Here is a 114780-nt window from a genome sequence, read left to right on the forward strand (position 1 = left end):
CAGCGCGCTCTTCCGCGGCAGGATGCGCGACGTCCTCGCATCCGGGGCCCGGCTGGACGGACGATGGAGCGAGCTCGGAAACCCCGACGATTCCTTCTACGAGGTGACCAGGGTGTGGCGCCACTGGGTTCCCTACGAGCGTCTGCATTCGGTGGATGCCGAACCGACGTTGCGCGCAGCGGTCTCGATCATCGACGACGGTTCGGAGCCGGCGATCGCGCGCGGTCTGCGCGGCCTGATCGCTCTGCTGAACGCCCCGGATGCCGACGACCCGCATGCTGCGGCGATCACGATGCTCGAGAATCTCGCCCCTCGCGCGGACATGCCGTTGCCGGCGCATTGGTACGCGATGCTGAGCACATTCGCCGTGCACGCGTTCGACCGGCTGGGCGAGCCCAACCTGCGGGACGCGTTCATCGCGGACACCGCGCAGGCTCTCGGCGCCACGGGCGACGTGATCGTCCTTCGAGCGATCGCGGCGTTGCACGACCACCGGCATGCCCTGGCACGAGAGACGCTCGCGCCGGTCCTCGACGGCTCGTCCCCTTGTCTGGTGCCGGCCTCGATGGTGGATGCGTGGCTGGTGGCGTCTGCACTCGATGTCCACGGCGGCGACTCCGATCGGGCGCAGGCCTCGCTGGCGGTCGCGTTGTCTCTGGCCGAGACGGAGGAGCACGTCCGACGTTTCGGGGGCGCCGACCCGGCGGTGATCCGTCTCCTGGGTGCGCGGGCGACCGCTGCGACGCGAACCCGCTTCGCGGACGTCGTCCGAGATCGGCTCGCCGCAGCGGGGATGCTCGTGGGCGAAGAGCTCACCCACCGGGAACGGATCGTGCTGCTGGCATTGAGCCGCAACTCGACGCTGCGTCAGATCGCCCAGCAGGAGTTCATCTCGCCGAACACGGTGAAGACGCACGTGCGGAACATCTACCGCAAGCTCGGCGTCTCCGACCGGGAGAGCGTGACGGCGGCCGCGCACGCGCTCGGGATCGAGTGAACGCGTGCGCGACCGTTGCGGAGCCTGTCGGTCGCACGCCATGGCCGCGGCGAGACGGGCTTCGAGGTCGAGGTCGAGGTCGAGGTCGAGCTCCGTGTCGGCCGCGATGTCGAACACGACCTTCGTGATCTCTCCGCGGGTGAAGTCGGGCGCGGGTCAGAGCAACGCCGCGATTCCCTTCTCGAGTTGGAGTGCTCCGATGACGAGGAGCAGCGCCGCATTGAGGATATGCGTGTTGCCCGCGATCCAGGTCCGGACGCGGTCCAGGAGGGGTTGGGCGGAGTCGCCGCGCACCAGGAGGTAGAACACGGGAACGGCGATGGGCAGGGTGCCGACGGAGACGAACGCGGCGGCGACCCAGAACCCGGCGGTGGTGTCGACCTCGGACAGAGTGATGTCCAGGGCCGCGATGATCGCGCACGAGGCGTCGACGGGGTTCAGGACGAAGAGGCCGACTCCGAGGAGGAACGTGCGTCCTGGCCGGAACGACTCCACCGAGTGGAGCCACCCGGGTAGTTGCGGCGAGGCGGCCACGACCTCGCGAGGGGTGGAGGCGGCGGCCATCTGCGCGATGTGCACCCGTCCCTTCCGGTACACCCAGACCGCCGCCGCGACGAGGAACAGGCCGATGAGCAGGCGGACCAGCGGCACCCAGAGAGGCGGCTCATTGCGTTCATGGACGGCGAGCAGCGGAAACAGCCAGAGGAAGAGGATCATGAGCCCGGCCAGGCCCACGATCCATCCGAGCAGATACGCGATCCCGTTCGCCCTCGCGTTGCGCGAGAGCAGCACGGCGACGAGAGCCATGATCGCGAGCGGGCTCAGCACCACGCCGAGCGCCACCGGGACGAGCGCCAGGATCAAGTCACTCATGTCCTCGTCCTCTCCTGCTCAGGTCGGCGGCGTTCTAGAAGCTGCCGATGCCCTTGCCGATCATCGATATTCCGATCACGAGCAGCAGGATGGCCATGATGACGGCGTTCTCGGTGGCGAGCCAGCCGCGGAGGGCGTCCAGCGGGGCACGGAGGCGGTCTGCGGCGACGAGGTAGCCCACGACCGGGATGAGCACGGTCGACGATGCGATGAGGGTGTAGACGACGGCCACCAGCACGGTGGAACCGACGGGAAGGGCCGCGCCGCCGATGTCGGTCCCCGCTCCGGCAGCCATGATGAGGTTCTTGGGATTCACCGCAGACAACAGGAATCCGAGCCCGAATGCGACGGGGAACGTGACCGTGTCGATGGCTTGCATCCACTTCGGCAGCGCAGCCTCCTGGCCGCCCTTCGGGCGCTTGCGCCATTGTCCGAACGCGAGCAGGAACAGAAGGAGGCCGAGGACGATCTGCACCACGCCCCGGATGGGGCGGGAGGCGTCAGGATCCTGCTCCGGCAGTATCGACGACAGCAGCGTGAACACGGTGACCGCGGCCACGATCCCGATCACCCAGCCGAGCAGGAACCCGACGCTGGTCACTCGCGCTTTCGGTGAGAGCAGCATGAGAATGGCCGCGATGATGGGGATGGGACTGATCGCCACCCCGAGTGCGAGGGGGAGCACGTCCCCGATGACGGTGCCCATCAACGGCCTTCTTCCTCTGAGTGTGTTTTCTCTGCGGGGGAGGGGGTGAGCTGGCTGATCGCCGCGCGGTTGGTCGCGTAGACCGGTTCCGACGCGAGCAGGCCGAGAGTGGTGAGGCGGTGCAGCGTGTTCGGGCGCACCCTGCTGAAAGCGAGCGACACCGACCGGGCGGCGAGCCACTCCTTGAGCGAGGAGAACGATTCCGCGCCGGTGACGTCGACATCGGTCACCGCCTCCATGTCGACCACGAGGTGGTGGACGGATTCCTCTCCTGCCGAGCGCACAGCCTTCTTGACCGCGGTCGAGAAGACGGCTCCGTTCGCGAAGAACAGCGGCGCCGCGAGTCGGATGACGATCACGCCCGGAGCGGTCATCGTCCCCGCCGGTGCATCTTCGAGCAGCGATTCGCCCGGGTCACCATTGGATTCGAGGACGTCGATGGCCGGATTCGAGGCCCGTTTCGCGAGATTGATGAGCGCGAGCACGAAGGCGACCAGGATGCCGGCGATCGAACCGACGAAGAGGGTGACGAGGAAGCATGTCGCACCGATGAGGAACTCGAACCGATCCTTGCGCCAGAGGTCGACGAAGTCGCGGATTCCGAGCAGCGGGATGATCGCGACTCCCACGATCGCGCCGATGGCGGGAGACGGGATGTCGGCGAGCAGGGCCGTTCCGAACAGGAGCAGCAGCAGGGTGCCGGCGGCGAGGATCAGCGCGGGGAACTGAGTTCGGGAGCCGGCCTGGTCCATCGCGGCGGTGCGGGAAGTGGAAGAGCCGACGGCGAAGCTGCCCTGCGCGCCGGCGGCGAGGTTGGCGATGCCGAATGCGAAGAGGTCGCGGTTCGCGTGGAACGGGTAGCCGTGCTTCTCGGAATAGGAACGTGAGACGAGGAGGCCCTCGGCCGTGGTGACAAGAGTCAGGGCGATCGCAGACGGCACCAGCGCGAGCCAGAGCGACCAGTCGATCATCGGCCACGTCAGCACCGGGGGTCCCGCCGGCACCTCTCCCAGTACGTCGACGCCCCGTTGATCGAGGTGGGTCAGGACGACCACGAGCGTCGTGGCCACCAGGACGATCAGCGCCCACGGAACGGCACGGAGGTAGCGCCGTCCTAGCAGCAGCACGGCGACGGAGCAGACGGAGATCAGGACGGCCCAGCCATTGAGGGTCGTGAAGCCCCCGACGAGGTCTGCCACCTTGCCCGTGAACTCCTTGCCGGAGTCGATCTTGACACCGAGCATCTTCGCGACCTGGCTGACCATGATGTCGAGTGCGAGGCCGCCGACGAACCCGACGAGGATCGGCTTCGAGAGGAAGTTCGCCAGGAAGCCGAGCTTGAACACGGCGAGAAGGATGAACATACCGCCGCAGATGATCGCCTGGGCGAGCGCGAGGGTGGCGTAGTCGGCGCTGCCGGCGGCGGCGAGGCCGCCGATCGAGGAGGCGACGAGCGCGGCGGCCGCCGCATCGGGCGAGGCGACCAGCTGTCGGGAGGATACGACGAGGGCGTAGATGACGGTCGGGACGATCAGCGCGTAGAGCCCCGCTGTGGGCGGGAGTCCGGCGATCTGGGCGTACCCGATGTTCAGAGGGATGGCTATGGCGAGCAGGGTGACCCCGGCGGTCAGCTCGGTGACGAAGTTCCGCTTCGTCAGCCCCGCGAGCGGACGTTGCACGTCGCCTCCCTTCGACAGCACCCCGGACGAGCGCGTTCTCGTCCACGATCCCACCGCTCAGCTTGCGGCGACCACGTCTGCATCGCAACCTCCCCCTGGTGATTTACGGTCGAACGCGGCGCGGACCCGCCGCAGCGGTCAGACGTGGCGGCGGTTCCTTCTCCTGCGTCGACGGCTCCGATCGGCGGGGGCAGGCTCCGGATCGGGCGGAACAGCGGTGCGGTCGCCGGAGATCCAGCGCAACCAGGTCGTGTCGGGGTCGCCCTCGAGGACCAGGGTGCGCGCGAGCAGGGTGAGCGGGATCGAGAGGATCGCCCCGAGCGGTCCGATGATGAACGTCCAGAAGATCACGGAGAAGAAGCTCAGCGTCAGGCTGAGATCCACCGCATCGCTGACGAACTTCGGCTGCACGAGCACCTGCAGGACCACGTTCACCACGCAGTAGACAGCGATCACCCCGAGGAGCAACGGCCAGCCGCCGACGACGAAGGCGAGGATCGCCGGGGGGATGAGGCCGAGGACGAAGCCGATGTTCGGGATGAAGTTGGTGACGAAGGCGAGGATCGCCCACACCACGGGTGCGGGAACGCCCATCCACCACAGGGCGAGACCGTCGATGATGGCGACGATCGCACCGAACGTGGCGTTCACGATGTAGTAGCGACGGATGCCGGTGTTGAGATGCGAGATCCGAGCGATCACGGCGCCCTTCGTGGCACCGAATATCGAGGGAGCCTGTCGGTAGCGGGCAGCATCGACGGCCATGAAGATGATGTACGCGCAGACGAAGAACAGGGCGGTTGCGACACCGAGCACCGTGCTCCCCAGGCTCCGAGCGATGCCGAGCAGCGTCGTGGGATCGAGGACCGATGCCGCAGCACCCGAAGCCTCCTCGTCCAGACCGAGGGACTGGAGCAAGCCGACGAACTCGTCGACCGTGTTCGCCAGGCCGCCCTCCGACACCAGGTCGCCGATCAGCCGTGCGAACTGCGTTCCCGCGAGCCAGAGCAGAGCGCCCATCGCCAAGAGGATCAGGTAGGCGACGACGATGACGGCGGTCGTGCTCGCCCACTGCGGCCAGCCGCGGCGATCGAGGGGGCGGCGCAGCGGTTCGCAGATCACGACGATCACGATCGCGAGAGCGATCGGCCCGAAGAGGTCCCGCACGAAGTAGACGCCCGCCAGCGTGACGGCGCTCGCCGCGAGCACGAGGAGCACCCGCAGGCTGGGGGAGAGCATCCGGTCCGGAGCGCGCTCGGGCGCGGGCGAGGTGGTCACGCGGCCAGCGTAGTCGACGGGACTCGGCTCAGCCCTGATGCGGGAGCTCACGGCGAACCGACGCCGGGACGGGGGATCGCCCGGTGCGGATGAACCGCCGTCGCCTTCGGTGAACGGGAGGCGGAGACTGTGACCATGTCGTCGTCACCACCCCCACAGGACCTCCTCACGGCAGCACGCTCGCACGGGGAGAGGCGGGAGCGAGCCAGGGAGGCCATCGGGCTCCAGATCTCGATCTTCGCTTTCGTGCTCGCGGCACTCATCGCCCTCCTGGTCTTCCGGCTGCATCCGGCGCCCATCTCGGGACCCGACTCGCTCGGGCAGTTCGCGGCGCTGGCCTCCGCGGCCACGGCGATCATCGTCTTCGTCCTGGGACGCATCATCGCAGCCGACCCCGCCCGAGGGCGTCGGCTCGGCGTCGTCGACATCATCGACATCGCCGCCTTCGCGTTCGCTCACGCCATGATCGCGCTGCTCGGATGGACGCTGGCTGCGACGATCATGGAAGCAGGACTGATCGGCGCCGTGGTCTACCCGGTGCCGGTGCTGATGCTCTCCGGGGCGGCGGCCGGGCTGACGGCCTATGTCACGTACTACTCGGCGACCCATCTGGACCTGCAGCTGCTGGCCACGGTACTCGCGCTGTTCCTGGTGCTCGGCGTCCTCGCGAGCATGCTCACCGCGAGCGATCCGCAGTGGTGGAAGGAGAACCTCAGCGCTCTCGGCATGACGGACGACCTCTCGGCGCGCACCTTCAATCTGACGTTGATCGTCGCAGGCATTCTCGTGACGACTCTCGCCCGCTACGCCACCAAGGGAATCCCGACGACGCAGCCGCGTGGGGTGGCATCGGTGCGCACGTGCCTCATCATCGTGGGGATCTTCCTCGCCCTCGTCGGAGTGTTCCCCGTCGATCAGTACTTCGCCCTCCACACCGGGGTCGCGTCGGGCATGGTCGTCGCGTACGGAGTGCTCGTCGTGGCGCTGCGGCGATGGGTGCCGGGCGTATCACGGACATTCCTGCTCCTCGGCTACGTGTTCATCCTGCTGATCCTGCTGCTGGCGGTGTTCTTCGCTGTCGGGTACTACACACTCACCGCGGTCGAGCTGGTGGCGGGGACCGTCGTGTTCACATGGATCATCCTCTTCATCCGCACCGCCGACGCCCTCAAACAGGACGTGGGAGCGCGCACGTCGGAGTGAAGATCATCCGGAGGATGCCCTTGAAGGCGGATCGACAACCCCACTAGTTTTGGTGCCATGTCGCCCCCTGTTCGCTCGACGACGCCGGGACCGACGGTGCGATTCCGACCGCCGGGGCCTCAACCCGGTGCCATCCGTCGCGAGCGGGTGAGCTCCGCGATCGCCGGTGCCGTGGCGCTGGATCCCTTGACCGTCATCAGCGCCCCCAGCGGGTTCGGCAAGACGACGGCTGTGGCTGATTGGGCTTCGGGTCTCGAACAGGTCGCTTGGCTCGCGCTCAGCTCCTTCGACTCCGACCCCACCCGCTTGACACAGGGGATCGTCAACGCGCTCTACGTCGGGGCGGAGCGTGCAGGTCACCCTCTCGCACTCGCCCGCGACCTGGACGATCCGCGGTACGCCTACGAAGAGATCTGCGGAGTGCTGGAGGACGCCGAGAGTCGCGTCCACCTGATCGTCGATGATGCGCAGCGTGCAGGGGAGGACTGGCGCAGGGGGCTCCTCGGGATGCTCGCCGAGCAGGCGCCGGACAGCCTTCGTGTGGTGCTCGTCGGGACGACCCTGCTCGAGGTCACGCTCTCCCGTCATCGAGTGACGCATCCCGCCTCCTTCGTCGGCGCGGAGATCCTCAGCTTCACCGGGGCGGAGGTCAGGCTGCTGCAGGACACGGGGACGAAGGGCCTCGCTGCGGAGACGATCTTCGATGAGACCCAGGGCTGGCCCATCGCCGTACGGCTGATGATGATCGGCGGCGCACGACCGGACTCGCGCGCCCAGAGCGCGTCGAGCTTTCTCGGGAACTACGTGCGAGAGCATGTGCTGGGTGCGCTGCCGCCGGACGTCGCCGACTTCGTCCTCGACGGGAGCGTGTGCGGTGAATTGACGCCCGAGCTCGCCGCCGCGGTCACGGAGCGCGCGGATGCCGGTGATCTGCTCGAGACCTGCGTCCGGCTCGGCCTCTTCCTCGATCGATTCGAAGGTCCGCACGGCATCGTGTATCGCTGGCACGCCTCCTTCGCGAGGCAGTGCGCGGAGATCGTCGGACTGGACGCCGAGCGTGCCGCTGCCTGTCACCGTCGCGCTGCGTCGGCGCTCGAGGCGACCGACCCCACCGCGGCGATCGCGCACTCGCTCCGTGCGGGCGAGTCCGCGGTGGCCAGAGAGATCCTCCTGCGCCATTGGCTCGGACTCGTCGTCGGCGCGAGCGCAGCGGAGGTCGAACGTACGGCGACCGAGATGCTGCGTCGCGACCCGGATGACGCCCAAGTGCTCCTCGTCCGCGCGTGCGCGAGCGATGTGCTGGGCGATCATCGTGTCGCGCGCGAATTGTTCCGGCGTGCGGAGGCGATGATCGCCCGAAGCGACGACGACGCCGGGCCGGCCGTCCTGCAGATCGCGCGGCTGTTCATCGCCGACGAGCGCGCCGACGTCGCGGACGCGAGCGCCAGGGTGCGACAGATGCTGCTCGACGCGGATTCCACCGAACTGGGCGACCGCGCCGCTCTGAACTATCTCCTCGGCTGGACGGAGATACGCCACAGAGGCAATCCGGTGGTGCCGCTCGAGTACTTCTCCGCCGCGGCCCGGGAAGCGCAGAGCTCGGGCGATCGGGAGCTGGCGAAGCGCTCGCTCGGTCATCTCGCCTTCGGGCAGACCTGGGCCGGACGCTTCATGGAAGCGCGTGAGTCGCTCCGTGCCGTGCACGCGGCCGGTGACGTCAGCCTTCCCTGGAGCACGTACGCGGGCGGGAGTGCGGCGTCGGCCGCCGGATACGTCGCATACTGGTCGGGCGAGTCCGAGGAGTCGATCCGGGAGTTCGCGACCGTGATCGCCAACGGCAGCTCCGATCGATCCTTCACGAGTATCGCGCGCATGATGATCGCCTACGCGTCAGCGGAGACGGGCGATGCCGCAGCCTGTCGTCGCGCGGCGATCGGGATTCAGGACATCCCGCTCGAGGTCGTCCACGGTATCTCCTGGCCGGCCTTCCGTGAGTCATCCGTCGCGTTGCTCGAAGAAGTCGTCGGACGGCAGGACCGGGCGATGAGGATCGCCAGGAGGTACGTCCAGTGTCCCGACCTGCCTGTGGTCAACGTCGCGCTCGCCGGAGTGCTTCGTCGAGCCGGAGAGTACGGGCCCGCTCTGGAGATGCTGCGATCGCTGCGCGCGTTCGGCGAGGTCTCTTACGTGAAGTCCGCGACTCTGATCACGGCGGCGGTACTGCGCCGACAGGGCGGGCATCATGACGAGGCGCACGAGCTGTGCGAGGCCGCAGTCGCGGTCGCCTCGGGAGAGAACATCCGCCTGCCGTTCGCCCCACGCGAGACGGCGGTGCGCAAGCTGCTCGGCGAGCACGTGCACTTCGGCACCCAGTTCGAGGACTTCATCGGCCGCTGCCTCGCGAACGATGCGGCGGGGTCGCTCGTGGACTTGCTCTCAGAGCGGGAACGCGACGTCTTCCAACAGCTCCAGACAGCCCGCACGTTGCACGAGATCGCCCGAGAGCTTGCCGTATCGATCAACACGGTGAAGACGCACCAGCGGGCGATCTACCGCAAGCTCGGGGTGTCCTCCCGGCGCGAGGCGGTGCGAACGACGGTGTGATCCGTCCGCGATCGATCCTCAGCGGACGTCGGATTCACCACTGCTGCAGTGCCGAGGCGAGCACCGCGTTCGCGATCGCCGCGGGGATCGGCTGCGTCGCGAGGATGCGGTCCCCATGGCGATCGACATCGCGGGAGAACGTCTCGCCCCACGTCGGCTCCACGAGGATCAGGGCTGCGCGACCGCCGATCGGCAGCCGCCCGGCGAAGTGCCGGGCATCTTCCTCGCACACCAGCCCTGGGGTGTCCAGGCCGAGACCGGCGAGCGTGAACTCGTCGCCGTCGATCTCGATGAGCCGGTAGTCGTCCCCGTCGAGTCGCCGGATGATCACGAAGTCCAGGAGGCGGATCGCCCCGCTCTCCACCTGCCGCAGCAGGGCCTCGAGGATGTTCGGGCTGAGGCGGTCGTCGTCGAGACGCACGACGACGAACTCGACGTCGCCGAGCGCCTGCAGGCTCACTTCGACCGCCTCAGCCATGATTTCAGCTCAGTGCGCGCGCCTTGATGGCGGCGAACTCGTCGGGTGTGATGGTTCCCGCCGAGAGGAGCTTCGACGCCTTGTCGATCTCATCGCTCGGACTGGAACCTGCGACGCTGCGGATGTAGGAGTCGGCGGCGTGCTGCTGCTCCCGATAGGCCGAGACGCTGCGCTCGCCCATGCCCTTGCCGCGTGCGATCAGGTAGACGAGCGCTGTCAGGAAGGGGACGAAGATGAGGAAGATGATCCAGACGGCCTTCCACCAGCCGTTGAGGGAGTGATCCCGGAACAGGTCGGCCACGATGTTGAAGAGCACCATCAGATAGGAGATGAACACGAAGACCCAGAAGAACCACCAGATGATGTCCCAGAAGCTTTCCCAAATGGACACTTCGGACCCCTTTCGTTGAGTTACTGCGTACCGCGATAGTGACAGCGCGTGTCCCCGGGCGGTGGCGCCGCTCACCCCTATCGGGCGACCCCGGGATGGGGATCGGATGACTCGGATGGGGTTCGGATGGCGAAGCGCTCATCCGGTAGGGGTGAGGCTGCCGTCCGCGGGCGTGATGGCGATGCGACCATGGTCGTCTGTCAGGTCCGTGTGCCCCGTGAGAGAGGACGATCCATGAACGACTTCCGTTTCGGTCCCGCCGAGTTCTATCTCGTCGGGTTCGAGGGCGCACGCCCCGATCCGGCGACGTTCCGCGCGTTGAGCGATCTCGTCGACAGCGGTGTGGTGCGGCTGCTCGACTTCGTCATTCTGGCGAAGTCGGCGACCGGTGCGGTCGAGATCGTCGAGCTCGACTCGGAGGACGGATCGCTCGGGCTCGACGATTTCGAGCCGATCGCGGCCGGTCTCGCCGGAGAGGAGGATGTCGAGGCGCTCGCCAGCGCCCTCGAGCCGGGGCAGTCCGCTGCCGTCGTCGTCCTCGAACTCGCTTTCGCCCGCACTCTTGCCCAGAACCTCGCCGCCGCCGGCGGTCAGGTGCTGCGAAGCGAGCGCGTTCCGGCTCCTGTGGTGAACGCCATGATGGACATCCTCGATCAGGAAGGTGAATGACATGCCCTTGAGAAGATTCGGTCGCCCGGGCCTGATCGGGCTCGCCGCCAGAACTGCGGTGGTCGCGGGAACGGCGTCGGCCGTTGGTGGCGCCATGTCGCGGCATCAGCAGCAGCGCGCCCAGGGGCAGTACGAACAGGAGCAGTACGAGGCAGCGCAGCAGCAGGCGCAGATCGATGCCGCCGCCCGCAACGCCGCATCCCAGTACTCGGCCCCGCCGCCGGCTGCGCCTGCACCGGGTCCGGCCGGAGCCGATGACATGATCGCGAAGCTGCAGCAGCTGGCATCGCTCAAGGACTCCGGCGTGCTCTCCGAGACGGAGTTCGCTGCGGCGAAGCAGAAGCTCCTGAGTTGAGGAGCGGCGGTTCCGTCGCAGAACGGCGCGCAGCGCCTGGATCGAGGAGAGAGAACGAATGAGCGAACTGGATGATCTGCGTGCCCGTGTCCTTCTCCTCGAGCAGGAGAACGAGACGCTCAAGAAGCCTCGCCGCCGCCCGGTGGGCAGAAGCATCGTCGCCGGGATCGTCCTCGCGGTCGCGGTGCTCCTCGCACCGATCGCGGCGATGGGGACATGGGCTCGCCTTCAGCTCGTCGATGCCGACCGGTTCGTCGCGACCTTCGCCCCTCTGGCGGAGGACCCCGACGTGCAGGACTTCGTCGCCGACCAGGTCAGCTCCGCCATCCACGAGCAGGTCGACCTCGACGCGGTCGTCGGCGAGGTGTTCGACGGCCTGCGCGAGCTCGACCTTCCGCCCCGCGCCGCGTCCGCGCTCTCGCTCCTGGAGGTTCCCGCGGCCAGCGGCTTGACCTCGCTCATCGACGGCGTCATCCACGACGTCGTGGCTTCCGACCAGTTCGCCGATATCTGGGCCCAGTCGCTGCGCTTCACCCATGAGCGCGCCGTGGCGATCATGCAGAACAGTCCGGACACGGCGCTCCAGCTCGCGGATGACGGCGTGCTGTCGATCGATCTGGGTCTGATCGTCGACAGGGTCAAGACGGCCCTGTCGGAGCGCGGCGTCGGATTCGCCGACCTCATCCCGGAGATCGACAGGTCCATCCCCGTCGCGCAGGCCGACGCCCTCGTCCTCGTGCGGACGACCTATCAGATCGCGGTGGCCGCCGGGTTCTGGCTTCCCTGGGTGGTGCTCGGACTGGTGGTCGTCGGCGTAGTGATCGCACGCAACCGTCCGCGTGCGCTCTTCTGGACGAGCGCGGGCTTCGCGGTCGCCTTCCTCCTTCTCTCCGCCGGGATGGGCATCGGCCGGACGTTCTTCATCGGCGCTGTGAGCCCGTCGATCATGACCGCCGCTGCGGCGCAGTCGCTGTTCGACGAAGTGACCTCGCTGCTGAGCTCGACCATCGTGGCCCTGGCCCTGGTCGGGGTGCTGGTCGCCGTCTGGGCCTGGCTCGCCGGTTCGAGCCGCAGTGCGCTCGCGACCCGTGGCGTCCTGGAGAGCGGGTTCGCCGGGATCCGGAGCACGTGGGAGCGACGCGGGTTGTCGACCGGACGGTTCGGTCTGTCGGTCGACCGCTTCCACGGCCCGATCCTCATCGTTGGAATGGCTCTCGCGCTGCTCATCCTCATGGTGACGCGCCCGGTGTCGTTCGGCACGGTGGCCGGCGTGACTGTCGGGCTCCTCGTCTTCGCGATCGTCGTCGAGCTGTTGCGTCGTCCCGGTTCCGTCTTGCACGAATCAGCGGTCGAAGACCCGGCGGTCGCCGAAGAGGACGTCGTGGTCGGCGAGCCCGCGGACCTGGATGGTGTGGTTCCCACGAAGGGACCATGACCGGCGTTCCTGCGGAGCTTCAGGGTTCTCCTGCTCCGGAGGAGGATTCGGGGAACACGGTCTCCCAGTCGTCCCTGACGCTCACCACCGTGTATCCGCGGTCCGCCGCAGCAGCGAGAGCCTTCTCCGCCCCTGCGTCGTAGGGCGTGTCGCCGCGAGACGGGTCGTCATGGTGGACCAGGATCGCGAATCCGGGCCGGGGCCCGCGGCGAGCGAAATCCATCATCGCCGTGTCGCCGTTGGAGTTGCCGCCGACGAACAGCGGTCGCCGGCCGATACGGGTCCAGATCCGGATGGGCTTCTCGGGGCCGTCGTCGAAGAAGGCGAGTGAGGAGGAGTATCGCACGGTCGCATCGCTGTCGTCCCACCTGAGCCCGAAGGCGGATCCGACCACTCGCTCCGGCGGGATCCCGTAGTTCGCCTGTGTCATGGGACGCATGAAATCACGTTCGCCGCCCGAGACGATGTAGCACGTGAACCCGTGGTATTCCAGATACCGGAGCAGCTCGACCATCGGCTGGTAGACGGCGTCCGAGTACGGGCGTTTGAGGGTCGGATGCTGCGCCGTGCGGTAGAACTCTTCGACGGAGCTCGCGTAGTCCTCGACGCTCATCCCGTCCGTGAGCCCGACGAGCGACTGGATGATGATCTTGAGGTCGGAGTCATCGCCGCCGTAATGCTTGTCGATCGCCGTTCCCAGCCATCCGTAATCGCCGCTCACGGCAGCGAGATAGGGCTGCCGCGCAGCGAGCTCGGGAGTGCGTTCCGCGGCCGCCCGCCACTGCTCCACGACGTAGTGCAGCTGCGTGACCATCGGTTTCTCCGACCACAGGGTCCCGTCGTTGTCGAACACCGCGACGCGTTCTTCGACGGGCACGGCATCAGGCCCCTCGGCGACCGAGGCGACGAAAGTCTCGATCTCTCTGCGCGTTCGGGTGTCGCGCCAGGAGGGCAGAGAGGGGTGAGCGGTCATGACTGATCCTCGCGTCTCATCGAGTGCCGGCAGAAGCTCCAGAGTGGCATTCGGCCGTGTCTCCGACAGGTGTCGGTCACCCCGCGTGGGTGAGGAAGCACGCCGTCGCGTCGCGATCCTCGTTCGCAGGAATACCCTGGGAGGGTATAGGGTTGAGACGAAGAAGTACCCCACCCGGGTATGCAGAATCGAGAGAGGAACCGTCATGAGCACCAGTGAATACCAGGTGAGCGGAATGAGCTGCGGTCACTGCGAGGTCGCGATCCGCGGCGAAGTCAGCCAGATTCCCGGCGTCGACTCGATCGACGTCAGCGCTCAGACCGGCAAGCTCGTCGTCACGAGTGCGGAGCCCCTCGATGACGCCGCGATCCTCGCGGCTGTCGACGACGCGGGCTACCAGGCAGTACGGGCCTGATGAACACCGCAGGCCGTCTCGGTCTCTACGGTGCGGGTCTCGTGGTGGTGTTCGGCGTCGCGTTCGCGGCGGCCGGCGCCATCGTGCCGGACAGCGCCGTGGCCTCCTGGATGGAGCGAGGCGGCGACGGCCATGAATTGCGGCCCGCGGAAGAAGCGGCATCGAACGCGGAAGACGAAGAAGACGAGGGGACAGACGTGAGTGGAGTGACGATCGCCGCATCCGGCTACGTCATCGAGGCGATCAGCGCACCGGGGGAGACAGGAGTCGAGGGGGAACTGACCTTCCGGATCCGCGATGCGGTCGGGGAGTGGGTCACCGCGTACGAGACCGCCCACGGCAAGCAGCTCCACCTCATCGTGGTGCGCAGCGACGGCAGCGAGTACCGGCATGTCCACCCCGAGCTGGACTCGCACACGGGCACGTGGTCGCTGCCATGGCACTGGGATGCGGCGGGCACCTATCGTGTCTACGCGGACTTCACGGCGTCGGGCGGGTCGGGCGTGACGCTCTCACGGACGGTCGACGTCGCGGGCGCCTTCGTTCCGAAGCCTCCGGCAGGGATGCAGACCACCGCGAGCGTCGACGGCTTCGACGTATCGATCAGCGGCGACCTCGTCGCCGGTACGGGGAGTGAGCTGACCGTCGAGGTCAGTCGCGACGGAGCACCCGTCACCACGCTGGAGCCGTACCTGGGAGCCTTCGGTCATCTCGTCGCGCTCCGGGAGGGAGACCTCGCCTACCTGCACGTCCACGCGCACGGCGACGAGCCCGAACCCGGTGACGTGGCCGGCCCCGAGGTGATCTTCACCGCGCAGGCGCCGACCGCCGGACGCTACCTGCTCTACCTCGACTTCCAGGTCGACGGGAAGGTGCACACGGCGCCGTTCGTGCTGGAGGCAGGGGCATCCGCCGAGGAGGGCGCCACGGACGAGAGCGAAGACGACCACGGCGGGCACTGACCCGTCTCGCAGGAGCTCGCCGGGTCTTCCGATGCCGGCACCAAGGATCGAGGAGATCATCATGACGGACACGCAGTCCGCAATCCCCACCGCTGACGCCAGCGTGGAGCTGGAGATCGGCGGCATGACCTGCGCCTCATGCGCGATGAGGATCGAGAAGAAGCTCAACCGGATCGACGGCGTCATGGCGACCGTGAACTATGCCACGGAGAAAGCCAAGGTGACGGCGCCGGCCGGATTCGATCCGGCGCTCCTCATCGCAGAGGTCGAGAAGACCGGTTACACCGCCGCGCTTCCGACCCCTGAGGTGCAGACGGGCCAGGATGACGCGGGCGATGCGCCCGATGTCGAACTGACGAGCCTCAAGCACCGGCTCGTCGCCTCGATCGTCCTGACCGTCCCCGTCATCGCCATGTCGATGATCCCGGCGCTGCAGTTCACGTACTGGCAGTGGCTCTCGCTCGCTCTCGCGGGCCCCGTCATCGTGTGGGCGGCGTGGCCGTTCCACAAGGCCGCGTGGACGAACCTCCGGCACGGCGCAGCGACCATGGACACGCTGATCTCGATAGGGACCATCGCGGCGCTGCTCTGGTCGCTCTACGCCCTGTTCTTCGGGACGGCGGGGGTGCCCGGCATGACGCATCCGTTCGAGCTGACCGTGGCGCCCAGCGACGGCGCCGCGAACATCTACCTCGAGGTGGGTGCGGGAGTGACGATGTTCATCCTCGCAGGACGCTACTTCGAGAAGCGTTCCAAGCGCCAGGCGGGCGCAGCACTGCGCGCACTGCTCGAACTCGGTGCCAAGGACGTCGCGGTTCTCCGTGACGGCGTCGAGACGCGGATCCCCACGGCCGACCTGAAACCCGGCGACGAGTTCGTCGTGCGTCCCGGCGAGAAGATCGCCACCGACGGGATCATCGTGTCGGGGACGTCGGCGGTCGACGCCTCGATGCTGACCGGCGAGTCGGTGCCGGTCGAGGTCGGCGAAGGCGACGCGGTCACCGGCGCGACCGTCAATGCGGGTGGCCGTCTGGTCGTCCGTGCGACGCGTGTCGGTTCCGACACCCAACTGGCGCAGATGGCGCAGATGGTCGAGGATGCGCAGACCGGAAAGGCCGAGGCGCAGCGCCTCGCCGACCGCGTCTCCGGGATATTCGTCCCGATCGTCATCGCGATCGCGCTCGCCACGCTCGGCGCCTGGCTGGGAGCGGGCTTCCCGGCATCCGCCGCCTTCACCGCCGCGGTCGCCGTGCTCATCATCGCCTGCCCGTGCGCGCTGGGCCTCGCCACCCCGACGGCTCTACTGGTGGGGACGGGACGCGGAGCGCAGATGGGCATCCTCATCAAGGGTCCCGAGGTGCTCGAATCCACGCGCAAGGTCGATACGGTGGTGCTCGACAAAACCGGTACCGTGACCAGCGGCAAGATGACGCTCACCGCTGTGCATGCGGCGCAGGGTGTCGACCGGCGCGAGCTGCTGCGGCTGGCGGGCGCCGTGGAAGACGCGTCGGAGCACCCCATCGCGCAGGCCGTGGCCAGGGCCGCGACGCAGGAGATCGGTACGCTTCCCGTGCCTGAGGACTTCGTCAACGTCGAAGGCAAGGGCGTTCAGGGTGTGGTCGACGGTCACGCCGTGCTCGTGGGCCGCGAGTCACTGCTGGCCGAGTGGTCGCAGCACCTTCCCGCCGATCTCGCCACGGCGAAGGCGGAGGCCGAGAGCCAGGGCAAGACCGCCATCGCGGTCGGGTGGGACGGTGAGGCGCGAGGCGTGCTCGTCGTCGCCGACGCTGTGAAGCCGACCAGCGCGCAGGCCATCTCGCAGCTGAAGGGCCTGGGCCTGACGCCCATCCTCCTCACCGGCGACAACCGGGCGGTGGCCGAGCAGATCGCGGCGGAGGTCGGCATCACCGAGGTCATCGCCGAGGTCCTGCCGAAGGAGAAGGTGGACGTGATCACGCGGCTGCAGAGCGAAGGCAAGGTGGTCGCGATGGTCGGAGACGGCGTGAACGACGCCGCGGCTCTCGCGCAGGCCGATCTGGGGCTCGCGATGGGCACGGGGACCGATGTGGCGATCGAGGCCAGCGACATCACCCTCGTCCGCGGCGATCTGCGCAGTGCCGCAGACGCCATCCGCCTCTCCCGCAGGACTCTGGGCACGATCAAGGGGAACCTGTTCTGGGCCTTCGCGTACAACGTCGCGGCGATCCCTCTCGCAGCCCTCGGGCTGCTCAACCCCATGCTCGCCGGTGCGGCGATGGCGTTCTCCAGCGTCTTCGTCGTCGGCAACAGCCTCCGACTGCGCTCTTTCCGGAGCCAGGCGGCGGACCCCTCTCCGGCAGGGACCGGTGCGGCGCGGGAACGCGCCACACCGGCATCCACCGTCGGAATCCGTTGATACCCCAGAGGAGAACCCCATGTCCGATTCCCCCGCAGGTTCCTGCTGCAGTGTGAACAGCACCAGTGCCGTGTCCGCCGACGGACGCAAGGATCTGCTCGCGCCGCCCGCCGGCGGTATGGCAGAGTGCCCGGTGATGGTCGGCAGCGCCGTCGTCATCGCGGACGCCGAGGCCGCAGGGCTGTACCGCGACTACGAGGGCACACGGTACTACTTCTGCTGCGCAGGATGCGGACCGGCCTTCGACGCCGACCCCGCGAAATACGCCGCAGCAGCCTGACCGTTTCACCCGTGCGGGCCCGCCACTCGCGGCCCCGCACGGGCATCGTCATTCCGAGGAGGAGAGGGCAATGAGCACTCCGCACCACGAGTCGAACGACTCCGACCACATGCACGGGACGGGTGTCCACGCGGCTCACGACGCCCACGGAGGGCACGACGCCCACGGGGGACATGACGCCCACGGAGGGCACGACGCCCACGGGGGACACGGAGGGCACGCCGACCACGTCGGTCAGTTCCGCCGGCTCTTCTGGATCATGCTCGCCCTCGCCGTGCCGACCGTCGCCCTGTCCGGAATGTTCGCGATGATCCTCGGCTACACGCTCCCCGATGTGCCGGGGCTGGCCTGGGTGTCGCCCGTGTTGGGAACCGTGATGTACGTGTGGGGAGGCAAGCCCTTCCTCGTCGGTGCCGTCAGTGAGATCCGCGCGCGCAAGCCCGGCATGATGCTGCTCATCGGCCTGGCGATCACGGTGGCCTTCCTCGCATCGTGGGGGGCGAGTCTCGGCATCCTCCATCACGAGCTCGACTTCTGGTGGGAGCTGGCTCTCCTCATCGTGATCATGCTGCTCGGGCACTGGATCGAGATGCGCTCGCTCGCGCAGACCACCTCTGCGCTCGACTCGCTCGCCGCACTCCTTCCGGACGAGGCCGAGCGAGTGCAGGACGGACAGGTCGTCATCGTCTCGCCCGCCGACCTCGCGGTCGGCGACATCGTCGTCGTACGCCCGGGCGGAAGCGTGCCTGCCGATGGGCGGATCGTCGACGGCCGCGCGTCGATGGACGAGTCGATGGTGACGGGGGAGTCCCGCACGGTCACACGCGGTACGGGGGACCAGGTCACCGCCGGCACCGTCGCCACGGACTCCGGGCTCCGGGTGGAGATCACCGCGACCGGAGACGACACGACCCTCGCCGGCATTCAGCGTCTGGTGACCGAGGCGCAGAGCTCGTCCTCGCGGGCCCAACGCCTCGCGGATACCGCCGCGGGCTGGCTGTTCTGGTTCGCGCTGGGATCCGCGGCGATCACCGCGATCGTCTGGACCCTCGTCGGTCTCCCCGACGCCGCCGTGATCCGCACCATCACCGTGCTGGTCATCGCCTGCCCGCACGCACTCGGTCTGGCCATCCCACTCGTCGTCTCGATCGCGACGGAGCGCGCAGCCAGGGGCGGAGTGCTGGTCAAGGACCGCCTCGCCCTGGAGAGCATGCGCACCGTCGACACCGTGCTGTTCGACAAGACCGGGACACTCACGAAAGGTGAACCCGTCGTGTCGGAGGTGTCCGTCTCCGGCGAGCATGACGCCGATCGAGTGCTGGCGCTCGCCGCCGCTGCCGAAGCCGACAGCGAGCACCCGCTCGCGAAGGCGATCGTCCGCGCCGCCGCCGAGAAGGACCTCTCCGTGCCGCACAGCCGCGACTTCACGTCGTCGCCCGCCGTCGGGGTCACAGCGACCGTCGAGGGGTCGACCGTGCGCGTCGGCGGGCCGCACCTGCTCACGGAGGAGCAGGCGGACGAGCTCGCCGTCGCCGAGCAGTGGCGCGGTGACGGCGCGATCATCCTGCACGTGGTTCAGGACGGGCACGTGATCGGAGCGTTGAAACTCGCCGATGAGGTGCGGCCGGAGTCCCGGGAGGCCGTCGACGCGCTGCACGCGCTCGGTGTGCAGGTTGTCATGATCACGGGCGATGCCGAGGCCGTCGCGCAGACGGTCGCCGCCGACCTGGGTATCGACCGGTTCTTCGCCGGCGTGCGGCCGGAGGACAAGGCTGCAAAGGTGCAGGAGCTGCAGCGCGAGGGGCGCAAGGTCGCGATGGTCGGCGACGGCGTCAACGACGCGCCCGCGCTGGCGCAGGCAGACGTGGGGCTGGCCATCGGAGCCGGCACGGATGTCGCGATCGCCTCCGCCGGTGTCATCCTCGCAAGCGATGACCCGCGCTCTGTGCTCTCGGTCATCGAGCTCTCGCGGGCCGCGTATCGGAAGATGAAGCAGAACCTGTGGTGGGCCGCCGGTTACAACCTGCTCTCGGTGCCGCTTGCGGCCGGCGTGCTCGCACCGATCGGCTTCGTGCTGCCGATGTCGGTCGGGGCGATCCTGATGTCGTTGTCGACCATCGTCGTCGCTCTCAACGCCCAGCTGCTGCGCCGCCTCGATCTGCGCCCGGAGATCACGACCCGCGCGATCCTCGATCGCTGAACCTGAATCAGGCTGCGGAAGAGCTCCCCGGCGATCGTTCGGCTCGCGCGCTGCCCGGTGTCGACGACAGGAGGGTCCCGTCCGCGCGGACGGAACCCTCCTGTCTTTTCTGCGCGTGCTACTGGTGTCGCAGCGCCGCGTTCAGGTGCTCCTCGGGATCGACCAGGTGGTTGTGGTCATCGGTGCCGAGAGCCACCTCCGCCCAATCGATCGTTCCGCTGAACTTGCCGCCCCACTCCTTGTATCCCTCGTACGCGGGCATGCCGGTGTCCTCACCCGTATCCATGCCCTCGTCGAAAGAGAAGTACAGGGGGTGCGTGTGCTCCACGCGTCCGGAGCCGACCGCGGCGTCATCGATGAACAGTGTGACCTCACCGCCCTTTCCGATCCCGCCGCCGTCGTAGGCGAACTCCGCACGCACGAGGTGATCGCCGCCGCCGATGGTCGACTCGGACAGCACCGTCGTGCGGACCAGCCCGCAGTAGTTGTAGTGATACCCGAGCTTGCCGTCCTCCGCGAAGAACGACCATCCACCGGTGCGGCCGCCCTGCGCGACGATGGCGCCTTCGAGCGCGCCGTCGTCGGGGACCGTGAGCTGGGCGGTGACCGAATACGAGCGGTTCTTCACGTTCAGAGCGACGTTCTCTCCGAGGCGGATCATCCCCGGGTACAGCCGCAGTCGGTCGCCCGTGACGAGCGTGGGTCGGCCGGCGATGGCCGGGTTCATGCGCTCGGCCGCGCGGTCGTCGAGGGGGAACACGTTGTGTCGTGCGGCCTCGATCAGGAACATCTGCTGCATCTCCGCCAGCTTCTCCGGGTGCTCGGACGCCAGGTTGTTCGACTGCGTCCAGTCGACGGAGGTGTCGTACAGCTCCCATACGTCGGCCGAGAAGTCCGGTGCCTTCGAGACGACGTCCCAGGGAGTGCGGTGCTTCGTCTGCGCCGTCCATCCCTTGTGGTAGATGCCGCGGTTGCCCATCAGTTCGAAGTACTGGGTGACATGCCGCTCGTCGGCATCGGGCGCGTTGAAGCTGTAGGCCATCGACACACCGTGCATCGGGATCTGGGTGACCCCGTTCACCGTGTGCGGCTCGGCGAGACCGGCGACGTCGAGGACCGTCGGTGCGAGGTCGATCACGTGATGCCACTGGTTCCTGACCTCACCGGACCCCTCGATCGCGCTCGGCCAGTGCACGATGGTGCCGTTGCGCGTGCCGCCGTAGTGCGACGCCACCTGCTTCGTCCACTGGTAGGGCGTGCACATCGCGTGGGCCCAGGCCACGGAATAGTGGTTGTACGCCTCCGGGCCGCCGACCTTGTCGAGGTGCTCGTTCCAGAACTCGACGGTCTCGAACTGACCGCCGCCGTTGGAGGCGGTCGTCAGCATGTAGGCGCCGTTGATGCCGCCCTCGGCGCTCGCCCCGTTGTCGCCGATGATGTAGTAGACGAGGGTCTCATCGAGGATGTCCTGCTCTTCCAGCGCGTCGATGACCCGTCCGGTGTGGAAGTCGGCGTACTCGAGGAACGCCGCATAGACCTCCATCTGGTGCGCGAGGATCGGCTTCTGCTCGTCCGGGACGTCATCCCAGGCGGGCAGCCCTTCGGGGCGCTCCGTGAGCTTCGAGTCCGGAGCGATCACGCCGAGTTCGATCTGCTTCGCGAAGGTCTGCTCGCGCTGCGCGTCCCAGCCGTGGTCGAACGCCCCTTTGTACTTCGCGATCCAGTCCTTCGGCACGTGATGAGGGGCGTGCGTCGCGCCGGGTGCGAAGTAGATGAAGAAGGGCTTGTCCGGGGTCAGACTCTTCTGCTGCCGAATGTAGTCGATGGTCTTGTCAGCCAGGTCGGGCATGAGGTGGTAGCCCTCGTCCGTCGGCGGCTCGACCGCGGTGACCCCATCGACGAGGGCCGGCGTCCACTGGTTCGTCTCGCCGCCGATGAAGCCGTAGAACCGCTCGAAACCCGAGAAGGCAGGCCAGTGGTCGAAGGGTCCCGTCGGACCCGTCTCCCACACCGGCACCTCGTGGCACTTGCCGAACTGAGCGGTGTTGTAGCCGTTCTGACGCAGGATCTCGGGTAGCGGAACGGCGGAGTTCGGACGCGTGGAGCGGTATCCGGGGGAAGGGGTCGCGGTCTCGGTGATGTGCCCCATGCCGACCGCGTGATGGTTGCGGCCGGAGAGCAGCGCCGCGCGGGTGGGCGAGCACAGAGCAGTCGTGTGGAATCGGGTGTACTTCAGACCCGCGTTCGCAAGGCGTTCGGCCGTCGGGGTGTGGATCGGGCCGCCGAAAGCGCTCGAGGCACCGAAGCCCACGTCGTCGAGGAGGATCACGAGGACGTTGGGTGCGCTCTTGGGCGGACGTTTGGCGACGAGCGGAGGGAAGTCGGCCTCCGACTTCTTCGCGTCGAAGACGACCGGCCCCTGATACTCGCGGTCAGGAAGCGGCAGGATCGATCCGGGCAGTTCGGTGGTCATGAAGATTCCTCTTTCTCGTCGCTCAGCGTGATGGGGGGGGAGATGGGTCGGATGTCAGCGCGGCGTGATGTCGCCGAGTTTCCAGGTGCGGTCGAAATACGACTCGGTGGGCCCGTAGAGGCGGAAGTATGAGAACCAGTGCCGTCCGGGGATGGTCTGGACCCAGTTCGTCGGGCCCTCCGCGGGCTCAGCGGGGCCGAAGTACAGGTCGACCGATCCGTCGTCGTTGACGACGAGGTCTGCGTCGCGGGACCCGCGGTCGCCACGCTGCTGGGCATTGTCGATCAGACAGCGGGTGGTGACGTCGTAGACGGTGGCCGACCAGAAGAGCGTGGCGGGAACACCTGCCGGAACATGCAGCGCGTAGTCTCGGCCTCCGTCCAGCCACGCGCTCGCACCATCGGTGTACGAACCGAGATACGCCTGCCCGACGCCGGGAGTCGTGCTCTTCATCGCCTCGGAGAAGGAGACCGCCTCGTAGAACCAGGACGCGCGCTCGAGCAGCTCGTCATAGCCGTCGCCCCGCTGCGCCGAGTTGTCGAGCACGATGGCGAGTTCCCAGGCCCGATCCGGCCAGTACGAGCCCTGGTCGAAACGCTTCGCGAAGGTGTTCGCCTGAGCCATGAGCTCGCCCGCAGCGGCCCCGTGCTCGAGGATACGTGTGAGCCGCGCATCGGGCTCGAACGGCTTCCCCTTCTCGATTCCCAGCTGCTTGAGCATGGCGAGGAAGAAGCGATCGCGTTCGTCGACGACCTCCGTCTGATAGATCGCGTGGAGACGCCTCCAGTAGTCGAGACCGCGAGGTTGATCGCCGCTCCATGCGCGGCCATCGGGGGACACGATCCGCGTCGGAGCCGGGTGCTCGCGTTCGGCGAACGGATAGATGCGCACCGATTTCACGAGCGCGTCTGCTCGTGCCGGGTCGGGGTCGAGAGTTCGGAACCCGAACATGATGTTCACGCCCGACGAGCGGAGGACGCGGAAGTCCCTGCCGAGGTCTTCCGGCTCGCTGACGTCGGGGGCGAGGATGACGTACTTCCCGCCCTCGCCGCGGTCCGGGCCCATCTCGCCCATCGCCCCGACCTCGCGCTGCCAGAAGTCGGAGACGCCCCCGGCCGTCGGACCGGCGGGAAGCTCGATGACGAGGGGGCCGGTCTCCGAGAGGTCGAAGAAGTTGAGGATGTAGGGGGTCGTCGCGTTGGCGGTGATCAGGCCGAGACGGTCGCGATAGCTCAGGTAGCGCACGAGATCGCTGCTCGTCGCTCCGAAGACGTCGTAGTGCTGCGTCTTCCATTGGGCATAAGAGACCAGGGGCAGCGCCCAGAGGTAGGTCTGGCAGGCGAGCTGGTAGTCCAACTCATCGAAGATCAGCGGAAGGGAGGAACGGACAGGGATGTCACTGTCGATCTCGACGTCTGCGAGGCGCCCGGGGAGGGAGGAGGTCATGCGATGGTCCTTTCGGCAGGCAGCTGTGTCAGGGGTTCCGAGGGGTGAGGGGCAGGGCGGTTCCTTCGTCGACACCGAGCGCGGCAGGAGCGGGCGGAACCCGATGCGTGCCCGGTGTCGACGTGGAGTCAGCTCTGGGCGCCACCGAGGTCGTGGATGAGTGCCCTCTCGTCTTCGGCCGAGAGGGAGGTCTGCACGACGGTGCCGTTGAATGGCGCGAGCGCGGCGGCGAACTTGTCTTCGGTGATCTTCGTGGCGTACACGACCACGGCCGACTTGCCCGCGGAGACGGCGCTCTTGACGCGGTCGCGGAACTCCGCGTCGATCCCGGACTTGTCGAGGCCGGCGAACAGCGCTCCGAAGAGGCCGCCGAAGAGGAGCCCGGCGATCGGAACGAAGAACAGGAGACCGATGAGCATGCCGAAGAGTGCTCCGCCCGCGGCTCCGACGCCCACATTCCCTGCCGTACCCGGGTGCTCGACCTTGGTCTTGCCGTTCTCGTCGACCTTCACCAGCGCGAGGCCTGCGAGTTCGACGACGAGGTCGTTCTGCAGGGACAGGATCTCGCTGTAGGCGCCTTCCGCCTGAGGCTCGGTGTCGAAGGAGATGACGATCAGTTCGGCCATGGGCACGTCCCTTTGTTCAGGGCTGAGTCGACGACCCTCAGCCGTAGATGACAGGAGTCCACTCCGCGGTGGCTCCCGCTTCAGGCCAGGCTAATCGCGGCTCTCTCGCGAAACGCGGGTCTTGGCAGGAATTCACCCGGGGGACCCTCGGGCGTCTCTCGCACGCGCATCCGGCTGAAGGCGGGGTGGCGAGATGCCGCGTCGGTCGGGTCGCTGGTCGGCATACGACCAGCGGCGGAGATCGAGCGTCTCATGCCGCGCCCTGCGGAGCCGGTGCCCCGATCCTCGTGCTGGGCCGAGCAGGCGCGGGGGGAAGCACCGTCGACGGCCCGCTCAGCGCACGGAGCGCGTAGAGGATGGTCGCGAGATCGACCAGCTCCTGGACCAGGGCCCCGACGACCGCGGGGATGAGCCCGGTCATCGCGACGATCATGAGGCCGATGCTCAGGCCTATCCCGATCCAGATCGCGGTGAGGGCGACTCGCAGCGTGTGGCGACCAATCGACACCGCATCGACGAGCTTCGCCAACGAGTCGACGAGGATCACGACATCAGCGGCATCACCCGCCGCGGTCGCTCCCTTCGCTCCCATGGCGACGCCGATGTCTGCGGCGGCGAGCACGGGGGCATCGTTGACACCGTCGCCGACCATCATGATCGGGCGCGGTTGCAGCTCGGCGGCGAGAGCGACCTTCTCGGGCGGAAGCAGCTCGGCATGAATCTCGGAGATGCCCACCTGATGGGCCACAGACTCCGCCGTCGGAGCGACGTCGCCCGTGAGCATGACGACGCGATCCACTTCGTGCGTGCGCAGCCAGGAGATGACAGCCGCTGCTTCAGGCCTCGGGTGGTCGGCGAGCACGAGAACCCCGGCGAAGCGTCCGTCGACTGCGACGTAGGCCGCGGCCTGGCTCAGTGCCAGGGATGCCCGCAGGGTGTCGGGCGCGAGAGCGGCCACGTAGGCCGGCTTGCCGACCACGACCGATCGGCCGTCGATCTCGGCGACGACACCGTTCGTGGCCTCCTCCCGTGCTTCCGAGGCGCTGCGGAGCGCGAGTCCCCGCGCTTCCGCAGCGCGGCGGATGCCCTCGGCGAGCACGTGCGTCGAATACTGCTCCGCCGAGGCGGCGAGCTGCAGGATCTCATCCGCGTCGAAGCCCTTCGCGGGCCGGACGTCGACGAGTTCCGGGCGTCCTTGAGTGAGCGTGCCCGTCTTGTCGAAGGCCGCCGATCGCACGCGGGCGATCTGTTCGATGACGGCCCCGCCCTTCATGATCACGCCGGCCTTCGCAGCGCGAGAGAGACCACCGAGGAACGCCACCGGGGCGGCGATCAGGAGTGGGCACGGCGTCGCGAGCACGAGCACCTCGGCGAACCGCGTGGCGTCACCGGATATCGCCCAGGCGGTGCCGGCCAGCACGAGCGAGACGGCGGTGAACGGGATCGCGAAGCGGTCGGCGAGCCGCACCACAGGGGCGTGGGAGTCCTCCGCGGCGTGCACGAGCGCGACGATCTGCTGATACTGACTGTCGGAACTCGTGCGAACGGCTTGGATCCGTACGGCGCGGCTGCCGTTGATGGCTCCGGAGAGCACCTCGCCCCCGGACTCGCGGGTCACGGGCATGCTCTCGCCGGTCAGCGATGACTCATCGAACGTGCCGGTCTCGGTGAGGAGCACGCCGTCGACGGGCACGATCTCCGACGGGCGCACGAGGATCACGTCTCCGACCGCGACCTGATCCACGGGGAGGTCTCGAGCCTCGTCCGATTCCGCGGCCTGCGCATGCAGGAGCACGTGCGCGGTGCGAGGAGAGCGATCCAGCAGGGCCGACAGGTCACGCTTCGCACGGCGCCCGGCGAAATCCTCGAGAGCCTCGCCACCGGAGAGCATCAGCACGATGATGAGCGAGGCGATGTACTCGCCGACGGCCAGCGTCGCGACCATCGCGACCACCGCCAGGATGTCGAGCCCGACGTGGCCGCGGAGCACATCGCGCACCATCCCGACGAGGGTCCAGACGACGAACGCCGCAACATAGACGGTGGCGATCCACCGGCCGATGACCGCAGCATCGACCGCGTGGAGGATCAGCACGCCGACGAACACGAGGACGGTGGTCGTGATCGCCGGATAGCGCCACAGCAAGCGGAGAAACCTCATGCCCCAGCTTCCCGCGAATCGACGTCGATTGCGACGAACACTCCGGACGGGGGGAGTCCGCGGCTGGACGCAGAAAACCCCGCCCATTCGGGCGGGGTTTTTGGTGTGTGCCCCCGACAGGAGTCGAACCTGCGACCTACGGTACCGGAAACCGGCGCTCTATCCACTGAGCTACGGAGGCGTACCGATCGACAATATCACTCGTCGGAGGTGGTCTCCGACCCACCGGCCTCGGTGACAGGGGCTGCGCGCAGCTCGTCGAGCGCGGCAGCGACCTTCTCGGCCAGGTAGCGATGTCCTTCTGCCGAGGGATGCTTGCGCCCGAGGTCCACGTCGATCACGTCGAGGTAGTTCTGGTCGGTGATCCAGTGCTGGGCGACGGGGGAGATGTACCACCAGCCGCGAGCGGCCGCGAGTTCGGACAGATCCACGTCGATGCGTGCTGTCGCCGCCCCCACCGGCAGCTCGTGCGGAGCCGGACCCAGCACGACGATCGTGGCATCCGGGTAGGTCGTGGTCAGTGCGTCCCAGGCAGCGGTCACCGCCTCCCGATAGCCGGCAGCACCCGATGCCCGGTCGTTGATCGAGCCCTGGATGATCACGAGGTCCGGCGTGAGAGTCAGATCGAGAAGGGCGATGCGTTCTCCGAAGGTCGGGCCGTCGAGCCCGGGCTTGAGGTACCCGCTACCGCGGACGCCGTCGACGATCGTCTCGCCACCGAGCAGGTCGGCCAGCAGATAGGCGTAACCGAGAGTCGGAACCGTCGCCGCGGAGCCGTAGGTCCAGGAGTCGCCGAAGACCAGCACGGTCGGGTGATCCGGCAGGGCGAGCGGCGGCGGAGCGATCATCGCGGGCGCTCCTGCGCTGCCGTCGGCGGCGGCTCCGATCGGCGCGGCGGACGGCACCGGGGTCCACGGCCGCCACACCCCGACGACACCTGCCGCGACGGCGAGGAGCAGAGCGAAGACGATGCCTGCGGCGCCCAGCCGACGGCGGGTGGCGAGGGGCTTCATGGCATGAGAGTAGATCACCGGAGCCTGATTGCGAATTCGGCGCGCTCCCTGCCGTCGGCCGGGTCGTCCGCGGCCCGTAAACTGGGGAGGCTATGAATCCCGAAACGCTCGCCGAAGCCCTCCTCGCCGTCCTCGCCCCGATTGCCGAGGAACGACGTCCCGGCGAGCCGCTGGAGCTCGCTGCATCCGACATCGTCCTCGAGCGTCCGCGCAACCGAGACCACGGCGACTGGGCTTCGAACATCGCAATGCGTCTGGCGAAGCCGCTCGGCACGAATCCGCGGGAGCTCGCACAGCAGATCGCGGTCGGGCTCTCCGAGGTCGACGGCGTCGCGAGTGCCGAGGTCGCCGGCCCGGGGTTCATCAACATCCGTCTGGATGCGGCAGCCGCCGGCGCGCTGGCGAAGGTCATCGTCGACGCCGGCGCCGCTTACGGTACGAACTCCTCGCAGGAAGGTGTGAGCGTCAACGTCGAGTTCGTCTCCGCCAACCCCACCGGGCCGCTCCACATCGCCCACACGCGTTGGGCTGCGCTCGGCGACTCGATAGTGCGTCTTCTCCTCGCCAGCGGAGCACATGCCGTTCGCGAGTACTACATCAACGATGCCGGTGCGCAGATGGAGCGTTTCGCCGTCTCCGTGCTCGCCGCGGCGAAGGGCGAGCCCACCCCCGAGGGTGGCTACCCGGGCGAGTACATCACGACACTCGCAGGTCGCGTGCTCGAAGTGCGCCCCGACCTGCTGCAGTTGCCGGAAGCCGAGCAGCTGCTCGTCGCACTCGAGCTCGCCTACGAGTTCCAGCTCGCCGAGATCAAGAACTCGCTCGACCGTTTCAACGTGCCGTTCGACGTGTGGTTCTCCGAGCGCACCCTGCACGAGAAGGATGCGTCCGGCGCGAGCCTGATCGATCAGGCCGTCGACCGTCTGCGCGAGCAGGGACACGTCTTCGACCACGAGGGTGCCGTCTGGGTGCGCACGACGGACTTCGGCGACGACAAGGACCGTGTGATCCGCCGCTCCAACGGCGAGTACACCTACTTCGCCGCCGACGCCGCGTATTACCTCAACAAGGGGGACCGCGGGTTCCAGAACAAGATCTACCTGCTCGGAGCCGACCACCACGGCTACGTGCACCGCCTCAAGGCGGTCGCCGGTGCTGCCGGGGAGGACCCGGAGAAGAACGTCGAGGTGCTGATCGGCCAGATGGTGTCGATCAACGGCGCCCGCCTCAGCAAGCGCGCCGGAAACATCATCGAGATGGACGACCTCCTCGACTGGCTCGGCACCGACGCGCTCCGCTACTCGCTCGAGCGCTCGCCCGCGGATTCGCCGCTCGACCTCGACCCCGAGCTGCTGCAGAAGCGCACCAACGACAACCCGGTGCACTATGTCCAGTACGCGCATGCCCGCACCCACAACGTCGCGCGGAACGCCGCGGACTCGGGCGTCGACCGCTCCGAGTTCGCCCCCGAGACGCTCACGCACGAGTCCGAGGCGGCTCTGCTCGGGGCGCTGCAGGAGTTCCCGCGGATCGTCGCGTTCGCCGCCGAGATGCGCGAGCCGCACCGGGTCGCGCGCTACCTCGAGGAACTGGCGGGCCTCTACCACCGGTGGTACGACAACTGCCGAGTGATCCCGCAGGGCGACGACCCGATCGAGAGCGTGCACCGCACCCGTCTGTGGTTGAACGACGCTGCCGGCCAGGTCTTCCGCAACGGCCTCGATCTGCTGGGCGTGAGCGCACCCGAGCGCAAGTAGTTCGCGCTGCCGCCCGTTCCGGTACGGCAGGATGGCAGACATGAGCGACGACAACCACACCCTGCCGTACCCGGACAGTGCGGCCGAGCATCCGACGCTCGTGATCCCCGGCGCCGCCTCGGCGAGCGAGGAGCAGGCACCGCCGCGGAAGCGTCGCCGCTGGCCGTGGGTGCTGTTGGTCGTGGTCATCCTGCTGGCGCTGCTCGTCGTCGCGGCCGAGTTCATCGCACGTGCGGTGCTGCCCGGGATCGTGAGGTCGATCGTCGTCGAGCAGCTCGATCTTCCCGCTGACCAGCAGCTCGAGGTGGAGACGGAGGGGCTCCTGCTTCCTCAGCTGATCGGCGGCACTCTGGACACGCTGCATCTGTCGACGGATGCCGTGACTCTGGAGGGGATCACGGGTGCTGCGGATGTCACGGCGAGCGGAGTCCCCCTGCGTGGCGGCGACCTCGGTGGCGCCACGGGTACGATCCGCATCGATCAGGCGGAGTTCACCTCGCTGCTCGCCGGCACGGATCTGCCGGTCGATACGGTCGCCTTCGACGCGCCGAACGCCACCGTGAGCGGATCGATCAACGTGTTCGGCGCCGCCGTGCCGCTGTCACTGACCCTCACGCCCGGAGCGGTCGACGGAGACCTCGAGCTCACCCCCGTTGCCGCGAGCATCGGCGAGCTCGACATCGACCTCGACAAGGTCGGCTCCTCGCTGGGCTCGCTCGGTGAGGGGCTGACGCAGCCGCAGCGTGTGTGCATCGCCGATCAGCTTCCCGCCGGTCTCACTCTCACCGGACTCGAGATCGTGGACGATTCGGCCGTGATCGACATCGACGTCAACGGAGCGATCGTCACCGACGCGTCCCTTCAGGACAAGGGAGTCTGCCCGAGCTGAACCAGCTCGGGAACGGTCAACCACTGGCGCCGCCCCGCATGGCGTCGAGGCGCTGCGCGAGCCACAGCGGCCGCTGCAACGGGATGCCGTGGCCGCATCCGTCGACCACTTCGAGCACGCTGTGAGGGAGAGCTTCGTGCAGCGCCGTGGCGGAACGGCTCATGAGCTTCTTCTCCGCGGAGCCGACCAGGATCAGAGCGGCTCCCGGGAACCTCGGCCACCCCGCGGGCGGCACGAAACGCAGGTTCTCCTCGACCGCATTGAGCAGCGTCTCGCGGGACATGGTCGACGATGTCTGCAGATAGTCGTCCAGATGCGCCTCTGGCACGAAGAGCTCCCGCGCCTGCAGTCGGGCGAAGCGCTCGTTCTTCGCGAGCCCCGCGGTCGCACCCAACAGTGCCAGGGTCGGTCGCACCGCGCGCAGGGGCGCGGCCTGCGCGCTGATCACCACCGCACTCTCGACCAGGTCGGGTCTCCGGGCGGCGAGAAGTACGGCGAGCTGCGCCCCGAGCGAGAAACCCACGACCGTCGCCGGCCGTCGCTCGCCCTCGAGGAGGCTTGCGAGAGCGTCCACCGTCGCGTTGTGGGAGATGTACGTCTCATCCGCGCTGCGACCGTGGCCGGGGAGGTCCGGCACGATGACTCGCCCACCAGGCGGAAGGTGTGTGCGCATCGGCTCCCACATCCATCCGGCCACCCCGCCGCCGTGGAGCAGCAGCAGTGGAGCCTCGCCCGCTTGCCCGAACGTCTCCCGATGCATCATCGCTCCGTCTCGAAGGTCGCGGCCATCCGGCCGATGGTGTCGATCGTTCCCTCCAGCAATGCGGGGTCGAGGGGGCCGAGCAGTCGTGCCGCCGAGAGCAGCCCGATCGTCGTGCTCGACAGCGCCAGTGCGAGCGTGCGTGGATCCACGTCCCCGACGATGAGGCCTCGCTCCTGTAGCTCATGGAACCAGGCGACGACCCGGTGATGCCGCTCCCGGTACCGGCCGTCCGTCACCTCCATGACATGCGAGCCGAGGACCCCCTGGTCGTCGAGGAAGGCGGCAGTCATCAGGGGGTCGTCGAGCAGCGCCCGAGCGGTCTCCCGACATGCGTCACTGAGACGCGGGTGATCTCCGAGTTCACGGCGGACCCGCTCGGCCATCCGCGTGTTCCCACGGATCAGCAGCGCGTCGAGGATGTCGCGCTTGCCGGCGAACTCCAGGTACACGGCGCCCTTGCCGATGCCGGCGTGACCGGCGATAGCGGCGACGCTCATCGCATCGAATCCGCTGCCGAGCACGAGGGCCTCGGCGGCGTCGAGAATGCGCTCGCGCCTATTCGGGACGCGTGGTCTGGGCATCGTCGTCCCTCCTCAGGTGTTCGAGCATCGCCGGGATGACGAGGTCGGGTCGGTCGCGCTGCACCCAGTGGCCGGCGCCGGAGACGGCGAGCAGCGAGCCGACCGGCAGCAGCTCGGCAGCCGTCTGGATGCGGGCGAAGGGCACACCGCTGTCGTGATCGCCGTGCACGAGGAGCGTGGGCGTCCGGATCGTCGAAAGGCGGTCCGTGTAGACGGTGCGCAGTCGGTTCCACAGCACCTGTTCGCGCTGCCACTCGCCGAAGACCTCCAGCCCCGTCCCAGAGGCCGCCTCGGCGAGCACGGCCTCGACGAGCTCGGGCGTCCTCGACTGCGGGTCCCGCACCAGGTCCCGGAGCCCGCGTTCCATCGCGGAGGGGTTGCGGGCGTAAGAGCGTGTCATCGCCGGGAGGAGGCCGGAGCGCAGCAGGAGGAACGAGGAGAAGTGGGTCGCCGCACCGAAGAGGCCGTCCGCGAGGCGCGGCATCAGCCCGTAGCAGCCCAGGAGCATGGCAGACCGGGCGCGTCCCGGTTGATCCAGAAGGTGTCCGACCGTCATGCCGCCGCCGAGGGAGAGTCCGGCGACCGCGTAGACGTCGAGTCCGAGAGTGTCGACCAGGTCGGCGACGTGGCGGACGAGCCGTTCCTGGGTGAGTGACCACTCCGCCCGTGGGCTGTGCCCGAAGCCGGGGTGATCAGGAGCGATGACACGGTGTCCGGCATCGGCCAGCACGGCGCCGACCTCGCCCCAGGAGAGCTCCGCGCTGTCTGCGCCGCCTCCGTGCAGGAGCAGGACGGGGATGCCGGTCTCGACCGCCGGCCGCCATTCCAGCGCGGAGACCGTGGCGTGCGCGAGATCGATCCTCGAACGTCGGGGTTCCATGGCGTCCTCTCGTTGTGACCACACTAGCCGATCTGGTCACAACGGGCGGGCACCGTCAAACGGATTTCTCCGCAGCCGCAGCCTCCTGTGCCGCGCGCAGCTCGGCGGTGGCGATCCGAACGTCCACCTCGGCTCGCTGCAGTCGTCGTTGCACGAAGGTCGTCGCCCCGAATCGGGCATGCACCCGATCCGCGTTCTCCTCCTCGGCCGTCACGATGTAGGCACAGGCGAACAGCATCACCTGCGCGGAGAAGTTCAGCCAGATCAGGAGTGCGAGCAGGGAGGCGAACGAGGCGAGGAGCGGGTTACTCGTGGCACCGCCGACGAACAGCCCGGACAGCTCCTGCAGGACCAGAAGACCGAATGCGCCGAGCAGAGCCCCCGACCACAGCGAGCGCGCGGACGGGCGCACGCCTGAGAGCAGGCGGAACACTCCGATGATGATCACAGCGTCGAGCGCGAAGACGACGAGGAGGGACAGGAGGCGCACGGTCCACGCGACGACGGGCGAGTCGGCCGGGAGTCCGAGCAGATCCGCGATCCAGGCCACTCCGAGTTGGCCGACGAAGGTCAGGAAGGCCGAGGCGACGAACGCCAGACCGATGCCCAGGGCGAGCGCGAGATTCCGAAGGATCACCCAGATCCAGAGGATGTCGTCCTGCAGGGTCCCGGCGAGCACGCGCACGGCAGTGCGCAGGGAGCCGATGGCACCGAGGGCGGCACCCACGAGTGCGACGAGCGAGACGATGCCGGCGATGGACAGCGACGCCGGCGCATCGAGATCCTTCGTGCTGATCACGCCGTCCTTGCCGATGAGTCCGGGCACCGCCGATTGCACCGCGTCGATGATCGCCTGCCACGCCGCCGGGTTGCCGGCGAGCCAGAGCGCCGCGATCGAGAAGCCCAGCAACACGCCGGCGAACACGCTGAAGAGAGCCCGATAGGTGACGCTGTCGGCCAGCATCGGTCCGCGCCGCTCGGTGTACAGCAGCGCCGCGCGCACCGGGCGTCGCGCGAGGGCCCATGCGATGACCGGACCGGTGATACGCGCGATCAGGCCGGGCCGGGCAGGGGAGTCGGTTCGTGATTCGGTGTTCGCCACGCCCCCACCCTAGGAGGCGGGGACCGACCGCTGCAGGGGCTTGACGCCGCGCGTCACCATGACCAGGGTGATCCGGCCGGTGCCCTAGAATCGGGGGCAACCTCGATGTGCGCGCCCCGCCCGAGATCCTTCCCACGATTGGTGATCAGTGCTTCTCCCTGCCGATTCGCTCGCTCCGGAATGGCTCGCCGTCCCCGACGACGCGAACGATCTCGCCGACGGCGTGTGGCCGGCCTCTGCGGTGCGCGACGCCGACGGTGCGCTCGACATCGCCGGCGTCAGCGCCACGACGCTCGCGCGAACCTACGGCACGCCGCTGCTCGTGCTGGACGAGGAGGAGGTACGCGGCCGCGCCCGACAGTTCCGGATCGCCTTCGACCGGGCGGCGGCTGCCAACGGCACCACGGCTCAGGTCTACTACGCGGGCAAGGCGTTCCTGTGCACGACGGTGGCACGCTGGGTGGTCGACGAGGGGCTGCGCGTGGACGTCTGCACCGGGGGAGAGCTCGCTGTCGCCCTCGCCGCCGGAGTCGCGCCCGCATCTCTCGGATTCCACGGCAACAACAAGTCCGTCGCCGAGTTGGAGCGCGCGGTCGAGGTCGGTGTCGGCACGATCATCGTCGACAGCGCGATCGAGATCGAGCGCCTGGCGGCGATCACGGCCCGTACCGGGGCGACGCAGCGGGTGCTGGTGCGTGTGATCAGCGGCGTCCACGCCGAGACCCATGACTTCCTCGCCACCGCGCACGAAGACCAGAAGTTCGGATTCCCGTTCGCGGATGCCGAGAGGGCGGTCGCCCGCATCCGCGAGATCCCCGGCCTCGTGTTCGCCGGCCTGCATTGCCACATCGGCTCGCAGATCTTCGGCGTCGCCGGCTTCCGCGAGTCGGCGTCCCGCGTCCTCGACCTGCACGCGACCCTGCTCGAAAACGGACCGGTGCCGCAGCTCAACCTCGGCGGCGGCTTCGGCATCGCCTATACCCGCGTCGACGACCCGACTCCGATCGATGAGCTCGCAGGAGCGATCGTCACCGCGGTGGCCGAGGGCTGTGCCGCCCGGGGCATACCGGTCCCCGCGCTCTCCTTCGAACCGGGACGAGCGATCGTCGGAACGGCCGGCGTCACGATCTACGAGGTCGGCACGACGAAGGACGTGACGATCGAGTCGGGTGCCGTGCGCCGGTACATCAGCGTCGACGGGGGGATGAGCGACAACGCGCGCCCCGCACTGTACGGCGCGCAGTACTCCGCCCGACTCGCGTCCCGCGTCGGGGCGGGCGATCCCCGCCTCAGCCGGGTCGTCGGCAAGCACTGCGAGTCCGGCGACATCGTCGTCGACCACGAGTATCTGCCGGAAGACCTCGTACCCGGAGATCTGCTGGCGGTGCCCGCCACCGGCGCGTACTGCGTCTCTCTGGCGAGCAACTACAACCATGTCCCGCGGCCACCCGTGGTCGCCGTCCGCGGCGGGCGCTCGACGATCATCGTCCGCGGCGAGACGCTCGACGACGTGTTGGCCCGTGATGCGGGCATCGACGGGGCGGACGCCCCCGAGGGAGACCAATGACCCACCCCCGAAGGAGCAACCATGACTGACTACCGACGACTTCGCGTGGCGCTGCTGGGTGCCGGAGCGGTCGGCTCGCAGGTCGCGGCGCTCCTGTTGCGCCACGGCGACGAGCTGGCCGACCGTGCCGGCGCCGAACTGGAGCTCGCCGGCATCGCCGTGCGCAACCTCGATGCACCGCGTGACGTCGACCTGCCCAAGGAGCTCTTCACCACCGACGCCGAGTCGCTGATCCTGGGCGCCGACATCGTGATCGAGCTCATCGGCGGCATCGAGCCCGCTCGCACGAACATCCTGCAGGCGATCGGCTCCGGAGCTGACGTCGTCACGGCCAACAAGGCACTTCTGGCGACCCATGGGCCCGAGCTGTTCGAGGCCGCGGACCGCGTGGGCGCGTCCGTGTACTACGAGGCCGCCGCCGCCGGCGCGATCCCGATCATCCGTCCGCTGCGCGACTCGCTCGCCGGCGACCGGGTGGTCCGCATCATGGGCATCGTCAACGGAACGACGAACTACATCCTCGACCGCATGGACACCGAGGGCGCCGACTTCGCCGATGTGCTGGCCGACGCACAGCGTCTCGGCTATGCCGAATCCGACCCGACCGCGGATGTCGAGGGCTATGACGCCGCACAGAAGGCGGCCATCCTCGCCAGCCTGGCGTTCCACACCGCGGTGCCGCTGGATGCCGTGTACCGCGAGGGCATCACCACGATCACGGCGTCGATGATCGAGGAGGCACGCGCAGCGGGCTTCGTGATCAAGCTGCTCGCGGTATGCGAGCGCATCGAGGCAAACGGCGCCGAGTCGATCTCGGTGCGGGTCTATCCGGCGCTCGTGCCGACCTCGCACCCGCTGGCTTCCGTGCACGGCGCCAACAACGCGGTGTTCGTCGAGGCCGAGGCCGCCGGATCCCTGATGTTCTACGGTGCCGGCGCCGGCGGGGTGCAGACCGCATCCGCCGTGCTCGGCGATGTCGTCTCGGCGGCTCGCCGTCATATCGCCGGCGGTGTCGGCGTGGGCGAGTCCACGCGAGCGAACCTGCCGGTCGTGCCGATCGGACACGTCACCACGCGCTACCAGATCACGCTCGAGGTCGCTGACGCGCCCGGTGTGCTCGCCACGGTCGCAGGGATCCTCAGCGACGGGGGAGTCTCGGTCGCGACGGTCGTGCAGACCGTCGAGGGTGAGGACGAGCCGACCGCGCGGCTGATCATCGGCACCCACCGCGCGACCGAGCAGGCGCTCAGCGCGACCGTCGACGCCCTCGCCGACAGCTCCGTCGTCGCCCGTGTCGTCTCGGTCCTCCGGGTGGAAGGCGAGTGACGATGGCAGCAGTCGCCGCACCCTCCGAGGGTGCCGCCGTCGTGGGACGCACGGTCGAGGTGCGGGTTCCCGCGACGAGTGCCAACCTCGGTCCGGGGTTCGACACTCTGGGCCTCGCCCTCAGCATCTACGACACGCTGCAGGTGACCGCGCTGCCCGCAGGCGAGCTCGAGATCGAGGTGACCGGCTCCGGTGCCGCCGAGATCCCGCGCGATGCGTCGAACCTCATCGTCCGCACCATCGCATACGTGTTCGCCGACGCCGGACGCCCGGTCCCCGGTCTGCGGATCGTGGCCGAGAACGGAGTCCCGCACGGGCGCGGCCTCGGCTCGTCGGGCGCCGCCGTCGCTGCCGGTGTGCTCGCCGCGAAGGGACTGCTCGAGGGCGATGTGGAGATCGGCGACACCGACCTTCTCCGTCTCGCGACCGAACTCGAAGGACACCCCGACAACGTGGCTCCCGCGCTGTTCGGAGGCCTGACGATCGCCTGGATGTCGGAGCGCGGACCGCAGCACAAGAAGCTCCTCGTGCACCGCGGCGTCTCGCCGCTCGTGCTCGTGCCCGCCTACACGATGTCGACCTCGCAGGCGCGGTCGCTGCAGCCTCCGCAGGTGTCCACCGCGGATGCCGTGTTCAACGTCTCCCGATCCGCACTGCTGATCGCGGCGCTGATGCAGAGCCCCGAGCTCCTCCTCGATGCGACTGCCGATCGGCTCCACCAGGACTACCGCGCCGGGGCGATGCCGGAGACGCAGCGCCTCGTGCAGGCGTTGCGCGCCGCGGGCTTCGCAGCCGTCGTCTCCGGTGCCGGCCCCAGCGTGCTGGTGCTCGCCGACGGACCAGGCAGTCGTCAGGATGCGGTCGAACTGGCCGATCGAGTCACCGACACCCCGTGGGAGGCGCTCCTGCTCGCAGTCGACGTCCGTGGTGGTACAGTGGGGACTCGAGCGGAGGGCTCCACGTAACTACGTGAATCTGGCCCCATTGCAACTCTTGCAAGACCCGCACGCAAATCCCTGTGGCACAAGTGCCGAGGCTGGCTGGCGCCGAGCGTCAGCCCGTGCGATCGCGCGCAGCACCCGTTGTGTGCGTTCAACGCTCATTCCCCATGACATATAAGGGAGTACTCGTGGAGAACCTCTCCGAGGCCCAGAACGACCAGACAGCTCCGGCCGCCGAAGCACCTGCGGCAGCCGCAGAGTCGACCGACACCGCACCGGCGCGCAAGCGCGCACCGCGTCGCGCGAGCACCGCCACCGCGGCGGCGAAGGCTGAGAAGGCCGAGGCGGCGAAGGCCGCGAAGTCGGATGCTGCGCCGGAAGCGGGCGCGTCCGAGGCTGCATCCTCCGGTGCAGAAGCCACCGAGGCCGCGCCGAAGGCGAAGCGCCCGAGTCGCAGCCGTGCGAAGAAGGCGGACGCCGAGGCTCCTGCTGCGGACACCGCCGCTGCAGAAACGCCGGCCGCCGCACCCACCGAGGCTCCTGCCGAGCCCGCACCCAAGACGACCGGGCGTGGACGCCGTGGTGCGCAGAAGCCCGCTCCCGAGGCCGAGGCCTCTGCGACGGAGTCCGCTGCGGAATCCGCACCCGACGCCGCACCTGCAGAGCCGTCGCAGAACAGCGACGCCTCGTCCGAGTCCGGCGAGGGCGACGAACAGGGTGGTCGCGGTCGCAACCGCAGCCGTAGCCGCAACCGCGGTCGTGGTCAGAACGGTGCGGCGCAGGAGCAGCAGCAGGCTCAGCCGGCCGCCGACGACGACCAGGCCGGCGGCAACAACCGCAACCGTCAGCGCAACAAGCGCCGCAACGGTGCGCCGACCGATGAGTTCGACACCGAGATCGGCGAGGACGACGTCCTGATCCCGATCGCGGGCATCCTCGACGTCCTCGACAACTACGCTTTCGTGCGCACCACCGGCTACCTCGCCGGCCCCAGCGATGTGTACGTCTCGCTCGGACAGGTGAAGAAGTACAACCTCCGCAAGGGCGATGCGGTCGTCGGATCCATCAAGCAGCCCCGTGAGGGAGACCAGCAGGGGCGTCAGAAGTACAACGCCCTGGTCAAGGTCGACTCGATCAACGGCCTGTCCATCGAGGATGCGGCCACCCGTGTGGAGTTCGGCAAGCTTACCCCGCTGTACCCGCAGGAGCGCCTGCGCATGGAGACGGCCCCCGAGAAGCTGACCCAGCGCATCATCGACCTGGTCGCCCCGGTCGGCAAGGGCCAGCGCGGTCTCATCGTCGCGCCGCCGAAGGCCGGCAAGACCATCGTCCTGCAGCAGATCGCGAACGCGATCGCGCAGAACAATCCCGAGGTCCACCTCATGGTCGTGCTCGTCGACGAGCGCCCCGAAGAGGTCACCGACATGGAGCGCTCGGTCAAGGGCGAGGTCATCGCCTCGACGTTCGACCGTCCGGCCGAAGACCACACCACGGTCGCCGAACTCGCCATCGAGCGTGCGAAGCGTCTCGTCGAGCTCGGGCGCGACGTCGTCGTGCTGCTCGACTCCATCACCCGCCTCGGCCGCGCGTACAACCTCGCGGCTCCGGCATCCGGTCGTGTGCTCTCCGGTGGCGTCGACGCTTCGGCGCTGTACCCGCCGAAGCGCTTCTTCGGCGCCGCACGCAACATCGAGAACGGTGGATCGCTCACCATCCTCGCGACCGCTCTCGTCGAGACCGGCTCGAAGATGGACGAGGTCATCTTCGAGGAGTTCAAGGGCACCGGCAACAGCGAGCTGCGCCTGTCCCGCGCCCTCGCCGACAAGCGCATCTTCCCGGCCGTCGACGTGAACGCGTCCAGCACGCGCCGCGAGGAGATGCTGCTCTCGGCCGATGAGGTCAAGATCACCTGGAAGCTGCGTCGTGCTCTCGCGGGCCTCGACCAGCAGCAGGCGCTCGAGGTGGTCCTCGGCAAGCTCAAGGAGACCCACTCGAACGTCGAGTTCCTCGTGCAGATGCAGAAGTCGATCCCCACGCTCCCCTCGGGCGCGCACGGGCACGACAACAACATCCGCTGAGCGGCTGAGCCGTGTTCGAGTCCGTCCAGACTCTGATCGACGAGCATCGCCGGGTGCAGGAGGAGCTCTCCGACCCGGCGGTGCACGCCGATGCCGCCCGCGCCAAGCGTGTCAATCGCCGCTACGCAGAGCTGTCGAGGATCGTCGCGGCGTACGAGGCGTGGGTCGCGGCGACCGACGACCTGGAGACCGCTCGCGAGTTCGCTCGGGAGGACGATTCGATCGCTGCGGAGATCCCGGCGATGGAGGAGGAGCTGCAGAGCGCCCAGGAGCGTCTGCGGCGCCTGCTGATCCCTCGCGACCCCGACGACGCTCGCGACGTGATCATGGAGATCAAGGCGGGGGAGGGCGGCGCCGAGTCCGCGCTGTTCGCCGCCGACCTGCTGCGCATGTACATCCAGTACGCGGCGTCCAAGGGGTGGAAGACCGAGCTGCTGGAGCGCAACGAGTCCGACCTCGGCGGATACAAGGACGTGCAGGTCGCGATCAAGGGATCGTCGTCGGATCCGGCGCAGGGCGTCTGGGCGCACCTGAAGTACGAGGGCGGCGTCCATCGCGTGCAGCGCGTTCCTGCGACCGAGTCGCAGGGGCGCATCCACACGTCGACCACCGGTGTGCTGGTGTTCCCCGAGGTCGATGAGCCCGAAGAGATCCAGATCGACCAGAACGATCTCAAGATCGATGTCTTCCGCTCCTCGGGACCCGGTGGGCAGTCGGTGAACACGACCGACTCCGCAGTGCGCATCACGCACGTGCCGACCGGCATCGTGGTCTCGATGCAGAACGAGAAGTCGCAGCTGCAGAACCGTGAAGCGGGCATGCGCGTGCTGCGCGCGCGACTGCTCGCGAGGCAGCAGGAGGAGCTCGACGCGGCGGCATCCGATGCCCGCAAGTCGCAGATCCGCGGCATGGACCGCTCCGAGCGCATCCGCACCTACAACTTCCCGGAGAACCGGATCGCGGACCACCGTACCGGGTTCAAGGCCTACAACCTCGATCAGGTGATGGACGGAGCACTCGACCCGCTGATCGAGAGCGCCGTCACCGCCGATGAGGAAGCACGGCTTGCCGCCGTCGGCTCCGAATCCTGACGGGCGACCACCGGGGCGCTAGGCTCGGGCCGTGATCACACTCCTGTTCCGCGGCCTCATGTACGTCGTGTCGGCCGGACTCGGCCTGATCGTCGCCGACCTCGCCCTCGACGGATTCCACATCGAGTGGGACAAATGGTGGGGCTTCGTCATCTGCATCCTGATCTTCGCGATCCTGCAGAGTGTGCTCGCGCCGTGGGTCGGGAAGATGGCTACGCGCTACGCGCCAGTGCTCATGGGCGGGATCGGGATCTTCTCGACGCTCATCTCCCTGATCATCGTCGTACTGCTGCCGGTCGGGGGTCTGCGCATCACCGATCTGACCGGATGGCTGCTCGGTTCGGTGATCGTGTGGCTCATCACCGCGCTCGGCAGCGTGCTGCTGCCTCTGATCTTCCTCCGCAAGAAGGCCGAGTCGGTCAAGGGCCGGCGACGCTAGCGCGCGGCGGCCTCCGCCTGCGTCAGATCGCGTAGTAGTCCGGCGCGGTGAGCAGGGCCCTGGTGTCCTCGCCGACGGTGCGTTGGCGGGGCTTCGCGGGAACACCGACCAGGATGCTGTCGGCCGGGGCATCCCTGGTCACCACCGCGTTCGCGCCGACCACGGATCCGGCGCCGATCGTCACGGGACCCAGGATCTTCGCGCCCGCGCCGACCGCGACGCCGTCACCGAGCGTGGGATGGCGTTTGCCGGAGGTCCGCGTGCGTCCGCCGAGAGTGACACCGTGGTAGAGCATCACGTCGTCACCCACCACGCTGGTCTCGCCGATGACGACGCCCATGCCGTGGTCGATGAAGAAGCGGCGTCCGATCCTCGCACCCGGATGGATCTCGACGCCCGTGAGCAAGCGCGAGAGCTGTGACCCGGCTCTCGCGAGAAGGCGCAGCCGTCGCCGCCACAGAGCGTGCGAGACGCGGTGCGCCCAGATCGCGTGCAATCCCGGGTACAGCAGAGCGACCTCGACGGCGCTGCGCGCAGCCGGATCCCGGAGACGAGCTGCCGCGATGTCCTCGCGCATTCGTCCGATCATGCCCATCGACGGCCTCAGTCTTCGCGCAGGTCCTCGAACAGCGCGGTGGAGAGGTAGCGCTCACCGGTGTCGGGGATGACGACGACGATCGTCTTGCCGGCGTTCTCCGGTCGCGCCGCGACCTTCAGCGCCGCGGCGACGGCCGCGCCGGACGACATGCCCACGAGCAGACCCTCTTTCGAGGCGAGCTCGCGGGCGACCCGCAGCGACTCGTCGAACTCCGCGGTCATGATCTCATCGAGCACATCGCGGTCGAGCACGTCGGGGACGAAGTTCGGTCCGATGCCCTGGATCTTGTGCGGGCCGGGGTGGCCCTCGCTGAGCACGGGGGAGTCCTTGGGCTCGACGGCGATGACCTGGATGCCGGGCTTCACCGCCTTCAGAGCCTGGCCGGTTCCCGTCACGGTGCCGCCCGTGCCGACACCGGCGACGAGGATGTCGACGGCGCCGTCGGTGTCGCGGAGGATCTCCTGCGCCGTGGTCTCTCGGTGGATCTGCGGGTTGGCGGCGTTCTCGAACTGGCGGATCCAGATCGCCCCGGGCGTCTCGGCGACGATGCGCTTGGTCTCCTCGATCGCGCCGCTCATACCCTTGGTGGGGTCGGTGAGCACGATCTCCGCGCCGAACGCCTTCAGCAGGACTCGGCGCTCCTTGGACATGGAGGCCGGCATCGTCAGGATGACCCGGTAGCCGCGTGCGGCACCGACCATCGCGAGGGCGATGCCGGTGTTGCCGCTGGTCGACTCCACGATCGTGCCACCCGGGGTGAGCTCACCGGATGCCTCCGCCGCGTTGATCATGGCGATGCCGATGCGGTCCTTCACGCTGGAAGCCGGGTTGTAGTACTCGAGCTTGGCGAGGACCGTGGCTCCGAGGCCCTCGGTCACCCGGTTCAGGCGGACGAGCGGCGTGTTGCCGAAAGCGGTCGTGATGTCGGAGTGGATACCGGGCATGAGAAGCCTTCCTTCGGGGGTCGCTGCCGGACAAGCCTAGGGGAGCAGGCCTATGGATTCGTCTTTGTGACAGCCGCTTGCACTCTACGCTGGAACCCATGTCCGACTCCTCGCTCGCTGCGGTCGTCCGCGCCGCGGCACAGCGCCTGGCCGATGCCGGCGTCCCCGATCCGCTCGTCGATGCCGAGCTGCTCGCCGGTCACGTCGGGGGTCGGCGCCGGGGCGAGGTGCAGGCCGCTATCGTGCGCGGCGACACGATCGACGATGGTTCGGCGGCCGCACTGGACGCTCTGGTGACCCGCCGTGCGACACGGGAGCCGCTGCAGCACATCACCGGCACCGCCCCTTTCCGCCACCTCGAGCTGGCCGTCGGTCCCGGGGTGTTCGTGCCGCGCCCGGAGACGGAGACGGTCGTGCAGTACGCGATCGACGAACTGCTGAACTCCGCCGACCCCGCACCGATCGGCATCGACCTCGGGACCGGGAGCGGCGCGATCGCCCTGGCCATGGCCACGGAGGTACCGCATGCCCGTATCTTCGCCGCGGAGCTCTCGGAGGACGCCCATGCCTGGGCGAGCAGGAACGTCGCGGGGGTGGACAACCTCACACTCGTTCTCTCAGACCTGGGAGACGCGTTCCCCGAACTCGACGGCACGGCATCCGTGGTCATCTCGAATCCGCCCTACGTCCCGGACGCAGCCGTTCCGCGGGATACGGAGGTACGGCTGTTCGACCCCGCCATGGCGCTGTACGGGGGAGAGGACGGGCTCGACATCGTGCGTGTGCTCAGCGCACGGGCGCTGCAGTTGCTGCGCCAGGGAGGTCTCCTCGTCATCGAGCACGGCGAGCTGCAGGGCGAGTCGATCAGGGAGATCCTCACCGCTGACGGCTGGCGCGCGGCGGCGACGCATCGCGACCTGACCCTGCGGGACCGCACGACCACCGCGCTCCGGCCCTGATCAGCGACCTCCGAGCATGCGCGGCATCCGGGCCGCATAGAATCGAACCGTCATGTCAACCATCTTCGACTGCCGCGACGAGTCGCAGCTGCTCGCCGGCATGCGCAATGCGCGCCAGGCGATCGGCCGTGGCGACCTCATCGTGATGCCCACAGACACCGTGTACGGCGTCGCCGCCGACGCCTTCTCCCCGGCAGCCGTCCAGCGCCTGCTCGATGCGAAGGGACGAGGCCGCGATCAGCCGCCCCCCGTCCTGATCGGCACGAAGGAGACACTCGCCGCCTTGGCCGAGTCCGTTCCCGAGCCGGTGGAGCGCCTCGTCGAGGCCTTCTGGCCCGGCGGCCTGACCATCGTGCTCCCGGCCCAGCCGTCGTTGGTGTGGGACCTGGGGGAGACTCTGGGGACCGTCGCGGTTCGGATGCCGGAGGGGCGCGTCGCCCTCGAACTGCTGGCGGAGACCGGCCCTCTCGCGGTTTCCAGCGCGAACCTCACCGGCCAGGCTGCCGCGATCTCGGCACTGGACGCCGAGAAGATGCTCGGCGACAGCGTCGCGGTCTACCTCGCCGACGGAATGAGCAAGGACGGCATCGCCTCCACCATCGTGGATGCGACCTCCCTCGTTCGGAGAGGGGCGGATTCCGAGGCCGGAACCGTGCGCATCCTCCGAGAGGGCGCCGTGTCCCGCGAGCAGCTGCAGGCGGTGCTCGGCGACCTGCTCGAGCCGGAGGAGCAGCACGCGGAGCACGCGCACACGGAGGAGCAGGACGGGGATTCGTGAAGCAGTATCTCTTCACGATCATCCTCACCGCCGCGATCACTTTCGCGCTGACATGGGCGGTGTGGCGGCTGAGCCTCCGTTTCAAGCTGTACCCCGGCATCCGTGAACGAGACGTGCACACGACGCCGACCCCTCGTCTCGGCGGGGTGGCGATCTTCCTCGGTATCGCGGCCGCCTTCGGGTTCTCGGCCGTCAACCCCTTCTTCCAGAGCATCTGGATCCCACCGCAGACGATGTGGTCGATCCTGGGCGCCTCTCTGCTGATCGCGATCATCGGCGTGGTGGACGATCTGTGGGACATCGACTGGATGATCAAGCTGGGCGCGCAGTTCCTGGCCGCCGGACTCATCACCGTCGGGGGCGGCCTGCAGATCCTGTCGCTGCCCTTCGGCGACCTCATCGTGGTCTCCAGCTGGCTGAGCATCACGATCACCATGTTCGCGATCGTCATCGTGATGAACGCGGTGAACTTCATCGACGGTCTCGACGGACTCGTCGCAGGGGTCTGTCTCATCTCGAACGGCGTCTTCTTCGCGTACTCCTACATCTTCACGCGTGACTCCGGCGCCTCCAGCTACTTCAACCTCTCGACGTTCATCGCAGCCGTCCTGATCGGTGCCTGCCTGGGCTTCCTGCCGTTGAACTGGAGCCCGGCGAAGCTGTTCATGGGGGACTCGGGCGCACTGGTGATCGGTCTGCTGATGGCGACGTCGGCGATCGCGATCACCGGGCAGATGGATCCGTCGGCCCTCGACCCCGAGCGACTCGGACGTTCGCAGCTCGTCGGTGCGTTCCTGCCGATCCTGCTGCCGCTGCTCGTCGTGCTGCTGCCGCTGCTCGACTTCGGGCTCGCCGTCCTGCGTCGCATGAGTGCCGGGCGCTCACCGTTCTCGCCCGACCGCAAGCACCTGCATCACCGAATGCTCGATCTCGGCCACCGCGACCGCGACGCGGTCCTCATCTTCTATGCGTGGACAGCCGTGATCTCGCTCGCCGTCCTCCTGATGTACGTGGGTGCGCGGGAGGACTGGCCCGGCCAGTACCTGCCCGGCGTCGCCTTCGGCGTCGTGGGCATCGCCGCCTGCCTCGTCGTCACCCTGAGTCCCACCCGCCGCAGGAAGAGCGCAGCGGCGGCCGACACCGACCCGACACCCGTGGAGTCCTGATGAGCCCGAGCCCCGTTTCCAGCACGCCGATCCTGCGGCGGACCCTCATCTGGTCGGCGGTGGCCACCGCGGCTCTCGCGATCGTCGCGGGCGGTGTCGGCTACGCCGTCGCCGGGGGAGAGGGGCTCGTCAGCGGGCTGCTGGGCGTGCTGCTGGCAGCCGTGTTCCTGGCGATCACCGGCATCAGCATCCTCATCGCCAACCGCTGGTACGGCGACCCGATCTACGTCCAGCTCTTCTTCGCCATCGTCCTCGGCGGCTGGCTCCTCAAGCTCGGACTCTTCGTCGTCGCGATGATCCTGCTCGCGGGTCAGCCGTGGCTGGAGCCGATGGTGTTCTTCCTCTCGATCGTGGCCGGCGTGCTGATGTCGCTCGCGATCGATGTGATCGTGCTCACCCGCATGCGGCTGCCGAACGTGAGCGACACCACCCTGCCGACAGAGGTGCCGGAGGACCGCGCCCCCGGCAACGCGAATCACGTCGACGAGGGACCGGTCGATGGCGGCCCGCGGTCTTAGGTGACCCTCAGATTCTGATACTGTTGAAACGTGCCCGCCGCTCGCCCGCGAGCGCTTGCGCTGTGTAGCACACCGACCATCGTCGCCCCGGTTTAGACCGGTGCCCCGAAGCTGGAGCCCGCGCTGTTTAATCTTGCTGCGACCCTGACCCCCCGACTTGCCTCCGACGGCGAGTTCCACGGCCCTTCGATCGACGATTTCTTCCCGGAGATCCTCTTCCACGTAGGACCGATTCCCGTCAACCGGATCCACCTGGTCCAGTTGCTCGCGGTGATCGCCGTGGTTCTGATCCTCTGGCTCGGCACCCGCCGCATGAAGGTCGTCCCCGGACGCTTCCAGAGCCTGGTGGAGATGGGGCTCGGATTCGTCCGCACCAACGTCGCCCACGACATGCTCGGGCGCAAGGACGGCGATCGTTTCCTGCCGATCCTCACCACGATCTTCTTCATGGTGCTGTTCATGAACATCACGGGAATCATCCCGTTCCTGAACATGCCGGGAACCGCGATCGTCGCCGTGCCGCTGACGCTCGCCGTGGTCAGCTACGTGACCTTCATCTACGCGGGCATGAAGCGCCACGGATTCAAGTTCTTCAAGAACTCGCTGTTCCCGCAGGGCGTGCCGGTCGCCGCGATGCCGATCGTCGCGATCATCGAGCTCATCTCGACGTTCATCCTGCGCCCCGTCACGCTGACGCTGCGTCTTCTCATGAACCTCGTCGTGGGGCACATGATCCTGGTGCTCGCGTTCTCCGCGACCCAGTTCTTCTTCTTCACCGCAGGTGGCGGCTGGGCCGCGCTCGGTGTCGGAACCCTCGCCTTCGGTGGCGCCTTCACGATCTTCGAGATCCTGGTCGCCGTCCTGCAGGCATACGTCTTCACCGTCCTCACCGCGGTCTACATCCAGCTCGCGGTCGCAGAAGAGCACTGAGCGGGCGGGCATCAGCCCTCCCACCCAACGAAAGGAAAAACCCGTGGACGCTACTACGGTTCTCGCTGAAATCAACGGTCACCTCGGAGCGGTCGGCTACGGCCTCGCAGCCATCGGCCCGGCCATCGGCGTCGGCATCGTCGTCGGCAAGACCATCGAGGGCGTCGCCCGTCAGCCCGAGCTGGCCGGTCGTCTCCAGGTCCTCATGTGGATCGGTATCGCCTTCACCGAGGCGCTTGCGTTCGTCGGCATCGCCGTCGCATTCATCCCCTTCCCGTAATCCTCACCGACTTCTGAAGGAGACAGGATGCTGAACGCTCTTGTCACGAACCTCGCAGCAGAGGGTGAGCCGAACAACCCCCTCATCCCTGCGTGGTACGACATCATCTGGTCGGGCCTCTGGTTCATCGTCATCCTCATCGTCGTGTGGAAGGTCGCCCTTCCCAAGCTGACGAAGATGCTCGACGAGCGGTCCGCCGCCATCGAGGGCAACATCGCCAAGGCCGACGAGGCGCAGAAGCAGGCGGAGGCGGCACTCGAGGAGTACACGCGTCAGCTCGCTGAGGCGCGTACCGAGGCCGGCGAGATCCGCGAGGCCGCCCGCGAGGACGGCAAGAAGATCGTCGCCGAGGCGAAGGATGCCGCAGCCACCGAGGCCGCGCGCATCACCGCCACCGCGCACACGCAGATCGAGGCCGAGCGGCAGACCGCTCTCGTCTCGCTGCGCAGCGAGGTCGGAACGCTCGCCCTCGACCTCGCCGGCGGCGTGGTCGGCGAGACGCTCTCCGACGACGCGCGTGCGACGGCTGTCGTCGATCGCTTCCTCGCCGAGCTCGAGGCATCCGAGAAGGCGGCTCAGTAATGGGCAGCGCGACCACTCAGGCACTCGCGGCATCCATCCAGACGCTTGCCGCAGCGAAGGACATCACTCTCGAGACCGCGCGGGAGCTCCTCGCTGCCGCGCGTGCCGTGAGCGAATCGTCTCAGCTGAGCGGCGCGCTTGCTGATGCTTCCGCTCCCGCCGCGGCGCGACAGGACGTCGTGGCCGCGGTGTTCGGCGGATTCTCCGCAGACGCTCAGAGCGTTCTGAAGACGGTCGTCGCGGAGCGCTGGTCGAACGCGGGTGAGCTCGTCGACGGTGTCGAGGAGCTCGCGATCCGCGCGGCGGCGATCGCCGAGCCCGATGCGGACATCGAGGGAGAGCTCTTCAGCTTCTCTCGCGTCGTCGCCACGAACCCGGAGCTGGAACTGGCTCTGGGGGGTCGCCTCGGCGGAGAGGAAGCCAAGGGTGCGCTCGTCGAGCGGCTCCTGGCCGAAGGCTCCACGAGCACCGCCGGCCGACTGATCATCACCTCGCTCGTGCGTCAGCCGCGCGAGCGCCGCGTTCGGCGACTGCTGAACCGGGCGATGAGCATCGTCTCGAACCAGCGTGATCGCGTGGTCGCCACGGTCCACACCGCGACCGCTCTCAGCGACGCCCAGCGCGCCCGTCTCAGCGACTCGCTCTCGCGTCGCTACGACGGTCAGGTAGCCCTCAACGTCGTCATCGACCCTGCCGTGGTCGGAGGTCTGCGCGTGCAGATCGCCGATGACGTCATCGACGGCAGCATCTCCGCACGACTCGCAGACCTTCGCCAGAAGCTCGCGGGCTAACACGACTTCGCGCGGGGAACCGCGCACCCAGATACAAAGGGAAGACAATGGCAGAACTATCGATCAGCCCCGACGTCATCCGTGACGCGCTGAAGGACTTCGCCGCAGCATACGAGCCCACTGGGGCTGGGGCGACCGAGGTCGGCACCGTCATCGACGCCGCCGACGGCATCGCGCACGTCGAGGGACTGCCCGGCGTCATGGCGAACGAGCTCGTGATCTTCGCCGACGGCACCAAGGGTCTCGCGCAGAGCCTGAACGAGCACGAGATCGGTGTCGTCGTCCTCGGCGAGTTCACCGGTGTCGAGGCAGGTCAGGAAGTCACCCGCACCGGCGAGGTCCTCTCGGTTCCGGTCGGCGACGGCTACCTCGGCCGCGTCGTCGACCCGCTCGGCAACCCGATCGACGGACTCGGCGCCATCGAGACCGAGGCCGTGCGCGCCCTCGAGCTCCAGGCGCCCGGCGTCATGCAGCGCAAGTCGGTGCACGAGCCGATGCAGACCGGCATCAAGGCCATCGACGCGATGATCCCTGTCGGCCGCGGTCAGCGCCAGCTGATCATCGGCGACCGTCAGACCGGTAAGACGGCCATCGCGATCGACACGATCATCAACCAGAAGGCCAACTGGGAGTCGGGCGACGTCAACAAGCAGGTTCGCTGCATCTACGTCGCGATCGGTCAGAAGGGCTCCACCATCGCTTCGGTGAAGGGTGCGCTCGAAGAGGCCGGCGCTCTGGAGTACACCACGATCGTGGCCGCTCCGGCATCCGACCCCGCCGGTTTCAAGTACCTGGCTCCCTACACCGGTTCGGCCATCGGGCAGCACTGGATGTACGGCGGCAAGCACGTCCTCATCATCTTCGATGACCTGTCGAAGCAGGCTGAGGCCTACCGTGCCGTGTCCCTCCTCCTGCGCCGCCCGCCGGGCCGTGAGGCATACCCGGGTGACGTCTTCTACCTGCACTCGCGTCTGCTCGAGCGTTGCGCGAAGCTGTCCGACGAGCTCGGTGCCGGTTCCATGACGGGTCTCCCGATCATCGAGACCAAGGCGAACGACGTCTCGGCGTACATCCCGACCAACGTGATCTCGATCACCGACGGCCAGATCTTCCTCCAGTCCGACCTCTTCAACGCCAACCAGCGCCCTGCGGTCGACGTGGGTATCTCGGTCTCGCGAGTCGGTGGTGACGCGCAGGTCAAGTCCATCAAGAAGGTCTCGGGCACGTTGAAGCTGGAGCTCGCGCAGTACCGCTCCCTCGAGGCGTTCGCCATGTTCGCGTCCGACCTCGACGCGGCTTCGCGTCGTCAGCTCTCGCGCGGTGCACGACTGACCGAGCTGCTCAAGCAGCCGCAGTACTCGCCGTACCCCGTCGAGGAGCAGGTCGTCTCGATCTGGGCCGGTACCAACGGCAAGCTCGACACGATCGAGGTCTCGGATGTCCTGCGCTTCGAGCGCGAGCTCCTGGACTACCTGCGTCGCAACACCGAGGTTCTCGAGACGCTCCGCGACACCAACGTCCTCGATGACGCCACGGTCGCCGAGCTGGAGAAGCAGACGGATGCCTTCATCCTGGAGTTCCAGGGCGGCAAGGGTCACGCCATCGGCGCCCCGGGTCACGAGGAGCACGCTGCAGCCGAGGCGGAGGACGTCAACCAGGAGAAGATCGTCAAGGGTCGTCGCGCGTAACCGCGTGAGGTACTGACATATGGGCGCTCAACTCAGGGTCTACAAGCAGAAGATCTCTTCTGCTCAGACGACCAAGAAGATCACGAAGGCGATGGAACTCATCGCGGCTTCGCGCATTCAGAAGGCGATGGCACGCGTCAAGGCGTCCACTCCCTTCGCGCGTGCCGTGACGAGGGCCGTGTCCGCCGTCGCGACGCATTCGAACGTGGATCACCCGCTGACCCGCGAGTCCGAGAACATCACCCGCTCTGCGGTCGTGATCTTCTCCTCGGACCGCGGCCTCGCCGGAGCCTTCAACTCGCAGATCCTCCGTGAGGGTCTCGAGGTGGCGGAACTCCTGCGCGAGCAGGGCAAGGAGCCGGTCTTCTACCTCATCGGCCGCAAGGCCGTCGGATACTTCCAGTTCCGACGCCTCGCTGCCGCTGCGGAGTGGACCGGCGACACCGACACCCCGTCGTTCCACACCGCGGAGGAGATCTCCGCGACACTGCTCGAGTCCTTCTCCCGCGGGGGACAGGACGGCGGTGTCGACGAGATCCACCTCGTGTACAACCGTTTCGTCAGCATGATGACGCAGTCGCCGGAGTCCGTGCGTCTGCTCCCGCTGGAGATCACGGAAGCCGATGAGTCGGAAGCCGGTAACACCGTTTACCCGCTGTACGAGTTCGAGCCGGACGCCGAGACTGTTCTCGACGCGATCCTGCCGGTGTACATCCAGAGCCGCGTCTTCAACGCCCTCCTGCAGTCGTCTGCCGCGAAGCAGGCGGCGACGCAGAAGGCGATGAAGTCGGCCAGCGACAACGCCGACAAGCTCATCACCGACTACACCCGTCTGCGCAACAACGCGCGCCAGGCGGAGATCACGCAGCAGATCGCCGAGATCGTCGGCGGCGCCGACGCCCTCTCGAGCAAATAGACCATCAGGAAAGAGACGAAAATGACCCTCACCGCTCCGGCTGACCAGCCGGCGACCGCGGTCGTCGGGCGCGTCGCACGCGTCAACGGTCCGGTTGTCGACATCGAGTTCCCTCATGACTCGATCCCCGACATCTACAACGCGCTGAAGACCACGATCGCGATGGGCGAAGAGTCCACCGAGATCACGCTCGAGGTCGCCCAGCACCTCGGCGACGACCTCGTCCGCGCCATCGCCCTGAACCCGACCGACGGCATCGTCCGCGGTCAGGAGGTTCGCGACACCGGTGAGGCCATCTCGGTTCCCGTCGGCGACGTGACCAAGGGCAAGGTGTTCAACGTCATCGGCGAGGTGCTCAACCTCGAGCCCGGCGAGACGATCGAGGTCACCGAGCGCTGGCCCATCCACCGCAAGGCACCGAACTTCGACCAGCTCGAGTCCAAGACTCAGATGTTCGAGACCGGCATCAAGTCGATCGACCTCCTCACCCCGTACGTGCTGGGTGGAAAGATCGGTCTCTTCGGTGGCGCCGGTGTCGGCAAGACGGTCCTCATCCAGGAGATGATCCAGCGCGTCGCGCAGGACCACGGTGGTGTGTCGGTGTTCGCCGGTGTCGGTGAGCGCACCCGTGAGGGCAACGACCTCATCCACGAGATGGAGGAGGCGGGCGTCTTCGACAAGACCGCCCTCGTCTTCGGCCAGATGGACGAGCCGCCGGGAACGCGTCTTCGCGTCGCCCTGTCGGCTCTGACGATGGCGGAGTACTTCCGTGACGTGCAGAAGCAGGACGTTCTGCTCTTCATCGACAACATCTTCCGCTTCACGCAGGCCGGTTCCGAGGTCTCCACGCTGCTGGGCCGCATGCCCTCCGCTGTGGGTTACCAGCCGAACCTCGCCGACGAGATGGGTGTGCTCCAGGAGCGCATCACCTCGACGCGTGGTCACTCGATCACCTCACTGCAGGCGATCTACGTGCCGGCCGACGACTACACCGACCCGGCTCCGGCGACCACCTTCGCGCACCTCGACGCGACGACCGAGCTCTCTCGTGAGATCGCCTCGAAGGGTCTGTACCCGGCCATCGACCCGCTGACCTCGACGTCGCGCATCATGGACCCTCGCTACTTGGGCGAGGACCACTACCGCGTCGCCACCACGGTCAAGCAGATCCTCCAGAAGAACAAGGAACTGCAGGAGATCATCGCGATCCTCGGTGTGGACGAGCTCTCCGAAGAGGACAAGATCGTCGTGTCGCGTGCGCGTCGCATCCAGCAGTTCCTCTCGCAGAACACCTACATGGCGAAGAAGTTCACCGGTGTCGAGGGTTCGACCGTCCCGCTGAAGGAGACCATCGAGTCGTTCGATGCGATCACCCGCGGTGACTTCGACCACGTGGCCGAGCAGGCCTTCTTCAACGTCGGTGGTATCTCCGACGTCGAAGAGCAGTGGGCGAAGATCCAGAAGGAGAACGGCTGACCATGGCATTGCATGTCAGCCTCGTCTCCGCGGATGCGGAGGTGTGGACGGGAGAGGCGAGCCTCGTGGTCGCCAAGACCGTCGAGGGCGAGATCGGCTTCATGACCGGCCACGAGCCGGTGCTGGCCATCCTCGCTGAGGGCCAGGTTCGCATCACCCAGTCGGATGGCACCAAGGTGCTGGCCAACGCGCAGGACGGGTTCCTCTCCATGGAGGGCGACACCCTGACGATCGTTGCCGGCAACGCGGCTCTCATCGCCTAGAAGTTTCCGTTTCGACGCGTCCGCCTCGGCACCCTCACGGGTTCCGAGGCGGACGTGTCTGCATCCACTGAGGTTCCATGAAGATCCTGCTCCCTCCGTCGGAGACGAAGCGTGAGGGCGGCGACGGCCCGCCGCTCGACCTGAGTTCACTGGCGCTTCCCGGCCTGGCGGAGCGTCGGACAGCGGTTCTGGACGCGCTGGTCGACCTCGCGGCCGACGAGGAGGCCGCTCGTCGCGTTCTCAAGCTGAGCGAGCGCCAGACCGGTGACATCGCCCACAATCGGATGCTGCGCACTGCACCTACGATGCCGGCGGTCGATCGCTACACAGGCGTGCTCTTCGACGCTCTCGACGCACGCTCGCTCTCGACGGCGTCACGCCGGTGGCTCGGCGCGCATGTCTGGATCCACAGCGCGCCGCTCGGCCCCGTCGGGGCGCTGGATGCCGTGCCCACCTATCGTCTCGCCGCGGGAACCTCGCTGCCGGGCGTGCCGGCGCTGCGGCGGCACTGGGCGGAAGCCACGACCTCGGCGATAGCCGGGGCCGCGCCGTCGTTCCTGCTCGACCTGCGGAGCGAGGCGTACGTAGCCCTGGGCCCCACGCCCGAAACGCTGCCGCGCGCTTACGTCAGGGTCGTGACCGACCAAGGGCGAGCTCTCAACCACTTCAACAAGAAGTCCAAGGGGCTTCTCGTCCGTGCGTTGGCCGAAGATCGGCCACGCGTGGGCTCTCTGCGAGCCCTGAGGGCCTGGGCCGATGCGCAGGGGATCCTGTTCCGTGACGGTGAACAGCAAGGCGTCTGGGAGCTCGTCGTCGCGGAATGACCGCGGATCTCTTCAGGTCGCGGCGCCGCGTCGGTCGTTGCCGGGCCCCGGTCTCCCCGCTATGGTTGTGACGCGGCGCGACCAGCGTCCGCTCATCTGATCCGGAGGGGATCATGTACGACTATTACGACACAGGCTCGTTGGCCGTCTTCGGCATCCTGATCGTCTTCGGCCTCATCTTCGCGGCAGCGGGCTACGTTCTCTCGTCTCTCTTCCTGATGAAGATCTTCGAGAAGGCCGGCGTCGAAGGAAAGTGGCGGGCGTGGGTTCCCGTCTACAACGCCATGATCCTCGCGAAGCTCGGCGACGTCTCGCCGTGGGTCATGCTCGGTGCCATCGTGATCAACGTCATCCCTGTCCTCAACTACATCTCGTGGATCGCCTACGTCGCGGTGCTCGTCATCGTCGGATGGCGCGTGGGACTCAAGCTCCAGAAGGACGCGGTCTGGGTCCTCTTCGGCCTGATTCCCGGCATCGGTGTGCTGATCTGGCTCGGCATCAACGCGTTCGACAAGTCGCGCTGGAACCCGAACGTCGCACCGGCGCCGTGGGCGAACAACGGATTCCTCGGCGACAACACGGTGTGGCAGGGCATCCCGGTGCAGCCCAAGCCTGTTGCGGGCCCCGGTTACGGTGCTCCCCAGGGCTACGCTCCGCCCGCGCAGCCCGGTTACGCCCCGCCCGCGCAGCCCGGTTACGCGCCGCCCGCACAGCCGGGTTACGCGCCTCCCGCGGGGCCTGCGGCTCCTGCCACGGGGGCTCCCGTCCCGCCAGTGCCGCCGACCACGCCGCCGGCACCTCCGGCTGCGCCGCCGACCACGCCTCCGGCACCGCCTGCTGCACCTCCCGCGCCGCCTGCTGGGCCTCCCGCGCCGCCGACGGATCCGACGCAGCCTCCCGCGTGATCCTCTGACGCAGGGCCCTCGACTTCGGTCGGGGGCCCTGCGCCGTCTCCGGGTGGCCGTCGATCAGAACCGGCCGCTAACGTGGAGCGCATGGTCTTGTCGCAGCGCCGCGTCGGCGCCTCCGGTCTTCTCGTCTCCTCCACCGGCCTCGGCTGCAACAACTTCGGGCGCGCGGGTACTGCCACGGAGACGCTCGCAGGCACTCGTGAGGTTATCGACGCGGCACTCGCCAACGGCATCACCTTCTTCGACACCGCCGACATGTACGGGGCGGTCGCGGGTGCGAGCGAGACTCTCATGGGCGAGGTCCTGGAGGGACGTCGGGACCGCGTCGTCCTTGCGACAAAGTTCGGGCAGGAGCGAGACATGGGCTATGCGTTCCCCGCGGCCCGGGGCTCGCGCCGCTATGTCCGTCGTGCCGTCGAGGAGTCCCTGCGGCGGTTGCGCACCGACTGGATCGATCTGTATCAACTGCACCTTCCCGATCCGGAGACTCCGATAGCGGAGACCACCGACGCGCTCGACGACCTCGTGCGCGAGGGCAAGATCCGGTACTACGGGCATTCGAACTTCACCGGCTGGCAGATCGCCGAGGCGGAGTTCACGACGCGGCAACGCTCGACAGGCAGATTCATCTCGGCGCAGAACCACTACTCCCTGCTCGCGCGTGCAGCGGAACGCGAAGTGCTCCCCGCGGTCGAGCGTTACCAGCTCGGCTTCTTCCCGTATTTCCCTCTGCACAACGGGCTGCTCACCGGAAAGTTCTCTCGCGATGGAGGCCCGGCGTCGAGCCGCATCATGTCGGCGCGTCGTCACGTCTGGGAGGATGCACCCTGGGACGCGATCGAAGCTCTCCGCGACTTCTGTGACGAACGCGGTATCAGTATGCTGCAGGCGTCGTTCGGTTGGCTTCTCTCTCGTCCGGCGGTCTCCAGCGTCATCGCGGGGGCGACGTCAGCGGCGCAGGTGGAGGCGAATGCTGCGGCGGGCGACGCGTGGCGTCCGGGTGCCGCCGACCTCGAGATCATCGATGAGCTGTTCCCGTTGCCCGCCGACCCGGGGGCGCGAGTGTGATCGCGGGGCGGAGGAGTTCTACTACGATGTGTGAGTATCCTGCGTTCGCCCGATCCGTCGCAGGCCCATCGGAGGCAGCACGTGGCTGAGACGAAGACGCACCGCGTCACGGTTGCGCAGCGCCCGCTGCTGCTGTCCTGGTCCGGTATCACCGATCAAGGCCGGCGCCGCGAGACGAATCAGGATGCCTACCTCGCGGAGTACCCGCTCTTCATCGTCGCGGACGGCATGGGCGGCCACGCCGGGGGAGAGATAGCGAGCCAGAGCACGGTCGCGCGGCTTCAGGCAGTGGTCTCCACCGGTGAGGTGAGTGGCCCTGCGATCGAGAAGGCGCTCGAACTCGCCGTCGGCGATATCGCCGACCACCCGGAGACGACCGACGAGGGTACCGGGACCACACTGACCGGGGTGTACTTCGACAGCGAGGGTGATGAGTCGCACTGGATCGCGCTCAACATCGGCGATTCGCGTGTCTATCTTCTTCGTGACGATCGACTGGTGCAGGTGACGACGGATCACTCCGTCGTCCAAGAGCTGATCACCGCGGGCAAGCTCAGCCCCGAAGAGGCGGAGGGTCACCCCTACAGCAACGTGATCACGCGTGCCGTCGGTGCGAGCGAGCTCACGGCACCGGACTACGTCTCGATTGATGTGCGCCCGGGGGACCGGTTCGTCATCTGCTCGGACGGGCTGACCAAAGAGCTCACCGACTACGGGATCCAGCACTTCCTCCGTGAGCATCTCGACCCGGGCGATGCCGTCGATGCGATGCTCGCGGCGGCGCTGGAGAACGGCGGGCGGGACAACGTCACGTTGATCGTGGTCCAGGTCGCGGACGAGGGCGAGTCCTCCTCCCCAATCGAAGACACAGCGGAGTAGCCGTTCAGCGCTGTGGACAGCGCTGATCCGACCGACGACATGCGATCCACTGGGGTCCATGGAATCCCTCCCGATCGTGCTTCCCGCGGCTCCCGCTCCTTCACGCCGCGCTCCGTTGCCGTTCATGGCGGCCCTGGTGCCGATCGCCGCCGGTGTCGTCCTGTGGTTGGTCTCGGGTTCGATGCTCGCGCTCTGCTTCGCGGCTCTCGGCCCACTCATGATCGGGGCCTCGGCGCTGGATACCGCCCGCAATCGGCGACGCGAACGCCGGCAGGGAGATGCACAGGCCGAACTCGACTGGGTGGCGGCTGAGGATCAGCGGGAACGCCTCCATCGCCAGGAGCGTGAAGAGCTGTGGCTCCGCCAGCCCGACAGTGCGTCGTGCCTCATCCAGCCGCCTCTCCGGGGCGCGGTACCGCCTGACGCATCGACGCCGATCGTCGTCGGCGCCGGCAGCGTTGCGAGTGCAGTGCGCTGTAGCGGAGGGGACGACGCACGGGGACGGAGCTTTCGCGAGCGCTGCGGCACCGTCGAACACGCTCCGATCGTCGTGCCGATCGGTGGTGGTATCTGCCTGCGGGGTCCGCGACCGCTGACGGCGGCCGCCGCGCGCGCACTGGTCGTGCAACTCTGTCTGCGGTTCGGCGCCACCCAGCTGTCGATCGTCGGTGCGGAGCCGCGTGTGCACGGCGTCGGCGCGCTTCCTCATGCGATGAGAGCACGCCGGGGCGGCTTCCGGATGGGAATCGGGACCGCGGAGGGAGGCCGTGTGGATGCCGATGCGCTCATCTGGCTCACATCGGCCGGAGCCGAGGTGCCCGAGGGGATCACGACGGTCATCGACATCATCGAACCGGGCGACGCGAATCTGCGCACGCAGCGGGGCATCATTGCTGTCGGCGTCGAATGCCTCTCGATCGCCCAGGCGGAGGCGGTCGCCCGTGACCTCGCGGAGCGTGGCGACGACGCCGATGCGCTCCCGGAGTCTGTTTCGCTGCACGAGCTGGAGCAGCCGTCGGCGGGGCGCGGCCTGGCGGCGACGATCGGGCGAGGGGAGCACGGCGATGTCGTGGTCGACATCGTCGGCGACGGACCGCACGCGATCGTCACGGGTACGACCGGCACCGGCAAGAGCGAACTGCTCGTCACCTGGGTCACGGCGATCGCCGAGACCCACGGCCCGGATCGTGTGACCTTCGTGCTGGCCGACTTCAAAGGGGGCACCGCGTTCGAGCCCCTACGCGAGCTGCGGCAGGTAGCGGCGGTCATCACCGATCTCGACGATGAGGGTGCGCGGCGGGGTGTCTCCAGCCTCACCGCCGAGCTACGGCGGCGGGAGGGAGTGCTCGCAGCGGCCGGAGCCCGCGACGTTCGCGAGGTCTCGATGCCGCGGCTGGTGATCGTCGTCGACGAGTTCGCGGCGCTGCTGGCCGAACACCCCGACCTCGGCGCGGTGTTCACCGACGTGGCGGCAAGGGGCCGCGCGCTGGGTATGCACCTCATCCTCGGTACGCAGCGGGCCGCCGGTGTCGTGCGGGATGCGCTGGCCGCCAACTGCCCCCTCCGCATCAGTCTGCGTGTGGGAGATCCCGCCGACAGCAGACTCGTGATCGGGACGGATGCCGCCTCGGCGCTTCCGGGTGGGGCGGGCTCGCGCGGGCTCGCGCTGGTGCGTCGGCCCTCCGATCACGAGCCTGTGCCGATGCGAGTGGCCTTGACGGGTGCGGCGGATCTGCGTCGTGTCGGCGTGCGTTGGGCGGACCAGGCAGCACCGCGCAGTCCGTGGCTCCCCGCGCTGCCGACAAGTCTCCCTCTCGCCGAAGTCGCCGATGCCGCCGAGATCCGGTCGACGGAGCTCATCCTGGGCCGAGGTGACGATCCTGGTCTCCAGTCGCAGCCCCTGGAGCTCCTGCGTTGTGGGCAGGACCGCGGGCTCGTCATCCTCGGGGCGCCGGGGTCCGGTCGTACTGCGGCTTTGAGAGCCGTAGCGGCCCAGCGACCGGATGCGCTCTGGATGTCGGGCGATGCGGAAGACGTGTGGGACCTGGTGGCCGTCTGGGCTGGAGGCGTCCGGCGTCCGCCTCCTGTCGTCCTCTGCGACGACGTGGATGCGCTTGTCTCGTCATTGCCGCCGGAGTACGGTCAGCTGCTCGCCCAGCGCTGGGAGCAGGTCGTACGGGCAGGGACCGAATCGACGTTCGTGCTGACAGCTACCAGGGCGGCAGGACCGTTGGTGCGAGTGATCGACATGCTGCCGAGACGTGCCCTGCTGCGGATGCCGACGCGAGTGGATCACCTGGCGGCCGGGGGAGAGCCGGGGACGTTCGTTCGTGCGCGCGTGCCCGGGAGGGCCAGGATCGGTGACCGGGAGGTGCAGTTCGTCTGGGTCCCGGAAGAGGAGATCAGCACCTCTTCGCAGAGTGCCCCCGCGGTGTGGACGCCGTCGTGCGCGATCACGGGGGTCGTCAGCGCCGGAGCCGTCTCCGTGGCGGCGCAGATACGCGAGGCGCACCCGCAGCACGAGGTGATTCACCTCGGCATCGAATCGGTGACGATGCCGAGCCGCTCCTGCATCCTGGTCGCCGATGCGGAGACGTGGCAACGGAACTGGTCCACGTGGCAGCGCATCCGCGCGGAGGGTGAGGTTCTGGTCCGCGCGGAGCAGCCGGCCGATCTCCGACAGCTCGCCGCGGTGCGGGAACTCCCGCCGTATGCTCGGCCGCATGCGGGCCGGGCATGGTCGGTGCTCGGAGCGGGATCGCCACGGCGAGTGATCCTTCCCGAGCTGTCGCCCCGATGAACGAGTCTGCGCAGAACCCTCAGGGCATCAGATCCCGGACCCGGGACGGATCATTCCGACATCCGCACCGCCGCCGAGAACCGCGAGCGGGAGCGCGTCCGTGAGCGTCGCGACCTCGGCTTCGCTCAGGCCGCCCGCACGAGCGAGAAGTGTCGCGGCCACAATCGTCGAGGCGCGGGTGGCGCCGTCGAGCATCTTCAGTGCCACGGTCGTGCCGTTCGGCGCGACCATCACCATGACGCCTTCGGCGCCGTGTTTGGCGAACACCCCGAGCTTCTCGATCGCGATGGTGTCGGGGCGCCCGGGTCCTTCGATCGTCCACGGGCTCTCCCGCACCGCACGGACCAGAGAACCGGCGACGCGGTGAAGGGCGAACGGCGAGCGATCCGATGCGGTTCCGATGCGGTGGATGGAGCGTGCGAGTCCGGTGAGAGTGATCACGTGAACCGGCGCGCCGCACCCGTCGATGGCGGTATGGGCGATCTTCTCGCCGGTGAGGCGTTCGACCACGTCGCGGATGTGGAGCTGGAGGGGGTGAGCGGGGTCGAGGTAACCTGCGGTGGGCCAGCCGGTCGCCACACAGGCGCGCAGCATGGCGGCATGCTTTCCGGAGCAGTTCATGCGCACGCGTGACGCTTGGCCATGCTCCCGAACGAGCTCGTCGCGCGTCGCCGAGTCGGTCGGCCAGGAGGGAGGGCAGCCGAGGTCGTCCTCGGTGAGGCCGCCTTCCGTGAGGATGTCGCGGACCACGGAAGCGTGGCGATCCGTGCCGACGTGGCTCGCCGTGGAGATCGCGAGCTGCTCGCCCTCCAGGACGGCGCCGGCGGTGATGCAGGCGACCGCCTGCAGGGGCTTGAGGCTGGAACGCGGCAGGATCAGCGAGTCGGTGTTGCCGTGGCGGGCGACGATGTCGCCATCAGGGGAGAGCACCACCGCCGCGCCGACATGGCGGGATTCGACGAATCCGCTCCGCTCGACGACGGCGAGTTCCACGGAATCCTGAACGGTGAGAGTCTCCAGCACTCGTCAACTCTAGCCCGGGGCATGCACCTGCTCGCGTCGTGTCGGATGCGCCTGAGAGACTGAGGGCATGGCAGAGTCCACCCCCCGCGCCCTCGGCGAACATCACTATGCGCTCACCTCGACGTGGACCGGCAACACCGGCACCGGAACCACCGGCTACCGCGACTACCGCCGCGACGTGACCATCGAGGTCAGCGGGAAGCCGGAGCTGCTCGCTTCATCGGACAAGCCCTTCCGGGGCGATCCGTCGCGCTGGAATCCGGAAGACCTCCTGCTCGCGTCCCTCTCCGAATGCCACCTGCTGTCGTACTTGCACGCGTGCGTCACAGCCGGCGTCGTCGTCGTGTCCTACCGCGACGAGGCCACCGGGATGATGCGCGAGGACGGGACGGGTGGTGGTTCATTCGTGGAGGTGACGCTGCGCCCCGAGGTCGTCGTCGCCGAGGCCTCGATGATCGATGCGGCGGAACGCGCACACGCGCAGGCCAACGCATGGTGCTTCATCGCGAACTCGATGAACTTCCCCGTGCGTCACCAGGCGAAGGTCACCGCTCTCGCCTGAGATCCGCCGATGCGTCAGCGACGCTCGTGGGGGAGCGCCTGCTTGATCTTCTCGATGGCGCCCTGGGCAGGAGCCTCGTTGTAGGCTCCGGCGAGCTCCTGGCCGGAGAGGCCGTGTATCGCGGCCATGATCTGGTCCGTGGCGAGACGGCGTGCTCGCCCGCTCGTCGCAGGTCCATGCGGTGACAGATCGAGCGGCTCGCCGAAACGGACCGTGATTCGCTCCTTGAGTGTCGGCACCTTCGCCCCGACCGGCATCACCTTGTCAGTGCCGATGAGGCCTACCGGGACGACGGGTGCACCGGTCTGCAGGGCCAGGAAGGCGACGCCGGTGCGGCCCTTGTACAGGCGACCATCGGTCGACCGCGTGCCTTCCGGGTACAGGGCGACGGCGAGGCCCTCGTCGAGGAGCTGGCGCTGCAGCTCGAGAGCATCCAGAGCCGCCTGTCCGGCGCCGCGGCGCACCGGGATCGCGCCGATGGATTCGAAGAACGTCTTGCTCATCCAGCCCTGGAAGCCGGTTCCCTCGAAGTAGGTGGACTTCGCGAGGAAATGAACCGGACGGGGAGCTGCGACCGGGATCGCGATCGAGTCGATGAAGGAGAGGTGATTGCTGGCGAAGATGACGGGCCCGGTCAGAGGGACGTTCTCGCGCCCTTCGATTCGGGGGCGGTAGACGAAGCGGGCCAGAGGGGTGATGAGGCCCCGACCGAGGCGGTAGGCGATCCCGGCATGGCGAGGCTTGGCAGTCTCTTCTGACGAGGATTCCTCTTCTGACGAGGATTCGGGCTCGACGGACTGCTCAGAGGTCATCAGAGCAGATTACTCCCGGATCCATGCCGGCGTGGGAATGAAGACTCGCGCCGTGCTTCCCAGCGAGGGCAAAGGGGCATGGGGCAGGATGGAGTGTCCCGCCCGCGATCCCGAGGTCTCACTGTGCGCAAGCGTCCGCTCATCGTTCTGTCCACCGTCGCCGCGGCGACCCTGCTCCTGGCGGGCTGCGCTGGCAGCGCTGCGCCGGAGAGTTCCGGTACTCCGGCCCCTTCCGCGTCGAGCGCGTGCGCGCTGGACGCGCAACCCGGCGAGACATCTGACGCGGTCGTCGTTGAGGGAGAGGGTGCGGACACCAAGGTGACCGTTCCGGCCGATGCCGCTTTCGCGGGCGTCGAGCGTACGGTCATCTCCGAGGGTGACGGCGAGGACCTCGTCGTCAACGACCTGGTCTCCGTCCAGTATCAGATCGTCGACGCGACGACCAACGAGGTCGTGGATTCCTCTGCTCGAGGTGAGGGCGGCGTGCTGCCCGTTCTCCTCGACCCCAATCAGTCGTCGCTCTTCGTCGCCGCCCTCGAATGCGAGCCCGCAGGCTCTCGCATCCTGCTCGCCCTCCCGGGTAACGTCCTCGGCGAGGGTGCCAACAGTGTGGTCGTCTACGCCGAAGCGGTGGAGAAGCTGCCCGAGGTCGCGACCGGCACTCCTGTCGAGTCGACTCCCGGCATGCCGACCGTGAAGCTCGACGACAAGGGCGCGCCCACGGTGACGATCCCCGACGGCGACGCGCCGACCGCGACCGAGGTCGCCGTCCTCAAGCAGGGGGACGGTGCGACCGTCGCCTCCGGTGACCTCGTGGTCGTGCAGTACCTCGGCGTCAAGTGGTCGGACGGCAAGGAGTTCGACTCCAGCTGGAGCCGCGACGCCGCGCCGGCGCAGTTCCAGACCACCGGCGTCGTCGCCGGCTTCCAGAAGGCGCTCGAGGGTCAGAAGGTCGGCTCGCAGGTCGTCGTGGTGATGCCGCCGGCAGACGGCTACGGAGCGAGCGAGGGGCACGAGCTCCAGAAGGAGAGCCTCGTCTTCGTCGTCGACATCCTCGCCACGACCCCCGTCCAGCCGCAGCAGTAGCCGCGGGGGAGCCGCGGTCGTGACCTAGGCTGGCGGTATGCGTCGCGTCATCGTCCTCGGCTCCACCGGCTCCATCGGCACGCAGGCGCTGGATGTGATCCGCGCCAACCCCCGCCGGTTCGAGTTGGTCGGCCTTGCCGCCGGGTCCAACGCCGAGATGCTGGCCGCGCAGGCCGCGCAGTTCCAGGTCGAGGACACGGCCCTCGGTGCGGTCGAGGCCGAGCAACTCGTCCGCGATGTCGAGGCGGACGTGGTGCTCAACGCCATCACGGGCTCGATCGGCCTGGGATCCACCCTTGCCGCGCTGAAGGCGGGTCGCACACTCGCACTGGCGAACAAGGAGTCCCTGATCGTCGGCGGCGACCTGGTGCTCGCCGCCGCGGCACCCGGTCAGATCGTCCCGGTGGATTCGGAGCACTCTGCGCTCGCACAGGCACTGCGCTCCGGCACGCATGCCGAAGTGCGACGGCTCGTGGTGACTGCCTCCGGGGGTCCGTTCCGCGGTCGCACCCGCTCCGAGCTGGCCGACGTCACCCCGGCGGAGGCCTTGGCGCATCCGACCTGGGACATGGGCCGGATGGTCACGACGAACTCGTCGACCCTCGTCAACAAGGGGCTCGAGGTGATCGAGGCGCATCTGCTGTTCGATGTCGCCTATGACGACATCGAAGTCGTGGTGCATCCTCAGTCGATCGTGCACTCGATGGTCGAGTTCATCGACGGCTCCACGATCGCGCAGGCGTCACCGCCCGATATGCGGCTGCCGATCTCCCTGGGCCTCGACTGGCCGAACCGGATCGGCGGAGTCGGACGACCGCTCGACTGGTCATCCGCCACATCATGGACTTTCGAGCCGCTCGACGGCGAGGCATTCCCCTCTGTCGCCCTCGCGAAGGCGGTCGGCCGGGCCGGGGGGACGTTCCCTGCGGTCTACAACGCCGCCAACGAGCAGGCGGTCGACGCGTTCCACGAGGGGCGATTGTCGTTCCTCGGCATCGTGGACACAATCGCGCGGGTCGTCGACGCCCACGAGGCGCCGGACGCGCTCACGGTCGACTCTCTCGCCGCGGCAGAGTCCTGGGCGCGCACGACCGCCGACCGGTTGATCGCGAAGGCCTGAGGTCCGGGCGGATGCTCCGCCCGGCGGGTCAGCCTTCGTCCGGGTACGGGACAGGCCACCGCGAGTCGGGCACCGGCCATCCCGCGGCGCGCAGCGCGCGGCGCGCGAGTTCTCGCGCCGAATACGGCGTGCGCACTCCGCGGATGTCACGGTAGTCCTGGTGCCCCGGGCCTGCCCACAGGATCGCATCACCGTCGCCGACGAGACTCACTGCCGTCACGATGGCGTTCTCTGGCGGAGAAGCCTCGTGGATCTCTGCATCCGGCCGTACCGTGCGTGCGCCTTCGATCAGCGTCGCTCGGATCGAGGCCGGGTCTTCGAAACGCGGGTGGTGATCGGTGACGACGAGGATGTCGCTGCCCTCGACCGCGGTGCGCGCCATGTCGAACCGCTTGCTCGCGTCGCGGTCGCCGTCGGCGCCGAACAACATCAGTACCTTCCCCGGCGTCACGCGGCGGATGGCTGCGAGAGTCTTCTCGAACGCGTCCGGTGAATGCCCGAAGTCGACGAAGACGGCGGGACCGCGGTCTCCGGAGACGAGCTGCGTGCGGCCGGGAAGATAGGCGCGTATGCCGCCGTCCCGCGTGAGTGCATCGACGATGCGGTCCCAGGCGTAGCCGCCCTCCACGAGCATCACGATGGCGAGTGCGGCGTTGGCGGCCATATGCGGACCTATCACCGGCACCGTCGTCGTGAGCGAGCCCGCGGGACCCGTCATCGTGAAGGTGGTGCCGGCCGCCCGCTCCTCGTCGATGACGACGACCCAGTCCGCGGCGTTCGCAGCATCGGCATCAGCGGCGATCGAGGGCGTTCCGACAGTGACGACGGGGATCTCAGCGCGGTCGACCACGATCGCTCCGGAGAGGGAGTCGAGGCAGATGACGCCGCGCTTCGCTCGATCGGGTCGGAACAGCGGCAGCTTCGCCTCGAAGTACTCCTCCATGTCGGCGTAGTCGTCGAGGTGATCGTGGCTCAGGTTGGTGAATCCGGCGACGTCGAAGCGGATGCCGTCGACACGGTGACGCGACAGCGCCTGCGCACTGACCTCGACCGCGACGGCCTCGACCGAGCGCTCCCGCATCAGAGCCAGCAGCGCATGCATCTCCGAAGCCTCGGGAGTCGTCAGGCGCGAGACGATGATCTCCCCGGCGATGTGGCGCTCGGCCGTGGAGGAGAGACCGGTCACGACACCGATCTGGTCGAGGATGCCCTCGAGCAGATGGGAGACGCTGGTCTTCCCATTGGTTCCCGTCGTCGCGAAGAGCAGCGGGAGCGGGTCATCGGCCCCGGTGCCGTACACCCAGGCGCTGAGGTCACCGAGCACGGCCCGAGGGTCGTCGACGACGACGATCGGAAGCCCCGCGGCCTCGGCGATCTCCGCACCCGCCTCATCGGTGATGATGGCGACGGCACCCTTCACGGCGGCGGCGACGGCGAAGTCCGCACCGTGCCGGTTGATGCCCCGGATCGCCACGAAGGCTTCGCCGGCGCGGAGATCCGCCGTGGCGAGGGTGATGCCGGAGAGGGAGATCCCGTCGACATCGCCGCGCACACTGCGGGCGAAACGGGAAGCGAGTTCGGACAGCTCACGCCGGGGCGGGTTCGCGGGGCGGAGCACGGGAGGCAGGCTCGGTTGTTGTTCAATCGACATGACGGATCCATGATCTCACGGCGGCAGGGGGAACCCCTCAGTGGCGCGGTCCCTCGCGCGCCGGATCGGGAACGCGAGGGACCGTGCGGGTCTTCAGGCTCGGCGACGATAGGCGAGGACGGCGACGACCAGCGCGGCGACGCCCGCGACGAGTCCGCCAGCGCCGAGGACCACGCCCAGGGGATCGGCCGTCCCAGACGGGGCCGTGCCCGCTTGTGCGTCCTCCGTGCCCGCGGCGGCGTCGTGGTCGCCGTGGCCGTCCGCGGCGGCCGCGGAGACCGACACGACCGGTGCCGGCGCCTCGAGGGTGTGCGGGTCCTCGCCGTTCTCGGCCAGTTGCGTCCATTCGGTCGCACCCTCGACGCACTCCTGCACGACGGGGAAGGCCAGCGAGTCGGGAGTGCTCTCGTCCAATCCGACCCCCATGCTCACCGCTCCGCGCAGATCGGTGGGCACCGGGCTGATCGCTGTGTACGTCACGGCGCTGACGAGGCCGTCGTCACCGCGTTCGACCTGGATGTTCCAGTCGCTGTCCATCGTCGGTGCGACGGAGGCGAGGCCATCCGGCATCGTGATGCGCAGGGCCGTGGTGGGGGAGTTCTCGCAGCCGTGCGAGAACGAGAACGTGAGCACGCCATGATCTCCGGCGACGAGCTCGTCGGGGCTGACACCGACGTGGGCGCTGGCCATGGACGGGATGACGAGTGCGAGAACGGCGCCGCCGAGGATGCCGGCGGTGGCGACCGCGGTGCGGCTGGTGCGAGTGCGGGTGGTGCGGGACATGCGGGAATCTCCTGAATGCTCGGGTGCGGGTGCGCCAGACGGCGCTCTTCCGCGAAAGGGTGATACCGCCCGCGAAGGGCGGCGGACTCCGATGCGACGGTCAGTCGCGGATGAGCGCGGGAGGACCTCGCCGTGTCACCGCGGCCGAGATCGCGGCATCGAACGAAGGGACGGTGATCGACCGCAGACGCGGTGGGCGGCGGTGCGGGGTCGACGCGACCGGAGCGGCGCGCCGAAGGATCGCGTCGACCCACCGCGCGACGATCCGCACGACGCCTTCCCCGTGCCACACCAGGACTGTCGTGAGGACGGCGGCTACGGCGTGCGCGACCAGCATCAGCGTGCCGGGGGCTGCCATGGGCGCGGTGGGTCCGAGGAGCGCGAGGTCGATGTGGTGCTGCGCGTGTCCTCCGGCGATCCGGGTCGCACCGGTCGGCGACCCCAGCGCCTGGAACACCAGGTGGAACGCGCCTTGACCGAGGATGACGGCGGCCGCGACGCGGCTTCGCGATCGTCGGACGCCGACCAGCAGCGCCGACAGTGGCGTGAGCAGGGTGGACACGGCGACGATCAGCAGCGGATGCGGGGCTGCGCCGCCACCGAGCGTGTGGGAGAGTGCCGCGATCAGCGTCGCCATGGAGGAGACACCGGCAGCGCGCACGAGTCGCAGCTGCCGGGCATTCACGTCCTCAGCCTAGCCGTGGGGAGGCGCCGGGCGGATTCCTAGCTGGGGGCAGTAGCGTTGGCACGTGGAAATCCTGCTCTATCTGGGCGGCATCCTCTTCATGCTGATCGGCCTCGGCCTTTCGATCGGCCTGCATGAGGTCGGCCATCTCGTCCCCGCGAAGCTCTTCGGCGTGCGCGTCGGCCAGTACATGATCGGCTTCGGGCCGCGCCTGTGGTCGAAGCGCATCGGCGAGACCGAGTACGGATTCAAGATGCTCCCGCTGGGCGGCTTCATCTCGATGTCGGGCATGTATCCGCCCTCGAAGAGCACGGGCCCTGCGTCCGGCGTGTTCCGGTCGCTGATCCAGGACGCCCGATCCGCGAACGACGAGACCATCGCCGAAGGTGCCGAGGACCGGGTCTTCTACCGTCTCCCGGTGTGGAAGCGCGTGATCGTGATGCTCGGCGGTCCGCTGATGAACCTCATCCTCGCGACGGCGATCTTCACCGTGCTCCTGTCCGCCATCGGCCTGCAGCAGGGCACGACGACGATCTCCTCCGTGAGCCAGTGCGTGGTGCCCGCCGGATCGACGGCCACCGAGTGCGCGGCCGATGACCCGGAGTCGCCGGCTGCGGAAGCCGGCATCAAGCCGGGCGACGTGATCATGTCGGTCGACGGGCAGCCGGTGTCCACCTTCGCGGACGCGACGGCGATCGTGCAGGCCGCGCCGGGCGACACGCTCGACATGGTCGTGCTCCGCGACGGTGACGAGAAGACGCTCCACATCACTCCGATCGCGGCGGAGCGCACGATCACCGACGCGAGCGGACGGCCCGTCCTCGACTCCGAGGGGCAGCAGGTCGTCAAGACCGTCGGATATGTCGGCATGTGGGCGCAGATGGGCTATGTGCAGCAGCCGTTGACCGCGGGGCCGCAGATGGCGGTCGAGACAGCGGGCAACGTGGCCACGATGATCCTCAACCTGCCCGCGCGTCTCTGGGACGTCGGGGCCGCGGTCTTCACGGGGGCCGAACGCGACCCGAACGGGCCGCTGAGCGTGGTCGGCGTCGGACGTCTCGCGGGTGAAGTCGCGTCCGTCGATGCGCCGCTGCTGGACCGCTGGTCGGGTCTGCTGTCGCTCCTCGGGATGCTGAACATCGCCCTGTTCGTGTTCAACCTGATCCCGCTCCTTCCGCTCGACGGGGGCCACATCGTCGTCGCGCTGTGGGATGGTGTCCGACGCGCGTGGGCGAAGCTGTTCCGTCGCCCGCCCCCGGAGCCGGTCGACGCGACGAAACTGGTGCCGCTGACTGTCGTCGTCGCCGTCCTGCTCATCGCCATGGGGGCCCTGCTGCTGGTCGCCGACATCCTGAAGCCGGTCAGTCTGTTCCAGTAGACGCGGCGCGGAAGCCGAGCTTCGCCGAGGACGATTCCGATCGTGACCTGAGAGCATCCACCCACCGGCGTCCCGGGCGAGGATGGCAGAGTGTGGCGTGTACTGATCCGTCGTTCTAGGGAGATGACCTTCATGCACGGATACTCGTTGCGGCCGTACGACCCTTCGACGGAAGCGGAGATGGCCGAACGCCTTCGAGAGTCCGAGACCTGGCAGCCCAACAACTGGTTCGGGTTCGGATACACCCAGGTGCCGCCATTCGGGCCGCAGAGTCCCGGTCTGGGAATGATCAGCCCGGATGGCGGACGGATGCGCATCGTGCGCGACGGGACGACGGCAGGACAGGTCAGCTGGTTCCCGGGTTACGACTACGGTGGTTCGCCTCGTCACCGTGGGTGGGGCGTGGGCCTTCTGATACTGCCGGAGCATCGGCGGACCCGGGCCGCGTCGGCCGGACTCGGGCTCCTGATCGACTACCTATTCCTCACCACGACCGCGAACCGAGTCGAGGGGGTCACAGCCGCGGATGCGGCCCCGCGGAGCACTTCTGCCATGCCCGGCGGGATGGCGAGAGAAGGGATTCTGCGAAGTGCCCAATGGCGCGACGGGCGGTGGAATGATGTCGCCATCTACGCGATCCTCCGCGAGGAATGGGAGCAGCGCAGAACCACGACGGGGAACGAGGACTGACGGGTAAGCCTGCCCGCGAGCGGGGGTCTCTTCGTTGACAGTCGCGGAGGCCCTACGTAACGTGGAAAGGGAAGCGCCGTACTGAGAAACGTAGAGATATATCGAAACGAGGGTGAACAATGTCAAGCATCGCGGAACTCAGAATCGCTGTTCAGGAAGCGTCGATCTCGGATCACTCCCAGGACGCTCAGGCAGGAAGACAGGTCATCGACGACGCCATCTTCCGCAGCCTGGTGGCTCGTGAGACCGAGGCGATCGACACCACGGTGTCCGGATCCGAGACCAACAACCCCCAGATGTGCACCACGGTCGCAGGACCCACGTGCCAGAACAACACGGTCTGCAACTGTGCGGTCGGCCCGACCTTCGCCGCAGAACCGTCCGCTCCGGTGACGTTCGGATGGCGCGCCTGACGGGGGATGCAGACCCTCACGCCGCAGGCGTGGATCGATTCCGTGGGAGACCAGGAACGCCACAATTGGCCTGCCCTGCTCGCCTGGGATCACGTCGCACGCCTCGGTGCTGAACTCGCCGTCATCGAGCGTCGGTCCGCCGGCATCGGTGACGGCGCGTTGATCGGAGCCTTCGTCAGCTCCTTCGTCGCGCAGGTGTCGACCATGTTGTCGACGGCGGCTGCAGACGAGTACGAGCGCGTCACGGGGGAGATCGTTCCGGACGACGGTCGGGAGATGTGGGATCGGCTTGCGGACTCGCCGAGTCGGCATTCATCGCGCCTGGACCTCGGTGACCTCATCCCGCGGACGGGACGACTCCGATCGATCTTCATCCGTGCCGCACGGGAGTTCTCCGAACGCCTCGTCCAGGAACAGGCGTCCGGGTCGTGGGTGGCGGAGCGGCTCCGCTCGGTGAGCCATCTCAAGATCCTCGGCGACGTGCACACGCGAGGCGCGGTGCTCGGCGTCTACTCGGACGGTCGACCGGTGGCGGTCTTCAAGCCGCGTTCCCTGGCGCCGGATACCGTCCTGCGCGAGATTCTCGATGCGCTCGACATCGCCGACCTGCCACGCGTGCCGCGGACGATCGATCGAGGCGATCACGGGTGGCAGGAGTACGTCGTCTTCGAGAACGTGACGACGCGCGACGGGCGTTCGGCGTATTACCGGCGGTTCGGGGGACTGGTGGCTGTCGCGAGCGCGTTGGGCATGCAGGACCTGCACTACGAGAACGTGAAGTGCTCCGACGAGTTCCCGTACCTCATCGATGCCGAGTGTGCGTTCGGGGTCGGATTGTCGCCCTCGTCGGCCGCGGCGGACGGGTACTTCGCCCGTCCGGTCCCCAGCATCCTCTCGACGCTGCTCGTGCCCAACTGGGCCAAGCGCTACGAGGATGCCGAGCCGTATGACCCGAGCGCTCTCGGCGCATTCGCCGATCCGGCTCGCCAGTCGCAGATCCGGAGGATATCCCGGCGCGACGGAGTTCTTCAGACGACATACGAGCGGTTGCCCGAAGCTCAGATCTTCGGCAGCCAGCCGCACGGAGATTCCGTCCGAGCTCCCTTCGCGGACCATGTGGCCGATCTGGAAGCGGGTTTTCGGGCGGCGGCGGCGCGGTTGAGCGACGAGCGCGTCCGATCATGCATCCTCTCTCTGGTCGAGCGCCGGACGAGTCTGCGGTGCCGCGTCCTGACGCGCTCGACCGCGTCCTTCGTGAGTCTGCTGCAGGTCAAGGGGGAGCACCGAGCGCGGGCGGCGGCGGAGCAGGTGGTGCATCAGCAGACCGGGTGGATCCGGCAGGAGGAGTCGCGGCAGCTCGACGAGGGATGCGTTCCGGTCTTCGAGCTCGACTTCCACGGATCCCGCATCGTGTCGGGAACCGGAGCATCCCTGGAGACCGGAGGAGACGCGTTCGCGCTGTGGACGGAGCGTTTCCTGACGGTGACGGACTCCACCTCGATCGATGGACAGGCCTTTCTCCTCCGGAGGTCGATCCAGCTGGGCCTGGAGGATCCCGACTGGACCGCGCCCTCGGCACCCGACCCCTCGCAACGGACGGACAGTATGCCGCCCCGCTCCGCGAACCCGGTCCGGATGATCGACGACCTGGTCGCGGAGCTCAGCGAGACGGTGCAGCGCACGGGGGACCAGCTGTGGTGGGCGTCCTCCATCCAGCACTCACCGAGCAGGCACGAGATCATGGTCACACGCTCGGGGCTGTACGACGGTCTCGCAGGGATCGTCCTGGCATCGGGAGCGGCCGCCCTCGAGAACGAGCGGGCCGCGGAGCTCTACCGGCGCACGAGTGAGTCTCTTCTTCGAGCGCTGGAGCGATTCGTCGAAGCACGCTCGCCCTCCGACGGCGAGCAGATGATGCTCGGGCTGGGGGAAGGGCCGGTGGGTGCCGCTCTGGCGCTGGCGGAGGGTGCTCGGTTGCTCGACGACCGCGGCACAAGGGAACGACTGACCCTCATCTGCGCGGCACTCGACACCCTTCCGCTGAGCTCGCCTTCACACGACTATCTGAATGGGGCGGCCGGCATCCTCCTGGCGTCGCAGCGAATCGCGGGCATCCTCGGTGAGGACTCGCTCGCCGGCATGCGCGAACGGAGTGTCGCCGGGCTGACCGACCTGCTGACCGACGCCGTGCGCGACGATCGTGTCGATCCCGGGCTCGCGCACGGGCTGTCGGGGGTCGCTCTCGCACTGTCCGCCATGGAACCCGAGGAGGAGTTGTCGGCCCTTCTGGAGGACTGCTTCGACCTCGAGGCGAGGATACTGAGCGGCGCCGAGAAACGCGGCGATGTGGAGCAGCAGCAGAAGTCTCTTTCCGGTTCGTGGTGCTGGGGCGCGACGGGACAACTCGAAGCGCGACTGCACGTCGGGCACGAGGGCGATCTCGACGCTCTGCGAGTGAGGCTCAACGGCTCGGCGTTCGGCGGACTCTCCCTCTGCCACGGGGACCTCGGGCGCGCTCTGCTGCAGCAGACGCGCGGCTACGTGGAGCGCTGGGGGCCGGAGGACGGCAGGGAATCCGCCCGCGAAGCCATCCGGATGCTCACGATGGATCCGCGTGGTTCCCGGGTCGATCCGCCATATGCGCGCCGGGTGGGACTGTTCACCGGGATCGCCGGTTCGCTGTTCTTCCTGTCGGCGCAGCGAGACAGCGCCGACGTCCGGCTGTCCACGCTGTCCTACGACGTCGGATGACCTCAGGCGAGCGCGTTGTCCACCAGGCGCTCGAGGGTGCGGATCCCGTCGCGCGAGAGGATCGATTCGAGGTGGCCCTGCACTGACGCGAATCCCTTTCCGCGGAGCGCGTAGACATCTCCGGAGGTCTGGTCCGCCGACACCTCGGCCGTGCCGACCGCTGTCGTCCCGGGAGCGACTCGCGCGGTGAAGGTGTTGTAGAAGCCGATCGAGGCATCTTCCCCGAACACCGGCACGGACTTCTGGAGACCCTGGTGAGGCGCCTCGAGCGGCGTGAGCGCGATGCCGAGCCGGTCGGCCAGGATCTGGTGGCTGAGGCACACGGCAAGCAGCGGTGCGCCGGAATCCAGACGTCGAGCGACGATCTCGCGCATCCGGGCGATGCGTGCGTTCGTCGTGTCCCGAGGGTCACCGGGACCGGGGCCGGCGACGACGAGGTCGGCGGCATCCAGCTGGGCATCCTCCACCTCGCTCCACGAAGCGATGGTCACGTCGAGACCGAGGTGGCGCAGTTGGTGGGCGAGCATCGTCGTGAACCGGTCTTCTGCATCCACGACCAGAGCCGTTCGTCCGGCGAACGGTCCGGTGAACTCCTCGCCCTGCGGATTGAGCCAGAACTCGGCCAGGCGGGCGTTGCGTGAAGACAGGAGCGCGGCGACCGTCGGATCGTTCGCGAGGGCTCGCTCTTCGCCGGGCGCATCCGCATCGCTGCGCGCCTCGGCGACGCGGTCGCGATCGATCGCCCCGATCGCGCCGAGGACGCCCGCGGCCTTCCCGTGCGTCTCGGAGACCTCGCCCGCGGGGTCGGAATGGCGCACGAGGGTCGCGCCGACGGGAACGCGCAGCGTGCCGTCCTGGAGATACACCGTACGGATGAGGATGGGAGCGTCCAGATCGTGGCCGCCGTCGCCGTTCGGGGTGAAGAGAGCGGCGACACCGGAGTAGTAGCCGCGCGGCTTCCGCTCGTGGCGTCGGATCACGGCGCAGGCATTCTGCATGGGCGATCCGGTGACGGTCGGCGCGAACATCGTCTCGCGCAGGATGTCGCGCGGGTCGAGGGCGCTGCGTCCACGGAGCATGTATTCGGTGTGGGTCAGTCGCGACATCTCCTTGAGATGAGGGCCGGTGATGCGACCGCCGTCGGAGCAGACGGCACTCATCATCTTGAGTTCCTCGTCCACGACCATGAACAGCTCCTCGGTCTCCTTCGTCGAGGCGAGGAAATCGATCAGCGTCTCCTTGGTCGCCCCGCCCGCGGGGTGACGGAACGTGCCGGAGATCGGGTTCATCGTGACGATGCCCTCGCGGGCGACCACGTGGGCTTCGGGACTCGCGCCGACGGCGATGTGGCCGGGGGTGAAGACGGCGAACGTCCAATAGGCACCCCGCTCGTGGGTGAGCAGAGCGTGGAACCAGGTGAGTGCGGCCGTACGGTCGTCGACATCGATGCTCGCGGTGAAGTCGCGGCGGATGACGAAGTTCGCACCCTCGCCCCGGCCGATCTCGTCGGCGATGACCTTCTCGACGATCGCCGCGTACTCGGCATCCGCGATGTCGAAGCCGTCATCGTGCAGCGGCACCGGGGCGCTGGGCAAGGCGGAGAGCAGTTCGGAAGTCGGCAGGTGGAGGTGCTCGTCGACGATCACGCACCGCAGGGGCGCGCCGTCGTCTTGCGCCACGAAACCTCGTTCGCGCACCTGCCGATAGGGAACCATCGCGAAGATCTCGCGCGGGGCGCCGTCGGCGGTCAGGGGGATGTCGGCGAGCAGTTCGACATCGACGACGTCGCCGCTGAGCAGCTCGACGGTGTCCGCCCCGTCTCGCGCGATCAGCACGAAGGAAGCGGTCGGATCGGCGGTGAGCTCGGCGAGTCGTGAGAGGGTCATCGATGTCTCCTGTGCAGTGCTCCGGCTCGGCGCAACGAAAAAACCGCCGAGGTCGGCGGTCTGGATTCGTGGGAACGCGAACACACCGCCTAGAAGGCGGGCCACCAGGTGACGTTCGCGAGCATGCGCCGAAACTACCACACCGAGGTTGTGGGCCCCGGGCGTATGACAGGGTGCGCCGTCCAGCCCTCACGCATCCTGGCGGCGTAGGCTTGGGGGGTGCCAGCAGTGAACCTCGGAATGCCGAAGATCCCCGAAGTCCTCGCCCCGCGCCGTAAGACTCGGCAGATCAAGGTGGGCAAGGTGCTCGTGGGCGGCGATGCTCCCGTCAGTGTGCAGTCGATGACCACGACGAAGACGACCGACATCAACGGGACTCTTCAGCAGATCGCCGAGCTCACGGCCTCCGGCTGCGAGATCGTCCGCGTCGCCGTGCCGCATCAGGACGATGCCGACGCGTTGAAGATCATCGCGATGAAGAGCCAGATCCCCGTGATCGCCGACATCCATTTCCAGCCGCGGTACATCTACACGGCGATCGATGCCGGATGCGGCGCCGTTCGCGTGAACCCGGGGAACATCCGCGAGTTCGACGGCAACGTCGGCAAGATCGCGGAGGCCGCGAAGGCCGCCGGGGTGTCGCTTCGCATCGGAGTGAACGCCGGATCGCTGGATCGCCGGATCCTCACCAAGTACGGCAAGGCCACGGCCGAGGCGCTGGTCGAGAGCGCCGTGTGGGAGGCATCGCTGTTCGAGGAGCACGACTTCCACGACTTCAAGATCTCGGTCAAGCACAACGACCCCATCGTGATGGTCAAGGCGTACCGTCAACTCGCCGAGCGCGGCGACTGGCCGCTGCATCTCGGCGTGACCGAGGCGGGCCCGGCCTTCCAGGGCACGATCAAGAGTGCGACGGCCTTCGGCATCCTGCTGGGCGAGGGCATCGGCGACACGATCCGCGTCTCGCTCTCCGCCCCGCCGGCGGAAGAGGTCAAGGTCGGCCACCAGATCCTGCAGTCGCTCAACCTGCGGGAACGCAAGCTCGAGATCGTGTCGTGCCCGTCCTGCGGTCGCGCGCAGGTCGACGTGTACACGCTCGCCGAAGACGTCACCGAGGGCCTGAAGGACATGACCGTTCCGCTGCGCGTCGCTGTGATGGGCTGTGTCGTCAACGGTCCTGGCGAGGCTCGCGAGGCCGACCTCGGCGTCGCCTCGGGCAACGGCAAGGGCCAGATCTTCGTGAAGGGCGAGGTCATCAAGACCGTGCCTGAGGCGGACATCGTCGCCACATTGATCGAAGAGGCCAACCGGATCGCGGCCGAGATGGGGCCGGAAGCCCCGCTCGGCACGGCCCAGGTCGTCACGGTCTGAGCCCGGCTCGTCGAGTCACGTCATCGATGGCATCCCGCTGTCGACGCACGGAGCACAGCCGTCGAATCCGAGGAGAACCATGTCGACGCCCACCATCGTGACCTTCCCCGACGGGGCCCTCGCCGGAGACGGCAACGTCACCCGCGTCGAGAGCCATCTCGACGGCACGGTCATCGTCGTCGACTCGACCCCCTTCCACCCCGTCGACCACACCTGGCCGGATCAGCCCGGCGACGCGGGAGCCATCTCCGTCGGGGACGACACCGTCCAGGTGGCGGAGGCACTGATGGCCGCGGTCTCAGATGAGGGCGAGTTCGCGGTCGGGAGCGACATCCCCGTCAAGCGCGGTGCGGACGGCTGGACGTGGCTCGTCGGGCATCGCATCGCGGGTGCCGTTCCGCCTTCGCTCGCTGAGGGCGCACGGGTTTCCCTCTCCGTCGACGGCGCCCGCCGTGCCGGCCTGAGCCGCGGCCACACGGCCTGTCATCTCGCCTCCCTCGCGCTCGACCTGGCTCTCGCCGACCTCTGGCGGAAGGATCCGGGTGCGGATGCCCTCGGCACCCCCGACTTCGAGGGCCGCGCCAATCAGTCGAGTCGCATCCACGAAGGCGGGGCCGTGGACGAGTACCGCCTCGGCAAGAGTCTGCGTCGAGCAGGTTTCGATACCGAGACGTTCGCCGTGACAATCGCCGATCGTGAGGCGCGGGTCAACGACCAGCTCGCGGCGTGGGTTGCCTCGGGCGCGCCCAGCAGCGTCGAGACGGAGGGCCCGACGATCATCGACCGGCGGCGCTGGCACTGCGAGCTCCCGGAGGGAGAGGCGGTGATCCTCTGCGGAGGAACGCACGTCGATTCGCTCGCGGCGTTCGCTTCGATCACGGTGTCGCTCGATCTGAGCGATCCGCAGCTCCTGGTCATGACGACCGTGGCGACGCCCGCGGCCTGAGGCTGCCGTCACACCGAGCTACCAGGTGGCGATACGAGGCGTGACCTCAAGGCATGCAACAGGTGCCTCACCGCAACGCTCTGCAGTCGGAGGAGAGCCGAGGCGAGATGAGAGGGATCGTCGCTCTCGCTTCGCGCCGTGATCGCCTCGTCGAGCACCCCCGCCAGCATGGAGACGGGCGCCGACATCGTCAGGGAAATCGTCGGCAGGAGGTTCAGACCGCGAACTCCACCTCGCCGCGGGCGATGTCCGCTCGAACGACGCGCAGCCGCACGACGTCGCCCGGCTTCGATCCTTCGGGGACCGGCGCGGTCGCGGTCACCGCGGGATCGGCGAGCTGGATGGCCGCACGCTCGCCGCGCAGTTCGATCACGGTCGCCTCGATCGTCGTGCCGACCAGGGGAGTGAGGAGCGCTGCCTCGACGCCGTTGATCGTCGCGGAGTTCAAGCGGGATGCACGCTGACCGGACTCCTGCATGAGGGCCGGAAGCTCGGCGAGAGACGAGCGTGCCCATTCCGGTACCGCATCGCCCCTCGACACCGCGAGACAGATCGCGAGGACCCAGCGATCCACCAGCCGGCGCAGCGGAGCGGTCGCATGAGCGTAGGGGGCGGCGATGGCGGCCTGTGCGGCGTCCTTCGGCGCCTCGCCGTCGAAGACCACATACCCCGCTCCACGGAACAGCGATGAAGCAGCCTCCAGCACGGGGAGCGTCATCGGGTCGGCGCGGTCGAGGCCTCGCAGATACTCGCCGTACGCTCCCGACTTCCAGGGGCGCCCGAGGGCTTCGGTCTGATGACGGAACGTCTCGAAGGCGGTCTCGTCCGGTTCCGGCATCGTGCGGAGGATGCCCACCCCGGCGTCGAGCATCAGGGAGGCCGCCGCCATCCCGGTCATGAGCGAGAGCTGGGCGTTCCACTCCTCGACGGGGAGCGGACTGCGACGTTCGATCGCGTACGCCCCGTCCTCGGCGCGCACGACCTCTTCGTCGGGCAGATTCAGGCTCGCGCCTCCGCGCCGGCGCTCCTGCTCGACGCGCAGAGCGCCGATCTCCGGAAGCAGCGCGGCGGGTCCGTGCTCGCCTCGGTCCAGGGACGCCTGCGTCGTCGTGTAATCGAGCTGCGCGACGGAGCGGATCAGTGCGCGCTCGAGCCGGAAGTCCGTCACGGCACCCGCCGCGTCAAGCGAGAACGTCCACACCAGGGCCGGCCGATCGACGTCGGCGAGCAGCGAAGCGCGGTCCTCGCTCAGGACGGGCGGATGCAGGGGGATCGTGCCGTCCGCGGCGTACAGCGTCTGCCCGCGACGGCGAGCTTCGACATCCACGGCTCCACCCGGCGTCACGAACCCCGGAACATCGGCGATCGCGTAGCGCACCGTGTAGCCGCGTCCGGAGCGCTCCAGGTGGAAGGCCTGGTCGAGGTCCCGCGAGCCCTGCGGATCCAGTGTGGCGAAGGGGATGCCCCGAAGATCCAGGTCCGGCGCGGACGCGATCGATGCCTCCGCCTCGGCGACGACCTCCGCGGGGAAGTCGATCGGCGCGTCCACGGACTCCCGAAGCGCGGCGAGGGCCGCGGACAGTTCGGTCTGGGCGGCGGACGGGGCGACGTGTGATCGGCGCTGAGGCATGGCTCCACACTAGGCGGGCGAAGTCGGAGCGGAGCGCGCGGAACCGGCCCCGGAGACGCCATCCCGCGTTAGCGTGGTGTCATGACCACTGCAGCCAAGGCCCAGACCCTCGTCGGACTCTACGATGCGCCGGAGATCCTCCGCGTGGTGAACGTGTGGGACGTCGTGTCCGCACGCGCCGTCGCCGCCCTCCCGGAGACGAAGGCACTCGCCACCGCCGGCCACGGCATCGCCGCATCGTTCGGCTATGACGACGGCGCCACCCCGCGCGAGATCATGATCGACATGGTCGGCCGGATCGCGGCAGCCGTGCAGGTCCCCGTCACCGCCGACCTCGATGACGGATACGGCGATGCGGGCGAGACGACGCGTCTCGCCATCGCAGCCGGCGTCGTCGGCGCGAACGTCGAGGACCGCCTGAAGCCGCTCGACGAATCCGTCGCCGCGGTCGAGGCGATCGTCAAGGCGGCAGAGGCCGAAGGAGTGCCCTTCGCGCTCAACGCCCGTACCGACGCCTTCGTCCGGGCCGGGTCCCGGTCCGTCCAGGAGAGCATCGCCGACGCGATCCAGCGCGGGCGCGCGTACCTCGACGCGGGAGCGACCGCCGTGTTCGTCCCCGGCATCCTCGACATGAACGTCACCCGTCAGCTCGTCGAGGGCATCGGAGAGCGCAAGGTGAGTGTGATCGGGATCCCGGGCGCGCTCGCTGCGTCGGAGTACGAGAAGCTCGGCGTCGCACGCATCTCCTACGGCCCTCTTCCGCAGCGCGTCGCGCTGACCGCGTTGCAGGAGCTCGCGGCCGACCTGTACGCGGGTGGCGTCGTGCCGGCGAACCTTCCCGCGCTCAACTGACGACGTCGAAGACGAGTGACCACGGCTCACTAGACTTGCTCCGTGGTCACTCGTCTTTCGAACTTCTTCCTCCGCACGCTCCGTGAAGACCCTGCAGGCGCAGAGGTCGCCAGCCACCGGCTGCTGATCCGGGCCGGATACATCCGCCCGCAGGCCGCCGGCATCTTCGCGTGGTTGCCATTGGGTCTGCGCGTGAAGGCGAAGATCGAGACCGCCATCCGCGAGGAGATGGCGGCAGCCGGTGCGCAGGAGGTCCACTTCCCGGCACTCATGCCGCGGGAAGCCTACGAGGCGAGCGGTCGTTGGGAGGAGTACGGCGATCTGCTCTTCCGTCTGCAGGACCGCAAGGGCGGCGACTATCTTCTCGCCCCGACGCATGAAGAGGCGTTCACGCTGCTCGTGAAGGACCTCTACTCGTCGTACAAGGATCTCCCGCTGATGATCTACCAGATCCAGGACAAGTACCGTGATGAGGCTCGTCCTCGCGCCGGACTGCTCCGCGGTCGCGAGTTCACGATGAAGGACGCCTACTCCTTCGACTCCTCCGACGAAGGCCTCGACGTCAGCTACCAGGCGCAGCGCGACGCATACGAGCGCATCTTCCAGCGGCTCGGGCTCGAGTACGTCATCGTGCAGGCGGATGCCGGTGCGATGGGCGGATCCCGCAGCGAGGAGTTCCTGCACCCGACCCCCGTCGGTGAAGACACCTTCGTGCGCAGCGCGGGCGGGTATGCGGCGAACGTCGAGGCGTTCACCACCGCCGTCCCCGACGCCATTGCGTTCGACGCGGACGCAGCGCCGGTGATCTTCGACTCTCCCGACACGCCGACCATCGAGACGCTGGTCGCGCACGCCAACCGCGAGCTCGACGGCGAGTACACCGCAGCCGACACGCTCAAGAACGTCGTCCTCGCGCTCACGCACCTCGACGGCACGCGCGAGCTGGTCATCGTGGGCATCCCCGGCGACCGCGAGGTCGACGAGAAGCGCGCCGAGGTGGCGTTCGCGCCCGCCGAGGTCGAGACGGCCACGGCCGACGACTTCGAGAACAACCCGCTGCTGGTGAAGGGCTACATCGGTCCCTGGTCGCCGACCGGCGCCGTGCTCGGCGAGGAGTCGGCCACCGGCATCCGCTATTTGGTCGATCCGCGCGTCAGCGAGGGGACGAGCTGGATCACCGGTGCGAACAGCGACGAGAAGCACGCGCACTCCGTGGTGGCCGGGCGCGACTTCGCCGCCGACGGCATCGTGGAGATCGCGAACGTGCGTGCAGGAGATCCCGCCCCCGACGGCTCCGGCCCGGTCGAGCTCGCGCGCGGCATGGAGATCGGCCACGTCTTCCAGCTCGGTCGCAAGTACGCCGAGGCGCTGGGGCTGAAGGTCCTGAACGAGAACGGCAAGCTCGTCACCGTCACGATGGGCTCGTACGGCATCGGCGTGACCCGCATCCTCGCGATCATCGCCGAGCTCAACAACGACGAGAAGGGCCTGATCTGGCCCGCATCCGTCGCCCCGTTCGACGTGCAGGTCGTCGCCGCCGGCCGGGACCAGGTCGCATTCGAGGTGGCCGAGGGGATCTCCGCTCAGCTCGAGGCCGCGGGCCTCGACGTGCTCTACGACGACCGCCTGAAGGTGTCGCCCGGCGTGAAGTTCGGCGACGCCGAGCTCGTCGGAGTGCCGAAGATCGTCATCGTCGGTCGTGGTGCGGCCGAGGGCCAGGTGGAGCTGTGGGATCGTCGCACCGGTGACCGGGAAACGGTCTCCGTCGACGATGTCGTGGAGCGGCTCTCCGCCTCCTGAGCAGCCGCGGCCGTGTCGTCAGCAGACGATGCGGCCGTGGTTCATGACGTCCTCGTCGGGGGTGTCGCGGGTGACCAGCGACTTCAGGGCGCCGGCTGCCAGCGCGAGCTTGCCCTTCGCCGGCTCCCAGAACTCGACCACCTTCGGGGTCACCTTCAGCAGCGCGATCCCCGGGGTCTCGAGCCCGTCGGCGAACCAGATCTCGAGTGACGCGGAGTAGAGCTCCTCCATCTTGGTCCGGTCGTGGACGACCTCGGCCGTGCCGGCGACCGAGACGTACCGCATGCCCTTGGCATCGCAGTAGGCGAGGCCCACGTCGTGGTGTCGTCGAGCCTCCTCGACCTTCTCGGTGTCCTCCGCCGTGAAGAACCAGATGTTCCCGGCGTCGTCCATCTGCCTGGTCGACATCGGGCGGCTCACGAGGTTGCCGTCGTCGTCGGTGGTGGTGAGCATCGCGATGTCGATGTCCTCCACGAGGTCTGCGACGCGGGCGAGTGCTTCGGGTCCTGTGATCTCCGTCATCACGCCAGGGTGCCGTGCGCGGCCGCAGAGGGCACGGGCATTGACATCCCGGCCGCGCAGTGATCACGGAGGCACGGCCGGGCGTCGACACGTTGACCGGCGTTGCGGACCGCGCTCTCGGCGCCGCGTGCCACGCTGGTCTCATGATCGACGAACCACTGCCCGAAGCCCTCAGCTCCGAGATCAACGCCGTCCTCGACGAGGCGGGCGTGCACTCCGACCGGCGGCTGGTGATGCGGATGCTGCGCACCGCGATCCTGCTCGGCGAAGACGGGGCCGACCGCCTCGATCTGAAGATCGCTTCCGCCGCCCTGGCGGAGATGCGCGACGCGTTCCGTCTGTTCGCACCGTTTCGCGGAGTCCCCAAGGTGACGGTCTTCGGGTCGGCCCGCACCAGGCAGGACGATCCGCTGTACCTCACCGCGCGCGATGTGGCCGCGGCGCTGGCGGGGGACGGCTGGATGGTGGTCACGGGGGCGGGTCCGGGCATCATGCAGGCCGCCTCCGAGGGCGCGGGGCCCGCCCTCTCCCTCGGCGTCTCGATCCGCCTCCCGTTCGAGGAGAAGGCGAACGGCCTCGTCACGGGGCAGGACCACGTCGTCGCGATGAAGTACTTCTTCACCCGCAAGCTGATGCTCATCAAGGAGTCCCTCGGCTTCATCTGCCTGCCCGGAGGATTCGGCACCCTGGACGAGATGTTCGAGCTGCTCACCCTGCAGCAGACCGGCAAGGCAGAGCCGACGCCGATCGTGCTCCTCGATCAGCCGGGCGGGACATTCTGGCAGGGCCTTCGCAGCTTCATCGATGACCACCTCGCCCCGACCGGAGTCATCTCGGAGGGAGACTTCGATCGCGTCGTGATCACGGACTCGGTCGAAGCGGCGCGCGCGGAGATCACCGGGTTCTGGCACAACTACGACTCGCTGCGCTGGGTGGGTGACGCGCTGGTGCTGCGTCTGCGCGCCCGACCGACGGACGCCGAGATCGAGAGGCTGAACGACGAGTTCGGCGCGATGCTGTCCTCAGGGCGCATCGAACGGACGGCACCGAGGCAACCCGAGGTCGCCGATGACGACGCCCTGGATCTCCCACGGCTGATGCTGCACCTCGATCAGCGTCAGGTCGGGAATCTGTTCCGATTGATCGGTGCGATCAACGCGCTGCCGTCTGCTCCCGCGCGATGATGCGGGCCGCGAAGTCGGCGAGGTCGACAGGGCGATCGAGGATGCGCTCCGCCGCCCGCCGTCCGGAGTAGAGCGCGGCGCCGACGGTCGCCGGCTCATCACCCCAGGTGGCCTCGCCCGCGAAGTGGAGGACGCCGTCGACGGGACCGGCGAGGGCATCGTGATCGTGATGCGTCGACCCGAGTGCGAGGTGGGAGTACGAGCCGTTCGAGAACTCGTCGTGGCCCCAGTGCGTGATCCAGTGGGCGAGAGGTTCGCCGACGGCGTCGCCGAACAGCACCCTTAGCGCGCGGAGCACATCGGCGACCACGTCGTCGTCGGGCAGCTCCTGCATGCGACGGCCGAACGGCCCGGCCGCGAAGGTCAGCAGGGTGGGGATCCCGCTGACGGCGGACACGTCGTACCACGAGTGCCAGTGCTCTCCGGCCTCGCCGAGTGCGCGGAGCACGTAGCTCTCCTCATCCCAGAAGCGCTCGGGGAACTGGAGGAACACCTTGTTGAAGACCCCCATCCCGAGACGCTCGATCGGCCCGGCGACCTCGTCGGGCAGGGCGGGGTCGAACGTGATCGAGCCGGCCTGGAGCACGCCGAGCGGCACCGTGACGATGACCCGATCCGCAGTGAACTCCTCGCTTCCGGTGCGGACGACCATACCTCCCGCGGAACGGACCACATGCGTGACCCGGGCGTCCAGGCGGATGTCGAGCCCGGCGCCGATGCGGCGGGGGAGTTCGTCGTAGCCGCGGGGGAAGATCACCTCGTCGCCGTCGATGGCATCCTCATCGAGGCCGTGGGCGTCGAGGTCCCCGATCCACGCGCCGCACTGCTCCTCGACCCGGTGACGGAAGTACTCGCGGATGTCATCGATGCGCTCGGGCGAGAGTCCTGAGCGATCGAGCGCACGCTCGGTGACATCGAGATAGGTGTCGCCGGGGGAGGAGGAGCCGATCTCCTCGACGAGCAGGAGGTCTGCGGCCTCGACGTCGGCGATCCACTCGGCGGTGGCCGCGGCATCCATGGGCCTGCCGTCACCGTCGAAGTTCTGGATGGGACGGCCGCCGACCTGGAAGCTGCCCACCGTGTACTCGATCGCGGGAATCCGGAGGGCGTGGACGAGATCCCAGAGCGGCGAGTCCTCGATCCCGTGGATCCAGGAGGCGCCGAGATCGACCGGGAACCCGGCGCTGCGGTCGGTGCGCATCCGGCCGCCGATGCGGTCGCGTCCTTCGAGGACGACGACGCGCTGCCCGGCGTCGGCGAGCATGCGGGCACTCGTGAGCCCGGACATCCCTGCGCCGACGACGATGGTGTCGAATGTGCTCACGTGCTCCTCCTCGAGTGACGCCCCTGTCGCGACGGCGCTGCCGCCGTGGCAGGGGTCGGTTGGCACAGGGTATCGTGGTACGGATGTCGCGCGTGCGAACAGGCGCGACGAGAGCTGAATAGAGAGGCCGTCATGGACATCGAACTGAGTCTGCTGCGAGGGATCGAGAAGGAGAAGGCGATTCCCTTCGATGAGCTCGTCGCGATCATCGAGCAGGCGATCCTGACCGCGTACTCGAAGCACGTCGCAGCCGATGGCGTCACTCCCGAGGGCGTCCGTGTCGACCTCGATCGCAAGACCGGCCACGTCGCCGTACTGCAGGTCGTCAAGGACGAAGAGGGCGCGATCATCGGCGAGGAAGACGCCACCCCGGACGACTTCGGTCGGATCGCGGCGTTCGCCGCCAAGCAGGTCATCAGCCAGCGTCTGCGGGACATCGCAGACGACGTGGTGCTCGGCGACTTCAAGGACAAGGAAGGCGACATCGTCGCCGGAGTCATCCAGCAGGGCCCGAACCCGCGCATGATCCACGTCGATCTCGGAGCCGTCGAGGCGATCCTGCCCCCCGAGGAGCAGGTGCCCGGCGAGGAGTACACGCACGGCTCGCGCCTCCGTGTGTACGTCACGAGCGTCGCCAAGGGCCTCAAGGGACCGCAGATCACCGTCTCCCGCACGCATCCCGGACTCGTCCGCCGGCTCTTCGCCCTGGAAGTGCCCGAGATCGCGGCCGGACTCGTCGAGATCGTGGCGCTGGCTCGCGAGGCCGGGCATCGCACGAAGATCGCGGTGAAGGCGAACGACCCGTCGATCAACGCGAAGGGCGCCTGCATCGGCGAGCTCGGACGCCGCGTGCGCGCGGTGACCGAGGAGCTCGCGGGGGAGAAGATCGACATCGTCGACTATGACGCGGATCTGCCCACCTTCGTGGCTCACGCCCTCTCGCCGGCGAAGGTCACGAGCTCGTTCGTCCTCGACGCGAACACCAAGGCGGTCCGCGCCCTGGTCCCCGACTACCAGCTTTCGCTCGCGATCGGCAAGGAAGGCCAGAACGCGCGTCTGGCCGCCAAGCTCACGGGCGCGAAGATCGACATCCAGCCCGACAGCGTCCTCGACTGACCGACTCCGGACTCCCGCCTCGCCGGGGCTCGGGCGAGGCGGGATGAAACGCAGGTGTAAGATGGAACCCGTACGAACGTGCGTCGGTTGCCGTACGCGTGCTCCCCGCTCCGCTCTTCTCAGGGTGGTGATCCAGAACGACATCCTCGTCCCCGACGAGCGTGCGGTTCTGCCGGGGCGTGGCGCGTGGGTGCATCCGACACCCGATTGCATGGAGGCCGCTCTGCGGCGACGCGCATTCGGACGGGCACTGCGTGTGACCACTGAGCTGGACACACGGACCTTCGAACAGCACCCACCCAGAAACAAAGGCTGAACAGCTATGGAAACAAAGTGAACGGCTCGAAATGAGACCCGTCCGCGACTAGTGGTCTGCCCTGTCTGGGTAGACCGACTCAGACAGGAGAATTGTGGCTGGTAAACCACGCGTACATGAGATCGCCGCCGAACTCGGCGTCGACAGCAAGATCGCACTTGCAAAGCTCAAAGAACTCGGTGAGTTCGTCAAGAGCCCGTCTTCCACCATCGAACCGCCGGTGGCGCGCAAGCTGCGCGCGGCGATCGAGGCAGACGGCTCGCTGAAGGCGGCGGCTCCCGCTGCGCCCGCGGCCAAGCCGTCGGCCAAGTCGACCTCGTCGGCTCCCAAGCCCGGCGGCTCGTCGGCGCCGACCCCCGGACCCAAGCCGGGACCGAAGCCCGCACCGGCCCCCGCTGAGGCGGCACCGGTGGAGGCTGCGCCCGTCGAAGCCGCTCCGGTGGAGAAGGCCCCCGCCGCGGAAGCCGCTGAGGCCCCGACCGACGCGAAGTCCGCTGACGGCGGCGCTCCGAAGCCGGGTGCTCCGCGCCCCGGCAACAATCCGTTCTCCTCGGCGCAGGGCATGGGCCAGCGTCCCGCAGGTCCTCGCCCCGGCAACAATCCCTTCGCCTCGGCGCAGGGAATGGGCCAGCGCCCGAGCCCGACTCCCGGGAACATCCCGCGCCCCCAGGCTCCTCGCCCCGGCGCACCGCGTCCGGGAGCTCCTCGTCCCGGCTCCCCCCGTCCCGGCGCTCCTCGCGGTGGTCAGGGCGGTCGTCCCGGTGCTCCGTTCCAGCAGCGCACCGGCGGCCCCGGTCGTCCCGGCGGTGCCGGTGGACCCGGCGGTGCCGGCGGACCCGGAGCACGTCCCGGCGGTGGCGGCGGTTTCGCCGGTCGTCCCGGTGGCGGTGGCGGTCGTGGTCGTGGCCCCGGCGGTGGTACCGCTGGTGCCTTCGGCAAGGGCGGCGGCAAGAGCAAGCAGCGCAAGTCGCGGCGGGCGAAGCGGCAAGAGTTCGAGATGCGGAGTGCTCCGGTCGTCGGTGGCGTCAACGTCACCCGCGGCAACGGAGAGATCATCCGCATGCGTCGCGGCGCATCGATCGCGGACTTCGCCGACAAGATCGAGACGCTGACCGGTTACACGGTCCAGCCGGGAACCCTCGTCACCATTCTCTTCAACCTCGGCGAGATGGCCACGGCCACCGAGTCGCTGGATGAGGCGACGTTCGAGGTCCTGGGTGCTGAGCTCGGCTACAAGATCCAGATGGTCTCGCCCGAGGACGAGGACAAGGAGCTCCTCGAGGGCTTCGGTCTCAACCTCGAGCAGGAGCTCGAGGAAGAGGACGAGGACGACCTCGAGATCCGTCCGCCGGTCGTCACCGTCATGGGTCACGTCGACCACGGTAAGACCCGCCTCCTCGACGCCATCCGTCAGACCAACGTCATCGAGGGTGAAGCCGGTGGCATCACCCAGCACATCGGTGCGTACCAGGTCTGGACCGAGCACGAGGGCATCGAGCGTGCCATCACGTTCATCGACACCCCGGGTCACGAGGCGTTCACCGCCATGCGTGCCCGTGGTGCGCAGGTCACCGACCTCGCGATCCTCGTGGTCGCGGCCGACGACGGCATCATGCCGCAGACGGTGGAGGCGCTCAACCACGCCCAGGCGGCAGGCGTCCCGATCGTGGTCGCGGTGAACAAGGTCGACAAGCCCGACGCCAACCCGTCGAAGGTTCGTCAGCAGCTGACCGAGTACGGTCTGGTCGCTGAGGAGTTCGGTGGCGATGTCATGTTCGTCGATGTGTCCGCTCGTGCCGGCACCGGCATCCAGGAGCTTCTGGACGCCGTTCTGCTCACCGCAGACGCAGGTCTCGACCTGACCGCGAACCCGAACAAGGCCGCTCGCGGTGTCGCCATCGAGGCGAAGCTCGACAAGGGCCGCGGGTCGATCGCGACGGTGCTGATCCAGTCCGGAACGCTCCGGATCGGTGACGCGATCGTGGCCGGCACGGCGTACGGTCGTGTGCGTGCCATGGCAGACGAGAACGGCGATGCCGTCCTCGAGGCCTACCCGTCGCGTCCGGTGCAGGTGCAGGGTCTGAACTCGGTGCCGCGTGCCGGCGACGTCTTCATCGTCACCGATGAGGACCGCATGGCGCGTCAGATCGCCGAGAAGCGCGAGGCCGTCGAGCGCAACGCCCAGCTGGCCAAGGCTCGCAAGCGCATCTCGCTCGAGGACTTCACCCGTGCTCTCCAGGAGGGCAAGGTCGAGTCGCTCAACCTCATCATCAAGGGTGACGTCTCCGGTGCCGTCGAGGCGCTCGAGGAATCGCTCCTCAAGATCGAGGTCGACGACTCGGTGCAGCTGCGCATCATCCACCGCGGTGTCGGTGCGATCACCGAGTCCGATGTCAACCTGGCGACGATCGACAACGCGATCATCGTGGGCTTCAACGTCCGCCCCGACACGAAGGCGCGCGAGCGCGCTGCGCGTGAAGGCGTGGACATCCGGTTCTACTCGGTGATCTACAACGCCATCGATGAGATCGAGAGCTCGCTCAAGGGCATGCTCAAGCCGGAGTACGAAGAGGTCCAGTCGGGTGTCGCCGAGATCCGCGAGGTGTTCCGCTCCTCGAAGTTCGGCAACATCGCCGGTGTCATCGTGCGATCGGGAACGATCACGCGCAACGCCAAGGCTCGTGTCATCCGTGACGGCGTCGTTCTGGCCGATGGTCTCGCCATCGAGTCGCTGCGTCGCTTCAAGGATGACGTCACCGAGGTGCGTACGGACTACGAGGCCGGTATCGGCCTCGGCAAGTACAACGACATCCAGATCGGTGATGAGATCGAGACGACCGAGCTCGTCGAGAAGCCTCGCGGCTGATCAATTCGAAAACACCTTCGGGCGTCCTTCGCTCCCGCTCCTCCGGAGTGTGGAGAAGAAGGACGCCCTGAGGGTTCCTGGACAGGGAGAGAGACAATGGCAGGCGAACGACAGGCCCGTCTCGCGGATCGTATCCGCGTGATCCTCGCCGAGAGACTGGAGAAGGGGCTGCGGGATCCGCGCCTCGGCTTCGTCACCATCACCGATGTGCGCGTGAGCGGAGACCTCCAGCACGCATCCGTGTTCTACACGGTGCTGGGCACGGAGGAGGAACGCCTCTCGAGCGGTGCTGCGCTCACGTCGGCGACCGGCATGCTGCGCAGCGAGGTCGGGCGACAGCTGAGTACGCGGCTCGTCCCGACGCTCGAGTTCATCCCGGATGCTCTTCCGGAGAACGCCGACCACATCAGTGCGCTGCTGCGCGAGGCTCAGCAGCGCGATGCCGACGTGGCGAAGCTCGCCTCCTCGGCATCGCACGCCGGCGAGGCAGACCCGTACCGTACGGACGACGACTCCGAGTGAGACCCGTTTGATACGCTCGGCTTCGCGGGATCACCTCCCGCGAAGCTGAGGGGGATCGGCATCGAGGGTACGAGTGCGTCCGGGGTGCGCTTCGTCGCGCCTGCGGTCATCCAACTGCTGCTGGAGGAACTCCTCGATGAGGATCTCGGCTGCGCGCCGCACGTCCTCGCCCGCCTGGCTGCCGATCTGAACGGGGATGCATCCACGACGCGGCAGATCGTCGAGAGATTGACGCCCCCTCAGCGTCACGGACTGCGACCGCTTCCGACACCTCTGCCCCTCGTGCCGGCCATCGCCCGCAGATTCGACGCTCTCGAACTCGATGAGCGCGATCGCCGGCTGCTTCTGGCGCTCGCGGTCTGTCTCGAAGACGCCCTCGACCCGCTGCTCGCGTTCGACGGGCGTTCTGCCGTCGAGATCGCAGCGGCTCCCGTCGGCGACCACCTCACCCTGCATGCGGGTCACGCGCGCTTCGTGGATGCGCGTCTGGCCATCTGGATCCGCGCGACGACGTGTACCGCCCGCACGGCCGCAGTCCACGAGAGGCTGGCAGAGATCTTCCGCGATCGCGGCGATCAGATGAGCGCGGACTGGCACCGGGCGCGTGCCTCCATAGAGCAGGACCCCGAGGCCGCACCCGAGCTCACGCGCATCGCCCGCCGCCTCATCGAGGCCGGATACCCGGATCGTGCGCTGCTGCTCGCACGCGAAGCCGCAGTGCACGCGACAGGTGCTGATCAGGATGAGGCGCGCCTCGTCGCGGGTGGCTCATCTTTGGGTGCGGGCTTGATGGAGAATGCCGCGGCGTGGCTGGGGACACTGTATCCGCACGGGACTGAGCACTGCCGGCTGGCGGGGCTCGGCGGGCTGCTCACCGCCCAGACCCTTCTGCAGGGGGCGGTGCCCGAGGTGGATCCCAGCGCATTGAGGCCGCTGACCGACGACCCGGACGACTGGCTCTCCTGGACACGAGCTGCCGCCCTCGCCGCATTCCTGTGTGCGGAGCGAGGCGATCGGCGCGGGATGCGGGTCTGGTTGGACGCTCTTCGCGAAGGAACGGCGAGGACGGCGACCGAGCACGAGCTACGGGATCCTGTCGTGGCCCTGAGCTGGCTCACTGTGGGTGAGCGCGATCTCGATGAGACGGCCGGCACGGGGCCTCTGAGCGGCCGGATGCTCGGTGCGTTGCGGGCGGCGATGGACGGTGACATCGATAGAGGTCTGCGTCTCGTCGCCGCGCACGACTCCGCGATATCCACGGAGGCTGATCCGCTCGCGCCGGGGTACGAGCGCAGTCCGCTGGTCCAGGCATACGGCGCGGTCGTCGAGGTCCTGCTGCACGTGTGGCGCGGCGATATCGGCGTGGCACGGGAGCGGTTGATCCAGGCCGCCCTCTCGCTGCCGGTGGCCCTGCCGTTCGCCGGCCTGGGGGTGGTGCTCGCGCGTCGTCTCGACCTCGCCGTGCTCGGCGAGCTGGGTCCGTACTCCCGCGCCCTCACCGCATCGCTGCCCGCGGGAGCCAAGATCGATGTCCTCATCGATCGCGGAATCCAGTCCTTTCTCGCCGGGGCCTTCGATGACGCCACGAGTACCGTCGGCCTCTGGGTCGATCTCGGCGCATCGCAGACCGCGATGGCTGTTCCCGGTCTCGACGAACTCGCCTTGATCGCGGACGGCCGCGCGGTTTCGGCGGCCTCCGTCGAACCGCCGGACGTCGCCCTTGCGCAGCAGCTGCGGATGCGGATCGCGACCGCGCGCGACGGGCGCTGGCGCTCTGAGCACGATGAGGTTCATGAAGTCGCGCGAACGCTGCGGTCTCCGTTCGCGCGCGCAAGGGTCGAGACCATGCTGGGCACGCGACGCGCGATTCGTGACGAACACGTCGCTGCACGAATCCACTTCCAGTACGCCGAGCGGTTGTTCGAGCTTTCGGGGGCGACGGCGTGGGCACGTGCGATCCGCGACCGTCTCGACCGACTCGATGCCCGAGAAGGCAGTGTCGTTCCGGCGGTCGATCCGCTGTCAGCGTGCCGCAGAGCGTGGTCGCTGCGGCTCACCGCTCGCGAGCTGGAGGTCGCGATGCGGGCGGTGCACGGAGCGGCGAATCGCGAGATCGCGGCAGCCCTGATGGTGTCGGTCCGCACGGTGGAGGTGCACCTCGGTCGCGTCTTCACGAAGCTGGGCGTGCGGAGTCGGGTCGAGCTCACGGTGCTCGCGCATCAGACCGATCGGCATCTCTGACGCGGCGGTCACCGTGGCAGCGAGAGACCTTCCCCATCCGCCTCGGCGAGACCGTCGGAGATGAGGGAGTCGATCGCGCGGTCCCGCTGCCGCGGATCGGGCCAGTCCGGGATCACGGCGTGGAGCGGAACCGCGTCGGGCGCAGCGCTGCGCAGCAGGCGCAGCACCGCACCGCGCGCCTGCCGGTCGGAGCCCTCGTAGGCCGCCTGGCGTCGCCGTGCGTCTCCCGTGTCCGGCTTTCCTGCTGCCAACCACGCGCAGTCGCCCGCCAGCGGGCATTCCTCGCAGCGAGGAGCGCGTGCTGTGCAGACCGTGGCACCCAGTTCCATCGCGGCGGCGTTGAACACGGCGGCTTCCGCCACGGAGGCAGGCAGCAGGGACGCCATGAGATCGAGGTCGCGGCGTGACGGGGGAGCAGGGTGGGCGCGCCCTTCGACGGCCCTGGCGAGCACCCGCCGCGTGTTCGTGTCGACGACGGGGTGCCGCTCTCCGTAAGCGAAGACGGCCACCGCGCGGGCCGTGTAGTCGCCGATACCGGACAGGGCGAGCAGGGCGTCGACGTCACGCGGAACGACTCCGCCGTGCCGCCCGGTGATCTCCACAGCGGCGCGGTGCAGCCAGAGCGCCCGCCGGGGATAGCCCAGGTTCGCCCACTGCTGCACCACGTCGGCGGTGGAGGCTGCGGCCATGGCAGAGGGGGTGGGCCATCGGGCGAGCCACGCCTCAAGGTGCGGGATGACCCGCGTCACCGGCGTCTGCTGCAGCATGAACTCGCTCACCAGCACACCCCAGGCGCCGAACTCGTCGTGGAACGCCGCGCGGCGCCAGGGCAGGTCTCGGGCCGCGGCGCGGTACCACGTGGGCAGGGGCGACATCACGTCGGGAGGGGCCTGCGATCCGGGCATCCGTCCAGCCTACGTGAACGGGTGTGAGCGCCTGCGGGGCCCGTGCCTACCGGTGAGGCGGCGACCGTGGCCGGGGGACGGCCGATCGGCGAGCCATCGGTAGGCTGGGGGGATGGTCTCGCCCGGCATCCTTCTCGTCGACAAGCCCGCAGGGCTGACCAGCCACGATGTCGTCGCGCGCACGCGCCGTGCCTTCGGAACCCGCAAGGTGGGTCACGCCGGCACGCTCGATCCGATGGCCACCGGGCTGCTCGTGATCGGGATCGAGGGCGCCACCCGCCTGTTGACCTACATCGTGGGCGCGGACAAGACCTACCGGGCCACGATCCGCCTCGGACAGACCACCGGCACCGACGACGCCGAAGGCGACATCCTGCAGCAGGCGGATCCGGAGGCGTGGATATCCGTGACGGACGAGGCGGTGGCCGCCGGGATCACCGCGCTCACCGGCCAGATCTCCCAGGTGCCCAGCGCGGTCTCCGCGATCAAGGTCGACGGTCGCCGCGCCTACGATCGCGTGCGCGCCGGTGAAGAGGTCGTGCTCGCGGCGCGGGACGTCGTCGTCTCCCGGTTCGAGCTGATCGACACGCGCCGAGGCGACGGTCACATCGACCTCGACGTGATCGTGGACTGCTCCTCCGGGACCTACATCCGCTCGCTCGCGCGCGACCTCGGGGCCGCGCTCGGTGTCGGCGGCCATCTGATCGCGCTGCGTCGCTCCAGGGTCGGTCCGTTCGACGTGGCGGATGCCGTCGGGCTCGACCTGCTCGAGGGCGCGCTCACGCTGACGCCGGCCGAGGCCGCGGGGCGCATCCTTCCGGCGCTGAGCATGTCGAACGACGAGGCGCGCGACCTGCGTCACGGCAAGCGTCTCGCCGGACAGGCAGAGCGTCTCGAGGGCACCAGCGCCGCCGCGATCGACCCGGACGGGGTGCTGATCGGCATCGTCGAGAAGCGGGGAGGCGACCTCAAGAGCGCCATGAACATGCCGGAGGCCGACCGATGATCCTGTGGTTCACGATCGCGCAGATCGCGGTCGCCGTGGTCGCGGGGGTCTTCTGCCTCGTCGTCGGCCTGATCGGTCGCCGCCCCAGCGACTTCACCGTCGGCGCCCTCGCCCTCGTCGAAGCGCTGCTGGTCGTCCAGGTGATCGCCGCGATCATCGCGCCGTTGGCGGGAAACCCTCCGACCGGGGACCTGCTCGAGTACTGGGTCTACCTGGTCTCCGCGGTGCTCCTGCCCGTCGGGGCTGTGCTCTGGGCGCTCATGGAACGCAGCCGTTGGAGCACGGTCGTCCTCGGTGTCGCAGCGCTGGCCATCGCGATCATGCTGTGGCGGATGCAGGTCATCTGGTCGGTCCAGATCGCGTGACGCGAGACGTCGGAGCGGAGTCCGGCCGTCTCCCGCGGCTCTAGGATGGAATGCGCTATGAGCACCACCGCCCCCTCCACTCGGATGACCGGAATCGGTCGCGTCCTCGTGATCGTCTACGCCGTCATGGCGCTGGCCGCCACGGGTCGCAGCTTCGTGCAGATCGTCCGTCGATTCGACGAGGCGCCGCTGGCATACTCGCTGTCCGCTCTCGCTGCCGTCGTGTACATCCTCGCCACGCTCGCGCTCGTCCTCGCTCGTCGCCGCGGCTGGTACACGGTCGCCTGGATCGCCATCGTCTTCGAGCTCACGGGCGTCCTCGTCGTGGGACTGCTGAGCATCCTGATGCCGGCGCTGTTCCAACACGAGACGGTCTGGTCGCTGTTCGGGCGCGGGTATCTGTTCATCCCGCTGGTTCTTCCGGTCTTCGGGATCTGGTGGCTGCGCACGCATCGCCCCGTCGACGCCGGGCAGCCGGTCGGAGTGGCCGCGTGATCGTCTTCCGCAGCCCCGAGGAGGTTCCGGCGGGATTCGGACCGAGTGCTGTCGCCATCGGCAAGTTCGACGGGGTGCATGCCGGCCACCGCGCCGTGATCCAGCGGCTGAACGAAGTCGCAGTGGCGACGGGCAGCCGTTCCGTCGCGGTGACGTTCGACCGCAATCCGCTGGCGATTCTGCGTCCCGACCGGTGTCCCGAGAACGTCGTCACCGTCGAGCGCAAACTCGAGCTTCTCAGCGAGCTCGGGATCGATGCGACCCTGGTCCTCACCTTCGACGCGCAGCTCGCCGCCCGCAGCGCAAACGACTTCGTCCTCGACATCCTGGTCGGCGCGCTCGAGGTGTCGGCCGTGCTCGTCGGCGAGGACTTCCGTTTCGGCAACAGGGGAGCGGGCACGCCGGAGCTCCTGCGCGAGCTCGGCCCCCGCCACGGCTTCTCCGTCGAGGTCGTCGACGACGTGTACCTGCCCGGGTCTTCCCGCCGCGTCTCCTCGAGCTGGATCCGCGAGCTGCTGATCGAGGGCGACGTCGCGACGGCGGCGAAGGTGCTCGGTCGCAATCCGGATGTGCGCGGCGAGGTCGTTCATGGTCTCAAGCGCGGACGGGAGCTCGGATTCCCGACCGCGAACCTCTCCACCATCGTCGACGCGTTCGTCCCCGCAGACGGCGTCTACGCCGGATGGCTCGTCGACCACGACACCGGCATCCGGCATCCGTCCGCCATCTCCGTCGGCACGAACCCCACGTTCGACGACGTGCTCGTGCGACAGGTCGAGGCGCATGTGCTGGGCGAGACCGGGCTCGACCTCTACGGGCACGACGTGACCGTCGAGTTCGTCGAAAGGCTGCGAGGGATGGTCGCCTTCGAAGGCATCGAGAAGCTGATGGAGCAGATGGCGGCCGACGTCACCGACGCGGCCGAGGTACTCGGTCTGTCGTCCTGACGGCGCCGTTCGGCGCCTTCTGTCGCGTTGCTCGCCGTGATCCGGATCGACGGCGCGGTGGCGAGGATCTGCGTGAGACGAGCGCGATGGCATAGAATGGGATTCGGCTCCCGCCGATTATCTCGCGTCTCGCGTGCCTCGACGGGAAGAAGATTCACTGTTCGTACGGTCCTGGCTCACGCCACACGCGGACAACGAGAACGGCACCCGGCTTCATGACGATGACGGGGCCTTCACGCTCAGGAGGAGCATGCCGACCACGGCAACCGCCGCCACGCGGCGCAAGAAGACGTCCCGTCGCGACGATGAGGCACCCCTCATCCCGATCCTCGCGCGCAAGGTGCGCGAGATCGAGGCGAAGTCGCAGCGAGGAAAGCTGGGCCCGACGAACCGGGTCAAGTTCCAGGTGATCGCCTTCCTGGTGCGCGAGGAGCGCGCCAGGGTGAAGGCGGATGCCGAGATCGGCGACCCCGCACGCGCCGAGCTGCTGAAGCGCCTCGACGGCGTGGCCACCATCCTCGCGAAGACGGCTGCGCGCGACACATCGCTCATCCAGCTCCTCGAAGCCGACCAGGCGACGTCGCCGGTGGCGAAGCGCATGCGCCGTGACTGGCTGCTCGAGTCCGGGGCCGAGCTCGCGCCTGAAGAGCTCATCATCGCGGATGCGGCGCCCGTGCAGATCTCGGTGGTGCCGGCCGCGATCGCGGAGCGGCAGGTCACCCCGCCATCCGTGGAAGCGCGCCAGCTGGCCAACCCCTTCCTCGCTCCCGATCTGACGCCGCGCTCGACCGCCACCCCGCGCCGCCGTCTCGACGGCTGGGAGCTCATGGGGCCGCTGTACAAGGCCTTCGAGACCGGTGCGGGCGGCTCCGCGGCGACGATGGAGTTGCCGCCGGCTCCCGAGTTCGACCACCTCTCGCCCAAGGGGCTCGAGGTCATGGTCCATCAGTCGCGTTTCCTCGAGGCAGTCAAGGCAGGACATCGCAGCTTCCTCCTGGCCGACGAGCCCGGACTCGGGAAGACCGCGCAGTCGGTGCTCGCCGCCTCGGTCGCCGGGGCCTACCCGCTGCTCGCCGTCGTCCCCAACGTCGTGAAGATGAACTGGGCACGAGAGGTCGAGCGCTGGACTCCGCAGCGACGAGCCACCGTCATCCAAGGCGACGGCACCGACATCGACGCCTTCGCCGATGTGTTCATCGTGAACTACGAGATCCTCGATCGTCATCTCTCCTGGCTGGCGTCGATCGGCCTGCGCGGCATGGTGGTCGACGAGGCGCACTTCATCAAGAACCTCTCCTCGCAGCGGTCGCAGAACGTGCTCTCACTGGCCGCCCAGGTGCGTGAGCGCACGCCCGGTCACGATCCGCTGATGCTCGCGCTCACCGGTACGCCCCTGATCAACGATGTCGAGGACTTCGACGCGATCTGGCGCTTCCTCGGCTGGACGACCGGGGAGAAGCCGGGACCAGAGCTCATGGAGAAGCTGGACGCGACCGGATTCACACCGGCCGACAAGGCGTTCTACCCGGAGGCGCGCGACGCCGTGATCTCGATGGGTATCGTCCGTCGCAAGAAGAAAGACGTCGCAGCCGACCTCCCCGACAAGCTGATCGCCGATCTGCCCGTGCAGCTCGACGACGAGTTCGGGCGCAGCATCCGTCAGGCCGAGCGCGAGCTGGGTGAACGGCTCGCCGCGCGCTACCGCCGCATCATCGAGGCCCGTGGTGATCGTGGGCTCGCGCCCGGAGAGATCGACGACGACATCGTGCGTCTCGTCGCTCAGAACGAGCTCGAGGAATCGAAGGCCGCCGGCACCGGGGGAGACAACGTCTTCACCATGGTCCGCCGCATCGGCCAGGCCAAGGCGCCGCTCGCTGCGGACTACGCCGCGCAGCTCCAGCGCTCGGTGGGCAAGGTCGTCTTCTTCGCGAAGCACATCGACGTCATGGACCAGGCGGAGGCGCACTTCGCCGCCGCCGGTATCCGGTCGGTGTCGATCCGCGGAGACCAGACCTCCACCGCGCGCCAGCAGGCGATCGACGACTTCAACGGCGACCCGGCCGTCGGCATCGCCGTCTGCTCGCTCACGGCGGCAGGCGTCGGACTCAACCTGCAGGCGGCGTCGAACGTCGTGCTCGCCGAGCTCTCGTGGACCGCCGCGGAGCAGACGCAGGCGATCGACCGTGTCCACCGGATCGGACAGGACGAGCCGGTCACCGCGTGGCGGATCATCGCCGCGCACACGATCGACACCAAGATCGCCGAGCTGATCGATCAGAAGCAGGGGCTCGCGGCACGTGCGCTCGATGGGGAAGCCATCGACGAGTCGGCCGCAGAGCCCGTGCAGCTCGCGGCGCTCATGCACCTGCTGCGGCAGGCGCTGGGGGCGGCGTAGGGCCTCAAGAAACTCGGTTCTTAACACCGAAATCGACACCTCATCCGGCAAGCGCGCGAAGTTCGTCGATTCGGGTGGATGCCGTCGTCAAGATCGAAGGTTTTCGCCGGGTTCGAATGGCGCCCGGGCACGCCGGGGCACTAGTGTCGATCGAAGGCAGCGTCGCCTTTTCCCCCATCTCCCGAACGTCTGAAGGCACCAGCATGAAGATCGGCATCCTGACGAGCGGCGGCGACTGCCCCGGCCTCAACGCGGTCATCCGCGGCATCGTGCTCAAGGGCACGACCACGTACGACCTGGAGTTCGTCGGCATCCGCGACGGCTGGCGGGGCCTCGTCGACGGTGACTTCATGCCGCTGACCCGCCATGAGGTGAAGGGTCTGTCGAAGGTCGGCGGTACGATCCTCGGCACCAGCCGCACGAACCCGTACGAGGGGGAGCGCGGAGGCGCGGAGAACATCGCCAAGACCCTCTACGGGCACAAGATCGACGGCATCATCGCGATCGGCGGCGAGGGCACGCTGGCTGCGGCCGATCGTCTCGCGAAGGACGGGATCAAGGTCATCGGCGTCCCCAAGACGATCGACAACGATCTCCAGGCGACGGACTACTCGTTCGGCTTCGACACGGCCGTGAACATCGCCACCGATGCGATGGATCGACTCCGCACCACCGGAGACTCCCACCAACGGTGCATGGTCGCCGAGGTCATGGGTCGCCACGTCGGCTGGATCGCGCTGCACGCGGGCATGGCCGCCGGCGCCCACGTCATCTGCATCCCCGAGGTGCCGATGTCGATCGACGACATCACCGAGCTCGTGACGAGCGCGCACGACCGCGGTCGTGCGCCGCTCGTCGTCGTCTCCGAGGGCTTCAAGCTCCTCGGCATGGACGAGGCCTACAGCGACAAGGGCCTCGATGCGTTCAACCGGCCGCGACTCGGCGGCATCGGCGACCTTCTGGCGCCGGAGATCGAGCGCATCACCGGCATCGAGACGCGAGCCACGATCCTCGGGCACATCCAGCGCGGCGGTTCACCGTCGGCGTTCGACAGGGTCCTCGCGACGCGACTCGGGCTGCACGCCGCGGACGCGCTCGTCGATGGCGCCTGGGGCCAGATGGTGGCGATGCAGGGCACCGACATCGTCCGGGTGCCGTTCGCCGATGCTCTGGGCGAGCTGAACACGGTTCCGCGCTACCGCTACGACGAGGCTGCAGCGCTCTTCGGCTGACCCCGCGTCTGCGTTGAGCCCGCGTCTCCGCTGAGCCCGCCCGTTCGAGGGCGGACTCAGCCGCAGCGGATCACGCCTCGGCGAGCCCCAGGGTGTCGAGGAGCCACGCGAGCTCGAACGCCCGCTCCTTCCATGAGTTGTAACGTCCGCTCACGCCGCCGTGCCCGGCGACCATCTCGCACTTGAGGAGCACGTCGGATGCACCGGCTTCGCGCAGCCGGGCGACCCATTTCGCCGGTTCGACATAGAGGACGCGGGTGTCGTTGAGAGAGGTCACCGCGAGGATCCTCGGGTACTCGACGCCGTCGCGGACGTTCTCGTAGGGGCTGTACGACTTCATGTATGCGTAGACGTCCGCGTCGTGGAGCGGGTCGCCCCATTCATCCCACTCGATCACGGTCAGCGGCAGCGACGGGTCGAGGATCGTCGTCAGAGCGTCCACGAACGGCACCCCCGCGAGGATTCCGGCGAAGAGCTCCGGCGCGAGGTTGGCCACCGCGCCCATGAGCAGTCCGCCGGCGCTGCCTCCCTCGGCCACCATCCGCTTCGGCGTCGTCACACCGGTCGCGACCAGGTGCTCGCCGCAGGAGACGAAGTCCGTGAACGTGTTGCGCTTGTGGAGGAGCTTGCCGTCCTCGTACCACTGCCGACCCATCTCGCCTCCTCCGCGCACGTGCGCGACCGCGAAGATCACGCCTCTGTCGAGCTCGGAGAGCCGCGCGACCGAGAAACCGGGGTCGATGGAGTGCTCATAGGAGCCGTAGCCGTACAGGTGCACCGGGCGCGGCTCGGTACCGGGCTCACCGAACGACCGCTTCCAGACGAGCGAGATGGGCACCCGGACACCGTCGGCGGCAGTGGCCCACTCCCGCCGCTGTCCGTATTCCGCAGGGTCGTATCCGCCCAGCACAGGCACCTGCTTACGCAGCACCAGCTCTCGGGTTGCGAGATCGAGGTCGTAAACGGTGCCCGGCGTGACGAACGAGGTGTAGCCCAGTCGCAGGAACGGGGAGTGCCACTCCGGGTTTCCGCTGACGCCTGCCGAGTAGAGCGGCTCGTCGAACGCCAGCTCATCCACCGCGTCCGTCGCGTAGTCGAGCAGGCCGACGCGCTCGAGTCCTTCGCTGCGGTATTCGACGGTAGCGAAGTCACGGAACGCGTCGACGCCGAGGAGACGCCTGCCCTGCTCATGTGCGAGCACCACGTGCCGCTCACCCTGCGGGTCGGCGGCCGACACCGAGACGAGCTCGAAGTCGAGCGCCTCGTCGTTGTGCAGTATGAGAAGTCGGTCCTGGCCGTTTACGACCGCGTGCTCGATCGAGTACTCGACGCCGTCACGACGAGGCCAGACGAGCCGCGGCTCAGCGGTGAGGTCACCGGTCAGGTCGACCAGATACTCCTCGCTCGTGATGCTCGAGCCGACTCCGATGACCAGGTACCGGCGGCTGCGGGTGATCCCGGCGCCGAGCCAGAACTTCTCGTCCGGCTCGTGGAAGAGCTTCGCGTCGTCGGAGACAGGGGTGCCGAGGCGGTGCAGCCAGAGCGTGTCCGGCCGCCACGCCTCATCACGGGTCGTGTAGAGCACCCCGGTGCCGTCCGGGGTGAAGAAGGCGCCGCCGGTGTTCGGGATCTCGTCGTCGAGGGTCGTGCCCGTCGTCAGGTCGCGGATGCGCACCGTGTACAGCTCGTCGCCTTCGAAGTCGGTCGACCAGAGCAGCTTCGTCGCATCGTCGGACGTGTCGAAGGCGCCGAGCGAGAAGAACTCGTGCCCCTCCGCCTCCACGTTGCCGTCGAGCAGGACGACCTCGCCGGGGACCGGCACGCCAGGCTCCAGAGTCGGGGGAGTCCAGTCACCGGGCTCGGCGGCGGCGCGGCAGTGGATGCCGTACTGGGCGCCCTCCTCGGTGCGGCTGTAGTACCACCAGTCGCCGCGACGGGTGGGGACGGAGAGATCCGTCTCCTGCACTCTGCCCTTGATCTCCTCGAACAGTCGCTCCCGCAGATCTGCAAGGTGTGCCGTCTCGGCGTCGGTGTGGGCGTTCTCCGCCTCGAGGTGGGAGATGACCTCCGCGGCGTCCTTGGCACGGAGCCATTCGTAGGGATCATCGAAGGTGTCACCGTGGTGGGTGCGGAGTGCCGAGCGGCGGTCGGCGGCGGGGGCGTCAGTCACCGTCTCACGCTATCCCAGGTCGAGTTGACCGGCACGGGGGAGGGTGGGAGGATTTAGCGGGGCCGGTTAACGGAAGTCAAACCCACGGTGAACTCTTCGTTCGTCACGTCGATCTCGTCGACACCTCCTTTCTTCCTCAAACGACCGAAAGCGAACGGTGGAAACCGCAGCCCTCATCGTCGTGCTTGTCATCGCGCTGGCACTCTTCTTCGACTTCACCAACGGCTTTCACGACACGGCGAACGCCATGGCGACGCCGATCGCCACCGGCGCGCTGAAGCCCAAGACCGCCGTCCTCCTCGCCGCCGTGCTGAACCTCGTCGGCGCCTTCCTCTCGACGGAGGTCTCGAAGACCATCTCGGGCGGCATCATCCGCGAGGATGCGATCCTCGACGCGGGAACCGACCTCTTCCTGTCTTTGATCTTCGCCGGTCTAATCGGTGCCATCACCTGGAACATGCTGACCTGGCTCCTCGGCCTGCCGTCGAGCTCGTCGCACGCCCTCTTCGGCGGACTCATCGGCGCGACCCTGGTCGGAGCCGGAATCGGCGGCATCGACTTCGGCATGGTGCTCTCGAAGATCGTCCTCCCCGCCCTGATCGCTCCGGTCACGGCCGGTCTCATCGCCTTCGCGGCGACGAAGATCGCCTATTCGGTCACCCGTCGCTACGACGGCAAGCCCGACGGCCGCGACGGGTTCCGGTGGGGACAGATCTTCACGTCATCCCTGGTCGCCCTCGCCCACGGCACCAATGACGCGCAGAAGACCATGGGCGTGATCACGCTCGCCATGATCACGATCGGCTGGCAGTCCGGCGCGCACCACGAGCCCGAGCTCTGGGTGATCATCGCCTGTGCGTTCACGATCGCACTCGGCACCTACCTCGGTGGATGGCGCATCATCCGCACCCTCGGCAAGGGCCTCACCGACGTCAAGCCCGCCCAGGGCTTCGCGGCGGAGAGCTCGACGGCCGCCACCATCCTCGCCTCCAGCGCCCTCGGTTTCGCACTCTCCACGACCCAGGTCGCCTCGGGTTCGGTCATCGGCTCGGGCCTCGGTCGCCGCGGCTCCACGGTGCGCTGGCGGACGGCCGGTCGCATCGGCATCGGCTGGCTGCTGACCCTCCCCGCCGCGGGTGGAGTCGGCGCACTCGCCGCGCTGCTGGTCGTCTGGCTCGGCAACTGGGGTGTCGCGATCGACGCGGTCATCGCGCTCGTGATCATCCTCGGCCTGTTCATGCGCTCGCGCCGGAACGCCGTCACCTCGGCGAACGCGATGAGTGACGTCGCCGAGTCCGGCAGGGCCATCGAGCTTCCCGATACCCCTCCGCCGACGCGACGGCAGCAGCGTATCGAGCAGGCCAAGGCGGAGGCCAAGGCACGTGCCGAGGCGCGGGAGAAGGCGAAGAGCCAGGCCAAGGCCAAAGCCAAGAAGGATGCCGAGGCCAAGGCGAAGAAGAAGGCCCAGGCGAAGGCCGGTGCCGGCGCGCCGAAGTCTGCGGCATCGTCGAAAGATGCGGACACGGACCGGAACGGGGTCTCGGAATGAACGTCGTCATCGACTGGCTCGCCTTCCTCCAGGTGTTCCTGGCCGCGCTCATCGGGGCCACCGCGATCGTCACCTTCTATGCTCTCGGTCTCCGTCTGCTGGTGCGCAGCGGTCGCGCTCCGGTGGTGAGCCCTGCGGAGTTCACCGACGCCATCACGGTGATCACCGAGAAGGAGCTCAAGCGCGCCGAGAAGCAGGCGGCGAAGGCCGCGCGCAAGAGCCCGCTGACGGAGGGGCAGAAATCGCTCGCGCTCGTCGGGGCGTATGGATGCTTCGCTCTCTGCGCCGCCGCGGTGATCGGCGGCATCCTGCTTCTCGTCGTCGGCCACTGACGGCGTCGGAGCGGATCGTCCACCAGGTGTCGTCGATACTGTTCCTTCGGATCTGCGCTCGCGCCTAGGCTGGTGCCATGTCCGCAGGAACCGGCCCTTCGTACGTCTTCGGCAGGCATGAGCCCGCGACCCACGTGCTCATCCACGTCAGCGACCCGCACTTCCTCGCGGGCGGAGCGCACCTGGGCGGACGCTACGACGTCGCGGAGAACTTCGCGCGAACGCTGGAGGCCATCCGCACCGTGCACCCGCATCCGACGGCGATCGTCGTCACAGGGGATCTCGCCGATCTGGGCGAACCGGATGCGTATCGGCGTCTTCGCGCCGCGGTCGAGCCGATCGCCGAAGAGCTGAGCGCTCCGGTCATCTGGGTCGCCGGCAACCATGACGAGCGCCCGGCCCTGCGAGCCGGGCTCCTCGATCTCGAACCGACGGAGCAGCCCATCACGGGCGTGTGGGATCTCGACGGGCTCCGTCTCATCGCGCTCGACACCAGCGTGCCGGGGTGGCATCACGGTGATCTCGACGTGGCGCAGCTGGCCTGGCTCGCGGAGGTCCTCGCCGAGCCCGCGCCCCATGGAACGCTGCTTGCGATGCACCACCCGCCGCTTCCGAGCCACCTGCCGCTGTTCGACATCCTCGAGCTGCGTCACCAGGACGAGCTCGCCGACATCGTCCGCGACAGCGATGTCCGCGGCATCCTGGCCGGGCATCTGCACTACTCCTCGCACGGGATGTTCGCGGGTGTCCCGGTGAGCGTCGCCTCGGCGACCTGCTACACGATGAACGTGGCACGCCCGTCGGCGGAGGTGAACGGGATGGATGCGGCACAGGCCTTCCAACTGATCCATGTGTACCCCGACACGATCAGCCACACCGTCGTCCCGGTGACCGACGCCGTGACCGGGGACTACTTCTCCGAGGCATGGCTGGAGCGCATGGCGAAGCTCACACCGGAAGGCCGACTCGACGCCTTCTCCCGCAAGCCCGGACGCTGAGCGGCGTAGACTGGGGGCATCCCCCACCTTTTCCCACCCGCCACGACCCACGAGGATGTGACATGGCTTCTGCCGCGCCTACCCTGACCCGCACCGAGACCGATTCGCTCGGGAGCATGGAGATTCCCGTCGACGCGTACTGGGGGATCCATACCGCCCGCGCCGACGCGAACTTCCCGATCACGAAGCGGCCCATCTCGGTGTACCCGGATCTGGTGGTCGGCCTCGCGATGGTGAAGCAGGCGAGTGCTCGGGCGAACCGCGAGATCGGTGTGCTCGATCCCGAGCGTGCGGATCTCATCGATCGAGCCGCGCAGCGTGTCATCGACGGCGAGTTCCACGAGCAGTTCACGGTGGGCGTCATCCAGGGCGGTGCCGGCACCTCGACGAACATGAACGCGAACGAGGTCATCACCAACATCGCGCTCGAGATGGCCGGCCGCGAGAAGGGCGACTACGCCTTCCTCTCGCCGATCGACCACACGAACCGCAGTCAGTCCACCAACGACGTGTACCCGACGGCGGTCAAGATCGGCCTGTCGCTGACGCTGCGCTCCCTGCTGGAGGAGCTCGATCTGCTGCGTCTGTCGTTCCTGGGCAAGTCGCGGGAGTTCCACGATGTGCTGAAGGTCGGGCGCACCCAGCTGCAGGATGCCGTGCCGATGACGCTCGGGCAGGAGTTCAACGGGTTCGCCACGACGCTCGGCTACGACCACACCCGCCTCACCGAGAACGCCTCGCTCATGTTCGAGATCAACATGGGCGCCACCGCTATCGGCACCGGCATCACGACGCACCCGGGCTACGCCCCGGCTGTGCTCAAGCACCTCCGTCAGATCACCGAGCTCGACCTGCGCACCGCGGGCGACCTCGTCGAAGCCACGAGCGACACCGGTTCGTTCATGTCGTTCTCCTCGACGCTCAAGCGCAACGCGATGAAGCTGTCGAAGATCTGCAACGACCTCCGTCTCCTCTCGTCCGGTCCGCAGGCCGGTCTCGGCGAGATCAACCTGCCGGCGATGCAGGCGGGCTCCAGCATCATGCCGGGCAAGGTGAACCCGGTGATCCCCGAGGTCGTGAACCAGGTCGCATTCGCCGTGGCGGGTGCCGACATGACGGTGACGATGGCGGCCGAGGCGGGTCAGCTGCAGCTCAATGCCTTCGAGCCGGTCATCGCGCACTCGATCTTCCAGTCCATCACGTGGATGCGTCAGGCGATGTGGACTCTTCGCGTGAACTGCGTCGACGGCATCACCGCCAACCGCGACCGCCTGGGCGCGATGGTGGGCGCCTCCGTCGGTGTCATCACGGCTCTCACGCCGTTCATCGGCTACGCGGCGGCCGCGGCGCTCGCGAAGACCGCGCTGCTGACGAACCGCAGTGTGGCCGACCTGGTCGTCGAGGCTGGGCTCATGTCACGCGACGAGGTCGTCAAGCAGCTCTCGCCCGCGAGACTGTCCGGCCTCGAGACCATCACGGCGGCGATCCCGGTGATCGCGCCGGAAGACCTCATCGAGATCTGACCGAGCAGACACCGAGAGGGGGACGGATGCCGCGGCATCCGTCCCCCCCTTCTTTCTGCGTGGGCGGACTCAGTCCGTGATCCGGCAGTGGGTGGTGAGCTCGCCGATGCCGTCGATGCCGACCGTGACGGTCGAGTGATCGCGGAGGAAGATCTGCGGGTCCCGCGAGTAGCCGGCGCCGCCGGGACTGCCCGTGGAGATGAGGGTCCCGGGGAGCAGGGTGAGCGACTGGGAGAGGTGCGCGATGAGCTTCGCGACCGATCGCACCATCTGGTCTGTGCTGGCGTCCTGCACGGTGTGTCCGTCGACGACGGTCCAGATGTGCAGGTCCTGCGGGTCGGGGATCTCGTCGGCCGTCACGACGAACGGGCCGGTCGGGGTGAAGCCGTCGAACGACTTGCAGCGTGACCACTGCGCCTCGGAGAACTGGATGTTCCTGGCCGTGATGTCGTTCACCACCGTGTAACCCCAGACGTGCGTCAGGGCATCCGCCTCGCTGACGTCCTTGGCGGGGGAGCCGATGAGCACACCGAGCTCGGCCTCGTAGTCGACGGCCTCGCTCAGCGCCCGCGGCCAGGAGGTGGTCCCCCCGTGACCGGTGAGGGAGTTGGGCCACAGTGTGAACACCGTGGGCGCTGCGTCCGTCTTCAGCCCGAGCTCGCTCGAGTGTGCGGCGTAGTTGAGTCCGACCGCCAGCACGGCCGGAGGGGCGAGTACGGCCGAGGCGAAGGACCAGTCGGTGAGCGGTGTCCGCGGAGCGGTGCCGTCCGCCAGCGCGGCGCGCAGTGCGTCGAGCGTCTCGTCTCCTCCCTCGATCAGCTGCTGCAACGTGGCAGGGGGGTCGTTGAGGAGATCAGAGACGAGGACGGCGTCCGAGCCCTCGATCACGGCGAGAACCGCGAGAGGGGAGTCAGGACGGTCGAGGTGAGCGAACCGCATGGGTTCTACGCTACCGGGTGGGTGCCGGTCGCCGGGTGGAGAGCGTAGCCATATCGGGACCCCGTCCCTTGTGCCCATAAGCTTTGCCTATGAGTTCCGGAGGACCGTCCCAGCCGCAGCAGCCCTCACCGTACACTCCGCCGCCGGCGCAGCCGGCGGATCCCCGGCCGTACACTTCCGCGCAGTACGCGAACTCGCCGTATGTCCCGGCCTCGTTCGCCTCCTCCCCGGGCTACGCCTCCCCGCTGGCGCAGCCGACGCCGTACACGCCGCCGGCACCGGTCGCCCCCTCTCCTGCGGAGTCGCTGCCCGCACTGCCGGTGCCGACCAGGAAGGGACGCACCGTCTCCCTCTGGTTGTTCGGGGTGTTGGGGTTCGTGCTGATCGCGCTCGTCGGCTACTTCGTCTGGGCGCTCGGGTCTTTCGCCTCCGTGGTGGGTCTGGTCCTCGCCCTCATCCCGCTGAGCATCGTCTTCCTCGGCGTCCGCATGATCGATCGCTGGGAACCGGAGCCGAAGCGGCTGGTGGCCTTCGCCATCGCATGGGGCGCGGTCGCCGCGGTCGGACTCACCCTTCTCGTCGACACGGCACTGACGCTCCTGCTCGACCTCCGTTCCGAGGAGTTCACCGCTGTCGTGCAGGCGCCGTTCGTGGAGGAGCTGTGGAAGGGGCTCGGCGTCTTCCTCATCTTCCTGCTCGCCCGACGAGCGTTCGACGGCCCGGTGGACGGCATCGTGTACGGCGCGCTGGTCGGGGCGGGTTTCGCGTTCACCGAGAACATCCAGTACTTCGGGCTGAGCCTCATCGAGGGAGGCGGCGAGCAGCTCACCGTCACCTTCGTGGTGCGCGGGCTCCTCTCGCCCTTCGCACACGCGATGTTCACCGCGGTGACGGGGTTCGCGATCGGTCTCGTCGCCCGCCGTCACGGCTCGGCGAAGTCGGCTCTCGGGGCCGGACTCGTGGGCCTGGTCGGCGCGATCCTGCTGCACGCCCTGTGGAACGGATCCGCCACCTTCGCGGACTTCTTCGGGCTCTACTTCACCCTTCAGGTGCCGCTGTTCGTCGGTTTCATCCTGGGCATCGTCGCGCTCCGGCGAGAGGAGGCCCGACTCACGAGGGCGCGCCTCGAAGACTATGCCGGGGCCGGATGGTTCACCCCCGAGGAGGTCACGATGCTCGCTACTCCCGCGGGACGCAAGGTGGGCCTCGCCTGGGCGGCCCGGTTGCGTGGAGATCGGCGTCCGCTGATGCGCGCGTTCATCAAGGAGGCGACCGAGCTCGCCGCAGTGCGGCAGCGAGCGATCACCGGTCGCGATCCCCTGGCCGTGAACGATGAGCGTGCATTGCTGATCCGCACCCGTGCCACCAGGGCCGCTCTGCTGGCCTACTGACGCGCACGGCGACGGCGTACCCTTCTCGGAGGGAAGGCGGTGGACGATGAGCACCTTCGTCGTGGTCCATGGTGGCGGTGACGTCGGATGGTCCTGGCATCTCGTCGCCGCCGAGCTGAGAGCACGCGGGCACGAGGTCCTGACACCCGACCTGCCGGCCGACGACGACGCGCTCACGCTCGACGACTACGCCACTGCGGTGGTCGAGATCGTCGGCGCGCGCGGCGACGTCGTCGTGGTCGGGCACTCGTTCGGCGCCTTCACTGCGCCGCTCGTCGCCGAGCGTCTGTCCGCCGGACTCCTCGTGCTGATGGCGGGCATGATCCCGGCGCCGGGGGAGCCTCCGGAGCGGTGGTGGGAGGAGTCCGGGTACCTCGCTGCAGCGAAGGTGCAGTCCGCTCTCGACGGCGGGCTGACGGGCAATGAGGATCCGTACGTGAGCTTCTACGCCGATGTCCCGCGGGAATTGGCTGATGAGGCGCTGCGCCAGGAGCGCGCGCACCCGTCGTCCACGGCGATGGAGAGGCCATGGCCGCTGGCCGAGTGGCCGCAGGTTCCGACGAGGTTCGTCGTGTTCGCCGATGATCGCTTCTTTCCCGCGGCCTTTCTGCGCGAGCTCGCGCAGCGACGCCTCGGAGTCGTCGCGGATGAGATACCGGGTGGGCACTGCGCGATGTTGAGTCGGCCCGTCGAGATCGCCGAGCTGCTGTCCGGGTACGTCCGCTGAGTGCGGGATCCTCGGGCCGGGACAAGACTCAGCGCCCGGTGCTGCGGCGATGCCTGCGAGTCTCCCGGGCGCTGAGTTGATCTGTAAACAGGGTGCACCCGGCCATCCTGAGTGTCAAGAGTCACTTGTCGAGCCCGCCGTCGCGCCACGATCCGCGCTGCGATTCGACCGCGACGGCAGCACTCAGGTGTTCGCTGTGAGCAGGTGCGTTCACGTTGACCCGGTCCGTCGCCCTCGGGTTTGATGGAGGCATGACTGATCGCACAAAGCCTGAGTTCGATGCCCCCAGCGTCCCCGCTCCCGCGGACCTCGTCATCCGCGACATCATCGAGGGAGACGGCGCCGAGGCGAAGCCCGGCGACACCGTCACCGTGCACTACGCCGGTGTCGAGTTCGACTCCGGCGAGGAGTTCGACTCCTCCTGGGGCCGTGGCGAGACCATCCAGTTCCCGCTGCGCGGCCTGATCCAGGGCTGGCAGGACGGCATCCCCGGAATGAAGGTCGGCGGCCGTCGCGAGCTGATCATCCCCCCGCACCTCGCATACGGTCCGGTCGGCGGAGGCCACTTCCTCTCCGGCAAGACGCTGATCTTCATCATCGATCTCGTCGCCGTCGGCTGACCTCGGCCTGCACCCGAGACGCCCTTCCTCTTCGGAGGAGGGGCGTCTCTGCTGTATATCGGGAAAAACATCTTCATTCACGGGAATACATGCGGGTGAATGTAAGTTGTCTCAGGGGTCGCAGTCAATGCGGCCCCTGTCCCTTGCCGCAGCAGCGGCTGATGTCTCCAGAGGAGAAGCAATGAGCACCATCGACATCCCCGGCTACCGTCCCGGTACGTGGGTTCTCGACCCTTCGCACAGCGAGGTCACCTTCAGCGTCCGCCACATGATGATCTCCAAGGTGCGCGGCACCTTCGGCGTCAAGAGCGCGACGCTGATCGCTCCGGAGAACCCCCTCGAGGCGAAGGTCGAGGCGACGGTCGACGTGACCTCGATCGACACGAACGACGAGGGGCGCGACGCGCACCTGCGTTCGGGCGACTTCTTCGACACCGAGAACTTCCCGACCATGGAGTTCGTCTCCACCGGCGCACGCGTCAAGGGCGATGACCTTTTCGTGGACGGCGACCTCACGATCCGCGGAGTCACCAAGCCGGTGAGCTTCGAGCTCGACTTCGGCGGCTTCGGCACCGACCCGTACGGCAACTACAAGGCGGGCGCCTCCGCCAAGACCGTCATCAACCGCGAGGACTTCGGCCTGACGTGGAACGCCGCTCTCGAGACCGGCGGAGTCCTGGTCGGCAAGGACATCACCATCAGCCTCGACCTGCAGGGTGCACTGCAGCAGGACTGATCCCGCACCGCAGTCGCTTCGGACCCCGGGCCCTCAGGGCTCGGGGTTCTCTGCGTCGTAGTCGTGGAACCTGCGGTTTCGTCGGGCGAGAACGGCCACGAGGGCGATCACGAGGATGCCTCCCAGGAGTGGCGGGAACCACAAGGTGGTCAGGGTCGCGAGGGTGCCGGCATAGAGCGCTCCGACCCGCGGCCCGCCGGCCACCACCACGACGAACAGACCTTGGAGGCGGCCCCGCATCGCATCGGGCACCGCCGCCTGCATCATGGTGTTGCGGTAGATCGAGCTGACGTTGTCCGACGCCCCTGAGAGCGCCAGGGCGAGGCAGGCGGCGACGATCAGGCCGATGTGCGGGACGGTCTCGCTGGCCGGCGACGAGAACGCTCCGATGAGCAGGACGAGACCGAACAGCAGGATCGACGCGCCGTACGCCTCCACCGCTCGAGCGATGCCGCGGCCGTGCCAGCGGTACTGCACGACGCGGCCGGAGAACATGCTCGATGTGAACGTCCCGACCGCCACTGCGGCGGTGAGGATGCCGGTGGTGAGCGCTCCGCCGCCCAGGAGTGCGGTGCCGAGAGCGGGGAAGAGCACGAGCGGCTGCCCGAAGGTCATCGCGATGATGTCGATGATGTACTGCATGCGGATGTTGCCGGCCCTGCGGAGGAAACGCCAGCCGTCGACGAGCGACTCCAGCCCCGGGCGGACGATCTCCCCTTCCGGCCGCAGCTTCGGCAGCGTCCACAGACCGAGGAACATGGAGAGCATCAGGACGACATCGATCGTGTACGTCCAGCCATAGCCGGTGAGGGCGACGAGAAGCCCCGCCAGTGCGGGGCCGGCCATCACGGTGAGGCCGAACGCGACGCCGTTGAGCGCGGAGGCGGCGGCGAGCTGCGTGCGCGGGATCAGTCGCGGGACGATCGCAGTGCGCGTGGCCATGCCCACGGAGTTGGCGGCCGAGTTGATGATGCTCAGCACGTAGAGCCACCAGATGGTCTCCGTGCCGGTCCAGGTGAGTGCCGCGAGCAGAGCGGTGGATGCGAACGTGATGGTCGCCGCGATCAGTGCCACTCGGCGTCGGTCGAACGCGTCCGCGAGCATGCCCCCGTAGAGGCCGGCGAGGATCATCGGGAGGAGGCCTGCCACCGCGATCATCGAGACCGCGAAGGTGCTCTGCGTCAGGGCGAACACGTGCAGCATCACGGTCACGATCGTGAGCTGGCCGCCGATGCCGGCGAGAGTCGAGCCGATCCACATGCGGGCGAAGGCCGGGCTGGTCTTCAGCGGAGTGAGGTCGATCAGATGACCGCGTCGGGCGCTCACTCGTCGGGCTTCTTCTGCACCGTTCGAGCCTAGTTGACCCGGGCGAAGCGGTCGCTCCGAAGGTGTCACTCGGGGCAGTCGCCGGCTGGTAGACTCTTCAGGTTGCCGTTCGATCGGCCGCGGATAAAGAGAGCCCACGTATCAGGCGTTGGGCGCCGCGCAACAAGCAGAGAGGGGATCGAATCTATGGCACTGGAAGCAGACGTCAAGAAGGCGATCATCGAAGAGTACGCGACGCACCCCGGTGACACCGGATCCCCCGAGGTGCAGGTCGCAATGCTGACGCAGCGCATCAAGGACCTCACCGAGCACCTCAAAGAGCACAAGCACGACCACCACTCGCGTCGTGGTCTGTTCCTGCTCGTCGGTCAGCGCCGTCGCCTGCTGGGTTACCTGCAGGACATCGACATCAACCGCTACCGGTCGCTCATCGAGCGTCTCGGCCTGCGTCGATAAAGCAAGGCGATCCTGCGTTCAATCGCGCAGAACATTCTTGAGAAGGCCGTCCCACGGTGTGGGGCGGCCTTCGTCGTGTCCCGGTGGCTCAGAGTCCCCACGGGGGTTGCTTCCTCTCTCGCTTTCCGATAGGAAAGTAGAGAGCTTTCCATATGGAAAGTCGAGGAGGTCAGACGTGGAGCAGAAGCCCATTCCCGGTCAGGACGCGCTCGTCCCGCCGGACGCCGACACGGCGCGACAGTATCTGGCTGCGGCGGACGCGGTGGTCGAGCGACGCGACCGCACGCTCGACCGGCGCGCGCTCGCGTGGCTCCAGATCACGAATGCGGTGGTCACCGCCGGTTACCTCGTCGCGTTCGCTCTCGTCCTCCGTCAGGGCGATGTCATCGCTTCGCAGGTGATCCTGTTCACCTTCCTGGTGTGGGGACAGCTGGCGAGCGGGATGGCGCAGCGCAACGGGATGCAGTGGCGCATGAGCCGGTCGCGCTGGCCGCTCCTGCTGGGTGGCGGCATCATCCTCGCCGGAGCTGTGATCCTGTTCGGTCTCGTATCGCTGGATACGCGACTCCCCGTCGGCATGGTCCTCCTCCCGGCAGCCCTGGTCCTTCTCGGCATCGGCGGATACGGGGTGGTGCAGCTCATCCGCGCATCCGGCGACCCGCACCGCCCGCGCCCTGCCCGGGTCCCACTGCGGGGCGCGCCCCGGTGGGGGACCGTTCTCGTCGGGGTCGTCGTCGCGGTGATGGCGATGCTCGGCGGCGCGCCGGACGATGTGGTGCGGAGCACGATCACGCTTCTGGTCATGCTGGTGCTGCTCGCGTGGATCGTCGCCTTCAACACCGAGGTGGGCCTCCCGGCGATCGGCGCATCGTGGCGTTGGCCGCAGATCGCGGCGTTCTTCATCGCGGCAGGCGTCCAGGTCGCACTCCTGCTCGGCGCAGGGGCACTCGACGACCGAGGACTCTCCGGAGTCGTCGGCGGCGTCGGGATGATCGCGCTCTTCGTCGTGGTCTCCTTCGTGCCCGGACGGGAGAGCCGTGGCTGAGCCTGCCGCCCGACCTCATCCGCGTACCCAGTTGGACGACAACTTCGCCTCGCCCATCAGGTTCTCGCTGATGGCGACCCTGGGTGACGGCATGGAGCTCGACTTCATGGCTCTTCGCGAGATCCTCCAGTGCGGCGACTCGCCGTTGAGCAAGGCGATCCGGCACCTTCAGGCTGCCGAATACGTGTCGGCGCGCAAGGGGACCGTCGGGGGTCGGTCGCGCACGTGGGTGCGCTCGACGGCGGCCGGTCGCGACGCTTTCGCCGCGCACCTCCAGGCTCTGCGCGAGATCGTCGCTCTCGGTGGCGAGCAGCGACTGTGAGAGCGTCGTCAGGCGGTGGCGCGCACGAGATCCGCGTGGTGGATGGCCGCGACGTCGGGATGGGCGCGCAGGCGTGATTTGAGCGCGTTCTCCCCGTAGAGGGCGTGGATCGGGTTGCGCGGATCCTCGGTGACGCCGTTCGCCTCGGCGGCGAGTTCGGCGGGCAGCTCGATCAGCGGGAGCCGCTTGTCGAGGGCGGGGTTGAAGAAGAACGGGATGGAGATGCGGTCGTCCGGCGCCTTCGGGGACACGACGCGGTGGTTGGTCGCCTTGAGGTAGCCGCCCGTCGCATACTCCAGCAGTTCGCCGATGTTCACGACGAACGCGCCGGGCACCGGGGGAGCGTCGACCCAGGCGCCGTCGCGTTCGACCTGCAGACCGCCCTTGCCGGGCTCGACCCACAGCAGGGTCAGGACGCCGGAGTCCTTGTGCGCGCCGACGCCCTGTTGCGGCTCCGGCTCGTGGGTTCCGGGGTAGCGCACGATCTTGATGAGGGTCGACGGCTCCCCGAAGTGCTCGTCGAAGTAGGTCTCGTCGGCACCGAGCGTCTGCGCCCATTCCCGCAGGAGCCTGCGCGCGACGCCGGACAGGGTCTCGTGCCACTCGGCGACGACGTCCTGCAGCTCCGGCTGCGCCGCGGGCCACAGGTTGGGTCCGATGAGTCGGTTGAAGGCGGGGCCCCCGCCGACCGGTTCGCGTTCGGGGCCGATGTCGATCTGCTCGCGCCAGTCGACCTCGCCCTGGGTCCGCTCGCCACCGATCCGCGTGTAGCCGCGGAAGTGCGGGCTGTTCACGTTCTCGATCGCGAGCTTGTCGGCCTCGGGGAGCGCGAAGAAGTCCAGCGCGGCGCGGTGGAGGCGCGCTTCGAGTTCCGGGGAGATCCCCGTACCGGTGAGATAGAAGAAGCCGACGTCGTGCGTCGCCGCCCGGAGATCCTCGCGGAATCGTGCCGCGGCCTCCGGGCCTTCATCGAGCTGGGACAGGTCGAGGATGGGGAGCGAGAGTTCAGCCATGGACCGAGGGTATGTCGGCTTCCCCGGAGTGAGCGCCACTGTTGCGCCGCGTTACCGCGACCGCGACGCGATCGCCGCAGTGTGATGTTCCGGCATGCCCCGAACCCGGTGCTAGAGTCTCGTTGGTAAGGGCTGCCTTACCTCAGTCAACGCTAGAGAGTCTGTCTCCGTGCTCGCAACTTTTCTCATCGGCCTTCGTGAGGGTCTCGAAGCCGCCCTCGTCGTCGGCATCCTCGTCGCCTACCTCCGCCGCCTCGGGCGCAAGGATGCGCTTCCGAAGCTCTGGGCGGGTGTGGGGCTGGCGATCGCTCTCGCCGTCGCGATCGGAGCGGTGCTCACCTTCGGTGCGTACGAGCTCACCTTCACCGCGCAGGAGCTGATCGGCGGCACCCTCTCGCTGCTCGCAGTCGCCATGGTGACCTGGATGATCTTCTGGATGCAGCGCGCGGGACGCACGATGAAGGCGTCCCTCGAAGGGGGCATCGACCGCGCACTCACCGTCGGCGGTCTGTGGGCTCTCATCGCGATCGGCTTCGTCTCGGTGGCACGCGAGGGCATCGAGACGACTCTGCTGCTGTGGTCGATGGTGCAAGCCTTCGGTGACGCGCCCGCCGCGCTCCTGGGGGCGTTGCTCGGTCTCGCGGCCGCGGTGGTCATCGGGTGGCTGATCTCGCGTGGAGCGGTGAAGCTCGACCTGCGGCGCTTCTTCGCCTGGACCGGCGGCTTCCTCGTGATCGTCGCGGCCGGCGTCCTCGCCTACGCGTTCATGGACCTGCAGGAAGCCGGTGCGCTCCCCGGTCCGTTCACCGGAGCCGCTCCGATAGACGCCACGACCGGTGATGTCGCCATCGGCTGGGCGGCCTTCCCCTTCGGCTGGGCGTTCGACGCCTCGGCTGTGATCGCTCCGGGCGGCACCCTGGCTGCGATTCTGCAGGCGACGGTCGGCTTCATGCCGAGGATGACCTGGCTGCAGGTCGCGGCCTGGGCGATCTACGTCCTCGTCGTCGGATCGCTGTACATCCGTGGACTCCGCTCCCGACGTCCCTCGAGACCCCGCGTCGAGAACGACGCGCAGTCTGACTCTTCCTCTCTCTCACAACAAGGAGCAGCATGACCACCTCTCACCGTGTCCTGGGGGCATTGGCCGCCACCGGAGCCGCAGCCCTCGTCCTCAGCGGCTGCGTCGCCAAGAGCGACATCGCCGCCGATGCGGCGTTCGACGTCTCATCCACCGACAGCGACTGCGTGGTGTCGGCATCCACCGCGAAGAGCGGTACGCTGACCTTCGCCGTCAAGAACGACACCGAGCAGGTCTCGGAGTTCTACCTCCTCGCCGAGGACGGGCTGCGGATCGTCGGCGA

The 114780-nt window shown here is 68.2% G+C and carries 104 protein-coding genes and 1 tRNA gene (2 of these 105 cut by a window edge); 72 read left to right on the plus strand and 33 right to left on the minus strand.

Annotated elements, in window-relative coordinates; all coding sequences use genetic code 11:
* On the plus strand, nt 1-997 hold the 3' end of the coding sequence (locus CQ045_RS01340; protein WP_105720899.1) for a LuxR C-terminal-related transcriptional regulator. The gene continues 1595 nt to the left of window position 1, outside the view; the window shows 997 of its 2592 coding nt (coding positions 1596-2592); its start codon lies off the left edge, out of view; the stop codon is at nt 995-997.
* 156 nt (nt 998-1153) lie between these two features.
* Here CQ045_RS01340 and CQ045_RS01345 read toward each other — a convergent pair whose 3' ends face one another.
* The 4 genes from CQ045_RS01345 to CQ045_RS01360 all read right to left on the minus strand — a co-directional run bounded on the left by CQ045_RS01345 (nt 1154) and on the right by CQ045_RS01360 (nt 5533).
* Entirely contained in the window at nt 1154-1870 is a 717-nt protein-coding gene (locus tag CQ045_RS01345; RefSeq protein ID WP_105720900.1) for a GAP family protein, read from the minus strand.
* A gap of 34 nt (nt 1871-1904) precedes the next feature.
* Nucleotides 1905-2576 (minus strand): GAP family protein, encoded by a 672-nt coding sequence (locus CQ045_RS01350; protein ID WP_105720901.1) that lies wholly within the window; start codon nt 2574-2576, stop codon nt 1905-1907.
* On the minus strand, nt 2576-4255 hold the full coding sequence (locus tag CQ045_RS01355; protein ID WP_105721335.1) for a SulP family inorganic anion transporter: 1680 nt from the start codon (nt 4253-4255) through the stop codon (nt 2576-2578). Before CQ045_RS01355 ends, CQ045_RS01350 begins: the two co-directional genes overlap by 1 nt.
* A gap of 138 nt (nt 4256-4393) precedes the next feature.
* Nucleotides 4394-5533: an AI-2E family transporter gene (locus CQ045_RS01360; RefSeq protein WP_258130876.1), complete on the minus strand. Its 1140-nt coding sequence runs from the start codon at nt 5531-5533 to the stop codon at nt 4394-4396.
* A gap of 135 nt (nt 5534-5668) precedes the next feature.
* Here CQ045_RS01360 and CQ045_RS01365 point away from each other — a divergent pair, with 135 nt between their 5' ends.
* Both CQ045_RS01365 and CQ045_RS01370 read left to right on the plus strand, forming a co-directional pair.
* Nucleotides 5669-6736, plus strand: a complete 1068-nt coding sequence (locus tag CQ045_RS01365) for a DUF998 domain-containing protein (RefSeq protein ID WP_105720902.1) — start codon at nt 5669-5671, stop codon at nt 6734-6736.
* 57 nt (nt 6737-6793) lie between these two features.
* The gene (locus CQ045_RS01370; protein WP_258130877.1) at nt 6794-9340 is read left to right on the plus strand and encodes a LuxR C-terminal-related transcriptional regulator; all 2547 of its coding nucleotides are present in this window, start codon (nt 6794-6796) and stop codon (nt 9338-9340) included.
* 34 nt (nt 9341-9374) lie between these two features.
* On the opposite strand, the gene CQ045_RS01375 is transcribed toward CQ045_RS01370, so the two are convergent.
* Together CQ045_RS01375 and CQ045_RS01380 are read right to left on the minus strand one after the other, a co-directional pair.
* Nucleotides 9375-9818, minus strand: a complete 444-nt coding sequence (locus CQ045_RS01375) for a DUF6325 family protein (protein WP_105720904.1) — start codon at nt 9816-9818, stop codon at nt 9375-9377.
* Between the two features lie 4 nt (nt 9819-9822).
* Complete coding sequence (locus tag CQ045_RS01380; protein WP_105720905.1) at nt 9823-10209, minus strand: SHOCT domain-containing protein; 387 nt, start codon at nt 10207-10209, stop codon at nt 9823-9825.
* Nucleotides 10210-10443: 234 nt separating this feature from the next.
* Between CQ045_RS01380 and CQ045_RS01385 the strand changes: the two genes are divergently transcribed.
* Genes CQ045_RS01385 through CQ045_RS01395 form a run of 3 tightly spaced genes read left to right on the plus strand, consistent with a single transcriptional unit; the run spans nt 10444 to nt 12668 of the window.
* Entirely contained in the window at nt 10444-10878 is a 435-nt protein-coding gene (locus CQ045_RS01385; protein WP_105720906.1) for a DUF6325 family protein, read from the plus strand.
* A gap of 1 nt (nt 10879) precedes the next feature.
* Nucleotides 10880-11233: an SHOCT domain-containing protein gene (locus tag CQ045_RS01390; RefSeq protein WP_105720907.1), complete on the plus strand. Its 354-nt coding sequence runs from the start codon at nt 10880-10882 to the stop codon at nt 11231-11233.
* 58 nt (nt 11234-11291) lie between these two features.
* On the plus strand, nt 11292-12668 hold the full coding sequence (locus CQ045_RS01395) for a hypothetical protein (protein ID WP_258130879.1): 1377 nt from the start codon (nt 11292-11294) through the stop codon (nt 12666-12668).
* A 19-nt stretch (nt 12669-12687) separates the two neighbouring features.
* On the opposite strand, the gene CQ045_RS01400 is transcribed toward CQ045_RS01395, so the two are convergent.
* Nucleotides 12688-13641: an HAD family phosphatase gene (locus tag CQ045_RS01400; protein WP_105720908.1), complete on the minus strand. Its 954-nt coding sequence runs from the start codon at nt 13639-13641 to the stop codon at nt 12688-12690.
* A gap of 205 nt (nt 13642-13846) precedes the next feature.
* Between CQ045_RS01400 and CQ045_RS01405 the strand changes: the two genes are divergently transcribed.
* From CQ045_RS01405 to CQ045_RS01425, 5 genes are all read left to right on the plus strand, one after another.
* The gene (locus tag CQ045_RS01405; RefSeq protein ID WP_105720909.1) at nt 13847-14056 is read left to right on the plus strand and encodes a heavy-metal-associated domain-containing protein; all 210 of its coding nucleotides are present in this window, start codon (nt 13847-13849) and stop codon (nt 14054-14056) included.
* Nucleotides 14056-15018 carry a heavy metal-binding domain-containing protein gene (locus CQ045_RS01410; protein WP_105720910.1) on the plus strand — a complete coding sequence of 321 codons (963 nt, stop codon included), beginning with the start codon at nt 14056-14058 and terminating at the stop codon, nt 15016-15018. The genes CQ045_RS01405 and CQ045_RS01410 overlap by 1 nt, the downstream gene beginning before the upstream one ends.
* A 61-nt stretch (nt 15019-15079) precedes the next feature.
* Nucleotides 15080-17413, plus strand: coding sequence for a cation-translocating P-type ATPase (locus CQ045_RS01415; RefSeq protein ID WP_105720911.1), 2334 nt, complete (start codon nt 15080-15082; stop codon nt 17411-17413).
* Between the two features lie 19 nt (nt 17414-17432).
* Nucleotides 17433-17693: a YHS domain-containing protein gene (locus CQ045_RS01420; protein WP_105720912.1), complete on the plus strand. Its 261-nt coding sequence runs from the start codon at nt 17433-17435 to the stop codon at nt 17691-17693.
* Nucleotides 17694-17763: 70 nt separating this feature from the next.
* Nucleotides 17764-19893, plus strand: a complete 2130-nt coding sequence (locus tag CQ045_RS01425; RefSeq protein ID WP_105720913.1) for a heavy metal translocating P-type ATPase — start codon at nt 17764-17766, stop codon at nt 19891-19893.
* 118 nt (nt 19894-20011) lie between these two features.
* On the opposite strand, the gene CQ045_RS01430 is transcribed toward CQ045_RS01425, so the two are convergent.
* From CQ045_RS01430 to CQ045_RS01455, 6 genes are all read right to left on the minus strand, one after another.
* Nucleotides 20012-22366, minus strand: a complete 2355-nt coding sequence (locus CQ045_RS01430; RefSeq protein ID WP_105720914.1) for an arylsulfatase — start codon at nt 22364-22366, stop codon at nt 20012-20014.
* Nucleotides 22367-22420: 54 nt separating this feature from the next.
* Entirely contained in the window at nt 22421-23812 is a 1392-nt protein-coding gene (locus CQ045_RS01435) for a DUF1254 domain-containing protein (protein ID WP_105720915.1), read from the minus strand.
* Nucleotides 23813-23940: 128 nt separating this feature from the next.
* Complete coding sequence (locus CQ045_RS01440; protein ID WP_105720916.1) at nt 23941-24438, minus strand: DUF1269 domain-containing protein; 498 nt, start codon at nt 24436-24438, stop codon at nt 23941-23943.
* 250 nt (nt 24439-24688) lie between these two features.
* Nucleotides 24689-26599, minus strand: coding sequence for a heavy metal translocating P-type ATPase (locus CQ045_RS01445; RefSeq protein ID WP_105720917.1), 1911 nt, complete (start codon nt 26597-26599; stop codon nt 24689-24691).
* Between the two features lie 108 nt (nt 26600-26707).
* Nucleotides 26708-26780, minus strand: a tRNA-Arg gene (locus CQ045_RS01450).
* Nucleotides 26781-26796: 16 nt separating this feature from the next.
* On the minus strand, nt 26797-27612 hold the full coding sequence (locus CQ045_RS01455) for an SGNH/GDSL hydrolase family protein (RefSeq protein WP_258130882.1): 816 nt from the start codon (nt 27610-27612) through the stop codon (nt 26797-26799).
* A gap of 92 nt (nt 27613-27704) precedes the next feature.
* Here CQ045_RS01455 and argS point away from each other — a divergent pair, with 92 nt between their 5' ends.
* Nucleotides 27705-29369, plus strand: coding sequence for an arginine--tRNA ligase (gene argS / locus CQ045_RS01460; protein ID WP_105720919.1), 1665 nt, complete (start codon nt 27705-27707; stop codon nt 29367-29369).
* A gap of 40 nt (nt 29370-29409) precedes the next feature.
* Entirely contained in the window at nt 29410-30258 is an 849-nt protein-coding gene (locus tag CQ045_RS01465) for a DUF2993 domain-containing protein (protein WP_105720920.1), read from the plus strand.
* Nucleotides 30259-30274: 16 nt separating this feature from the next.
* On the opposite strand, the gene CQ045_RS01470 is transcribed toward CQ045_RS01465, so the two are convergent.
* The 4 genes from CQ045_RS01470 to CQ045_RS01485 are packed head-to-tail and all read right to left on the minus strand — an operon-like array spanning nt 30275 to nt 33584.
* On the minus strand, nt 30275-31021 hold the full coding sequence (locus CQ045_RS01470; RefSeq protein WP_258130883.1) for an alpha/beta fold hydrolase: 747 nt from the start codon (nt 31019-31021) through the stop codon (nt 30275-30277).
* Entirely contained in the window at nt 31018-31602 is a 585-nt protein-coding gene (locus tag CQ045_RS01475) for a TetR/AcrR family transcriptional regulator (RefSeq protein WP_105720921.1), read from the minus strand. The genes CQ045_RS01470 and CQ045_RS01475 overlap by 4 nt, the downstream gene beginning before the upstream one ends.
* Nucleotides 31577-32482, minus strand: a complete 906-nt coding sequence (locus CQ045_RS01480) for an alpha/beta fold hydrolase (RefSeq protein WP_105720922.1) — start codon at nt 32480-32482, stop codon at nt 31577-31579. The genes CQ045_RS01475 and CQ045_RS01480 overlap by 26 nt, the downstream gene beginning before the upstream one ends.
* A gap of 55 nt (nt 32483-32537) precedes the next feature.
* A complete protein-coding gene (locus CQ045_RS01485) occupies nt 32538-33584 on the minus strand; it encodes a YihY/virulence factor BrkB family protein (protein WP_181156402.1) in 1047 nt (348 codons plus the stop codon).
* 148 nt (nt 33585-33732) lie between these two features.
* On the opposite strand from CQ045_RS01485, the gene lysA reads away from it, so the two are divergent.
* The 6 genes from lysA (at nt 33733) to CQ045_RS01515 (ending at nt 41026) form a co-directional block, all read left to right on the plus strand.
* Nucleotides 33733-35151 (plus strand): diaminopimelate decarboxylase, encoded by a 1419-nt coding sequence (gene lysA / locus CQ045_RS01490; RefSeq protein ID WP_105720923.1) that lies wholly within the window; start codon nt 33733-33735, stop codon nt 35149-35151.
* A gap of 21 nt (nt 35152-35172) precedes the next feature.
* Nucleotides 35173-36477, plus strand: coding sequence for a homoserine dehydrogenase (locus CQ045_RS01495; protein WP_105720924.1), 1305 nt, complete (start codon nt 35173-35175; stop codon nt 36475-36477).
* A gap of 2 nt (nt 36478-36479) precedes the next feature.
* Nucleotides 36480-37442: a homoserine kinase gene (gene thrB / locus CQ045_RS01500; protein ID WP_105720925.1), complete on the plus strand. Its 963-nt coding sequence runs from the start codon at nt 36480-36482 to the stop codon at nt 37440-37442.
* A 143-nt stretch (nt 37443-37585) separates the two neighbouring features.
* Complete coding sequence (rho, locus tag CQ045_RS01505) at nt 37586-39496, plus strand: transcription termination factor Rho (RefSeq protein WP_105720926.1); 1911 nt, start codon at nt 37586-37588, stop codon at nt 39494-39496.
* Between the two features lie 11 nt (nt 39497-39507).
* The gene (gene prfA / locus CQ045_RS01510; protein ID WP_105720927.1) at nt 39508-40587 is read left to right on the plus strand and encodes a peptide chain release factor 1; all 1080 of its coding nucleotides are present in this window, start codon (nt 39508-39510) and stop codon (nt 40585-40587) included.
* 31 nt (nt 40588-40618) lie between these two features.
* The gene (locus tag CQ045_RS01515) at nt 40619-41026 is read left to right on the plus strand and encodes a phage holin family protein (RefSeq protein WP_181156403.1); all 408 of its coding nucleotides are present in this window, start codon (nt 40619-40621) and stop codon (nt 41024-41026) included.
* A 22-nt stretch (nt 41027-41048) separates the two neighbouring features.
* Here the strand turns inward: CQ045_RS01515 and epsC are convergent, their stop codons facing one another.
* On the minus strand, nt 41049-41621 hold the full coding sequence (epsC, locus tag CQ045_RS01520) for a serine O-acetyltransferase EpsC (RefSeq protein ID WP_105720928.1): 573 nt from the start codon (nt 41619-41621) through the stop codon (nt 41049-41051).
* 8 nt (nt 41622-41629) lie between these two features.
* Nucleotides 41630-42568 carry a cysteine synthase A gene (gene cysK / locus CQ045_RS01525; RefSeq protein ID WP_105720929.1) on the minus strand — a complete coding sequence of 313 codons (939 nt, stop codon included), beginning with the start codon at nt 42566-42568 and terminating at the stop codon, nt 41630-41632.
* A 98-nt stretch (nt 42569-42666) separates the two neighbouring features.
* On the opposite strand from cysK, the gene prmC reads away from it, so the two are divergent.
* The 17 genes from prmC to CQ045_RS01610 all read left to right on the plus strand — a co-directional run bounded on the left by prmC (nt 42667) and on the right by CQ045_RS01610 (nt 59397).
* On the plus strand, nt 42667-43527 hold the full coding sequence (gene prmC, locus CQ045_RS01530; protein ID WP_105720930.1) for a peptide chain release factor N(5)-glutamine methyltransferase: 861 nt from the start codon (nt 42667-42669) through the stop codon (nt 43525-43527).
* A gap of 52 nt (nt 43528-43579) precedes the next feature.
* Nucleotides 43580-44305: an L-threonylcarbamoyladenylate synthase gene (locus CQ045_RS01535; RefSeq protein ID WP_105720931.1), complete on the plus strand. Its 726-nt coding sequence runs from the start codon at nt 43580-43582 to the stop codon at nt 44303-44305.
* The gene (locus CQ045_RS01540) at nt 44302-45471 is read left to right on the plus strand and encodes an MraY family glycosyltransferase (RefSeq protein WP_105720932.1); all 1170 of its coding nucleotides are present in this window, start codon (nt 44302-44304) and stop codon (nt 45469-45471) included. The genes CQ045_RS01535 and CQ045_RS01540 overlap by 4 nt, the downstream gene beginning before the upstream one ends.
* On the plus strand, nt 45471-45989 hold the full coding sequence (locus tag CQ045_RS01545; protein WP_105720933.1) for a hypothetical protein: 519 nt from the start codon (nt 45471-45473) through the stop codon (nt 45987-45989). Before CQ045_RS01540 ends, CQ045_RS01545 begins: the two co-directional genes overlap by 1 nt.
* Before the next feature lie 261 nt (nt 45990-46250).
* Nucleotides 46251-46919 (plus strand): F0F1 ATP synthase subunit A, encoded by a 669-nt coding sequence (gene atpB / locus CQ045_RS01550; RefSeq protein WP_374955003.1) that lies wholly within the window; start codon nt 46251-46253, stop codon nt 46917-46919.
* Between the two features lie 43 nt (nt 46920-46962).
* The gene (gene atpE, locus CQ045_RS01555; RefSeq protein ID WP_017830994.1) at nt 46963-47199 is read left to right on the plus strand and encodes an ATP synthase F0 subunit C; all 237 of its coding nucleotides are present in this window, start codon (nt 46963-46965) and stop codon (nt 47197-47199) included.
* A 27-nt stretch (nt 47200-47226) separates the two neighbouring features.
* A complete protein-coding gene (locus CQ045_RS01560) occupies nt 47227-47781 on the plus strand; it encodes a F0F1 ATP synthase subunit B (RefSeq protein WP_105720935.1) in 555 nt (184 codons plus the stop codon).
* The gene (locus CQ045_RS01565) at nt 47781-48572 is read left to right on the plus strand and encodes a F0F1 ATP synthase subunit delta (protein ID WP_105720936.1); all 792 of its coding nucleotides are present in this window, start codon (nt 47781-47783) and stop codon (nt 48570-48572) included. The genes CQ045_RS01560 and CQ045_RS01565 overlap by 1 nt, the downstream gene beginning before the upstream one ends.
* 47 nt (nt 48573-48619) lie before the next feature.
* The gene (gene atpA / locus CQ045_RS01570) at nt 48620-50260 is read left to right on the plus strand and encodes a F0F1 ATP synthase subunit alpha (protein WP_105720937.1); all 1641 of its coding nucleotides are present in this window, start codon (nt 48620-48622) and stop codon (nt 50258-50260) included.
* 19 nt (nt 50261-50279) lie between these two features.
* Nucleotides 50280-51176, plus strand: coding sequence for a F0F1 ATP synthase subunit gamma (locus CQ045_RS01575; protein WP_017830990.1), 897 nt, complete (start codon nt 50280-50282; stop codon nt 51174-51176).
* A 21-nt stretch (nt 51177-51197) separates the two neighbouring features.
* The gene (atpD, locus tag CQ045_RS01580) at nt 51198-52652 is read left to right on the plus strand and encodes a F0F1 ATP synthase subunit beta (protein WP_017830989.1); all 1455 of its coding nucleotides are present in this window, start codon (nt 51198-51200) and stop codon (nt 52650-52652) included.
* Between the two features lie 2 nt (nt 52653-52654).
* Nucleotides 52655-52915 (plus strand): F0F1 ATP synthase subunit epsilon, encoded by a 261-nt coding sequence (locus tag CQ045_RS01585; protein WP_017830988.1) that lies wholly within the window; start codon nt 52655-52657, stop codon nt 52913-52915.
* 77 nt (nt 52916-52992) lie between these two features.
* Complete coding sequence (locus CQ045_RS01590) at nt 52993-53739, plus strand: YaaA family protein (RefSeq protein ID WP_105720938.1); 747 nt, start codon at nt 52993-52995, stop codon at nt 53737-53739.
* Between the two features lie 113 nt (nt 53740-53852).
* A complete protein-coding gene (locus tag CQ045_RS18720) occupies nt 53853-54644 on the plus strand; it encodes a large exoprotein (RefSeq protein WP_105720939.1) in 792 nt (263 codons plus the stop codon).
* A gap of 90 nt (nt 54645-54734) precedes the next feature.
* Nucleotides 54735-55718 (plus strand): aldo/keto reductase, encoded by a 984-nt coding sequence (locus CQ045_RS01600; protein ID WP_105720940.1) that lies wholly within the window; start codon nt 54735-54737, stop codon nt 55716-55718.
* 81 nt (nt 55719-55799) lie between these two features.
* Nucleotides 55800-56597 (plus strand): PP2C family serine/threonine-protein phosphatase, encoded by a 798-nt coding sequence (locus CQ045_RS01605; protein WP_105720941.1) that lies wholly within the window; start codon nt 55800-55802, stop codon nt 56595-56597.
* 58 nt (nt 56598-56655) lie between these two features.
* Entirely contained in the window at nt 56656-59397 is a 2742-nt protein-coding gene (locus CQ045_RS01610) for an FtsK/SpoIIIE domain-containing protein (RefSeq protein WP_105720942.1), read from the plus strand.
* A 27-nt stretch (nt 59398-59424) separates the two neighbouring features.
* Here CQ045_RS01610 and CQ045_RS01615 read toward each other — a convergent pair whose 3' ends face one another.
* Entirely contained in the window at nt 59425-60420 is a 996-nt protein-coding gene (locus CQ045_RS01615) for an asparaginase (RefSeq protein WP_105720943.1), read from the minus strand.
* 67 nt (nt 60421-60487) lie between these two features.
* Between CQ045_RS01615 and CQ045_RS01620 the strand changes: the two genes are divergently transcribed.
* Nucleotides 60488-60982, plus strand: a complete 495-nt coding sequence (locus CQ045_RS01620) for an OsmC family protein (RefSeq protein ID WP_105720944.1) — start codon at nt 60488-60490, stop codon at nt 60980-60982.
* Between the two features lie 14 nt (nt 60983-60996).
* Here CQ045_RS01620 and CQ045_RS01625 read toward each other — a convergent pair whose 3' ends face one another.
* The gene (locus CQ045_RS01625; RefSeq protein ID WP_105720945.1) at nt 60997-61794 is read right to left on the minus strand and encodes a 1-acyl-sn-glycerol-3-phosphate acyltransferase; all 798 of its coding nucleotides are present in this window, start codon (nt 61792-61794) and stop codon (nt 60997-60999) included.
* A gap of 318 nt (nt 61795-62112) precedes the next feature.
* Between CQ045_RS01625 and CQ045_RS01630 the strand changes: the two genes are divergently transcribed.
* Nucleotides 62113-62880 carry an FKBP-type peptidyl-prolyl cis-trans isomerase gene (locus CQ045_RS01630; protein WP_258130892.1) on the plus strand — a complete coding sequence of 256 codons (768 nt, stop codon included), beginning with the start codon at nt 62113-62115 and terminating at the stop codon, nt 62878-62880.
* Nucleotides 62881-62917: 37 nt separating this feature from the next.
* Complete coding sequence (dxr, locus tag CQ045_RS01635; protein ID WP_105720947.1) at nt 62918-64000, plus strand: 1-deoxy-D-xylulose-5-phosphate reductoisomerase; 1083 nt, start codon at nt 62918-62920, stop codon at nt 63998-64000.
* Between the two features lie 28 nt (nt 64001-64028).
* Here dxr and CQ045_RS01640 read toward each other — a convergent pair whose 3' ends face one another.
* From CQ045_RS01640 to CQ045_RS01650, 3 genes are all read right to left on the minus strand, one after another.
* Nucleotides 64029-65651: a Mur ligase family protein gene (locus CQ045_RS01640; RefSeq protein WP_181156404.1), complete on the minus strand. Its 1623-nt coding sequence runs from the start codon at nt 65649-65651 to the stop codon at nt 64029-64031.
* 93 nt (nt 65652-65744) lie between these two features.
* A complete protein-coding gene (locus CQ045_RS01645; RefSeq protein WP_105720949.1) occupies nt 65745-66434 on the minus strand; it encodes a YcnI family protein in 690 nt (229 codons plus the stop codon).
* 100 nt (nt 66435-66534) lie between these two features.
* On the minus strand, nt 66535-67119 hold the full coding sequence (locus CQ045_RS01650) for a hypothetical protein (RefSeq protein ID WP_105720950.1): 585 nt from the start codon (nt 67117-67119) through the stop codon (nt 66535-66537).
* 64 nt (nt 67120-67183) lie between these two features.
* On the opposite strand from CQ045_RS01650, the gene CQ045_RS01655 reads away from it, so the two are divergent.
* The 4 genes from CQ045_RS01655 to CQ045_RS01670 all read left to right on the plus strand — a co-directional run bounded on the left by CQ045_RS01655 (nt 67184) and on the right by CQ045_RS01670 (nt 72351).
* Nucleotides 67184-68497 (plus strand): RIP metalloprotease, encoded by a 1314-nt coding sequence (locus CQ045_RS01655; RefSeq protein ID WP_105720951.1) that lies wholly within the window; start codon nt 67184-67186, stop codon nt 68495-68497.
* 90 nt (nt 68498-68587) lie between these two features.
* Entirely contained in the window at nt 68588-69187 is a 600-nt protein-coding gene (locus CQ045_RS01660; protein WP_105720952.1) for a GNAT family N-acetyltransferase, read from the plus strand.
* Nucleotides 69188-69306: 119 nt separating this feature from the next.
* Entirely contained in the window at nt 69307-69600 is a 294-nt protein-coding gene (locus tag CQ045_RS01665; RefSeq protein ID WP_105720953.1) for a hypothetical protein, read from the plus strand.
* Between the two features lie 6 nt (nt 69601-69606).
* Nucleotides 69607-72351 (plus strand): DUF4135 domain-containing protein, encoded by a 2745-nt coding sequence (locus CQ045_RS01670; protein WP_105720954.1) that lies wholly within the window; start codon nt 69607-69609, stop codon nt 72349-72351.
* Nucleotides 72352-72353: 2 nt separating this feature from the next.
* Here the strand turns inward: CQ045_RS01670 and CQ045_RS01675 are convergent, their stop codons facing one another.
* Entirely contained in the window at nt 72354-74237 is a 1884-nt protein-coding gene (locus CQ045_RS01675) for a chorismate-binding protein (protein WP_105720955.1), read from the minus strand.
* A 219-nt stretch (nt 74238-74456) separates the two neighbouring features.
* On the opposite strand from CQ045_RS01675, the gene ispG reads away from it, so the two are divergent.
* Together ispG and CQ045_RS01685 are read left to right on the plus strand one after the other, a co-directional pair.
* A complete protein-coding gene (ispG, locus tag CQ045_RS01680; RefSeq protein ID WP_181156406.1) occupies nt 74457-75608 on the plus strand; it encodes a flavodoxin-dependent (E)-4-hydroxy-3-methylbut-2-enyl-diphosphate synthase in 1152 nt (383 codons plus the stop codon).
* A 79-nt stretch (nt 75609-75687) separates the two neighbouring features.
* Complete coding sequence (locus CQ045_RS01685; RefSeq protein ID WP_105720956.1) at nt 75688-76554, plus strand: hypothetical protein; 867 nt, start codon at nt 75688-75690, stop codon at nt 76552-76554.
* Between the two features lie 214 nt (nt 76555-76768).
* Here CQ045_RS01685 and CQ045_RS01695 read toward each other — a convergent pair whose 3' ends face one another.
* A complete protein-coding gene (locus CQ045_RS01695) occupies nt 76769-78184 on the minus strand; it encodes an RNB domain-containing ribonuclease (RefSeq protein ID WP_105720958.1) in 1416 nt (471 codons plus the stop codon).
* Between the two features lie 81 nt (nt 78185-78265).
* Between CQ045_RS01695 and CQ045_RS01700 the strand changes: the two genes are divergently transcribed.
* Together CQ045_RS01700 and CQ045_RS01705 are read left to right on the plus strand one after the other, a co-directional pair.
* Nucleotides 78266-79036, plus strand: a complete 771-nt coding sequence (locus tag CQ045_RS01700) for an isocitrate lyase/phosphoenolpyruvate mutase family protein (protein ID WP_105720959.1) — start codon at nt 78266-78268, stop codon at nt 79034-79036.
* 42 nt (nt 79037-79078) lie between these two features.
* Nucleotides 79079-80836 (plus strand): proline--tRNA ligase, encoded by a 1758-nt coding sequence (locus tag CQ045_RS01705; RefSeq protein WP_105720960.1) that lies wholly within the window; start codon nt 79079-79081, stop codon nt 80834-80836.
* 18 nt (nt 80837-80854) lie between these two features.
* On the opposite strand, the gene CQ045_RS01710 is transcribed toward CQ045_RS01705, so the two are convergent.
* Complete coding sequence (locus CQ045_RS01710) at nt 80855-81358, minus strand: pyridoxamine 5'-phosphate oxidase family protein (RefSeq protein ID WP_105720961.1); 504 nt, start codon at nt 81356-81358, stop codon at nt 80855-80857.
* 143 nt (nt 81359-81501) lie between these two features.
* On the opposite strand from CQ045_RS01710, the gene CQ045_RS01715 reads away from it, so the two are divergent.
* Entirely contained in the window at nt 81502-82542 is a 1041-nt protein-coding gene (locus tag CQ045_RS01715; protein ID WP_105721340.1) for a TIGR00730 family Rossman fold protein, read from the plus strand.
* Here CQ045_RS01715 and CQ045_RS01720 read toward each other — a convergent pair.
* Nucleotides 82511-83866 carry an NAD(P)/FAD-dependent oxidoreductase gene (locus CQ045_RS01720; protein ID WP_105720962.1) on the minus strand — a complete coding sequence of 452 codons (1356 nt, stop codon included), beginning with the start codon at nt 83864-83866 and terminating at the stop codon, nt 82511-82513. The genes CQ045_RS01715 and CQ045_RS01720 overlap by 32 nt on opposite strands.
* Before the next feature lie 132 nt (nt 83867-83998).
* Here CQ045_RS01720 and nusA point away from each other — a divergent pair, with 132 nt between their 5' ends.
* The 5 genes from nusA to CQ045_RS01745 all read left to right on the plus strand — a co-directional run bounded on the left by nusA (nt 83999) and on the right by CQ045_RS01745 (nt 90927).
* On the plus strand, nt 83999-84982 hold the full coding sequence (nusA, locus tag CQ045_RS01725; protein WP_105720963.1) for a transcription termination factor NusA: 984 nt from the start codon (nt 83999-84001) through the stop codon (nt 84980-84982).
* Nucleotides 84983-85043: 61 nt separating this feature from the next.
* Nucleotides 85044-85298 carry a YlxR family protein gene (locus CQ045_RS01730; RefSeq protein WP_105720964.1) on the plus strand — a complete coding sequence of 85 codons (255 nt, stop codon included), beginning with the start codon at nt 85044-85046 and terminating at the stop codon, nt 85296-85298.
* Nucleotides 85299-85392: 94 nt separating this feature from the next.
* On the plus strand, nt 85393-88164 hold the full coding sequence (gene infB, locus CQ045_RS01735; RefSeq protein ID WP_105720965.1) for a translation initiation factor IF-2: 2772 nt from the start codon (nt 85393-85395) through the stop codon (nt 88162-88164).
* A gap of 96 nt (nt 88165-88260) precedes the next feature.
* Complete coding sequence (gene rbfA, locus CQ045_RS01740) at nt 88261-88686, plus strand: 30S ribosome-binding factor RbfA (protein ID WP_105720966.1); 426 nt, start codon at nt 88261-88263, stop codon at nt 88684-88686.
* Nucleotides 88687-88770: 84 nt separating this feature from the next.
* Complete coding sequence (locus CQ045_RS01745) at nt 88771-90927, plus strand: helix-turn-helix transcriptional regulator (RefSeq protein ID WP_105720967.1); 2157 nt, start codon at nt 88771-88773, stop codon at nt 90925-90927.
* Between the two features lie 8 nt (nt 90928-90935).
* Here CQ045_RS01745 and CQ045_RS01750 read toward each other — a convergent pair whose 3' ends face one another.
* Nucleotides 90936-91832: an A/G-specific adenine glycosylase gene (locus CQ045_RS01750; RefSeq protein ID WP_105720968.1), complete on the minus strand. Its 897-nt coding sequence runs from the start codon at nt 91830-91832 to the stop codon at nt 90936-90938.
* 112 nt (nt 91833-91944) lie between these two features.
* On the opposite strand from CQ045_RS01750, the gene truB reads away from it, so the two are divergent.
* The 6 genes from truB to CQ045_RS01780 all read left to right on the plus strand — a co-directional run bounded on the left by truB (nt 91945) and on the right by CQ045_RS01780 (nt 98272).
* Nucleotides 91945-92838: a tRNA pseudouridine(55) synthase TruB gene (truB, locus tag CQ045_RS01755; RefSeq protein ID WP_105720969.1), complete on the plus strand. Its 894-nt coding sequence runs from the start codon at nt 91945-91947 to the stop codon at nt 92836-92838.
* On the plus strand, nt 92835-93203 hold the full coding sequence (locus CQ045_RS01760; RefSeq protein ID WP_105720970.1) for a hypothetical protein: 369 nt from the start codon (nt 92835-92837) through the stop codon (nt 93201-93203). The genes truB and CQ045_RS01760 overlap by 4 nt, the downstream gene beginning before the upstream one ends.
* An 84-nt stretch (nt 93204-93287) precedes the next feature.
* A complete protein-coding gene (locus CQ045_RS01765; protein ID WP_181156430.1) occupies nt 93288-93698 on the plus strand; it encodes a hypothetical protein in 411 nt (136 codons plus the stop codon).
* On the plus strand, nt 93695-94645 hold the full coding sequence (locus CQ045_RS01770; RefSeq protein ID WP_105720972.1) for a bifunctional riboflavin kinase/FAD synthetase: 951 nt from the start codon (nt 93695-93697) through the stop codon (nt 94643-94645). Before CQ045_RS01765 ends, CQ045_RS01770 begins: the two co-directional genes overlap by 4 nt.
* Nucleotides 94646-94895: 250 nt before the next feature.
* The gene (locus CQ045_RS01775; RefSeq protein WP_105720973.1) at nt 94896-97040 is read left to right on the plus strand and encodes a DEAD/DEAH box helicase; all 2145 of its coding nucleotides are present in this window, start codon (nt 94896-94898) and stop codon (nt 97038-97040) included.
* A gap of 203 nt (nt 97041-97243) precedes the next feature.
* On the plus strand, nt 97244-98272 hold the full coding sequence (locus tag CQ045_RS01780) for a 6-phosphofructokinase (protein ID WP_029263659.1): 1029 nt from the start codon (nt 97244-97246) through the stop codon (nt 98270-98272).
* A 70-nt stretch (nt 98273-98342) separates the two neighbouring features.
* Here the strand turns inward: CQ045_RS01780 and CQ045_RS01785 are convergent, their stop codons facing one another.
* Nucleotides 98343-100442, minus strand: coding sequence for a S9 family peptidase (locus tag CQ045_RS01785; protein ID WP_105720974.1), 2100 nt, complete (start codon nt 100440-100442; stop codon nt 98343-98345).
* Between the two features lie 157 nt (nt 100443-100599).
* On the opposite strand from CQ045_RS01785, the gene CQ045_RS01790 reads away from it, so the two are divergent.
* From CQ045_RS01790 to CQ045_RS01805, 4 genes are all read left to right on the plus strand, one after another.
* Nucleotides 100600-101991, plus strand: a complete 1392-nt coding sequence (locus tag CQ045_RS01790; RefSeq protein ID WP_105720975.1) for an inorganic phosphate transporter — start codon at nt 100600-100602, stop codon at nt 101989-101991.
* Entirely contained in the window at nt 101988-102323 is a 336-nt protein-coding gene (locus CQ045_RS01795) for a peptidase (protein WP_105720976.1), read from the plus strand. The genes CQ045_RS01790 and CQ045_RS01795 overlap by 4 nt, the downstream gene beginning before the upstream one ends.
* A 77-nt stretch (nt 102324-102400) precedes the next feature.
* Nucleotides 102401-103321: a metallophosphoesterase gene (locus CQ045_RS01800; protein WP_105720977.1), complete on the plus strand. Its 921-nt coding sequence runs from the start codon at nt 102401-102403 to the stop codon at nt 103319-103321.
* A 62-nt stretch (nt 103322-103383) separates the two neighbouring features.
* Nucleotides 103384-104844 carry an aspartate ammonia-lyase gene (locus CQ045_RS01805; protein ID WP_105720978.1) on the plus strand — a complete coding sequence of 487 codons (1461 nt, stop codon included), beginning with the start codon at nt 103384-103386 and terminating at the stop codon, nt 104842-104844.
* 69 nt (nt 104845-104913) lie between these two features.
* On the opposite strand, the gene CQ045_RS01810 is transcribed toward CQ045_RS01805, so the two are convergent.
* Complete coding sequence (locus CQ045_RS01810) at nt 104914-105783, minus strand: fumarylacetoacetate hydrolase family protein (RefSeq protein WP_105720979.1); 870 nt, start codon at nt 105781-105783, stop codon at nt 104914-104916.
* A gap of 89 nt (nt 105784-105872) precedes the next feature.
* On the opposite strand from CQ045_RS01810, the gene CQ045_RS01815 reads away from it, so the two are divergent.
* The 4 genes from CQ045_RS01815 (at nt 105873) to CQ045_RS01830 (ending at nt 109257) form a co-directional block, all read left to right on the plus strand.
* Nucleotides 105873-107174 (plus strand): PrsW family glutamic-type intramembrane protease, encoded by a 1302-nt coding sequence (locus tag CQ045_RS01815; RefSeq protein ID WP_258130901.1) that lies wholly within the window; start codon nt 105873-105875, stop codon nt 107172-107174.
* A gap of 46 nt (nt 107175-107220) precedes the next feature.
* Entirely contained in the window at nt 107221-107901 is a 681-nt protein-coding gene (locus CQ045_RS01820) for an alpha/beta fold hydrolase (RefSeq protein ID WP_105720980.1), read from the plus strand.
* Between the two features lie 251 nt (nt 107902-108152).
* Complete coding sequence (locus CQ045_RS01825; protein ID WP_105720981.1) at nt 108153-108521, plus strand: FKBP-type peptidyl-prolyl cis-trans isomerase; 369 nt, start codon at nt 108153-108155, stop codon at nt 108519-108521.
* Nucleotides 108522-108702: 181 nt separating this feature from the next.
* The gene (locus tag CQ045_RS01830; RefSeq protein ID WP_105720982.1) at nt 108703-109257 is read left to right on the plus strand and encodes a YceI family protein; all 555 of its coding nucleotides are present in this window, start codon (nt 108703-108705) and stop codon (nt 109255-109257) included.
* A 33-nt stretch (nt 109258-109290) separates the two neighbouring features.
* On the opposite strand, the gene CQ045_RS01835 is transcribed toward CQ045_RS01830, so the two are convergent.
* Nucleotides 109291-110583 (minus strand): MFS transporter, encoded by a 1293-nt coding sequence (locus tag CQ045_RS01835; RefSeq protein WP_105720983.1) that lies wholly within the window; start codon nt 110581-110583, stop codon nt 109291-109293.
* 186 nt (nt 110584-110769) lie between these two features.
* On the opposite strand from CQ045_RS01835, the gene rpsO reads away from it, so the two are divergent.
* From rpsO to CQ045_RS01850, 3 genes are all read left to right on the plus strand, one after another.
* Nucleotides 110770-111039 (plus strand): 30S ribosomal protein S15, encoded by a 270-nt coding sequence (gene rpsO / locus CQ045_RS01840; protein WP_005048780.1) that lies wholly within the window; start codon nt 110770-110772, stop codon nt 111037-111039.
* A 175-nt stretch (nt 111040-111214) separates the two neighbouring features.
* Nucleotides 111215-112084 (plus strand): hypothetical protein, encoded by an 870-nt coding sequence (locus CQ045_RS01845; RefSeq protein WP_105720984.1) that lies wholly within the window; start codon nt 111215-111217, stop codon nt 112082-112084.
* A complete protein-coding gene (locus CQ045_RS01850; RefSeq protein WP_105720985.1) occupies nt 112077-112406 on the plus strand; it encodes a transcriptional regulator in 330 nt (109 codons plus the stop codon). Before CQ045_RS01845 ends, CQ045_RS01850 begins: the two co-directional genes overlap by 8 nt.
* 8 nt (nt 112407-112414) lie before the next feature.
* On the opposite strand, the gene CQ045_RS01855 is transcribed toward CQ045_RS01850, so the two are convergent.
* Nucleotides 112415-113419: an isopenicillin N synthase family oxygenase gene (locus CQ045_RS01855; RefSeq protein ID WP_105720986.1), complete on the minus strand. Its 1005-nt coding sequence runs from the start codon at nt 113417-113419 to the stop codon at nt 112415-112417.
* A gap of 169 nt (nt 113420-113588) precedes the next feature.
* Between CQ045_RS01855 and efeU the strand changes: the two genes are divergently transcribed.
* The gene (efeU, locus tag CQ045_RS01860; protein WP_105720987.1) at nt 113589-114533 is read left to right on the plus strand and encodes an iron uptake transporter permease EfeU; all 945 of its coding nucleotides are present in this window, start codon (nt 113589-113591) and stop codon (nt 114531-114533) included.
* On the plus strand, nt 114530-114780 hold the beginning of the coding sequence (gene efeO / locus CQ045_RS01865) for an iron uptake system protein EfeO (protein ID WP_105720988.1). Its footprint extends 982 nt past the window's final position; the window shows 251 of its 1233 coding nt (coding positions 1-251); the start codon lies at nt 114530-114532; its stop codon lies off the right edge, out of view. The genes efeU and efeO overlap by 4 nt, the downstream gene beginning before the upstream one ends.

It is taken from the genome of Microbacterium sp. MYb66, from assembly GCF_002979435.1.
Taxonomy (GTDB): domain Bacteria; phylum Actinomycetota; class Actinomycetes; order Actinomycetales; family Microbacteriaceae; genus Microbacterium.

Excerpts from the sequence above, each read along its gene's own strand:
- CQ045_RS01430 (WP_105720914.1), bottom strand. The coding sequence starts at position 22,366 with ATGACCACCGAACTGCCCGGATCGATCCTGCCGCTTCCTGACCGCGAG.
- CQ045_RS01390 (WP_105720907.1), top strand. The coding sequence starts at position 10,880 with ATGCCCTTGAGAAGATTCGGTCGCCCGGGCCTGATCGGGCTCGCCGCC.
- thrB (WP_105720925.1), top strand. The coding sequence starts at position 36,480 with ATGGCAGCAGTCGCCGCACCCTCCGAGGGTGCCGCCGTCGTGGGACGC.
- CQ045_RS01645 (WP_105720949.1), bottom strand. The coding sequence starts at position 66,434 with ATGTCCCGCACCACCCGCACTCGCACCAGCCGCACCGCGGTCGCCACC.
- CQ045_RS01760 (WP_105720970.1), top strand. The coding sequence starts at position 92,835 with ATGATCCTGTGGTTCACGATCGCGCAGATCGCGGTCGCCGTGGTCGCG.
- CQ045_RS01665 (WP_105720953.1), top strand. The coding sequence starts at position 69,307 with ATGTCAAGCATCGCGGAACTCAGAATCGCTGTTCAGGAAGCGTCGATC.
- CQ045_RS01400 (WP_105720908.1), bottom strand. The coding sequence starts at position 13,641 with ATGACCGCTCACCCCTCTCTGCCCTCCTGGCGCGACACCCGAACGCGC.
- atpA (WP_105720937.1), top strand. The coding sequence starts at position 48,620 with ATGGCAGAACTATCGATCAGCCCCGACGTCATCCGTGACGCGCTGAAG.
- CQ045_RS01405 (WP_105720909.1), top strand. The coding sequence starts at position 13,847 with ATGAGCACCAGTGAATACCAGGTGAGCGGAATGAGCTGCGGTCACTGC.
- CQ045_RS01480 (WP_105720922.1), bottom strand. The coding sequence starts at position 32,482 with ATGGAACCCCGACGTTCGAGGATCGATCTCGCGCACGCCACGGTCTCC.
- CQ045_RS01620 (WP_105720944.1), top strand. The coding sequence starts at position 60,488 with ATGGCAGAGTCCACCCCCCGCGCCCTCGGCGAACATCACTATGCGCTC.
- CQ045_RS01685 (WP_105720956.1), top strand. The coding sequence starts at position 75,688 with ATGTCGACGCCCACCATCGTGACCTTCCCCGACGGGGCCCTCGCCGGA.
- CQ045_RS01590 (WP_105720938.1), top strand. The coding sequence starts at position 52,993 with ATGAAGATCCTGCTCCCTCCGTCGGAGACGAAGCGTGAGGGCGGCGAC.
- CQ045_RS01675 (WP_105720955.1), bottom strand. The coding sequence starts at position 74,237 with ATGACCCTCTCACGACTCGCCGAGCTCACCGCCGATCCGACCGCTTCC.
- CQ045_RS01365 (WP_105720902.1), top strand. The coding sequence starts at position 5,669 with ATGTCGTCGTCACCACCCCCACAGGACCTCCTCACGGCAGCACGCTCG.
- CQ045_RS01610 (WP_105720942.1), top strand. The coding sequence starts at position 56,656 with ATGGAATCCCTCCCGATCGTGCTTCCCGCGGCTCCCGCTCCTTCACGC.
- CQ045_RS01700 (WP_105720959.1), top strand. The coding sequence starts at position 78,266 with ATGACCACTGCAGCCAAGGCCCAGACCCTCGTCGGACTCTACGATGCG.
- CQ045_RS01545 (WP_105720933.1), top strand. The coding sequence starts at position 45,471 with ATGAGCCCGAGCCCCGTTTCCAGCACGCCGATCCTGCGGCGGACCCTC.
- CQ045_RS01830 (WP_105720982.1), top strand. The coding sequence starts at position 108,703 with ATGAGCACCATCGACATCCCCGGCTACCGTCCCGGTACGTGGGTTCTC.
- CQ045_RS01815 (WP_258130901.1), top strand. The coding sequence starts at position 105,873 with ATGAGTTCCGGAGGACCGTCCCAGCCGCAGCAGCCCTCACCGTACACT.
- CQ045_RS01565 (WP_105720936.1), top strand. The coding sequence starts at position 47,781 with ATGGGCAGCGCGACCACTCAGGCACTCGCGGCATCCATCCAGACGCTT.
- rpsO (WP_005048780.1), top strand. The coding sequence starts at position 110,770 with ATGGCACTGGAAGCAGACGTCAAGAAGGCGATCATCGAAGAGTACGCG.
- atpD (WP_017830989.1), top strand. The coding sequence starts at position 51,198 with ATGACCCTCACCGCTCCGGCTGACCAGCCGGCGACCGCGGTCGTCGGG.
- rbfA (WP_105720966.1), top strand. The coding sequence starts at position 88,261 with ATGGCAGGCGAACGACAGGCCCGTCTCGCGGATCGTATCCGCGTGATC.
- CQ045_RS01375 (WP_105720904.1), bottom strand. The coding sequence starts at position 9,818 with ATGGCTGAGGCGGTCGAAGTGAGCCTGCAGGCGCTCGGCGACGTCGAG.
- CQ045_RS01805 (WP_105720978.1), top strand. The coding sequence starts at position 103,384 with ATGGCTTCTGCCGCGCCTACCCTGACCCGCACCGAGACCGATTCGCTC.
- CQ045_RS01420 (WP_105720912.1), top strand. The coding sequence starts at position 17,433 with ATGTCCGATTCCCCCGCAGGTTCCTGCTGCAGTGTGAACAGCACCAGT.
- CQ045_RS01425 (WP_105720913.1), top strand. The coding sequence starts at position 17,764 with ATGAGCACTCCGCACCACGAGTCGAACGACTCCGACCACATGCACGGG.
- CQ045_RS01470 (WP_258130883.1), bottom strand. The coding sequence starts at position 31,021 with ATGATGCATCGGGAGACGTTCGGGCAAGCGGGCGAGGCTCCACTGCTG.
- nusA (WP_105720963.1), top strand. The coding sequence starts at position 83,999 with ATGGACATCGAACTGAGTCTGCTGCGAGGGATCGAGAAGGAGAAGGCG.
- CQ045_RS01350 (WP_105720901.1), bottom strand. The coding sequence starts at position 2,576 with ATGGGCACCGTCATCGGGGACGTGCTCCCCCTCGCACTCGGGGTGGCG.
- truB (WP_105720969.1), top strand. The coding sequence starts at position 91,945 with ATGGTCTCGCCCGGCATCCTTCTCGTCGACAAGCCCGCAGGGCTGACC.
- CQ045_RS01780 (WP_029263659.1), top strand. The coding sequence starts at position 97,244 with ATGAAGATCGGCATCCTGACGAGCGGCGGCGACTGCCCCGGCCTCAAC.
- cysK (WP_105720929.1), bottom strand. The coding sequence starts at position 42,568 with ATGCCCGGTATCCACTCCGACATCACGACCGCTTTCGGCAACACGCCG.
- CQ045_RS01410 (WP_105720910.1), top strand. The coding sequence starts at position 14,056 with ATGAACACCGCAGGCCGTCTCGGTCTCTACGGTGCGGGTCTCGTGGTG.
- CQ045_RS18720 (WP_105720939.1), top strand. The coding sequence starts at position 53,853 with ATGTACGACTATTACGACACAGGCTCGTTGGCCGTCTTCGGCATCCTG.
- CQ045_RS01585 (WP_017830988.1), top strand. The coding sequence starts at position 52,655 with ATGGCATTGCATGTCAGCCTCGTCTCCGCGGATGCGGAGGTGTGGACG.
- CQ045_RS01395 (WP_258130879.1), top strand. The coding sequence starts at position 11,292 with ATGAGCGAACTGGATGATCTGCGTGCCCGTGTCCTTCTCCTCGAGCAG.
- prmC (WP_105720930.1), top strand. The coding sequence starts at position 42,667 with ATGTCCGACTCCTCGCTCGCTGCGGTCGTCCGCGCCGCGGCACAGCGC.
- CQ045_RS01455 (WP_258130882.1), bottom strand. The coding sequence starts at position 27,612 with ATGAAGCCCCTCGCCACCCGCCGTCGGCTGGGCGCCGCAGGCATCGTC.
- CQ045_RS01575 (WP_017830990.1), top strand. The coding sequence starts at position 50,280 with ATGGGCGCTCAACTCAGGGTCTACAAGCAGAAGATCTCTTCTGCTCAG.
- CQ045_RS01625 (WP_105720945.1), bottom strand. The coding sequence starts at position 61,794 with ATGACCTCTGAGCAGTCCGTCGAGCCCGAATCCTCGTCAGAAGAGGAA.
- CQ045_RS01475 (WP_105720921.1), bottom strand. The coding sequence starts at position 31,602 with ATGCCCAGACCACGCGTCCCGAATAGGCGCGAGCGCATTCTCGACGCC.
- CQ045_RS01820 (WP_105720980.1), top strand. The coding sequence starts at position 107,221 with ATGAGCACCTTCGTCGTGGTCCATGGTGGCGGTGACGTCGGATGGTCC.
- CQ045_RS01800 (WP_105720977.1), top strand. The coding sequence starts at position 102,401 with ATGTCCGCAGGAACCGGCCCTTCGTACGTCTTCGGCAGGCATGAGCCC.
- rho (WP_105720926.1), top strand. The coding sequence starts at position 37,586 with ATGACATATAAGGGAGTACTCGTGGAGAACCTCTCCGAGGCCCAGAAC.
- CQ045_RS01730 (WP_105720964.1), top strand. The coding sequence starts at position 85,044 with ATGGAACCCGTACGAACGTGCGTCGGTTGCCGTACGCGTGCTCCCCGC.
- CQ045_RS01445 (WP_105720917.1), bottom strand. The coding sequence starts at position 26,599 with ATGAGGTTTCTCCGCTTGCTGTGGCGCTATCCGGCGATCACGACCACC.
- CQ045_RS01535 (WP_105720931.1), top strand. The coding sequence starts at position 43,580 with ATGTCAACCATCTTCGACTGCCGCGACGAGTCGCAGCTGCTCGCCGGC.
- CQ045_RS01710 (WP_105720961.1), bottom strand. The coding sequence starts at position 81,358 with ATGACGGAGATCACAGGACCCGAAGCACTCGCCCGCGTCGCAGACCTC.
- argS (WP_105720919.1), top strand. The coding sequence starts at position 27,705 with ATGAATCCCGAAACGCTCGCCGAAGCCCTCCTCGCCGTCCTCGCCCCG.
- CQ045_RS01415 (WP_105720911.1), top strand. The coding sequence starts at position 15,080 with ATGACGGACACGCAGTCCGCAATCCCCACCGCTGACGCCAGCGTGGAG.
- CQ045_RS01670 (WP_105720954.1), top strand. The coding sequence starts at position 69,607 with ATGCAGACCCTCACGCCGCAGGCGTGGATCGATTCCGTGGGAGACCAG.
- CQ045_RS01465 (WP_105720920.1), top strand. The coding sequence starts at position 29,410 with ATGAGCGACGACAACCACACCCTGCCGTACCCGGACAGTGCGGCCGAG.
- CQ045_RS01495 (WP_105720924.1), top strand. The coding sequence starts at position 35,173 with ATGACTGACTACCGACGACTTCGCGTGGCGCTGCTGGGTGCCGGAGCG.
- CQ045_RS01750 (WP_105720968.1), bottom strand. The coding sequence starts at position 91,832 with ATGCCCGGATCGCAGGCCCCTCCCGACGTGATGTCGCCCCTGCCCACG.
- CQ045_RS01370 (WP_258130877.1), top strand. The coding sequence starts at position 6,794 with ATGTCGCCCCCTGTTCGCTCGACGACGCCGGGACCGACGGTGCGATTC.
- CQ045_RS01810 (WP_105720979.1), bottom strand. The coding sequence starts at position 105,783 with ATGCGGTTCGCTCACCTCGACCGTCCTGACTCCCCTCTCGCGGTTCTC.
- CQ045_RS01855 (WP_105720986.1), bottom strand. The coding sequence starts at position 113,419 with ATGGCTGAACTCTCGCTCCCCATCCTCGACCTGTCCCAGCTCGATGAA.
- dxr (WP_105720947.1), top strand. The coding sequence starts at position 62,918 with ATGCGTCGCGTCATCGTCCTCGGCTCCACCGGCTCCATCGGCACGCAG.
- CQ045_RS01345 (WP_105720900.1), bottom strand. The coding sequence starts at position 1,870 with ATGAGTGACTTGATCCTGGCGCTCGTCCCGGTGGCGCTCGGCGTGGTG.
- CQ045_RS01435 (WP_105720915.1), bottom strand. The coding sequence starts at position 23,812 with ATGACCTCCTCCCTCCCCGGGCGCCTCGCAGACGTCGAGATCGACAGT.
- CQ045_RS01765 (WP_181156430.1), top strand. The coding sequence starts at position 93,288 with ATGACCGGAATCGGTCGCGTCCTCGTGATCGTCTACGCCGTCATGGCG.
- CQ045_RS01715 (WP_105721340.1), top strand. The coding sequence starts at position 81,502 with ATGATCGACGAACCACTGCCCGAAGCCCTCAGCTCCGAGATCAACGCC.
- CQ045_RS01640 (WP_181156404.1), bottom strand. The coding sequence starts at position 65,651 with ATGTCGATTGAACAACAACCGAGCCTGCCTCCCGTGCTCCGCCCCGCG.
- CQ045_RS01825 (WP_105720981.1), top strand. The coding sequence starts at position 108,153 with ATGACTGATCGCACAAAGCCTGAGTTCGATGCCCCCAGCGTCCCCGCT.
- epsC (WP_105720928.1), bottom strand. The coding sequence starts at position 41,621 with ATGGGCATGATCGGACGAATGCGCGAGGACATCGCGGCAGCTCGTCTC.
- CQ045_RS01560 (WP_105720935.1), top strand. The coding sequence starts at position 47,227 with ATGCTGAACGCTCTTGTCACGAACCTCGCAGCAGAGGGTGAGCCGAAC.
- CQ045_RS01775 (WP_105720973.1), top strand. The coding sequence starts at position 94,896 with ATGCCGACCACGGCAACCGCCGCCACGCGGCGCAAGAAGACGTCCCGT.
- CQ045_RS01600 (WP_105720940.1), top strand. The coding sequence starts at position 54,735 with ATGGTCTTGTCGCAGCGCCGCGTCGGCGCCTCCGGTCTTCTCGTCTCC.
- CQ045_RS01440 (WP_105720916.1), bottom strand. The coding sequence starts at position 24,438 with ATGGCCGAACTGATCGTCATCTCCTTCGACACCGAGCCTCAGGCGGAA.
- CQ045_RS01795 (WP_105720976.1), top strand. The coding sequence starts at position 101,988 with ATGAACGTCGTCATCGACTGGCTCGCCTTCCTCCAGGTGTTCCTGGCC.
- CQ045_RS01695 (WP_105720958.1), bottom strand. The coding sequence starts at position 78,184 with ATGCCTCAGCGCCGATCACACGTCGCCCCGTCCGCCGCCCAGACCGAA.
- CQ045_RS01385 (WP_105720906.1), top strand. The coding sequence starts at position 10,444 with ATGAACGACTTCCGTTTCGGTCCCGCCGAGTTCTATCTCGTCGGGTTC.